Source organism: Ruegeria sp. H7 (assembly GCF_056532945.1).
The window spans coordinates 904,903-1,020,245 of sequence record NZ_JBQFNZ010000001.1 but is presented as its reverse complement, the minus strand read 5'-3'; the positions used below and the strand labels follow the sequence as shown (position 1 = coordinate 1,020,245).

Below are 115,343 nucleotides of genomic sequence, written 5' to 3'. Positions count from 1 at the left end.
CGCGCTGGACTGTATCCCGATGGTTGTGATCGCAGGCGACATTCCGACGCATTACTACGGCAAGCATCCGCATCAAGAGGTGAACCTGCACGCAGACGCCGCCCAGTGGGAGATCTATCGCCCCTTTGTCAAACGTGCCTGGCGGGTGGATCGCGCGGGCCTGATGGCCGAAATCTTGGAAAAGGCGTTCCATCTGGCCGAAAGTGGCCAGCCCGGGCCGGTGCTGGTCAATGTGCCGATGGACATCTTCTCCGAGGTGATCCCCTCGGACAGTTTCGACCGTATCCGCGACAACACGCGCGCGCTCAAGAAACCGTCGATTGACGATGAAACAGCGCGAGAGACTGTCGAAGCACTGGCGAAGGCCGAAAACCCGGTCGCTTATGTCGGCGGCGGTATCCTGTTGGCACAGGCTAGCGAGGAGTTGCGCGAGTTTGTTGAACATATGGGCCTGCCCGTCGCGCATTCCCTGATGGGCAAGGGCGCATTGCGGGACGACCATCCGCTGGTGCTGGGTATGACCGGGTTTTGGGGCACCGAGTTGGTGAACCAGTCCTGCCTGAATGCGGATTACATCTTTGCCGTAGGAACAAGGTTCAAAGAGGCTGATTGTTCCAGCTGGTATCCCGGCTATACGTTCAACATTCCCGGCTCAAAGGTCATTCATATCGACATCGAACCGCAGGAGATCGGTCGGAACTATCCCACCGAGATCGGCGTGGTCGCAGATGCCAAAGCCGCACTGCGCGTTCTGACCCGCGTTGCCCGCGAGATGTATCCCGACGGCTTCAACCGCCCCGCGCTGGAACAGAAGATCGCTGAATTCCGAACGGAGTTCAAAGCGCGCAACGTGGACATGGCGACCTCAGCAGCCTTTCCGATGATGCCCGAGCGCATTCTGGCGGATACGCGCAAGGCCCTGCCCGAGGACGCCATCATCACCACGGACGTTGGCTGGAACAAAAACGGAGTTGGCCAGCAATTCGATATCCTGACCCCCGGTTCGATCCTGACACCGGGCGGATTCGCAACGATGGGTTTCGGCCCTCCGGGCGCGATCGGCGCGAAACTGGCAGCACCCGATCGCGTGGTGATCAGCCTGGTTGGCGATGGTGGTTTCGGCCAAAACCCCTCGATGCTGGCGACGGCGGTCGAACTTGATCTGGGCATCATCTGGCTGGTGATGAACAACAACGCCTTCGGCACCATCGCAGGTCTGCAAAAGGCGCATTACGGTCTGACCTATGGCACAACCTTCCCCGGATCAGCTGCCGCACCCGCCAACGGACCGGGCTATGCCGAGATTGCGAGGGCCTATGGTGCGGAAGGGCATAGGCTGAGCGCCGCTGATGAGTTGTTGCCCGCGTTGGAAGCAGCAATCGCCAGCGGCAAGCCAACCGTGCTCGACGTGCCAATGATCAACAACCCGACGCCAACGACCGGGCACTGGAACATCTTGGACATATACTCGCCTGACAAAGACGTGTCGCACGTCGCGACTTGACGAAACTGGGCGCGCTCAGACGCGCCCAGTCTCTTGTGCCAATGCTCATCCATGTTTGGCGAAATTTTAATCGCTTTTGCGATTGCAAGTGCATCTTCAAGTTTGACGCCAAAGTAGCGAAGGTATTGTGAACGTCGGCTTCCTGCAATCTGGCCCGTCTACGGATCACCCAACCGGCTTATAAACAACCGCGTCGATCTCGACTTTGGCGTCGACCATGATTTGCGAGCGGACAGTGGATCGGGCGGGGCCGCCATTGGGGAAATAGCTCGCGTAGACCTTGTTGAAGGTCCAGAAGTCACGTGGATCGTCCAGCCAGACGCCGACCTTGGCGATGTCCTCCAGCGTACAATCGGCAAGTGCCAGAGCGGCGATCAGGTTTTCCATGGTTCTTCGGGTTTGCGCCTCGATGCCGCCGGGTTCGATTTCGCCGTTTTCCTGCATCGCGACCTGGCCCGAGATGAACACGAAGTCCCCGGCCCGGACTGCGGGCGCAAAGGGTAGTGGCTGGCCGCCTGCTCCGGTTCTGTCATCGCCCAGGCGTTGGATTGTTTTCTCAGACATTCAGGTTATTCCTTCTGTTAACTCATCTGGGTAGGGGATGGGGGCGACGGCGCCAAAGCCCGTGGTCGACAGTGCGGCGCCGCGGTTGGCAAGCTCGGCGGATGTCAGCGCGTTCTGGGTGCGCAGGTAGGTGGACAGGAAAATGCCGTTGAAACAGTCACCGGCTCCGGTGGCGTCTACGGCATCGACCTTGAACCCGGGCAAGCTGTGGATGCCGTCACCTTGCGACAGCGCGACGCCGTCCGACCCCAGCGTGAGGGCCACGATTTCAGCCCCTAGATCATGGTAGAAACCGATGATGTCTGCGGGGCTGTGAAGACCCGTCAATTGCCGTGCGTCGTCCAGTCCGGGTAACGCGATCCGGCAGTTTCGCATTGCGTCATGCGTGACCGCGCGCGCCTGTTCCAGCGGCCACAGGGCTGTGCGCAGATTGGGATCGATGGCAACCGGGACGCCAGCGGCGCGCGCGGTGCGGATGGCGTGCTGCGTTGCCGCGCGCAGCTCGTTGCTCACCCCGAGACTGATGCCGGAGGTATAGAACATCCCGGCATTTGCGATGGCTTCCTCGGGCACGTCGCGCGGGGTCATCCGGCTCGCGGCAGAACCCTTTCGGCGATAGACGAACCAGTGTCCGCCTTCGTCGTGGAAGACAAAGTACATACCGGTCTCACCATCAGGGACCTGCGCCACATGGGTATGATCCACCCCTTCGCGTGACCATAAATCCTTTAGTTGCTCGCCAAAGTGATCAGCCCCAACGCTTGAGATCAGTGCGCTTTTAGTACCCTGCCGGGCCGCCGCCACCGCCACGTTCGAGACATCGCCACCAAAGCCGCTTTGGAACGTGCCGTCCGGTTGGGCGTTCAGTTCAAACAGGGGCTCGCCCAGACAGATCAGGTCACTCATCGCGCCGTCCCCAACGCATCACTGCACTTTCCCCCGTGCGACGACCGGCAAAGGACCAAGGTGGCTGTTGCCGCGAACGGATTCGACCTGATCCACCATATTGGTCACCACGCAGGCGTGGTTTGGGATGATCCAAAGGCGGTCGCCAACCTTGAGGTTGATCTTGTCGGCTTTCAAAACGCCGTGCTCTTCGGACAGGCCCTGAACCAGAATGTCTGGTCGGCCCAAAACATATCCGTGCCCCTCCAACCCCAGCAGATCGGATGTCAGCACTTTGGACCCGGCATCGATCACGGCGCGGTCAGGCGCAGGAACCGAGATCACAGTGGTCAGAACGCTCAGGGCGCACTCATCCCAAGTACAAATACCCCGCGCCTGCAACGAGCGGTCGTTGTAGACATAGGTGCCGATCCGGTATTCGGTCGCAACCGGTACGTCCTGCGCCCGCCACATTCCCGGAGAGCCGCCGTTCGAGATCACGCTGACCGTCAGCCCGGCCTGTTCGATCCGGGTTTTTGCGGTGCTGAGCCAGTCCTGAACCGCGCCTTCCTGCCCAACCGGCGGATAGGTCATGAGACCTCGGAACGTCAGGCCGGGCTTGTTCTCGATGTAACGGGCCAGTTCACACGCCTGCGCGGGCGAGGTCACGCCGCAGCGTGCGGCACCCGTGTCGCATTCCACCAGCACGCCCAATGGCTTGGAGGTATCCGCGAAAAACCGCGACAGCCCGTCTACCGTTTCCGTGTTGTCGGCCACAACGGTTAGGCGCGTCTTCTCAGCCAGCGCGCGCAGGCGGGACAGTTTCGTGTCACCGAGGATGTTGTAGGTGATCAGCACGTCGTCAATGCCACCCTCACTAATCATCGCTTCGGCCTCGGTGACCTTCTGGCAGGTGATGCCAATGGCCCCGGCCTGCATTTGCCGATTGGCCAGCAAGGGAAGCTTATGCGTTTTGATATGGGGCCGCACGGCCAGCCCGTATTTCGCGCAATGGGCCTGAAAGCGGTCGATATTGGCCTCGGCGATGTCCAGATCGATCAGAACCGCCGGAGTGTCGATTTCGGGAAAGATCATTCTGCGGCCTCCTTGTGGGGGTCTTCGACAATCGGCCAGATCGCGCGTGTCAGATTTTTGTAGGGCGTCTTGGTCGGATCGTTCGGATAGGGGCCTTCGACGGCGGCATAGATGATTTCACTTGCGACGTCGGAAAACGCGCCGTGGAAATGGTTTGTCGATTTCACCACCAGCACCTTCTTTTGCGAGATGTCGATACCCAGATTGGTGAACAGATCGGGCGAAAATGCCTGACTGCGGTTCGAATTCAGAACCACCTGAATCCCGCCCAGTTGAATGACTGAACAATCGCCCATCGGAACAACGGATGCGCCAAAGCTTTGCACTGCGTTACGCTGGTTGCGCAGGACCTTGACCGTGGCGTCGATTGGGTTGCCCGCTAGAGCGGAGGTTTTGCCGCCAAAGCGCAGGTCAAATTCCGCGCCTTCCCCGGCAGCGTGACACAGGCGTACGGCCATCGGGTCCCAGATCGTGCCAAATGCAATCGAGGTCATATTGCGCGCGATGGCCTGTTCGAGGATCAGGGTTGAATCGCCTGCCACGCCGCCGCCGGGGTTGTCCCAGACATCGGCCACAACAACGGGCCCGCGTGGGGCCTGTGCCGCTTTGGACAAGGCCTCGGCAGGGGTTAGGTAGTCTGGCTTGGTCTGGCCCCGAAAGGAAAACAGCTCTGCCCCCAGATTGCGGGCGATGCGATCTGCCTTGGACGGGTCATTGTCGGTCAGCACGATGATCTTGGCCCCCAAATCCGGCGAGTCCCCGGCCATGAAGCCATGAATGACCGAGGCCGACAGAACCTCGCCTTCGGTCTCCATCTGCTTGATCCGGTCCACAAAACTGCGCATGGGTTCCTGACTGGTCGGCAGGACATCCAGCATCCGGACGTCGTAAACCGAAATGACGGGCCGGATTTCGCCTTTGATTGCGCGCAGGGTCAGGTCGACGCAAGATTCGCCCGCGTCGACAAAATCTGTGTGGGGAAATTCCTTGAACACGGTGATGACGTCCGCATTGTCGACCCGTTTCCGGCTGAGATGGCTGTGCGGGTCGAAACTGGCGCCGATGACCGTGTCCGGCCCGACAATGTCCCGAATGGCCTCGATCAGCACACCTTCGCAATCCAGGCACCCTTCGGCGATCATCGCGCCATGCAGCCCCAGAACGACCCCGTCCAAGGGCAGCGCGGCTTTGACCTGATCCAGCACTTCCTGCTTTAGCCGCTGCCATGTTTCCTTGTTCAGCAAACCGCCGGGCTCGGCCCAGGTGGCGGTGCCTTCGATCAGCTCCAGCCCACCGGATTGCGCCCGTTTCCGCAATGCCGGGAACACGGCACTGCACAGGGTTGGCGTCTCGGGGTGTTGGCCGGGTGGTGCGTAAAAGCTCTGCTCAAAATCCGAGAAATCCGTGCGCAGGGGAGAAAACGTATTTGTTTCGGTCGCAACGGACGCACAAAAGACGCGCATGTTCATTCCAATTCGCTGGTGAGGTCGGAGGCCGTATCGCGGCCCCCGACATAAGGTGCTGCCGGTTGTCTCCGGCAGTCTGGGAGGATCAGTCGAGATACGAGGCGCTGTTGGCGCCATCGACCGCAGCCTTGAAGCTGGTCAGCAGTTCATTGGCCTTGTCGTCGAGATTTTCCTGAACATGCGCCTCGAACGCGGGCTGCGTTGCTGCGGCCATCGCGGCGCGCTGTTCGTCATTCAGCGCGGTCACCTGAATCTGGTCCATCAGCCCCGCAAGCCCGCGGTCCGACGCTTCGATGATGCGCGACAGGCCACGGCTGGCGGTGACGCAGTTTTCGGCGGCGGTGCGGATCGTGGCCTGTTCAGCCTCGGACAGGCTTTCAAAGAACGCGCGGTTGATCATGAAAGTATAGGGCGAGAACAGGTGGTTGGTCAGTGTCAGGTATTGCTGCACCTCGGCGAAGTTGGCGAAAGAGATGATCGGAACCGGGTTCATTTGTCCGTCGATCACGCCGGTCTGAAGCCCGGAATAGACCTCGCCCCAGGACAGCGGATAAGCCTCGGCCCCCAGCGCCTGCACGATCTTCTGGTGTGACGGCAGGGTCATGGTGCGGATACGGATGCCGTCGAAATCCTTCAGGTCCGCGATCGGCCGTTGCGAGTTGGTGACGGCAAAGAAACCTCCGGTATCCGGGAAACCCAGCACGACAACATCGCCCAGTTCGGCCTCGATATCGGCGGCCAGAGCTTCGCCGAATTCGCCATCGAACACCTCATAGGTCGCGGCATTGCCGTTGAAGGCAAACGGCAGGTTCAGCACATCGATGCGCGGGTAGTAACTGGCCAACGCACCGGTCGAGGTCAGCGTCGCCTGAATGATCCCGTCGCGCACCTGCTGCACATGCTCGGCTGCCGATCCCAGCTGGTTCGACCCAAACACCTCAACCGACACGCTGCCATTGGTGCCCGAGGTCACGAGGTTCGAAAACACCGCCGTACAGGCATGTGCGGGGTTTTCAAACGGGTCGGTCTTGTTGTCATGGCCGAACTTGATGACACCACCTTCGGCCAGCGCCGTGCTGGCCATCATGGTCGCTGTCATCGCGACGGTTGTGAGCAGTTTCTTCATGTTACTTCTCCTGTTGGTTTGGTTTTGATGAGTTCGTCACTGGGCAAAGCCCAACATCCGGGGCAGCCACAGGGCCGCGTCTTCCCAGAAGGCAAAGACAAAGAGGATGCCAATTTCCGCGATCAGAAACGGGAAGAGTTTCAGCGATATCCGTTCCAGCCGTTCACCCGTGACCGAGGACAACACGAACAGGCAGGCCCCCACAGGTGGCGTCATCAGCGAGATATTCAGGGCCAGCACGAAAATGATCCCGGCATGGATCGGCTCGAGCCCGACCTGCTGCGTCAGCGGCACCAGAACCGGGGCGAGGATGATCAGGATCGCGGTGATATCCATCACCATGCCGACGATCAGCAACAGCCCGATGATGATAGCAATGACGGCATACCGGTTGTCGGACAGGCCCAGAACGGTTTCGGCGATCAGTTGCGGGATGCGCTCAAAGCTCATCCACCAGCCCAGAATGCCCGCAAAGGCGATGATGACGAAGATCACACCGGTGATACGCGCCGTGCGCACCAGCATACGGTAGAAGCCTTTGAACTTCAGCGTCCGGTAAACAAAGATGCCGATGAACAGCGCGTAGGCGACGGCGATCGAGGCCGCTTCGGTTGGAGTAACAATACCGCCCAATATACCGCCCAGAATGATCACCGGCATCGCCAGAGCGGTCAGCGAAGATACGAACGTCTCCCAGACCTCGCGCGGGGTGGCACCGCGCAGGGCTTTGGGCAGGTTCTCGCGCTTGCCGCCAATGGCGATAACGGCCATGCACACAAGGCAGATGACCAGACCCGGCAAGACCCCGGCAGCGAACAGACCGGCAATCGACACACCCATAAGCGAGCCATAGACCACCATCAGCCCCGAGGGCGGAACGGTCGGGCCGATGATCGACCCCGCTGCCGTGACGGCGCAGGCATAGTCGCGCGTGTAGCCCTCTTTCACCATGGCAGGCACCAGCGTCCGGCCAAAGGCCGCCGCATCCGCCGTGGCCGAGCCTGTCAGACCCGCGAAGAACACCGATGCCAGCATGTTCGTATGGGCCAGCCCGCCGCGAAACCGACCCACTAGAACCTGCGCCAGCTTCACAAGGCGGCTGGTGATCCCGATGTCGTTCATGATCTCGCCCGCCAGAATGAAAAAGGGCATGGCGAGAAAGGGAAAGATGTTGAGCCCGTTGAAGACCTTGCTGGGCCCGATGGCCAGAAACTGGGTGCCGCCCATGTCGATCAGGCCCACGACCCCGGCCAGGCCAATGGCGAACCCGATGGGCATTCCAAACAGGATTAGGGCGACAAATGTGACGGCGACGATCACGACATATCCTCCACCTCATGGGGAAAAGGTGGTTCGTCGATCTGAGTGCCCAGATCCCGAAACAGGACCAGCACCAGTTGCACCGCCGACAGGGCCGCCGCCACGGGAATGGCCGCATAGAACGGGGCAAGGCTTGCGCCGAAGATCATGGCCTGTCTCGGCGCTCCGCTTTGGGCAAAGCTGATGCCAAACCAGGCGACATACAGGAACAGGGCCAGTGCCAGAACGTCCATACCGATCAGCAAAAGGCGTCGAACCGGGCGCGGCAGCACCATGACAAACGCCGTAAGTCCGATGTGATCGCGCCGCGCAATCCCCGAGGACACCGCCAGCAGCGCCGCCCAGATCATCAGGTATCGCGCCAACACCTCGGGCCACGGCAATTGCCAGTGAAAGTAATAGCGGTCAATGACACCCAGCCAGACATCCAGAACCAGGGCCAGCATCAGCGCGGCAACGATCCCCTCGATGACAGAGTTTATCCGCGCGCTTGCGTCGGCAAACCAGTTGGACATTCGCATCCCTCCCAAGATCGCGAATCTGTAACTGAGTTTCATCTTGCGTGTGATTCGACGCCAAATCAACGAAAAAATGTTACTGAGTTACGAAATATCGCTGTATCCGCCCCGATCTCCCGGCATTTCTTGTTTGCTCACAAGAAATTGTGTAACTAAGTTTCATGAAAATGCAGAAAGGCCAAACCGTGCCGAACGACGACCAACCCTCCGGCCAGAACGAATTTCCGCCGCACAAAGGGCGCTCGGGCGCTGTGGATTTGATCTCGGCCCTGCACAGCGGTCAGATCAAGCTGGCCGTTCAGGAACAGAAGGTCGCGGACTATGTCAAAGAGCACCTGAACGACATCAGCGCCATGGCGATTGGCGATCTGGCCGAGCAATGCGCGGTCAGCAAGCCAACGGTCGTCCGGTTCTGCCGCAGCCTTGGCTGCGAGGGGTTCAGGGATTTCAAGCTGCGTCTGGCGCAGAACATCGCCGTCAGCGCGCAATACCTGTTTGGCAACCCCGGTAACGCAGGATCGGACGCGGATACCGCCATCGATCAGGTGCTTGGCGCCATGTTCACAACCATGGAGACCATGCGTCGTCAGGTCGATACAAACGCATTGGAAGCGGCCCGAGATGCCTGTCTGGACAAGCGCCAGATCCTGTTTTCCGGAATTGGCGGCGGTTCGTCCTTCGTCGCGCAGGAAGCGTCCAACCGGTTTTTCCGGCTGGGTATCCCGTCCTTTTTCACCAATGACAGCTATGTTCTGCAAATGCGCGCCGCGTCTCTGCGGGCCGAGGATGTGCTTTTTCTGGTCTCAGCCAGCGGCGAAGCGGACGCAATCGTAGCCGCGGCCGAAGTCGCCAACGGTTATGGGGCAACAACGATCTGCATCACCCGGCCAAATACGCGACTGGCCAATGCCTCAAAAATCGTCCTGCTGACCGACCTGCCGGAAGACAGCGACATCTACAAACCAACCGCGTCCCGATACGCTCATCTGGCCATCGTCGATGCCTTGGCAATGACCGTGGCGCAGGAGATGACGGACGAGACCAAAGAGAACCTGCGGCGGATCCGGGCATCCCTCACCGCCTATCATGGACGAACAGGCCCGCAGCCGCTGGGCGACTGACCCAGCGTTGAAAAATGCTACGCTCTTCTGTTTGCGGTTAAGGCGCTGACTTCCCCCCCACGGGCGACCCTACTAAACGGCGCCTTGTCCTAAGCTGAGCCTGCGCGCCGCACCACCATTGTTGAATAGCGTTGCCTCGCCCCACTCCCACGTTCACCACGCGGTAGCCTACCGAGAACAGGCGGCTTCGCCGTCTGAACAGAAAGCCAGCCTAGGCGCTGGATGAAAGACGTGAGGCGAAAATGGCGAGGTGTTGCCTTTTTTGCGACTAAAAGGTCTTTCATCTGATCAGGGCGGTTCGATAACCGCCACAGCTTCAACGTCAGTCATTGTGCCGCTTCTGAAAACCAGTTCACCAGGACCGGTGCAGCAGGTCGAATGTCTCAGCTATCATCGGGCTATCCTTGTGCCGTTCTAACGCCACGAAACACAGGCAAGCAGGAACCGACACAGAATTGCAGACGGCAAGTCCGAAGGATTGTTTTTGATGGAGCGCGATGGCGTCGCGGCAGAGGCTCAGGCCAATGCCGGATCTTACCATTTCAAGCATCGAAGCTTCTTGATCCACCAAGGCGACCACGTTCGGGCGGCTGTCCTGACTTTCGAAGACCTTGGCCAGAAGGCGATGGTGGACAGAGGCTTCGGGGGTGCCAATCCAAGGCAGGGCTGCAAGCGAAGACCAGTCGGAGCTTTCCACCTGCTTCTGCCAACCAGCAGGCCCGATCACGCGATAGGTGAAATCGGCCAGCTTTATGGCGTGCACCGGATCGCCTCCGTCCAACTCGATGCTGGAAAGGTCATCGGGTCCACACAGGTAGAACCCCGCATCGACCCGACCCCGCCTGAGCCATGTCAGGATGTCTCCGCTGACCCCATGTACCAGTTCGGTTTCGATGCCCGGATGCTCGGCGCGCAGATGTGCCAACAGACGGCCCAACCGAATGAACTCCGGGTCGACGATCGTGCCGATTGTCAGTTTTCCACTCAGGCGACCGACGCGCTGGCGGGCGCTGCGGTGGAAGTCACTGACTGCATCGAGAACTCTTTGCGCCTTCGCTAGGACCGCCGCTCCGTCATGGGTAATCTGCAACCCGGTCGGCGTTCGGTTGAACAGCGTAAGCCCCGTCTCTTCACCAAGACGCTTGATCTGATGGCTGATGGCCGGTTGGGTCAGGTTCAACACCTCGGCTGCGCGTGAAACGCTGCCTTCACGAGCCACCGTCACAAAGGCCAGAATGGTGTTAATGTTCGAAAACCGGTCCATATAAAATTTACTAATATGGCATTGTGCGAATTGTCATTAGCTTTTTCTGTAAGCGCGCTTCAGAAATCATCAAAACCGGCTTGCCTTAGGTCACCACGAACCAAGACGGTTCATCGCTCCGCCTGCGGCACAGTTGGCAATGAAACGACAGAACAGGTGGAAGACGAACATGTCTGACGGCGCTAACAGGTTCGACTATATCGTGATTGGTGGCGGATCAGCCGGATGCCTGATGGCCAACAGGCTGAGTGCTGACCCGAAGAACCGGGTATTGCTGCTTGAGGCGGGCAAGCCCGATACCTATCCGTGGATACACATCCCGGTTGGCTATCTCTACTGCATTGGCAACCCGCGCGCAGACTGGATGTACAAGACCCAGCCAGCCAAAGGTTTGAACGGACGCAGCCTGCTTTACCCGCGCGGGAAGACGCTCGGCGGGTGCTCCTCGATCAACGGGATGATCTATATGCGGGGCCAAGCCCGCGACTATGACAACTGGGCCAAGCTTACCGGTGAAGAGGCCTGGAGTTGGGAAAACTCGCTGGCCGACTTTAAGGCTCATGAGAACCACTACAAGCTGGACGATGGCGCCGACCCGCACACCGGCGACAACAGCCGGTTTTCCGACCTGCATGGACATGGCGGTGAATGGCGGGTCGAAAAACAGCGTCTGCGCTGGGATGTTCTGGACAGTTTTGCCGATGCTGCGGTCGAAAACGGCATTCCAAAGACCGATGATTTCAACGCAGGCGACAATGCCGGGGTGGGCTATTTCGACGTCAACCAGCGCGCGGGGTGGCGATGGAATACCTCCAAGGCGTTTCTGCGCCCCGCCAAGTCGCGTCAGAACCTGACAATATGGACCGAGGCGCAGGTCGAGAAGCTGACCTTTGAAAAAGGCGAAGACGGTCGATTGCATTGCACCGGAGCGGTCGTTCACCACAAAGGACAACCCATTGCGGTCGCGACCTCAAAAGAGGTGGTCCTGTCGGCTGGTGCCGTGAACTCACCGCAAATCCTGCAACTGTCGGGGATTGGTCCGGCGGCCCTTTTAAAAGAGCATGGGATAGATGTGGTGATGGATGCGCCCTATGTGGGCGAAAATCTGCAGGATCACCTGCAAATCCGTGCGGTTTACAAGGTCAAGGGCACCAAGACGCTGAACACCTTGGCCAATTCCCTTGTAGGTAAGGCCAAGATCGGTCTGGAATATGTGCTGAAACGCTCGGGCCCGATGAGCATGTCGCCCAGCCAGTTGGGTGCTTTCACCCGTTCGGATCCGACGCGCCCGCACGCCAATCTCGAATACCATGTCCAGCCGCTGAGCCTTGAGGCGTTTGGTGAAGACCTGCATGATTTCCCCGCTATCACCGTCAGTGTTTGCAACCTGAACCCGACCAGCCGTGGGCATGTCCGCATCGCGTCTTCGGATTTCCGTCAGCCGCCCCAGATCACGCCCAATTATCTGGACACAGACGAAGATCGGAAAGTGGCCGCCCAAAGCCTGCGGCAGGTGCGCGAAATCATGGCTCAGCCCGCTATGGAAGCTTACGAGCCAGAAGAATTCAAACCGGGCATCCAATATCAAACCGATGAGGAACTGGCCCGGTTGGCAGGCGACATTGCCAGCACGATCTTTCACCCAGTTGGTACGATCAAGATGGGCCGCGAGGACGATGAAACCGCCGTTCTCGATCCGCATCTGCGCATGAAGGGCGTGGCCGGCCTGCGCGTGGTCGATGCCTCTGTCATGCCAGAGATCACAAGTGGCAACACCAACTCACCCACGATCATGATCGCAGAAAAGGCCGCAGGCTGGATGCTGGCGGGCCAATAAGACACGTCGACATGCGGGTATAAGAGTTTCCGGGAGGACCCATGCGCAATTCGTTTTCCAATCTTCCGCTAACCGGCGTGAAGGTCGTCGATTTCGGTCAGTACATCGCGGGCCCTGCTGTTGCGATGTTGCTGGGCGATCTGGGCGCAACCGTGGTTCATATCGACCCACCTGACGGCCCGATGTGGGACAGCCCGGCTAATGCTGCTCTGAACCGAAACAAGGTGATCGTAAATCTGGACCTCAAGACACCAGAGGGGTTGGACAGGGCCAAGACGCTCTGCGCCGAGGCCGATATCATCGTCGAGAACTTCCGCCCCGGGAAACTGGCCGCGCTTGGAATAGACTTTGCGGCAATGCGTGACGAAAGGCCCGAGCTGATCACGATCTCAATCCCCGGTTTTGCCTCGAACGACGAAGAACGGCGCGAGTTGCGTGCCTATGAAAGCATCGTCGCGGCAAGTTCCGGCGTGTTTACCGACATGGGGCTGAATCGGGTTTTGATGGGGCTGAACCCGTCATTTTCTCCTCTGCCGCTTGCCTCGGCTTACGCGTCGCAGATCGCGGCTTCTGCCACGGTGTTGGCTCTGCAGTCCCGTCAGGTGACTGGCCTTGGCGATCAGATCGAAGTTCCCTTGGCAGCCGCCGTGATGGAGGGGCTCTGCTACAACTCGATCAAGGTTGAAAACATGCCCGAGCGCTATCTGACCCAGCGCGAGGTCGAGATTGAACGCCGGCGCATCGAAGGCCTGCCGATGAATGTTACATATGAAGATCTGCAGGAGTTGCTGGACCCGTTCTTCCGAAGCTACATGTGCAAGGACGGGCGCATGTTCTATGTGGTCTGCCCCAGCCATAAGAACCACGCCCGCCGCTGTCTGGAAGTGCTCGGCATTTATGACGAGTTGGTCGCGGACGGGCTGACGTCAGAAGAAGACACCTACAAACCATGGTCGGAATGGGAACACGACACCTCGCTGGGTGTCTATCCGATGCCGAAGTTCTGGGCCGACAAGATCGCCGCGCGGATGAAAGAGGTCTTCATGACCCGCACATCGCACGAGTGGAAGAAAATGTTCGGCCGTGGGCTGATCCCCGGCGCGCCGCAGCGCTGGCTGCAGGAATGGATTCACGACGAATATGCCGAGACCTCGGGGCTGATGATCGACGTTCACGACCCGATCTACGGGGACATGACGCAACCTGGCCCGGTGGTTTGGATGGAAGAAAGCGGTGAAGAGGCATTGCAGCCCGAGCCCCGCCGATGGGTCGACTTCGACGAAGCGCTGAAACTATTGCAGAAACACCGCACCGAGATCCCAGCCCCTTCTGACACAGCCGCCAAGGAAGGCTGGCTGTCCGGCGTGCGTGTTCTGGACCTGTGCAATGTGATCGCGGGCCCGCATTCGGCCAGCTATCTGGCACGCTTCGGGGCCGAGGTGATCAAGCTCGACCCATCGGTGCCGATGTATGACAGTTGGAACACCGTCATCTATGGCATGTCGCAGATGCGCGGCAAACGCTCTGTTCTGGCCGATATCACCTCACATCACGGACGCCGGGTATTCGAAGACCTTGTGAAGTCTGTCGATGTCATCGTTTGGAACGCACCCGACAATCAGATCAGGAAAATGGGTCTTGATGCTGACAGCCTGCGCAAGCTCAACCCGGATGCGCTGTTCTGCAAGCTCGATTGTTTCAGCGGTGTCCGCCGGGGCACGCGGACCGATTACATCGGCTATGACGATCTGGTTCAGGCGACAACCGGCATCATGCTGCGCTTTGGTGGTGCCATGGACCGACCAGAGGAGCACGCCCATGTGGGCACGATCGACGTTATGTGCGGATTTGGTGGCGCGCTTGGCGTAGCGGCAGCCCTTTATCAAAAATACCGCTTCGGTCGGATTGGGCGCGGGCGCACCTCGCTCAGTTCCAATAGCGGCCTTTTGCAGATCCCCTTTGCTTTTGATTACAAGGGCCGTGGGCTATTTGACGAGCCATCAGGCCCCGAGGCAAATGGCTATGATGCATTGACCCGGTTCTATAGCACCGCATCAGGTCGCTACGTCCTGCTCAGCGCCTACGAAGCCGACCTACCGAGGTTCCGCAAAGTCGAAGGCTTGGAGGATTTGCCTGATCTGCCAGAAGAAGACCGCGCCGCCTATCTGGCGACGGCTTTCCAATCCCTGCCTGCGTCGGATTGGGTGGAAAAGCTGCGCGCCGCCGATATCGGCGTGGCAATCTGCGAAAACCTTGACGCCTTGCGGGCGAGGAATTCACGCGTGGCGGATGGCACACCGGGCACTGAAAACGGCAGCTACTCTTTCTCGATTTATCCCGATCACCCCAGCGGGCATGAAGTCACACAGCTTGATCCCTACGCGGTGCGCCCAACCCGTGCAAAGGTTTTTGCCGTCGAGCCATCCGAGAAGTTCGGTACTTCAACCCGCACGATCCTCGGTGAAATTGGCTATTCGAGCGAGGCCATCGAAGTGATGATCAAATCCCGCGATGTCGCCGAGTCTTGGAGTGAGGAATACCTGCCGAGCTAGGTGAATACCCGGGTCGATTGTCGCTGGGAGTAGAGGCAAGTCCATTTTGCAATTGGTGGCCTATTTCGGACCCTAGGCTTGCACTCCAAATGCCGCGTTTGCAGTCCGTATTGCCGCCGTTCGCTGTATCTTTCCTTTCCTATCGGCGGAAATTGGTCCGGAGTGCAGCCTTTACCGCCATCAGGGTGACACCGACCTGTCGGGATTCCTGCCGCAGGCTTGAAGCCGTGCGATGTGCCTTCAGATAGGTTGCATCGATCATGATAGCCTTGTGATCGGAAAGCTCGGCGGTCAGCCCTTCCATGATCCGGGCAAACACACCCTGTTTTCAGCGGCGCTCTGACCAATGGCGTTTGCCACTTACTTTCAACGCTCACAGCGGTCGTGAAGTGTATGTGGCGGGCGGAGCGTCCGACCATCTCCTGCCGTTGCGACTGAAGAAGATAACCCCCGCACCATGTGCCTTTCATCCATGCATGGCTTGCCATGACCCTTGGGAAGTATAGACTCAATCTAGCCATCTGCTCGTCGGTCAACCAAAGCAAGTTGCTCATCTCGCCTCCTGAAGTTCAGAGTTTTGATAATCTCGGCGCGTCGAGGGCAACCAAATCAATGGGTCCAGATCCCAGCGAACTGGCAAAACGCCGCGACGAAAACACTGTGGAAACAGGCTTGACCAATCATTTTCGACATCGACAAAGATCCACGGCTGGACAGTCAAGTTTTAGTTGACTGACTAAAGCTCGATATTCGCTCGAAGCTCAGGCCATGTCGCGCATAGTATTCACGCAGGCGTTCGTAGGCTTTCCTGCCTGGGCGCAAACCCAAAAAATCCAACGCATTTTTCTGGAAGAAACGGTGCTTTTGCGCTTCGTCAAATCCGGCGGCATCAAGTAATGCGTTCATTCTGTCCGGATACCGCGCGTAGCGTGGCGTTCGGCTTAGAGCAGCGAAGTCACTGCCATACATTAAGCGGTTACAGTCTTCGTCATAGTCATCGACGAAATCGCGTAAACCTCTGGCATATTTACTTAAGTTGTTCTTCCAAAGCAGGATGTCCCCTAAATCAGAGATATCGGCATAAACAGCTCGATCAGGAAGATTCATTGTCTTCCCAAACTCATGTGTCCATTTTGGAAGCTCCCCTTTTTTATTCGGCTTAAGTCCAACATTGTGCGCAAGACAAATTCGAAGTTTCGAAAACTCATGCTTTTTGAGTACTGGCCGCCAGTATTTTGGATTAGCCCGTTTGCCCAGCCCATCGGCCGGAGCCTGACTGTTCCATGCATGGGTCAAGATTGGTACGTCATTTTCGTCATTGACGCACCACCTGTAGAGCTCCTCGAGCGATTTATCTAACTCTTTGTGAAACTGTCGAAATTCTTTGATCGCGCGGCACGGGTATAGATCAAATTTACCGTTTTCCAATGGCTTGAACCCCATTGCCGGATAAATCTTCACGCCGACAAAACCGAGACAATCAATAGCCCATTGCACCATGCCCAACGCAGAAAGCTGCTGCACGCTTTCCCGAGTGTGATTATCCCCTTTCGAATGTTCTGAGCGTCCTTTTTGTCTATCCCGTGCCTGACGCCAAGGATCAAAAGGGACCATACAGTGAAACGGCGTGTCAAATCGCTTTTGCTGCAACTTATCCATAAGAATAAGCTGATCGAACAGTTTTGAACGCTGGTCGTCGCGCACATCGCCCCTGTAGGTGTTTCTGCGCACAGTTAGATTGCACTCCTGTCCAGGCTCCCCAGCCAGCCAGGCCTTCATGTCGATAAGCGCCGGAGTGAACAATCCTACACGTGCTTCGCCACCATAGATCCGGTTCATTTCTTTTATCAGAAACGACCGGTTTTGGCGCATGTGTCGCACAAACACTAAAGGTGCAAAGAGAACGGAACGGCTTCGCATCGCGCGGCGCGCAGCTGTCCTGGAGTTATACTCGGAACCGTCAGGCGTCAGTTTGAGATCCTTGACGATCATATCGCGCAAGGGTTGGGCGTCGACGCCATATGACTGCGATGCCACGGTTGGTTGGTTGAGAAAGAAATCCAATGTTTTTGCCAAATCATCTTCAAACTCCTCGTCCGACTTAGCCCTTGCTGTTGCCTCTAACCCTTCATCGCTGAGCAATTCTAGCTCTTCTCTGGCAGTGGTGGCCTTTCCAAAAATGAGGTTTACGTAGAAAGCCACCAATGGGTCATAAATCTTTTTCTTCACCCCTACGGGGTGCCCGAATTCTTCATCGTGACCTAGCAGCACATAGTAGACGAAACCCCAAGCCGGCATGTCGGACGCGTTCCAAACATGGCAGTGGGGGTCGATTGCTCGAATCGGCAGTTGCCTAGTGGAAGCGCGTGGCGGCCAGACCGTACAACCGCTGAGCAAAAGTTGCGCTGCGACGCCCTTCATGAACAGCCTGCGACCGGTCCCTGGTGAGAGTTTCTTGGTTTGGTCGGCCATCTTTTACTCCGGTCTTGTCCCGCCGGGAGATTTTGGCCCCTCGGCACCGTTGTCCTGCTGGTTGCAGCAAGAAGGAATGCTGCTTTGTTGGCCCTTGCTCCAAATTCGAGGGATGATCAGCTCGACAGGCCCTCGATAATCGCGCGCGCCATTTCGGCTTCCTTGCTGTCAGCGGCTGGGTCCAACCCCTCTACCGCTTGCAAAAGCGCCTGGGCGGCTTCACGAGGCCGCCCGGTTGCGCCCAAGAATTCCGCGAACGACAGGGCGCCGCGTAACTCATGTGACTTGAACCCTTGTTCGCGGGCTTGCTCTATGCATGAACAATACAAGGCCTCAATGGCAGCCGGATCAGCAGCCCGCCCTGCGGCGAGCAGATCGGCTTTGGCTCGAATGACCTCTGGTTGGGCCCAAAGTTCTCCTCCGGTTTCGACTGCCTCTTCGGCACTCTGCAAGGCCGTTAGCGCCTCATCCTGCCTTCCCAGCATCGCATACGCTTTCGCAAGGAAAACCAGCTTGAACGGCTCAGCGAAGTTGTCCCCGGTCTCGGCATGTATCGCCAAACCTCTTTCCAAGCGGTTGACTGCTTCTGCAGCATACCCTTGCATGATCCCGACAATGCCTAGGCATTCGTCAGCGAGCACCTCCCAGAATGGCATGTTGCGCTCTTTTGCAAAGTCAAAGATCGTTTCCGAGATCGTTTCAGCTTCGTCGAACTGCGCGGTGTTCAGCTTTACAAAATGCGCGAATGACAACGCGTAGCCCAGCGTGTGCGCATGGTTCAATTCCTTCGCTTCAACCAACGCACGCTCAATCAGCCTGCTGGCTTCACCACCGCGGCACTCGGCGCAACAGACCAGCGCTAGGCTGCACAGTGCCATCACACGTACATCGGTGCCATAGAAGTAGACGAGATCACGATGCCGTTCAGTTTGGTATTGATGCAAGGCCGCTTCCAGGTGCTCGCGCGCTTCGGCGGGGCGGCCCGACAAGAAGAGTGAGAACCCGCTTAGGCGCAGCCCTACGAGAATTGCGTCGTCGTGCGACTCGCGCCGGGCCCGTGACAGAAACTCTTGGGCCAGCGACAGTGCGGAATAGACATCTCCGGCAGTTTGTCGTGAAACCCAACGCGCGTATAGCAGCGGAAATAAACGTTGTGTGTCATTAAGTTTGTGGCACAGTTCAAGCGCGCGATCACTTGCGGTTTCAACCTCGCTCGCAACAAAACCCTTGGTTGCGAACAATGGTCCTAGCAACGCGGTTTGCGCCGCCAACTCCAACTGATCCCGTTCTTGCCCTTCAGGCAGTTTTTCTGCTTCTTCCAGCGCATGACGAAGGTTTGCGATTGCCTCCAGATTGGATGATCCATTCAACGAAAGCTGCGCCGCCTGCAGCCAGTAGGTCGCCGCGATCTTGGCAAGCCCCGCCCGGGACGCGTGTTGTGCAAGTACAAGCGGCGAACAGGAACTGCGGTCGGAAGGCATCTTTCTGAGAAAGTCCAGCGCAACCTTGTGCAATTCCCGTCGCCGCGGTTTCGGAAGGGACAGATAGGCCACATCTCGCACCAACGCATGTTTGAAGCGATAATCAGAGGACGGGTCTCGAATAACCCTGAAGATCAGTCCCGCCGCAAGCAAGGATTCCAGTGCCTGGTCGATTTCAAGTTCATCCCATCCGAGTATTGCACTCAGACCCGCCCTGTCGAAACTGCGGCCAAAAACGGCGGCAACTTGCGCAAGCTCCTTTTCCGGACCCAGCTTGTCCAATCGGGCCATCAAAGAATCCCGCAGTGTCGCGGGAACACGGAATCCGCTGGTACCTGAATCGTAATGACTTTCCTTGTCGGCGGCATCGAGAAATACGCGAGTGACCTCTTCAATAAACAATGGATTTCCATCGGCCCGAGCGACAATCGCGTCAACCGCGTCGGTTACCAAAGTTTCTTCATCAGCCACTTGCAGGCATAATCTTCTGCTATCATCGCGAGAAAGCGGGTCCAACGCGACTTCAACTGCGAGGGTTCCGGCTAGCATAGCGATCGGTTCACGCGAACTTATTGCTATCATAATTTGCCGTGATGAAATCTCCGCGATCAAACGGCCGAACAGTTCCATCGTTGAAGGATCGACCCAGTGCGCGTCTTCGAGAATGACAAGCAACGGCTTCTGTTCCGCAAGTGACAGAATAAACTGGATCAGATCAGAAACCAGCTTTTGGCGAAGCTCCCAGGAATCTCTCGTTTCGCTCGTTTGCTTGGGTTCTTTGGTTAAGAACTGCGATAGGGAATTCGCGAGATCTGAGCCATCGAATTCTGCCTCACTTAGTAATTCGTGTAGTTGAGCAGGGGTGTTGTGGGTCGCGTCCGGCATGTTCAATGCCGATAGCCGCGCTATACCATCGAAGATGGGAAAGAACCCCTCATTCTTATGTTCTGCTGAGCCATAAAGAGATAGAATATTGGCATTACCCTGAGCTGAAAGCTTTTTGCGCAGCACCCTGATCAGGCGGGATTTTCCTATCCCACCTTCCCCTATCAGGACAATACAGCGACCCTGACCTTCGGTCGTACTCTTCCACGTCTCCTCGAGAATTCTTAGCTCGCTTGTACGATTCACAAGAGGGCTGACAACTTTATGAAGCCGGATGGAGAGCTTGTTGGGCACATCGCGGCTGGAAACGACGCGGAACAGCTCTATCGGAACAGAAACACCCTTAAGCTCGACCGACCCCATCGTTTCAAGGTCAAAATAACCAGAGACCAGTGGTTGGGTATTTGCGCTGATAACAATCGAATTGGGTTCTGCCATTCCTTGGACGCGATAGGCTACGTTGGGAACGTCGCCAACGATCTCTGCAGCCTCCGGCCCTTCGTCAGCCCCCGTATCGTTCGCAAACATTATTCCGGTGTGAATACCGATACGTATCTGCAGCTGTTTGTCGAGCGCGAGAGAGAACCGTTCGTTGAGTTTTGATATGCGTTGCACAATCTCCAGCCCGGTCGAAATTGCAAATCGAGGGGCATCCTCGTGAGCGGTTGGGTAACCGAAGTAAACAAGAACACCGTCCCCGGAAAAGCCGCCGATTTTCCCGTTCGCCGCCCGGGCCGCATTCATACATTCCTCGCGAAACCCTTCTAGAATGCTGTGCAAGTCCTCGGGGTCGATATGTTGTGACAACTGGGTGGAATCAACGAGATCACAAAACAAAGCTGTAATCTGACGTCTTTCGCCGCCTGACGATTGCGAGTTTTGACCCTTCAGCATGAATGCGCCTCCATCAAGTGCATCTCGTCGGTTTCCAATACATCTTTGGGCGCAGCATCCATCAGCCAACTTGCCAGTTGTCCGTCGTTGCCGGTTATCATAATTGGCTCGAAATACTTTCTTCGATCCGCCTCGGTAATGCCGTCCGGTATATTGGCATATTGAGGATCCAGACGATCTTGGCCGGCAATGAAACTGCGCTCTGCCACATCTGAATATCGAGAGGCAAAAGACATCATGCGCAGGTTGGAACGTACAGCAATAAACCAAAAATATGGATTAAGACTGCGAGTCCGGAAAAGCCGGTACAGTGTTGATGAAACAACATTTGCCCAGCCAAACAGACGTCCGGGGCTCTCAAGCAGTTCTCGAGCGAAAACCGTAATTTCATCATGGGAGCTAATCGTGTTGTTTACCACGATAGTCTCGCAATCCAGATCTCGCAGACGGACATTGGGCATAAGGCGCCTCTCGCGGGCGCACTTCCAAAAAAATCCGGTTCCGAGTAAGGGCGTCACAAAACTGCAATAACAGGGTAGCGGAAAATCGCGCCTATCGCCAATGTGGCGCAATTGTCGGCGCATTGTCTCGACAGATGTTGTCTCAGGGTCAAAGAGATACCCGTATCCGACACACAAACCCTGCTTTTCGGCATAAATAACGTCGTCGATGACATTCGATCTGCGTGACAGGTTTTGCTTTTTTCTGTGGCTCTTCAGAAAATTCTCATCAAGCGACTCAATTCCAACAAAGACGTATTTGCATTTTGATTGAACAAGAAGATTGATCAAATCCCGGTCCCGCAAAGCATCTTGCGTGAGCATTGCGCCCCACGCTTTGACTTTTGGGTTGCGGGCAAGAAGGTTGACTACTGCCTTCATGTGGGCGCGGTTGTCGATAAAGTTGTTGTCGATGAACCAGATAATTGGGTATTTGGCGCGAGCGCTGCCCGACGGGCTTTTTTTGATTGCGTCGTCGATCGTTGCGGCCACCCGCTCCAATTTGTATTTAGCGTGCAGGGCATTTTCTGCCGGAAGAACACAGAAATCACAACGAAAGCTGCATCCACGTGACGCCTCGATTAAATGAAGCGGCAGGTCGATTCCATTCTCTGAAAGCAAACCGTGATCAATCTCATAATCTCGAATCTGATGCGACGACGAATAATAGATCTCATTCGTTTCGCCGATTTCGTAGTCGGTTAGAAAATCCCGGAACGCTTCCACCCCGCCTGCACAGACGGTGTCAAAAAATTGACTGGCGAATCTTGGAAACAGCGTGCACAAACTACCCCCGGCGACCACCTTTGCACCGGCGCTTCGAAAGGAATATGCAAGTTGCCGCATGCGGTCAAAATCCGTTTGGAGTCCGGTCAGAACGCAGATATCCACACCAGTAGTCTCGGCGCAATTGTATGGGCTATGCCAATCTTCCAAATGAATTTTCAGATTATATTTTTTCCGATCAATCAATGATCCCAAGTGAAGCGCGCTCATTGATTGTAAGAAATCGCGCGATCCTCTTTCAGATCGATCCTGAAGAAGGCGCGCACAAATTATGATGATATTGGTTTCAGGATACCCACTCTCAGAGCTAGGCTCTTTGGAATTCAATTTCATTGAAATACCTCGACCCGTTAATGGATAAAGTTTAAGCTAATAGACACTCTTGAGTCACTAATTCATTGATTTCCGGGTAACGTGTTGTTTGGAAATTAAAAAAATAGCGACAACGTTGGGGTATCGGCTTGTCCGGCTTGGGGCGAATAGCCGTAGGTGACCGGCACGATACTGCACGATCAAAGCTCGAAAGTGATCTGTATTTTCGAAGCCTTGAAGACCTGAGTGTAACACAGAATCTCGCGCGCCCAGCTGTAGTCGAGCGCAAAGGATCGCCCTCGATTGACAGGGTCGGACACTGCTGGATTCTGTTGCATTTTGCAGCATCCAGTAGTTTGGGTGCTGAGCCTAGTCGTTGGGATTGACCTGAACAGACTTGAAATATGTCCGCCGCAAAGCCTGCTGGCTCTGACCTGCTTCCAGATCTTCAACGCACCCGCTAACCGCTCTAAGAAGTACCAAATCGATAAAACCGTTCCGCGGTTTCGCGAAATACCGCTGACTTGGCCTGATCTGGGATCAGATCGCGGAAGGCTTTCATCAGTGTTGTATAGTTACTGTAAAGGCTGTCGACCGGAAAGTTCGACCCGAACATCACTCGGTTCATTCCGAACTGCGCGAGGCAAGTATCAATGATCGGACGAATGCTCTGGGCTGACCAACTGTGATCAAACATGCCCAGACCGGACAACTTGCATGTTATGTGGGGCAGCTCTGACAATGCCCGCAGATATTCAGCCCACCGGTTCAAGCCATCTACGCTCCGGTCATGAGGGGAGCCCGCGTGGCAGAGCGCTATCTGCGTGTCCGGGGCTTGCGCAAGGATGTGGGCGGTTTTTGCATAAAGTTCGGGGATGAGTTGCAAATCAAAACTCAGCCCGCGGCGCCCTGCCTCCTGCAATCCTGCGAGAAAGCGGGGATCGTCCAACAGGGCATTGGTTCCAGTCCGGGCATCCTCGCCCGGTGCACGCCCGACGATCTGGCGCACTCCGCGCACTGTGTTTAGATGTTGGAACGCGTCGAGTTGGTCGTGCAGATCCGGTGCGGTGAGATCACAGAAAACGACCTGCGCCATTGGCCAATCTAGATTGGCATCGGCAACAGATTGAACCCAGCGGGCCTCGGCCAGACCGTCTTCAGCGCCGACCTGAATGTGAACCGAGGCGCAAACGCCGTTGGCTTTTGCGTCGAACCGGAATTCACCCAGTAAGTAGTTTCTTTGAATTGGCGTCGGATCCCCGAAAAAGCGCTTTACCCCGCGGGCCATCAGCCACGGGTAATGAACCGCCTCTAGATCCCAAAGATGGTGATGGGCGTCGATCCAGCCGGTCATGTGCGTGGCACCTCTTGCATGCGTTTAAGAATATCGATGCCTTGCTGTTTCCAGAAATGCAGCAGATCGATGAAGATCCAGTTTTCGGCCAGCTTGTCCCCGGCGCGGCGGTAGATGTCGATGACACGGAACTCACTCGTCTTGTCTGTGGCGGGCATGCCCATGAAACCGCCGGTGGGCCGTGCGGTGAAATTGGGCCATCCGAAGAACCCCCCGTAATGCCCCTCGGCCATGCGGCAGATATGTTTGGTCTTTGACCGGTCCGTGAACCCGGCCCGGAATGGCCCGGCATGCTGTTTGGCATATCGCTGGATCGTGTAGGTTGCGCCGATGCCGGTCGGCCCCCACCACAGCATGTCTTCTTGCCATGTGCGCCGCAGTTCATCCTCAAGGCTCAGACCGCTGTTCCATTGGCCGAGATCTGCGATCATCGCGTTGATTGCGGCAAGGGTCTTTTGCCCTTCTTCAGGAGGCTGCGGTTCGAAAATCAACCCGTCATGAGTCATGGGGCCGGGCTGAACAAGCTGCGCTGCCGTTTGCGGTGGAAAGGGCTGCAAACCAGCTTGCAGCATCAGATGCGGTATGTCGAAATACATGGCTGTCTCGGTGATCTGCCCGTTTTCGACCCTGTTGAATTCGCAATACCGCAGAAACGCCAGTTTGCCGGTCGGTGGGATGCCCAGCCAGGGCGCGTCGAACAACCCCATCAAATGCCCCATCGAGACAACCCAGACCGATGAGAATTCATCAATCTCGTTGGCCCCGGCCATAAAGATATCCTGCCGTCTTTGCAGGTTTTTCAGGGCGGCCTTCAAAGGGGTCCAGAAGGTGCGTGCGACCTCTGCTGCGTTGTGAACTTCGTCGAAGGGATGAAAGCCTCGCCATATGTGATTCGAGCCGTAGAACTCGGTCAAAACGCTGCTTTCAGTCCCCGGTTCGGCAGTGTCCAGCTTGGCGTAGAAGTTTCTTATGACTTGTTTTTCCGCCGAAAAATCTGGCATGTGAAGGCGCTCCCTGCATACGATTGCAAAAAAATCTTGCCAAAATGCCGCAGTTAAGTCTACCGTTATTGCAAGCGTATGCAAAAAAATCTGACGGGAGGGGCTGATGGCCGAGATTCAATTGCGGAATGTTGGCAAGCGATGGGGTTCGTTTGTCGGCGTCGACAATTTCGATCTGACCATAGCTGACAAGGAATTCCTTGTATTGCTGGGCCCCTCGGGCTGCGGCAAGACGACGACCATGCGGATGATCGCGGGTTTGGAAGATGCCAGCGAAGGCGACATTCTGGTCGACGGGGTGCGCGTCAACGATATGGAGCCCAAGGACCGCGACGTGGCGATGGTGTTCCAGTCCTATGCGCTCTACCCGAATATGAACGTCTACGAAAACATCCGCTTTCCGCTGAAAGTGCGCGGCATTGACCCGTCGACCCATGACGACAAGGTGCGCCGCGCGTCGGCTATGGTCGAACTGGATGACTTTCTGCATCGTAAACCGGCGGAACTGTCCGGTGGTCAGCGTCAGCGCGTCGCCCTGGCGCGCGCAATTGTGCGCGAGCCGAATGTCTTCCTGATGGACGAACCACTGTCGAACCTCGACGCTAAGCTGCGAGTTTCCACGCGCGCTCAGATCAAGAACCTGAGCCACGAGCTTGCGGTGACAACCATCTACGTAACGCATGACCAGATCGAGGCGATGACGCTTGCTGATCGTGTGGTCGTTATGAAGAAGGGCGTCGTGCAGCAAGTAGGCAGCCCGACCGAGATTTACGACACGCCTGCCAACACATTTGTCGCCAGCTTCATCGGCAACCCGGCGATGAACCTGATGGAAGGCGAGGTTCGCGACGGAGTTTTTGTCACGAAGAACGTGGAGATTCCCGGTGTGCAAGCGCCCGAGGGCCCGCTGACACTGGGGTTCCGCGCAGAAGATGCCACGCTTGCGGAAAACGGGCAGGGGCAAATCAACGCTCCGATCTATACCCAAGAGTTGCTGGGCGACGCGACGATGATCTCGGTTCGCGTTGGTGGCGCGCTGGTTTCCGTGAAGGCCGACAAGAATTTCCGGGCTGAAATTGACGACATGGTGTCGATCTCGGTGCCGGTCGAGATTTGCCATCTGTTTGACGGCCAAACCGGCGAACGGATCTGAAAGTAGCCCCGTAAATCACCGGGGATCAGCCTCGGGACCAGAACTTTGTGCGTGACAGGGGCGCGCACGACACTTCAGAGAAACAGGGAGATGAGATGTTTCTGAAAAAGCTAGCTACCGTAACCACTTTCGTCGGATTGATGGGTTCGGCTGCATATGCGGCGAACTGCGGTCCCGAAGGTCAATCCATCCGAATTCTGGCCAGTGATTTTCCGGCCATCCATGCCGTTGCAGGCACAGCCGAGGAAAACTGTGCAGGTGGGGCGTCCGAGTTTTCGACCAACCACACAACCGAAGCGCGCCAGATCATGAACGCGGCCCTGACGCCGAACCCGTCTGAATACACCTCGGTCATTCTGGCCAACGCGACGCTGACCCAGCTGATGAATGACGGTCTGGTGCGTCCGCTGAACGATTTGGTTGAAAAGTATGGCGAAAATATCTCGCCCAACCTTCTGATCACCATCGATGGCAACGTCATGGCTGTGGCCTTCATGGCCAACTCGCAGCACCTGTTCTCGCGCACGGACATTCTGGAGCAGGCAGGCTTTGACGGTATTCCGGCAACTTACGAAGAAGTCCTTGAAGCCGCCGAGATGATCCGCGCCGCCGGTATCATGGAACATCCGATCGTGATGAACCTAAGCGCCGGTGACGGTGGCTGGAACCTCGCCGAGGTGTTCAACATGATCTACCTTGGGCATGGCGGAGAGTTCTTTGAGCCGGGCACGGCCGAGCCAGCGATCAACAATGAAAAGGGTCTGGCCACGCTTGAAGTTATGAAGGCTCTGGCTGGATACGCGCACCCGGATCACCTGACTCACGCCTCGAACGAGACGCAAGGCCTGTGGGAAGCCGGTCAGGCCGCACTTGGCGTCATGTGGGGCTCGCGCGGCTCGCCAATTCTGGATGATGAAGGGTCCTCGGAAGAGGTAACCTCGAACACTGTTCTGTCTGCGGCACCGACAGTTGGCGGGGGATCGACCCCGGCTTCGACATTGTGGTGGGATGGTTTCTCGATTGCCTCCAACGTGTCGGATGAAGAAGCAGAGGCCACCTTTGCGGCACTCGCCAGCTCGCTGACACCCGAGATGGTCGCGGCAAACAATGACGATGCCGTTTGGTTGCTGGAGGGATATGAACCAGGGGCGGCCGCTGCTGGCGTTGCTGCTACGGCGCAAGGCGGTGCAAAACCCTACCCGATGATCCCCCAGATCGGCATTCTGCACGCCGCTCTTGGCAAGGAGCTGTCTGACTTCATGAAGGGTAGCGAGTCTGCGGAGCAAGCGCTTTCCGATGTCGAGGCAACCTACAGAACGTCGGCCAAAGAGGCTGGCTTCCTCCAGTAAATCTCCCCGACTTGAGGGGGCTGTCACGGCCCCCTCTCTTTCTCGAATTTAGATCGGGACGCATGTTATGAAACACCGCACCTTCTTCTGGTTTGTTCTGCCGACACTGTCAGCGATGATCTTGTTCATCGCGCTGCCGATCGTGTCGGTGTTTATCCAGTCGCTTTTTGTCGAACACGAGCAGGTTCTGGTCGTCTCGGAAAGTTGCGGTCCGTTTGGATGTAACCCGACAACAACAGTCGATACGGAAGCGACCGAGAAGCTGCGGGAAGAACAACCGCTGGGCCGTTTCAACGGTCTGGGCACGTATTTCGACCGGTCACATCTGGCACTCGCCGACATTGGGGAGGCCTGGTCAACTTCAGAAAGCCTGGGTGAGTTCTGGTCGAAGGTTTACAACCTGCCATTTTACAACGCTCTGACCTTCACGCTGGCCTATACCTTCATTGTAACGCCTCTGGTCTTGGTTCTGGGTTTGGCGATTGCGGTTGGGGTCAACAACCTGCCACGCGCATTGAAGGGCCTTGCGATCTTCATTTCCCTTTTGCCATTCCTCGTAACCCCACTGGTAGGTTCCTTGATCCTGTTCTGGATGGTCGACGGTGACGGGGTGATCGGAGCAACAATTCAACGGCTTTTCAATGATCCAACCCTCAGCCTGAAGGCATCCACGCCGCTGATGTGGATCATGTTGATGGTGTATGGTGTCTGGCACACCCTGCCGTTCAGCTTCATCACCTTCTATGCCGGGCTTCAGACGGTGCCGGAAGATACGATGGAAGCGGCGCAGATCGACGGTGCCAGCAAATGGCAGAGCATGATCCATGTGGTTGTGCCGCATCTGATGCCGCTGGTTTCGTTTGTGACCCTGATGATGATCATGGACAATCTGCGTGTCTTTGAACCCATCGTCAGCTTCAAGGCCGAGGCCCATGCGCGCTCGCTCAGCTGGATTATCTTCAACGACCTGCGCGAAAGCGGCAATCCGCTTTACGCCTCGGCTGGCGCGACCTCGCTGATCACCATCATCATCGTGGTCATTCTGATGATGCCGGTGCTGGTGCGCACATGGCGCGACTTCACCCGTAAATCTCACTGAGGACACGACATGGCGACCAAAGCACAATCCCGCATGACCCCGCTAAAGCTGTTCTCATACACCTTTGTCGCGTTCTGGCTGATCATCGCAGCGTTCCCTTTCTTCTGGACCTTCTGGGGCAGTTTCAAGGTTCAGGCTGACTTCCTGTCGAAAGCCGACTGGATGAACGCGCTGCGCGGCACAAACACTATCGAGCAAACCGGAAGCGCCTTTACCGGTGCAGGTTATTACGGCGCGTGGATCGAGGAAGATTTCTGGTTCAACTTCAAGAACACCGGCATCGTTGTCTTCTTCACCGTGGTCATCTCGCTGACCTTCGGAACATTGGGCGGCTACGCATTGGCCCGGTCCGGTTTCCGCTATGCGTTCTGGATCCTGATGGCGGCGCTGGTATTCCGCGCCATGCCGCATATCACGCTGGTTTCAGGCTATCTGCTGTGGTTCTTCGAATGGAACGTCTGGGGCATTCTGCCAACGACCATCATTGTGCTTGTGGCAATCAATCAGCCCTTTACCCTGTGGATGCTGCATTCATTCTTCAAGAACATCCCGAAAGACATGGACGAAAGTGCCATGGTCGATGGCTGCACCCGGTTTCAGGCTTTCCGGCATGTGATCGTTCCGGTCATGTGGCCCGGCGTGATCACCACCGGTCTGTTCAGTTTCCTGCTGGCCTACAACGACTTTACCGTGGCCGTGATGCTCTTGAGTGAAGAGAATGAGACCATCATTCCCGCCATCAACAGCTTCATGGGCACCACTCAGGTTGAAGGCAAGGTCATGTATGCCGTCGCGGCCGTTGTCTCGGCGACTGCCCCGCTGTTCGTCCTGATCCTGTTCTTCCAGCGCCAGATCGTCAGCGGACTGACCGCCGGTGCGGTGAAAGGCTGATGAGCGCGTCTGCACGACATAAGGCCATTGGGCGCCATCCGGCGCTCAACCGGATGCCGAGGGATTTTCTGTCAGAGCATTAACACTCTCTGAAAAAACGGAAATTCCTTACGCACCAACAAAAGGACGAGACACATGAAGGGCTCCCGCCCCGAACAGGCCGTGCTGACCAAAGACACGGATATGAGCAAAACCGAAGAAACGCGCGCTGTTATCGAAGGGATGGTCGATGGGCTGAACGATCATCGCATCGACGACATTGGCGAGTTCTTCTCGCAGGGCTTCCGCTGGATGGGCAATCAGGGATGTGGCACCAAAACCGGCCTGCAACAGTTTCAGGACAACTGGCAACGCCCGTTTCAGGCGGCGTTTTCGGACAAGACCTGCATTGATGAGGCCCGCCTTTACATGGGCGAATGGGCCGCCGCATTCGGTCGCCAGGAAGCCACCCATTCAGGCGAATTTCTGGGGATCGCCCCAACCGGCAAGCGGGTCGAAATCCGCTACATGGACTTCTGGAAAGTTGTCGACGGCAAGATCGTCGACAATTGGGTGAATGTCGATTTCGCTCATGTCGCCGCACAGCTGGGCGTGGACGTCTTCAACGGCGAAGGCTGGGAAGCATTTGACCGGGGCGAGAAAACGCCGCCCCGGCCTGCAAACTGAGGATCAGGATAATGGCAATCGAATATCTGAAACGCGGCAAACCCGAGGCCGACAGGGCCGAAGATGATGCCAAGACCCGCGCTGTCGTCGAGGCGACCCTGAAAGACATCGAAGCGCGTGGGGATACGGCTGTGCGCGAACTGTCGGAGAAATTCGACAACTACTCACCCCAAAGCTATCGCCTGAGCCAGCAACAGATCGATGATCTGATCGCATCGCTGTCTGAACGGGAACTGGCGGATATCAAGTTCGCGCAAGCGCAGGTGATGAATTTCGCCCAGGCGCAGCGCGATTCAATGCTGGACATCGAGGTGGAGACTTTGCCCGGAGTGATCCTGGGGCATAAGAACATCCCGGTTCAGTCTGTGGGTTGCTACGTTCCTGGCGGCAAGTTCCCGATGGTGGCGTCGGCACATATGTCTGTCGCGACGGCCAAGGTTGCCGGTGTCCCGCGCATCATCGCCTGCACCCCGCCGTTTCAGGGCAAGCCCAATGCCGCTGTCATCGCGGCGATGCATCTGGGCGGCGCGCATGAGATCTACGTGATGGGCGGCATTCAGGCCGTGGGTGCCATGGCCATCGGAACGGAAACGATCGAGCCCGTGCACATGCTGGTCGGTCCCGGCAACGCTTTTGTCGCGGAAGCCAAGCGGCAACTCTTTGGCCGTGTCGGCATCGACCTTTTCGCGGGCCCGACCGAGACCATGGTGATCGCAGATGAAACTGCCGCAGATGCCGAGCTTTGTGCCACCGATCTGCTGGGTCAGGCCGAGCATGGGTATAACAGCCCCTGTGTTCTGCTCACCAACTCGCGCAAACTGGCCGAGGACACCTTGGCCGAGATCGACCGTATTCTGGGCATTTTGCCAACTTCGGACACGGCCCGCGTCAGTTGGGATGAATATGGTGAGGTGATTGTCTGCGACACGTATGAAGAGATGTTGACAGTGGCCGATGACATCGCGTCCGAGCATGTGCAGGTCATAACCGACCGCGACGATTGGTTCCTTGAGAACATGACCTGCTATGGCGCGCTGTTCCTAGGGCCGCGTACGAATGTGGCCAATGGTGACAAGGTGATCGGCACCAACCACACGCTGCCCACCAAGAAAGCCGGGCGTTATACTGGTGGTCTTTGGGTCGGTAAATTCCTGAAAACGCACAGTTATCAAAAGGTTCTGACGGATGAAGCCGCAACGATGATCGGCGAGTTCGGGTCGCGCCTGTGTATGCTCGAAGGTTTCGTTGGCCATGCTGAGCAGTGCAATATCCGGGTGCGTCGCTATGGCGGCATCAATGTTCCCTATGGCGAAGGTGCGCCTTATCGAGAGGCGGCGGAATGAGCGATATCCATTCGGCGAACAAGGCACTGATCGCGCCGCTTCGGGCCGCGATGTATGACTTTGACGACGTCCGTGTTCAGGCGGCGCTGAAGGGCGTGATCGCCGCCGACGCCGTCATCCATATGCCGCATCCCTTCGGTGATCTGACCGGTCCGCAGGAACTCTATGACACCTGCTATGCGCCCCTGCTGAAAGCCATGCCCGACCTTGAACGACGGGATTGGATCGTGATGGGCGGCACAACCGAACATGGCGATGACTGGATCGGGTGCGGCGGTCATTACTACGGCACCTTGGTCGCCCCGTGGCTGGACATTCCGCCAATCGGGCACCTGACCCATATGCGGTATCACGAATTCTATCGCGTCGTGGATGGGCAAGTGGTCGAGATTCAGACGCTCTGGGATATCCCCGAAGTGATGATGCAGGCCAAAGCCTGGCCCATGGCGCCGTCCTTGGGTCTGGAGTTCTGTATTCCAGGCCCTGCCACCTTAGACGGAATTGTGCCGGGCCCGTGGGATGAGGCCAAATCTCAGGCGTCCTGCGCCCATATCGTTGAAATGCTGGAACACCTCAAGAAACACCCAAGCCAGGGTGGCCCTGAGGTGATGGAGATGGAGAAATTCTGGCATCCGCGCATGAACTGGTATGGCCCCGCAGGGATCGGCACCGGGCGCGGCATTGCAGGGTTCCGCAATTGGCATCAGATCCCGTTCCTGAACGGGATGCCGGATCGCGGCAAATACGTGGACGACATCACCTATCATTTCTTCGGGGATGCTGAATACGCCGCCGTGACCGGCTGGCCGAACATGATCCAGACGGTGACCCATGACGGTTGGATGGGCATTGCGCCATCTGGCAAGCGGATCACCATGCGCAGCCTTGATTTCTGGCGCTTGGAGAATGGTCTGATCCGTGAAAACTGGGTTTTGGTCGACCTGCTGGACGCCTACCGGCAACTGGGCGTAGATGTCTTTGCCCGGCTGCGTGAATTCAACAAGGTACGCGTACAGGGCGAGATTCCATTCCCGGTCGGCGAGGTTTGATATGCCCCAATTCCCCAGCACCCCCAGTTTCAGTTTAAGCGGCAAGCGCGCTTTGGTTGCGGGGGCATCCTCTGGCATCGGCATGGCCTGTGCCGTGGCGCTGGCGGAACACGGGGCAGAGGTGACATTAGCAGCGCGCCGGACCGGCGCGTTGCAAGACATAGCCGCTGAAATGCAGGCGCGTGGCTGGCAGGCCAATGTGCTGGAGTTAGATGTGTCGGATATCGAGGCGACGGCGCAGGCAGTGGCACAAAGCGGCCCGTTTGATGTTCTTTTGAACTCAGCCGGGTTGGCGCGTCACAGCAAGGCTGTGGACACGCGCCCCGAGGATTTTGATGCCGTCATGGATGTGAATGTCCGGGGTGCGTATTTTCTGACTCAGGCCGTGGCAAGGGGGTTGTTGGAGGCCGGGCGGTCAGGATCGCTGATCAATATCTCCAGCCAGATGGGCCATGTCGGCGGGCGCGAGCGTGCGGTCTATTGCGCCTCGAAGTTCGCTGTCGAAGGGTTTACCAAAGCCATGGCTCTGGAATTCGGCCCGGAGAAAATTCGCGTCAACACAATCTGCCCGACCTTCATTCTGACCGATCTGACGCGCCCGACCTTTGAAGACCCTGATAAACGCGCCTGGATTCTGGACAAGATCAAGCTGGGCCGGCCGGGTGAGATCGAAGACATCATGGGCACCGTTGTCTATCTGGCCTCTGACGCCTCGGCGCTGGTCACGGGCACCTCCATGCTGGTGGATGGAGGTTGGACGGCGGACTGATGGCAATACAAAAGGTCACATCGATGGACGTTGCGCGGTTGGCCGGTGTAAGCCAATCGGCGGTCAGTCGTGTTTTCACCCCCGGCGCATCGGCTTCCAAAAAGACCATTCAAAAGGTTCGCAAAGCGGCAGAGGAGTTGGGCTATCGTCCAAATGTTCTGGCCCGGGCAGTGGTGTCGGGCAGAAGCCGGATCATTGGCCTTGTGGTCGCCTATCTGAACAATCAGTTCTACCCCGAGGCGCTGGAAAAACTGACCAACGCGCTGCAGGAGCGTGGTTATCACGTCTTGATTTTCATGGCCTCGAACTCGGCGCAGAATATCGACAAGGTTGTCGAAGAAATTCTTGATTTTCAGGTGGATGGGATCATTGCGGCGTCGGTTGCATTGTCATCGGACCTTTCCGATCGGTGCCGTGCCGCCGGTGTGCCGATGGTGCTGTTTAACCGGGCGCAGGATGACCCGGCCATGTCATCGGTCACCTCGGACAACACGGCGGGCGGTCGCAAAGTGGCCGAGTTCCTGCTGGCCGCCGGTCATAAGAAGATCGGATACATCGCCGGGTGGGAGGGCGCGTCGACGCAGCGGGATCGCGAAGCTGGTTTTACGGCCGCGCTGAACGAAGCAGGCGTTGCGCTGCATGCCCGCGAGGTCGGCAATTTCGGAACCGAAAAGGCGCAGGAAGCGGCCCGCAGGATGTTCGCCTCGGATCCGCCCGAGGCCGTCTTTGTTGCAAACGACCATATGGCCATCGCCGTTATGGACACGCTCAGGTTCGAAATTGGCCTGAAGATCCCACAGGATGTGTCGGTTGTGGGCTATGACGACGTTACCGTAGCAGCCTGGCCCAGCTACGACCTGACCACCGTCCGACAACCGGCAAACCGCATGGTGTCTGAAACCGTGGACATCTTGCTAAGCAAAATCAATGACCCGCGCATGGGTCCCCGACGTTTAGAGATTGATGGGCCGCTGATCGTTCGCGGATCGGCCCGCGTACCTGAAGGATGGAAAACATGAAGGGGTTTGATCCCAAATTCAAAGACTTTCCCGATTACATCATCGGGATCACCAAAGAGATTTGGGAAGATCGCGGAATTGCCACGCTGCATGATTACTATGCGCCGGACATTGTCGTGCGTTCGCCCGGATCGGTGGTTTTCGGCAATCAGGGGGTAATAGCGGCCACGATGGCGACGCTGGCCGAGTTTCCGGATCGGACGCTGTTGGGCGAAGACGTGATCTGGTCCGGTACGCCGGAAGAGGGGATGCTGTCCTCACACCGTCTTTTGTCGACTGCAACCCATCTTGGGGACGGGGTGTACGGCAAGGCCACCGGGAAAAAGCTGGTCTACCGTATTCTGGCCGACTGCCACGCCATCAATAACCAGATCAATGATGAGTGGCTGATCCGGGACCAGGGTGCAATCGTGCAGCAGATGGGCTGGGAGTCGAAAGACTATGCCCGTGATCTGATCGCACGCGAAGGCGGATCAGAGGCTTGCGTGCGGCCTTACACCCCATCGAATGATCAGCCTGGCCCGTATGAAGGCAGCGGCAATGACAATGAATGGGGTCAGAAATACGCCGATATCCTGACCCGGATCATGAGCGCGGATATGAGCGCTATTGAGGCCGAATATGACCGGGCCGTGCAGTCGGAATACCCCGGCGGCACCACCGGGCATAGTTGGGGACCGGTTGATCGTTTCTGGATGGGCCTGCGCGCCTCGTTCCCGAATGCCGAGTTCCAAATCCAGCACCATATCGGTCGGGACGACCCGATGATGCCGCCGCGTGCCGCGCTTCGTTGGACGTTGCACGGCAAACACGATGGGTGGGGTGTCTTCGGTGTACCAACCGGAGCCGAGGTTTTTGTGCTTGGCATCAGCCATGCCGAATTCGGTCCGTGGGGCCTGCGCCGCGAATACACGCTGTTCGATGAAACATCTGTCTGGAAACAGATCCTGTTGAAGACCGGTGATCTTTAAGATGGCCTGTCTTATGTCAAATCTGGATGCCGGGCAGGCGATGCGGCGGTTCCACGCCCATCGGGCCAGCCTGCGCGCCCGGCGGCTGAACAACCGTCCTCCGGGCTTTGGGGTTGAGATCGTTGTACCCCAAACACAAGGAAAATTGACATGAGCACCATTCAACAACGCATCGTCCGCTACGGCGAACTGAAACCCTGCAAAACCGCGTTTATCGACGCCCACACACCGGGCAGCGATCAGAAAGAGAACTTTACCATCATCGGCGGTGGGGTGTCCGAATCTCCGGATCAGCATGTGCACATCACCGACAAGATCGGGTTCAATATCGGCGCTGCCGGGCAACCTCCGAAATGCCGAAACTCTTTGCACAGCCACACCACGGCCGAGGTGTTCTTTGTCGCCAAAGGCCGCTGGCGGTTCTTCTGGGGCCGCTATGGCACGGCTGGTGAGTTCATTGCCGAAGAAGGTGACATCTTCAACATCCCCACCGGTATCTTTCGTGGCTTTGAAAATGTCGGTCAGGACTACGGCATGATCATGTCGATCCTCGGCGGCGATGATGCGGGCGGCGGCGTCACATGGGCACCGCAGGTGATCGAAGACGCGCAGGCGCATGGTCTGATGCTGGGCGACAACGGCGTTCTTTATGATTCCAAGAAAGGGCAGGAGCTGCCGCACAATGTGCGCCCGATGCCTTTGCTGACCGAAGACCAACTGAAGACGTATCCCGAGGTTCCGGTTGAGGATGTGGTTGGCAAATACGTGGCCCGGTACTGGGATCTGATGGCATTGTCGTCCAATAAGCCAGCCGTGGTTATTGGCGAGGATGGCTTGATCAAGGACAGACCGGGTTTTGAGGTCGATTTCCTTGGGCGGGGCTCTTGCGTAGCAGACGCGACCGAAACTGAGAAACCCGTGGTGTTAATGCCAGCCAGCGGCCATTGGCGTGTCACTGTCGACGGCTACGAAACCACTTTGTCCGTTGGAGACACCGCTTTGGTTCTGCCCGGTGAATCCTATCGCGTTGTTCCATCGATGACCGGGCAGGCGGGCCTGTACCGGATCACCGCAACCGATGACCCGGCAGGAGCGACCTGGACAGGATGAAAGCAGATCCCAATGACACACACGACGTTTACGAGCGGCAGGCGAGCGAATACGACAAGCGCCGCTCGAAGGCTTTGTTCGAGGCGCGCTGGCTGGCGCGCTTTACGGCCAGCCTGAAGCCCGGCGATCATGTGTTGGATTTGGGCTGCGGCACCGGCGACCCTATAGCGCGCTGGTTCATGGCCGAAGGTTTCGCCGTCACCGGCGTCGATTTTTCCGTGGCGATGCTGGCCTTGGCGCGGGACCGCTGGCCCGATGGCGATTGGCGCAAAGCCGACATGCGGGATTTCGAGCTGGACCAGCAGTTTGACGGCATCATCGCGTGGAACAGTTTTTTTCATCTGACAGCAGATGAGCAGAAGGGTTGCATCGCGCGTATGGCGCGCCATTTGCGGCCCGGTGGAATGCTGATGCTGACCGTCGGTCCAAGTGCGGGTGAGGTCAGCGGCACGGTAGGAGCCGAGCGCGTATATCACGCCTCGCTGTCCCCGGCAGGCTATGCCGTGTGTCTGGAAGAAAACAGGCTGCACCTGACCGGATTTCTGGCCGAAGACCCCGAAACCCAAAGCCACACAGTCCTGATGGCACGAAAACTGTAAGGAGAGGCCCCAATGACCGTAAAAACCACCCATGTCGGGTCTCTGCCCCGCACGCAGGAGGTCGTGGATTTCATCTTCGCCCGTGAAAACAATGAACCCTACGACGCGGGGGCCTTTGACGCCTGTATGGCGGATGCCGTGTCCGAGACGGTGCGCAAACAGGTTGAAGCCGGGGTCGATATTGTCAGCGATGGGGAGACCTCGAAAATCTCCTACGCAACTTATGTCAAAGACCGCTACACCGGCTTTTCGGGTGACAGCCCGCGCAATGCGCCTGCGGATCTGAAGATGTTTCCGGGTTTCTTGCAACGCTTGGCAGATGATGGTGGCACGCCCCAATATGCGCGGCCCATGTGCACGGATGAGGTGCGCTCAAAAGGGCAGGGTGAGCTGGAGAAGGACATCGCCAACCTCAAAGCCGCCATGACGCAGCACGGGGCCGAACGGGGTTTTATGAATGCGGCCTCGCCCGGTGTCATTTCGCTGTTCCTGCAGAATGATTTCTATCCCACGCACGAGGCGTATCTGGCCGCGTTGGCCGATGCCATGAAGGAAGAATACGAAACCATCGTGGCGGCAGGTCTGGACCTTCAGCTGGATTGCCCGGATCTGGCACTGTCCCGGCATATGCTGTTCACCGATCTGTCTGATGACGAGTTCGTCATGATCGCCAACATGCATGTCGAGGCCCTGAACCACGCGCTGCAGAACGTGCGTGCCGAGAAAGTTCGCGTGCATATCTGTTGGGGTAATTACGAAGGCCCGCATTGCTGCGATATTGCGATGGACAAGGTGTTCAGCACCCTGATGGCGACCAAATCGCGCTATGTCCTGTTCGAAACGTCAAACCCCCGCCACGCGCATGAGTGGACGGTGTTTCGGGATCGCAAGGTCGAGATTCCAGATGACAAGATTCTGGTGCCGGGCGTGGTCGATACCACCACCAATTTCGTTGAACATCCCGAACTTGTGGCGCAACGGATCGAACGGTTCACCGGGATCGTGGGCGTGGATCGTGTCATCGCCGGCAGCGATTGCGGCTTTGGCACATTTGCGGGCTTTGGCGCGGTTGATCCTCAGATCGCTTATGCCAAGCTGGCGGCGTTGTCAGACGGGGCCAAGTTGACCGCATCATGACTCCGTTGATCCTGTTGCCCGGCATGATGTGCGATGCGCGCCTTTTCGGCCCGCAGATTCAGGCGCTGTCGGGTCGAATGCCGGTAATGACCTTTCCACTTGGCCAGCATGACAGCGTCCAAGTTCTGGCGGCAGACATTCTGAGAAACGCGCCGCCTGTTTTTGCGCTTTTGGGCCTTTCGATGGGTGGGATTGTCGCGATGGAGGTGGTGCGTCAGGCCCCTGAACGCGTGTCGCACCTTGCGCTGCTCGATACCAACCCGCTTGCTGAAACCCCCGAGGTAAAGGCCCGCCGCGCACCCCAGATGACTGCTGTGCGCGAAGGGCGCTTGTGGCACGTCATGCGGGACGAAATGAAGCCCAACTATCTGGCAGACGGACCAAGGCAGGGGGCCGTTCTTGACCTGTGCATGGTGATGGCGACCGATCTGGGGCCGGACGTATTTCTGCGTCAATCGCGGGCCCTGATGGATCGCCCTGATCAATGCGATACCCTGTCTGCCTATGCAGGCAAAACTCTGGTCCTGTGCGGTCAGGATGACGGGCTTTGCCCCGTCGAACGCCATGAACTGATGCACCGCCTTCTGGCCAACAGCACGCTCGAAATCATTTCCGGCGCAGGCCATCTGCCCACCCTCGAAAAACCCGATGAAACCACAGCCGCGATCTCGCGCTGGTTGGAGGACCTATGAAACCGTCCCTTTTGTCTTTGCTTCGCAAGGTTGATACCCCCACGGTCTGCAATGCCATCGAAGTGGCACAGGGCCAGCGCGGCTTCGACCGTTTCACGCGCGGCACCATGCACTGCTCGGCCCCCGAAGAACCGCCCATAGTGGGGTATGCACGGACTGCCAAAATCGCCGCCGTCAATCCGCCCGCCGAACCGCCCGAGATCATCAGGGCGCGGCGCATGGCCTATTACAGATACATGGCCGAAGCACCGTCACCGTCCGTCGCGGTGATCGAAGATCTGGATTACCCCGATTGCATCGGAGCCTATTGGGGCGAGATCAACACGACGGTCCACAAAGGTTTCGGCCTGTCGGGTGCGCTTACTAACGGGGTGATGCGTGACCTCGGCGATCTTCCGGAAGGCTTCCCGGTGGTTGCCGGGTCGGTCGGCCCAAGCCACGGCTTTGTCCATGTGCGCGAGCTCGACACTCCGGTCTCGGTCTTTGGCCTGACGGTCAATCCCGGCGATCTGATCCATGCTGACCGTCACGGCGCGCTGGTGGTGCCCGAAGACGTCGCGGGCCAACTAGAGGCCGCGATCCAAAAGCTGCTGACGACCGAGCGCATTGTCCTGGACGCGGCCAGCCAGCCTGGATTTGATTTTGAAGCTTTCGAAACCGCGTGGTCTGAATTCGAATCCGCCCGAACCTGACAGCTGATTGCTGATAGGAACCGTCAGTTGCTGACCTCGGCCATGAGTTGCAGGCAATCGCCAAGGCCGCGTGACCCCGAAACAACTGCGCTATGAAGCCCTGCATTTCGAAGACCGTGGGGCAAAGTGGAATTCCTTATCGTTCTTCCTTAACCTGCACTAAGGGAGGCCCATGGTGAAACGTCGACTCACGGTCATACTTGCAATCGATGTAGTGGGCTATTCCCGCCTCATGGGAAAAACGAGACGGGAACACTAAACGCGCTCAAAGCGCATCGCTCGGAATTAATTGATCCAAAGGCCGTTCAGTATGGCGGGCGAACGATCAAGCTGATGGGCGACGGCGCGTTGATGGAATTTGCCAGCGTTGTCGATGCGGTCCGATTTGCCGTCGAAATACAGTGCGCCATGTCCGATAGGAATTCGGACGTTCCCGTTGGCGACCGAATAGAATTTCGTATCGGCATCAACGTCGGTGACGTGATTGATGAGAGCGGGGACATTTTCGGCGACGGTGTAAACCTGGCGGCAAGGATCGAGAGCCTCGCCCAAGCCGGCGGAGTCTGCGTTCACCGCAACGTCTTCAGTCAGGTCCGCGGAAAACTTGATCTGGATTTCGAGGATCTGGGCCGGATCACGGTCAAGAATATCGAACAGCCTGTTCCGGTGTTCCGCCTGAACCTGAACGAGAAAGCGGCAAAGCTTGTATCTTCGGTTAAACCCGCAAAACCTGACCGAAAACCCTTTGCCATGCGGACGGCTGCAACTGCCTTTTTGGCTTTGGCTCTTGTTGTCGGATTCGTCGCTTGGCGTTTCGTTACACCGGATTTTCAGCCGATAGGAACGGCAGAAATGGAACATCCACTGCCGGACAAGCCTTCGATTGCCGTGCTGCCGTTCAGCGACGTAAGTCAGGGTGCCGACAAGGGCTACCTTAGCGACGCAATCAGTGAAGAGATCATTGCCAAGCTTTCCCGGTTCCCCGAGTTTTTCGTCATCGCCCGAAACTCGAGCTTCTTTTACCGAGACAAATCGGCAGATATTCGTGAAATCGCTAAAGAACTTGGCGTGCGGTACGTACTGGAAGGCAGCCAGCAAAAGTTCGGCGACAAGCTTCGCGTGAATGCAACCCTTATTGACGCGGCGGCCGGGAATGCAATTTGGACTGAAACCTATGATCGCGATTTGACGGATATCTTTGCGTTGCAGGATGAAATTACCCGAACAATTGTTGCGACACTGGAACAGAACCTTGATCTTGCCGAATTCGACCGATTGCTGCGCCAGTCCACTCAAAGCCACGGAGCGTACGAACTTGTTTATCTAAGCCGTGCCGAACGTTTCAAATTCACGCCGGCGGGTAATCAAGAAGCCAAGCGGTTGGCTGAAGAGGCTATCAAACTGGACCCCGACTATTCCGTTGCATATTTCAGCCTTGCCTGGGTGCATATCAATTGTGATCGGTGGGGACGGTGTGCTGACCGGCCACGAGACCAAGCTCTGGACCTCGCCTTTGCGGCGGCTCGCAAAGCTGTTGAACTTGATCCCGACAGTTCTCTGGCGCACTGGGTTCTTGCGCACGCGTTTATGCAGGCCAACGATCTTGAGCAATCCGAAAGAGAGTACGACCGCGCCATTGCGCTAAATCCGAACTCGGCGGGTGTGCTGGCGGGCTCGGTCGAAACGCTGGTATATCTTGGCCGCGCGACCGAGGCCGTCGAAAGGCTTCAAACCGCGATCCGGCTGAATCCGCACCATCCGGACTGGTATCTGTGGAGCCTCGCCTGGGCGCAGTATTTCACCGGTGAGTATGAAGCCGGGTTAGACGCGATTGATCGGATGACAAACATTCCTAATCTGGCGCGCCGTACACAGGCGGCGCTGTATGTCCGGTTGGGGCGGTTGGAGGAGGCCAAAGCCTCAATAGACAAGCTGTTGGAAAATCAACCTGGCTATACGATTGAGGATCAACGACACAGTCTTAAGGGCAAGTTCCGGGATCAGGGCATTCCGGATCGCTTTATCGACGATTTGCGGACTGCCGGATTGCCGGACCGACCCGCCGATTGATCGCCTTCGGGCTGTATTTGACCTGAATGATTGCCGTGTTGCGCGTTCATTTACTGCGGCACTCTCTGGAAGAGCAACGCCGGGGATCAGTCAAAACCCGCTGGTTCGTTCAATGAGCCAATACATCGACACCGAGCCGATACAATAGGCGGCAATCACTGTGGCCCTCTGGCCAACCGGGCGCGCGATCAGCCGCCAGAAAGCAACCATAAAAGCCAGAGCGCCGACGAAACTCAGCTGACCGGCTTCAACACCCAGGTTGAACGCGAACAACGCCGCGGGAATATCGTTCGCGGGCAGCCCAATGTCGGCCAAAGCCCCTGCAAAGCCTAGCCCATGCAAAAGCCCGAACCCGAAGCAGACAATCCAGGGCTTTTGGTTCGAAAGCCGGAATCCACCTTCGCTGCCTTTTACGATCTCCATAGCCAGAAAGACGATAGACAGCGCAATAACGGCTTCAACCGGAGGGCCGGGAATGCTCAGCACACCAAAAGTCGCCAGCGCCAGAGTTATGGAATGCGCAAGGGTGAAAGCTGTCACGGCGCCGACCAACCGCCAAGGATCGCGAACCAGAATGAACAGCGCCAAAACAAACAGCAGGTGATCCCAGCCTTCCAGAATATGTTCAAATCCCAACTGGAAATATGCCACGAACACCGACCACGTCGTTTGATCGGAAGGAATTCCCTGAACGGGCGCGTCAGGGGTTAGTCGAAGCGTCACAGGTTCGGATACCGTCGGGTGCAAACGTACCAATACGTCATTCAACTGCCTTTTCAGACCCTCAATGGCGATGAATTCACCTGCCATGCCCTTGGGGCATTCCGTGACCCAGGATGAAACCCAGGCCCGGCTGTCGAAAACGGGATCTGGACCACGGGCCGGAACACAGGTTTCCGGCAATACGGGCTCAATCGCCATCGGTTGACCATTCACATCGGGTTTTCGCCAATGAACAGCCCAGGTGTCCGGCGCGATCTGCCGCATTTCCAAGTATCCCGGGTCAAGGGCATGGGCTGTGGCGTTGCCACCCAGCCAGGACAGCGACATCGCAAACAATAGGCAGATCAGGGGTCTCATTTCGCCAAGCCTGAAAGATCGGGGATTACAATCTCGTAGCTGGCGGCAAGCGTCTCGTATTGCGCCCGAGCCATGTCTTCGCTTGTGGCGCGACGCCAGTCCTGAAGTACCGCATCGCGAATGTCAGCCAGCGGCGGTGTCTGGCTCGGTTCAACGGCAATTACCTGCACAAGATGCGTCCCGTATCCGGATTGGACAGGCCCCGTCCAGCGGCCTGTTTCGGCCAGTATTAGCCCCGTAGAAAACCCTGTCCCAAAGACCGAGTCGATGACCTTTGTCGCGGTCAACGGCATCGAAGCGGGCAGCAGCGTTGAGGTCCCGAAAGCCGAGATGTCGTCGGTCTCAGGCAGCGCGGCCAAAGCTGATTCAATTTCTGCCTCGCTTGGCCTTTCCCCCAAAAAGACGTGGGTGAAGGCAACCTTGTCAGGCGTTGCATAGCGGTCCAGGTTTTGATCGACAAATGCCTGTAAATCTTCATCTTTCGGAACAACCGACATGGCGATTGCTTCGGTCAGAAAATCCATCTTTTGGCTTAGCCGAGACCTGATCACGGTATCTCCGCGATCCAGACCCAGTTTCCTTGCCTCCCTGACCAGAACCTCTTCGCGGATGGATGCATCGACCAAAGACTGAAGCTCTGTATCGTTTGGCGGGCGTTTCCATCGGGCTTTGAACCGAGAGGACAAAGTCGCGACATCTTCTTCGTCGATTGCAATCGTCTCGGAGGTTTCCGCCGTCTGGTACTCTGGCGCAACAATATGGAACCAACCGAAAATGGCCGCTCCAACCAGGAAGAAGTGGAACAGAGGTTCTTTCAGTATTCGCATGAAGGCTCCTCGTAAAACGTGATCTGGTTCTACGTCTCGATGCTGGCATCAGAGGGTTGGATTTTGCAAGGTGATGGGCGGCTGCCAATTCAGGGGCTGGCCGTGCCCACCGAGGGCGCGTTCACGACCTCGGTTCGCAGATCTGTATACGCAGCGGATCACTCGGCCGGCGTATACCAAATCGGGGACGAATACGCGCGTTCCTGATGCGTGAGCACTGCATCCTCGGGCAGCTCGGAGCCGAACCTTAGCTTGTCGTAAAGCACCCAACGCGGGGTCGGGATTTCGATAGCCCGAACGTAGTAGAAGGCCCGCGCGTTCGGGTCGAAATCAGGGTCGGACCAAACAGTGACCAGTTCGGCGGTTCCGATTGTGTTGGTCCAGCTGGCGGTATCCACATCCACCGTGTTCCCCACCGCGGGGATCTTGCCGCTATCATCTGCAACACGGTTGTCTGACCACGCAACATCATAGACCTTTTCCTGCAAGGCACCTTCGGCATCAAGCCAGCCTTTAATGACTTGCACACGATCCAGATTTGCCCCGACCGGGTCTCGCAAAGCGGCGATCAGGAAGGATGGCGCGCCGTCCCCTTCGCGGGGGCGCAGGTCCGACCCCATCGGAACACCTTTGGTATAGCCAATATCTGCCAGAAAGCGGGTTTCGACATCAGCATCACTGAAATCCCACCCACCAAAGAACCGCAGGCCGATCCGGGGGCCCGTGGTCGCGTAGGTTTCACGCCGCTTGAATGCGTCAAAAATCGCAGCACGTGTATTTTCGGTCGCCCAAACAGCCGTATAGCCGGACGCTACAAGCAGATCACCGGGAATCTCACCCAGATCATTGGCGATAAACGGGTGCTTGATACGCGAGGCCGAGGGCTCAACGCTGACGGATTTGCCAAAGAAGTTGTCTTCTTCCGCCGTGGCCAGAGAGGTATGGCTGTCCGTCGCACCGCCCATGCCGAACTTATAGGGGTTAACGCCGAATTTCTCCTCCAGCATCAAACCGCGTTTCAATGCTTCCCGGGCATATTCCCCGGCCAACATGTCATCGGTTTTCAATTCGGTTATGTCGAGGTTGCCGACGTCCCAGTTCTCGTAATCCGCAAATTCGTCATCCGGGCTCAGGAAGGGGTGGGCTTCGCCGTCACCTTTGATCTGCGTAACTTCATAGTGAGGTTCCCATTTGGCGCGGGCTGAGACGTATTCCTCGTCAACCTTGCCGCCGTGATACGTATCCTCGGTCGGGAACATCCATCCGTTCGACAGGTTGCCGTTATGCGCAAAGGCAACTGCGCGGCCCCCGGTTTTTTCCTGATACTCTTCAAGCCAGGCATAGAGCGATTTAGGGTCCGTATCGCCGTAAGGGGGCTGCGTGACCGGGGGAACCATCTGCAAGGCCCGGATCGGGCCGTCACGCAGCATGACGTTCCGGTGCAGATTGAAACCCTTGGGAACCGAGGTCCATTCGAACCCGATGAAGGCGGTAAAGTTGCCGGGATCATTGTGCCGCTCGGCCGCCAGAACGATATGTTCCCAAGTGAACGCAAAAGCGTCTGCGCCGGGGCTGTAGGATTCCAGAAGAATTTCCGGCAAAGTCATTTGCGAGAATTTGGTGATAATATCGAAGGCCGTTTTCCCGGCCTCTTCCCCGCCAGCTTTATAGCCTTCGTACCACTGCAGCCCTTTTGGATCAGCAATAACGCCCGGTTTTCCGGCTTGAAGATCCGGCGCAAATCCCATCAGGTCCGTGTGATCCGTAAGAACCATCCAATCCAGAGGTCGTGCCAATCTGACAGCTTGACCGGTCGATGAAATGACCTGCTCGCCCTTTGCGAAACGCCAGGCTTCATCTGGTAGCAGAGTGTTCCCAAAGGCCCCGGCGTCCAGCGAAAGCCCGGTGTGAAGATGGGTGTCCCCCCAAAGCGGACGTTCAGGGAACGAGCGTTCGGCATATGGGGAATATGGCTGATCCTGAAATAAACTTTCTGCCGCCTGTTCGCTGGGCACGGCGTCAGAAAGAACACTTGCCGGTGCCAACATCAAAGCGACAAAACAAACGGATAACCGAAGCATTGGGACCTCCCACATCGAAAATTCCTGCGAAGAAGAAGAGTTTTCGCAATCTGTTTATATTCGATTTTGTTTATATCATGCTGTTTTGGTTTCTGTGAGGTTTTTCTTTCCGGCGTACTTGAAGCTGGTCAGAACGCTGGCCTGAGCAATGCAGGCGTGTTCCCTCGTGCGCCAAGTGCTGACTACTTGGTCGGCTCAAGCGCCAAGGCCCGAGCGTTGACGTGCAGCGCCGGCGAGGCATGAACAGACCCAAATCAATCTGCCGGTAAATCGGCTCCCAAAACCATATTGAGAACAAACTGCGTTGCGAGGTCCGTTTCTTCCAAAGCGGCTAAAGCTTCAAACTGTTGATGCAGCGCAGTTTCACCCCAATTTCGCGTTGCGACAGCGATTTGAACCAAAAGCTCGGGGTCATTTTCCAGAGTAGCGGAAAAAATCTGAACGATTTTTGGCTTGAACTCCGAGTGTAAGGTGCCCGCTTCGGCCAAAGCCCGGATCAACGCCTTTTTGTGTTCTTTTGTCTTGCCAGGATCTTGAAGGGCCGCGCCAATGGCGCTGATTGCAGTCGATTGGTCCGCTTCTATTCCAGCAAGAGCCCACTCGAAAGAATTCAGCCCTCCCGATTCCAGCGAACGAACATATCGCGCGCGTACAAACGAGCGCGCCTGGGGATCGGATTGCAACCCGAGCAAACGAATGGCGGCGGATCTGTATGCGAAGCGGTTTATGTCGCTGAATTCCTGTAGAATTAAGCCTGCAGGAACTCTGTCGCTCAACGGGCGCACGAGCGCGTAGGGTGCGCGACCGATTTCAACCAGGGCCATGTTGTGCAGCACATGATCAGAGTGCCCTAAATACCGGGCAAAGAACAAAACCCTGTCGGGATTATCAGTTTCTCCGTAGGCCCAAAGCCGACCGAAGGTGCGAAGGTGTTCCAGAAAGTCGTGTCTTTCGGGATTCAAAATAAACAAACGCCTCCAATGCCGCGAAAAACTGCGACCGGTACTATCCTTGTAGGTCGGTCCATAGGTCAGCAAAACGGTTCGCGTTGGATCCGAGCGGAACGACCGTCGTGTAACGCTGTCGATCAAAAACGGAATGTCCGGTGCGGATTTAAGCTTTTCGTTATCCCCTTTGAGAACTTTTTGCGCCTCGAACCTGAAAGGATTGTCTGATGCTGGGCCCGCCAGCACGATGACTTCCGCGGATAGAATGTGATCGGCCAAGGATGCGTCCGGCAGCTCAATACACACCGCGCAGGCGTATGATGCACGCGGTATGGCCAGCCCAAGGACGCATATCACGACTGCAAGAATTCTTCGCATTGCTGGCCCCACGGAACTGATCACCTAGGTTGGCGGCGTCACCAATAGCGCTAAGGTAGCAAATATATTCAGTGATCGGAATATCGTTAATTCGCCGGTACAATGTTTCGGGATTTGGGTTTGCTCTGCTAAGCGGGCGTAGGACAGCCATTGTACCGGATAGTTACACGTCACGACCCAACGAAATTGAACCCATTCGGTCCGCTTATCCGTAAGACTTCTAACATCATATTTTACAGACAACTCGGTCCAGAACGTTCAGATCCGAAACGACCCCAGCAAAAGCCGGCCCTCCACCCGGTGTCACGGAGTGCTCAGTACCCCGAAACGTCGCGCGAATATTCGTGATAGATGCCCGGATCAAAGATGGAATTGACCGCCAGTTCGCGCTTGGGAAGAAGGTCCTCGGAAAACACCCGCGCGGCGGCAAAAACATCAGGCGTGACAAAGCGCAGACCGTCCGGAAGCTGGCCCAGCGTCGAGTTCGGGTCATTGGCGGCAAGGTTGTATCCCCAGACGCCAAAGGATGGGATCGACATCTGGTACGTCACGACCTGCGGGAAAATCTCGGACAAGGTTCTGGAAATCGTCCAGTAGGTATGAGGCGAAAAGAACGGCGAGCTGCTTTGGGTGACCAGTACGCCGTTCTCGGTCAGGATGCTCTGGACCATGGCGTAGAACTCGACCGAGTAAAGCTTGGACAGCGCCTCGTTATGGGGATCGGGGAAATCGATTATGATCCGGTCATAGGTCTGGTCGGTGGATTTGACATAGTTGAACGCGTCGGTGTTGTGCACGTGCAGGGCCGACGCCTCCATGCTGTTTTCGTTCAGACGCGCGATGGGGGCCAGATTGCGCCCCAGATCGGTCATCGCCGGGTCGAGGTCCACCAGATCGATGCGCGACACGGTTGGGTATTTCAGGATCTCACGCACGGCGAGCCCGTCGCCTCCGCCCAGAACCAGCACGGATTTGGGGGCGGTCTCACCCCAGGACAGGGCGGGATGGACCAGGGCTTCGTGATAGCGATACTCATCCGTTTCGGCGAATTGCAGATGGCCGTCGATATAAAGGCGGACATCGTTTTTCTGCCAGGTGTTGGTGACCACCAGCGACTGATATTGCGACTGCTTGCGCCAGACGATGCGGTCAAAATACAGGTGATCCTGCGCGAACGCTGTGATCCGTCCGGCCAGCAGGGTCAGCGCGAACAGCAGGACAATGGTCCCGATGGCGCAGCCCAGCATCCGTTTGGGCGTGTCCAGTTGATCGCGCAGGCACAGCACGCTTAACAACGCGACCATGGCATTGGTCAGGCCAATGGCAAACGAGGACGAGATCAGCCCAAGCGACGGCAGCAGCAGGATCGGAAACAGAACCGACCCGCACAGCGCGCCGACATAGTCCAGCGACAGCACGTCGGCGATGGATTCCCGCGTCGTGCTGCTTTCGGACAGGACACGCATCAGCAGCGGAATCTCCAGCCCGACCAGAAACCCGATGGATGAGATAAAGGTGAACATGCCGACCGTGTAAAACCACGGCGCATATGGAAAGAGCATGAACAGCGACACGCCGCAAAGGCCGCCGATCAGGGCCAGGATCAGTTCGACCCAGATAAAGGTCTGGATCAGGTTGCCGTGGAAAAAGCGCGAGACATACGACCCGACCCCCATGGCAAACATGAAAAAGCCGATGGTCAGCGAAAACTGATAGACCGAGTTGCCCAGCAGGTAGCTGGACACCGTCCCAATGATCAGTTCGTAGACGATGCCGCACAGGGCAACAACAAGGATCGCGCCAAGCAGAACCATCGCCTGCCGGCGCGGCAGGTCGGTGTAACGCGGTGTCAGTGTGTCGGTCATAGTGAAATCCGGAAAACTGGAAAGCCCGGCGCGATCAGCGCGCCGGGCCAAAGTTGGGGTTCGGGTAGGCGCGGCGCTTATTTACCGGCGCGCAAACCACCGGCGCGGGCGCTGCGCGGGGCCGAATAGCTGGTGCGCGGTGTCACGCTGCGATTGTTGAAGCTGGACGCGCTGATCCCGGCCGAACGCTGACGGCTGATCAGGTTGCCAATCAGCGCACCCGCCAGAAAGCCAGCGCCCGAGAAACGCAGGCCCGCGGACTCACCGGCGGTGTCGGTGGCGATCAGACGGTTGTTGGCCTCGTCGATCTCGATGGTGAAAACCTCACCCTCGTCCGAGTCGCGAATACCGTTGCTGTTCGGATCCGCATAGCCCGAGAATTTGGCGTCGGACAGAATCTCCAGACCCAGCGGTTTGTCATAAAAGCGCGGTTCCGAGTTCATGACCTGCGTCAGATATATTGTGAATTCATCCACTTGCTCGTCCGAGGCTTCGGCGATGCTGTTGGCTGTCAGGTATTCCTGATACTGATTGATCGCAAATTCGGTCCGGTCCAGAACCTGCCCAAGATCGGCGGTTTGTTCGGATTTGGGGGCCAGGAACATCGTGTAGCCGACGAAGCCGAGAAAGCCCAAAATGGCAATCAGTTTTAGTTTTCCAAACATGAAATCTCCTATCGAGTTTAGTCAGTGTTTTCAGGTTTCACCCAGGGGGCAGGACCACCACACCTGGTGCAGGTCCTTGCCGTAGAACTCATTCAGTTCGCCGCATTTCGTCATCCCATGCGCCTGCAATTCATCCGCGTGGGCATCGGACAGGTCAGAGGGGACAGCCAGAACCGCCATGCGGTATTTCTGCGTGCGCGCAAGCGAAAGCTGCTGATCCAGCCCGGCCAGCCCGGTCCCGGCTTCACGCCAGCGCAGACCCGCGACATCATCGGTTTCGGCAGCTTTATGCAGGTCAATGACAGACAGGCCCGTGGTCGAGGCCAGAGGCGCGGGCGGCAGGTCGGGCGCATCGGGATTGTCCAGCCCATAGATGATTTTCGCCTCTTTGGGGCTGTGATATCCGGGCACAGTCAGCTCGACCGAAGCGCCGAATTCTTCATACAGCTTGTGCGCGGCGGCATAGATCTTTTTGCCGAACTCTTCATAATCGCTGGTTTCAATAAAAATCTTGCGGATGTGCAGCTGCGCCAGCTTGCCGAGCAAGTCGTTCAGCATCTGCCCGCCCAGACCTTTGCCGGTATGGGCCTGATCCAGATAGGTCCAGGACAGCCAGGCAACATCGGGGACGTCTTCGTCGACGCTGTAGCCGATCAGCCCCAGCACGTCGCCCCGGTCCAGCAGCACAAACATGTTGTCGGTGCCTTCGTTGACAAACGTGCTTTCAGCTTCAAGCGCATCATCCTCGTCGGTCTGGGCGATGATCTGAACGGCGGGCGAAACATGCCGCCATTCCATAGGTTTGAGCGTCGGACCTTTCGAGCCGAACAGGGCGTTAAACATGGCAAGACCTCCTCCGATCAACGCGGATGCAATATGGGTGAAAACCGCGATCTGAGACCGCAGATACAGAAACTCGGCCGTCAGCAGCCCGCAGATCAGCGCCAGCGCCCAGACACGCTGCGCTGCCGGGCGCGATGCAACCACGCCATAGGCGACGAGGGCGTAGGAAACGCTCGACAACCCAACAAATCCCGGCCCGGCCAGTGCGAACTCTGCCACCGTTCCGGCAAGCGTGCTCAGAACCGCCAGACCTGCGGTTGCGATGCTGCCTAACCGGGGTTCGGTCAGGGAACCGCCCACAAGGATCATCAGGCAATTGAGCGTCAGATGGTTCAGATCCCCATGCCGGATCACGAACACCAGATGGTCGGGCAAGCTCAGGACCGGCCCCGAATAGCGCACCGGACCGAACAGCAAGTAGACGCAGATCGCGCACAGGATAAGAGAGATCGTGACCGGGCATCTGCGCAGTTCTTTCATTCGCCCTTCAGCAACCCGCCACCGCCAGCCGCGGTACGGTTTGGCCGATCAGACCGCGCTGGATAGACTGCACTTCGACGCGTTGCGGGCGGAAAAAGGACTTCAGCACGTCCAGGCTGCGCTGTGGCTCGGCCTCGCCGCACATGAAGATGTCGATGGCGGCATAGCCATGCTCGGGCCAGGTGTGGACCGAGATATGGGACTCGGCCAGCAACGCCACGCCGGTAAAGCCGGCACGCTGTCCGAAATCATGGGTCTCGACGCTAAGAACTTGGGCCTTGGCAGCCAGTGCCGCGCGCGTCAAAGCGTCTTGAGCAGGGGTAGGATCATAAAGCGCAGTTGAATCAAAGAAATCCGCTATAAGATGTATGCCTAATGGCGAAGAAGCAGGGTTCATTTATAGCAATAGCCTCAAATCACGTAAATATGAGGGCAGCATTAGTTCATTGATCTAATTGGTCAATCTGATCGCGACGTTAAGCTTTTTGGACGGAGGCGCTGTGGCGGAAATGCACAACCAATGGGAGATTTAGGTCTGCCCCAACTCACACTTAACTGAAACCGGAAGGCCGGGTTAAATTACAAAATGACAGCTCAATTTGTGAAGGCAGCCTAACCATACTGAAAACAGTCTGTTCTCGTCCGCGTCATGGCAATTGAAACTTCGACTTTCCGCTGGGCACGTGAGAGGTGTTCGCTCATAGCGGCCTTTTCAGGTTGGGAAAGGCGTATGTTTCAAGGCACCTTGACAAGAATTCTGCTACAATTAATTTTATCAACTAAAATAATAGCACGGGATAATGCCGAATGTACCTTGGGTTGGATTTGGGAACGTCCGGTCTCAGAGGGATTCTGGTGGATGACGCCGGTCTCGTCTTATGTGCCGCCGAAGTCAGCATTTCGACCGCAACGCCCAAACCCGGGTGGTCCGAGCAGACTCCGTCAGATTGGATTGATGCATGCAAAAAGGTAGTCACCGAACTCCGCGCGCGTGATGCACAGGCGTTTTCCAAATTGCGTGGAATTGGCCTGAGCGGACATATGCACGGCGCGACACTTCTGGATGCGGACGGTCGCGTGTTGCGGCCCTGTATCCTCTGGAACGACACGCGATCAGCCGAAGAGGCGGCAGTGCTGGATCAGGCACAGGACATGCGCGCGATCTCGGGTAACATTGTCTTCCCGGGCTTTACCGCGCCAAAGCTGGAGTGGGTGCGTTCGCACGAGCCCGATGTGTTTGCGAAGACAGCCAAGGTTTTGCTTCCGAAAGACTATTTGCGGTATTGGCTGACGGGCGAATACATTTCGGACGTGTCAGACAGTGCCGGAACATCCTGGCTGGATGTTGGAACCCGGCAGTGGTCGGAAACCGCGCTTGCTTTGGGTCATATGCGCGCCGATCAGATGCCTCGATTGGTTGAAGGCAGCGATCCGGGCGGCGCGTTGAAGGCTGCATTGCAACAGGAATGGGGGCTTTCCGGCGATGTGATCGTGGCCGGAGGGGCAGGGGATAACGCGGCTGCGGCGTGTGGCATTGGCAGTATTCGGGACGGCACGGGGTTTGTCTCGCTGGGAACGTCGGGCGTATTGCTTGTTGCAAGGGATAGTTACGCCCCTGCGCCGGAAACGGCGGTGCATTGCTTTTGTCACGCCGTACCTGACAAGTGGATACAAATGGGGGTCATCCTGTCTGCCACAAACAGCATGAACTGGTTGTCGCGGAACCTGGGCCAGCCGGTTGAAAAACTGGTTGCAGCCTTGCCTCGCAGGGTGTCGGGCCCGTCATCGGTTACGTTCCTGCCCTATTTGTCGGGCGAACGGACACCGCATAACGATAGCCACATCCGGGGCGCGTTCTTGGGCGTGGATGTCGCCTCGGAGCCCGTTGATCTGACGCAATCCGTCATGGAAGGCGTTGCCTTTGCGATGAGGGATTGCCTTGAGGCCCTGAAACGCACGGGGACAAGACCAAGCAGTCTGATGGCAGTGGGCGGAGGCGCGCGATCCCGTTTCTGGTTGGAGACATTGGCCACCGTCTTGCAAGTGCCGCTGGACCTGCCCAAAGGCAGCGAGTTCGGTGCCGCAATGGGGGCCGCGCGCCTTGCCATCTGCGCCGTAAATAGCGCGACGCCAGCCGAGGTTATGACGCCGCCTGAAATCGAGGATCGTATCGATCCGCGCAGCGACCTGATCGACATGTATGAACGCGAATACGGGCGATACCGGCAATTCTACAAGGCGTTGGCGCCGTTGGCTGCAAGATGACACCTGATGCGAGAATGCCCTCTCGGATCGAAACGGCAATGTTGTCGGATGGCGACATGCGGGTCACGGTTCTGAACTACGGGGCAATCACGCAAGGGTGGTGGTACAAGGACACGTCACTTGTGCTTGGGTTTGATGACCCGGCCGCGTATTTCTCGGATACAAGGTTCATGGGCGCAATTATTGGGCGCGTCGCGAACCGGATCGGCGGTGCCCAATTTGACTTGGCGGGTCGTAGGCATGACCTGAGCGCAAATGAAGGCACCAACACTCTGCATGGCGGCGCGCAGGGCCTGTCCCGACAGTTCTGGGCCCTTGCGCAGACCGCCCCGAACGAGGCCGTGCTGAGCCATCAGTCGCGTGATGGGGAAGGCGGGTTCCCCGGCGTTGTCAGGTTCGAGGTCCGCGTCACCCTGCGGTTCCCGCGATTGATCTATACAATCACGGCACATCCTGACCGTCCGACGCCCATCAGTGTCACACAACACAACTACTACTCTTTAGGTGGCTTCGAAGGCGTTGCCGCACATCGATTGGAACTTGCTTCAAGCCGATATCTCGACATCGATGAGCAGGGAATTCCTACTGGTCGACTGTGTTCGACCGTTGGCAGCGAACTGGATTTTTCGGCACCAAGTCCGATCAGACAGGCGTCAAAGGGGATCGACCATTATTTCTGCTTCGATCAGGATCGTGACCCGAACGCGCCGGTGGCTGTATTTACCGCGCCGTCCGCCCTGACGCTGACAGCCTATTCCGACCAGCCCGGTGCGCAGGTCTATTCAGGTGCCAATCTGGCAAAGCCGCCATATGCATCGCCCGGTCTGTGCATCGAACCTTCGGGATACCCAAACGCCCTGAACATCCCGTCCTTTCCTTCGATTATCCATACGCCCGAAAGCCCGTACCGCCAGGTGCTTACCCTTGAGATCTCAGAGGGTCGTGATGAAGGTTAGGTGGCTCTTTCCGGTTCTTTGCGTATTGATCTCAAGCGCAGGCAGCACAAGTGCCCAGAACCTTGGTGATCGGCCCGAATTCCTCGAGCCTGATTTAAACAGCGTCGAACTGGGGCAGCTGCTTTTCTACGACCCGATTTTGTCCGGCAACAAGAACATCAGCTGCGCAACCTGTCACCATCCCGATCTTGGTACATCAGACGGCCTGTCCCTTGGCACCGGGGAAGGGGGGCTTGGTCTGGGTCCCGAACGCAGGCTGGATCCCGAGAACACGCCTGAGCAACGTATTCCCAGAAACTCACCGGGGCTTTGGAACCTCGGCGCGACGGAGTTTACAACGTTTTTCCACGATGGGCGGCTTGAGGCGGACCCCACGCAACCGAACGGGATCAGAACGCCGCTGGGCACGCATATGCGGCCCGGCTTTCAATCCGCCTTGGCGGCGCAAGCCATGTTCCCGGTGCTTTCGCCGGATGAAATGGCGGGTCACTACTCGGAAAATGATGTCAGCAAGGCGGTTCGACTGGGTCTTTTGACCCAGCAAGACGGCGCGTGGGATTTGATAGCCGCCCGTGTTGCGGCCATTCCGGAATACCGGCAGAGGTTTGGCGACATCGCCCCGGATGCCGAGATTACGTTTACTGCCATTGCCAACGCGATTGCAGATTTCATCGCGTTCGAGTGGCGCGCGGATAACAGCCCCTTTGACCGTGCGATGAGAGGCGAAGGTGAATTGCCGGAAGACGCCGAAATCGGCATGGGCCTGTTCTATGGCAAGGCCGGGTGCAGTACCTGCCATTCAGGTTGGTTCCAGACAGATCACGGCTTCCATTCGATTGCAGTGCCGCAGATCGGGCCGGGAAAATCCGCGCGGTTTGAAAGACATGTGCGCGATGATGGGCGTTTTCGCGTCACAGGTAACCCGGAAGATGCATTTGCGTTTCGCACGCCATCGCTGCGCAACGTGACATTGACCGCGCCCTACGGACATAACGGTGCCTTCGCCCGGCTCGAGGATATGGTGCGCCACCATTTGGACCCGGTTGCATCTTTGCAGAACTACACGATTGAAATGGCCCTGTTGCCGGAATTCCCCGGTGCTGATGATCAGAGCCCGCTATTGGATCGGCAACACATAGGCGAGATCGCGGAAAGCAACAGCCTGTCGCCGCAATCTCTGACAGATCAGGAGATCGACGCTCTTCTCAGTTTTCTGGCAAGTCTTGAAGACCCGGCAAAGCGGTTGGGGGTGCCCTCTCAAGTTCCAAGTGGCCTGCCAGTGGATCAATGATCAACGGGAAATCCGGACGATTTGGTTGGCGCTGACCCTCTGCCATTCGCCCGTTTCTCCGTCCGGCCAAATGACTCGAACTTGCGCGTCGCTTTCATTGCCCAGACCAAAATGATGAAACACGGCGATGCCCCCTGCATGACCGCCACCAATCGTTATTTCGCGGGTTTGAACCCCTGCCGGAGTTTTTATTTCGACAAATCCACCAACTGCAAAGCGGTTGGATATATCCTGAGAAACGCCAAGCAACAGCCAGTGGCCAGCGCGCGAAATGTTCTGGCTGACTTCCAGTTCCGAGCCTCGATTGACGACCACCAGATCAAGCCGCCCGTCATTGTTCAGATCGGCAACTGCCGCACCGCGGGACTTTGCCATTGAAGCAACGCCCGCCTCAGCCGAGGTCTCAGCGAATTGCCCATGGGGTGTCTGCACAAGCAGGTTGTTGGGATCGTTCAAAGCGGCATCCGGCATTTGTTCTACATTGCCCTTGGCGACGAAGATGTCGTCGCGGCCGTCGTTGTTGACATCGCCAAACTGCGCGTGCCACCCGGTCGACGGCCTGCCATCATCGCCGACATGAGGTCTGTGGGCCGTCGTTCCCTTGTCATAAGTGGCATCGCGCCACGTTGGGCCTTGGGCGGTTGGGTCAAACACCTGCAGCTTCTGATCGCCCATGGAGGTCAGGTAAACCTCGGGAAAGCCGTCCCCCGTCAGATCGCGCGAGGCGATCCCCATGCCCCAGATCGAATAGGGCATCCAACCGTCCTCGGGCGTGTACAGGCGGGGCACCGGTTCCATGGCCCAAAGCTGCTCTTGCCCGTTGCGCACATAATAGTGGCGGTCATTGCTGACACGAAGATCCGCACGCCCCGTTCGTGCCCAATCCGAGAACAGTATGGACAGGGAACAATAGCCGGGTTCAAGATGTTGCGGTTGCCCGTAGCTGTGCCCTTCGGGTCGATAGAGCAGGGTCGGCCCGCAGGCCTCGAACGGACCGTCCGGATCGGATCGATCAACATAGGTTCCAAAGGCCAAAGTGGGCAAGTCTTGCCCGTCTTCCCAAGTGGCTGAGAAGCCGGTGGTCCAGTGGTCGGCGGACAAAAAACCAAGGTTGTCAAAGGGCTTGAACTGGCAATCTGGCAGGCCTTGCAAAAGCAGGTCTGCGCCAACGCGCAGAATTGCCAGATCCATCAAGCCGTCGCTGTCAACGTCCAAGGGATAAGCACCGGAAACCCCGGTCAGCGACAACTGATCGGGTGTTTCGGCCCGAAAGGAAATCGTGTCGCCTGAGGTATTCTTGAACATTTGGGATCGATTTGATCCACCTGCAACAAACAACTCGGGCAGCGTGTCACCGTTGCAATCGAAAACCGCGACGCCGCCGCCGACAAAATGCTCCCATCCGCCCTCGTAGACATGGGCCGGGACGTCGATGCGCTGGAATTCAGGGGAAGGCACCTCGGCGTAAGCCCCACTGGCCAGAACCAAAAAGACCAGCGGTTCAGGACGCATGGGCCGTAAGCTCCTGCACTTTGAGGATTGAGATTTGTTCGATCCCATAGGCGGCTGCGCCCTTGGCCCACATCAGATCGCCCCAATCGTGGACTTTGAGTTCCGGCAGGGGGGCATCGACACTGACAACGCCGTTTCGGATGCGGTTCATCACCTGGTCTGAGCAGAGATGTTCAAAGCTCATTTGGGTGCCGGACACGATGATACATTCAGGGTCATACAGGTTGATCAGATTTGACACCCCAAGGCCGAACATCTGACCAGCGCGGGCAAGCACCGACGCAGCCCTTTCATCCCCGGAACTGGCGCGATCATAGATGTCGGACACGCTCTCCATCTCACTGTCGTGGCCTGTCACGGTCATTTCGCGTATCAGGGCATAATCCCCGACATAAGCCTCAAGACATCCACGTTGGCCGCATTGGCACAGCGCCCCGTCGAGGTGAACCTTGGTGTGACCGAATTCCGCACCGCAGCCGCGTTCTCCGCGGTAGAGTTTTCCGTCCAGAACAATTCCCAGACCGACACCATGCTCGATCGTCACAACCAGAAAGTTTTTCAGCCCCTTGCCCAGCCCAAACAGCTGTTCGGCTTTGGCGACAAGATTGGCGTCGTTGTCCACAAAGACCGGGCAGGGGATTTCCTTCGACAGCAATAGATTGAAATCAATGTTCCGGTCGGTGATCGAAGACGACCAGTGCACAAAGTTCCGTTTTGCATCGACAAGACCTGCCACGCCAATGGAAACACCGGCCAGATTGTCGAGCGTGCCTCCAATCTGCCTGCAGGTTTCCCGAAGGGCTTTGCACACTGCCTCTACGAATTCCGCCGGTGTCATTCGGGCGTGTTCCAGCGGCTGTTTGTGCGATGTTACTTCGTTGCCTTCAAAGTCGACCAGAATAACTGAAATCACTTGCCGCGCGACTTTCAGACCCGCCACAAGGTGGGATTGCCCGTCCAGTTGCAGCAAAACCCTGGGCCTGCCTCTTTTGCCGGAACCGGGCTGCGCCTCGCCTTCGGTTTCCTTGATCAACCCGGCGGAAATAAGATCGGCTGTTGCTGCGGTGACGGTGGCCGGGCTGGTTTGCAAAGCGGATGCTATATCGATCCGCGAGACGGATCCTTGCGCTCGAATATGCTCCAACACCCGCAGACGGGTTGTGTTTCTTTGCTCCAATGAAACCAGAGAGGCTTTGCTTTTCAGCATCTTATCCTCGCGAATCTTGCCGTTGGCCCAATCTATTTGAAATTGCCGCTTTCTTGTAGAGTAAATATTTTACCCACTGAAATAAATATGGTATTCAAAATTGTGAGAGCCGCGAATCGAGATTCGATGGCTCGGCAAATGGGAGGAAATCATGAAAAGAATTCTCAGCTTCTCGGCTGCGGCCACCTTGTTGGCTTCTGCTGCCTTCGCAGAGCCGGTGGTCGGCGTAAGCTGGTCCAACTTTCAGGAAGAGCGATGGAAGACGGACGAAGCAGCCATCAAATCAGCGCTGGAAGCGGGTGGTGCTGAATACATCTCATCTGATGCGCAGTCGTCATCCGCCAAGCAGCTTTCGGATATTGAAAGCCTGATCGCACAGGGCGTGGACGCGTTGATCATTCTGGCGCAAGACGCGCAGGCCATCGGGCCGGCGGTTCAGGCTGCGGCTGACGAAGGTATCCCGGTGATTGCCTATGACCGTCTGATCGAGGATGACCGGGCCTTTTACCTGACCTTCGACAATGTCGAGGTCGGCCGCATGCAGGCCCGCGCCGTCTTTGATGCCATGCCCAAGGGCAATTACGTGATGATCAAGGGGTCCCCCACCGATCCAAACGCCGATTTCCTGCGGGGCGGTCAGCAAGAGATCATAGGTGCGGCGGTGGACAGCGGTGACATCGTCATCGTTGGTGAGGCCTATACCGACGGCTGGTTACCTGCGAATGCGCAGCGCAACATGGAACAGATCCTGACGGCCAATGAAAACAACGTGGACGCGGTTGTTGCGTCGAATGACGGCACAGCAGGCGGTGTTGTTGCCGCGCTGACGGCGCAGGGCATGGAGGGTATTCCGGTATCCGGGCAGGACGGCGATCATGCAGCGCTGAACCGGGTTGCACTTGGAACACAGACTGTCTCGGTCTGGAAGGATGCCCGTGAACTGGGCAAAGCCGCCGGTGAAATTGCAGTTGCGCTGAGCAGTGGCACAAGCCCTGCAGACGTGGATGGTGTGGTCAGCTGGACATCGCCGGGCGGCACCGAGATGAACTCGGTCTTCCTTGCTCCGGTCCCGATTACCAAGGATAACCTGTCCGTTGTCGTGGATGCGGGCTGGATTTCGCAGGAAGCGCTGTGTCAGGGCGTCGAAAACGGACCTGCCCCCTGTAACTAAACCACTCAGCCCCTGGCCCTGTTTGGGCCGGGGGTACTTGCTGAAAATGAAAGATCGGAAATGACCGAAACTTCGTCTCAGCCGATACCTGAAAAGGCAAAACCCAGCCTGTTCCAGCAACTGGAACTGGATATGCGGCTTTTGGGCATGATCGGCGCGTTTGTCATCCTGTGCATCGGGTTCAACATCGTCACCGACGGACGGTTCCTGACCCCGCGCAACCTGTTCAACCTGTCCATCCAGACGGTTTCAGTGGCGATCATGGCCTGCGGGATGGTGTTCATCATCGTCACGCGGCATATCGACCTGTCAGTCGGGGCGTTGCTGGCGACAACCTCGGCGGTTATGGCAATGACACAGACCGAACTGCTGCCGCACATGCTGGGGATGGGTTTGAACAATCCGGCAACATGGGCGATTACCATAGTGATCGGTCTGTTCGCGGGCACGCTGATCGGTGCATTTCACGGCTGGTTGGTCGGCTATCTCACGATCCCGGCCTTTATTGTCACCCTTGGTGGTTTTCTGGTCTGGCGAAACGTGGCCTGGTACCTGACCAGCGGTCAGACCATTGGCCCGCTGGACAGCACCTTCCTTATGTTCGGCGGCACAAATGGAACCCTGGGCACAACGGTAAGCTGGCTGTTCGGGCTGTTCGCCACCGCAATCGCCATCTGGGCCTTGTGGAGCGGACGGCGCGCAAAATCCGCGCACGGGTTTCCTGTCAAACCCGTCTGGGCTGAAAGCACACTGGCCGGGATCATCGCTGTCGCGATCCTTGGCTATGTATACATTGTCAACAGCTACGCCATTCCCACGCGCCGCCTGGAACGCATGTTCGAAGCACGCGGAGAGACGATGCCCGAAGGGTTGGTTGTTGGCTACGGTATCCCGATCTCGGTCCTCATCCTGATCATCGTTGCGGTCATCCTAACAGTTGTGGCCCGGAAAACCCGGTTCGGCCGCTATATCTTTGCCACTGGAGGCAACCCGGACGCGGCAGAGCTTTCAGGTATCAACACACGCCTGCTGACCGTGAAGATTTTCGCGCTGATGGGTTTCCTGTGCGCCGTATCCGCCGTGGTCGCCTCGGCGCGGCTGGCGAACCATTCGAACGACATCGGCACGCTGGATGAACTGAGAGTTATCGCGGCGGCGGTGATCGGCGGGACCGCCTTGTCCGGTGGCATCGGTACCATATACGGCGCGATCCTTGGCGCATTGATCATGCAGGCGCTTCAGTCCGGCATGGCCATGGTTGGCGTTGACGCGCCGTTCCAGAACATCGTGGTCGGCAGCGTTCTTGTGCTGGCCGTCTATATCGACATCGTCTACCGCAAGCGACTGGGGGCAAAGTGATGCAAGCTCAGGACACGCAGAAAACGCCCTCAACATCCGCTCGCGGAACCGGTGCGCCGCCCTTGGTCGAAATGCGCGACATTTCGATTTCCTTCGGGGGGATCAAGGCGGTCGATCATGTATCGGTCGATCTTTACCCCGGCGAAGTCGTTGGCTTGCTTGGCCATAACGGGGCCGGGAAATCGACGCTGATCAAGGTGCTTTCGGGTGCCTATCAAATGGATCATGGCGAGATCCTGATTGATGGCAATCCGGTTGAGATCAACAACCCACGTGATGCGCGGGCGAATAATATCGAGACCATCTACCAGACCCTCGCGCTGGCCGATAATCTGGATGCAACGTCGAACCTGTTTCTGGGGCGCGAGATGACGACGCCCTTCGGGCTGGTCAACGACGCCGCCATGGAGGCTGAATGCCGAAAGATCATGGCGCAGCTTAACCCGAATTTTCAGAAGTTCAGCGATCCGGTGTCCGCGCTGTCGGGCGGTCAAAGGCAGTCTGTGGCGATTGCACGGGCCGTCTATTTCAATGCCCGCATCCTGATCATGGATGAACCCACAGCGGCGCTTGGCCCGCATGAAACGCAGATGGTCGCGGACCTGATCCACCAGTTGAAGGCGCAGGGCATCGGGATATTCCTGATTGATCACGACGTGCACGCGGTTATGGATCTGTGCGACCGCGCCTCGGTGATGAAAAACGGGAAACTGGTGGGAACTGTCGATATCGCAGACGTCACCGATGACGATCTTTTGTCGATGATCATTCTGGGCAAACAGCCCGGTCAGAAGGCGGACTAGGGGGCAGGAATGAAAAGCGGATTTTTCGACGGGATCGAACAGATCAAGTTCGAGGGTACGGACAGCAAAAACCCCTTGGCCTTCCGCCACTACGACCCGGATGAGATTGTCATGGGCAAACGCATGGAAGATCATCTGCGATTTGCGGTCGCCTGGTGGCATTCTTTCGCGTGGGAGGGCGGAGACCCCTTTGGTGGTCCCACGTTCGAACGCCCTTGGCATCCGCAGGACGATATGGGCCGGGCCCGTATGAAGGCGGATATCGCATTCGAATTGTTCGAGCTTTTGGGCCAGCCCTTCTTTTGCTGGCACGACGCCGATATCCGGCCCGAACAGGGCAATTTTGCCGACAATCTGAGAACGCTGGAAGACATCACCGACTATATCGGTGAAAAGATGCAGGCGTCCGGCACCCGACTGCTGTGGGGGACGGCCAATATGTTCAGCCACCGACGCTGGATGGCCGGGGCCAGCACCAATCCCGATCCCGACGTGTTCGCGTTTGCGGCTGCAACAGTGAAATCGTGCATGGACGCAACCCACAAGCTGGGCGGCGAAAACTATGTCCTCTGGGGTGGCCGCGAAGGCTATGAGACCCTGCTGAATACCGACCTGAAGACTGAACTGGACCATATGGGCCGGTTTCTGAACATGGTCGTGGAATACAAACACAAGATCGGCTTCAAGGGTGCCATTCTTGTCGAACCCAAACCGCAGGAGCCGTCCAAGCACCAGTACGACTATGACGCTGCAACCTGCATCGGGTTTCTGCGGAAATACGGGTTGGAGGACGAGGTGAAGCTGAACCTCGAACAGGGACACGCAATCCTTGCCGGTCATAGCTTTGAACACGAGATCGCAGTTGCAGCGGCCGAGGGTATGCTGGGGTCCATCGACATGAACCGAAACGACTATCAGTCGGGTTGGGACACGGATCAATTCCCCAATAACGCGCCCGAGGTGGCCTTGGCCTACTACTACATTCTGAAAGCGGGCGGCTTTACAACCGGCGGCACGAATTTCGACGCCAAAATCCGCCGTCAGTCGATTGATGCAGAAGACCTTGTCGCCGCGCATGTCGGTGGCATGGATATTTGCGCCCGAGGTCTCAGGGCCGCTGCAGTAATGATCGAAGACGGGGGCTTGGAGGCTGCGCTTTCTGACAGGTATTCCAATTGGAGTTCACCCGCAGCGCAAGCTATGTTGAACAGCAGCCTCGATGACATTGCCGCCCGAGTCTTGCGGGATGGGATCAACCCAGAACCACATTCAGGGCGTCAGGAGATGCTGGAGAATTATGTGAACAGGTTTGTGTGACGACCACAATTGCACGCGCTACGAGCCGCAAACATCAGCCCGCAAGCCAGTCCACGACTTTCTGCACCTCCCGCCTCACGGGGCGGCTGCCGCGCACCTCGACGAAATAGGCATGTGTGGGGGGGATGCTTTCATCGAAAAGGCGAACGACCCGTGCCTCGGCAAGGTCCTGATCAATCAGCGGCAGCCAGCCGATCACGATCCCTTGCCCCTCGGCAGCACCGCGCAGCAGGGCGTTTGCGTCCTGGAAAATCGAACCGCGCAGCCGGTTTGGGACGGGCACGTTCATGGCTGCGAACCAATCCAGCCATCCCCAGTGGTTCCTTTGGTGCAGCAGGGGTAAATTCAGCAGGTCTTTCGGGTTCTCAATGGGTCCGTGGGTGTCAAGAAATGACTTGGACGCAATGGCGACGGGGCTGAGCTCAAGTAACTTGATCGCGTCACCCGATGTCTCGGCCATGCGGTCCCAGCGGATCACGATGTCGAGGTTTTCCCGCACGCTTGTTCCGGGTTCGAAAGTGGGCAGAACCTCAAGCTCGATATCCGCGTGAGAGGCCCAGAAATCGCTGATCTTTGGCATCAGCCAGCGCGCGGTGAAAATCGGGCCGGCCGCCAGCCGGACCACTTTGCGGGACCGGCGGTGGAGCGTGCGCACCGCTTCGTCCAATATCCCGAAGGCCTGTGCGGCGGCGTTTGCAAGCCGTTCGCCGTCTTCGGTCAGTGTGACATCCCGACCGCTGCGCGTGAACAGCTTGGTGCCAAGCTGATCTTCCAGTCCGCGAATATGGTGGCTGATCGCCGTCGGGGTGACTGACAAGGCTTCGGACGCGGCGCGAAAACTGCCCAGCCGGGCGGCGGCCTCAAAGGCGCGCAGGGCGGGAAGGGACGGTTTCATGTCAGGCCTATAGAGTAGTTTTACTCATCTATTGCTGAGTAAGCTGCCTTTGTAAACGTGTTCCGGATATGAAAGCCTGATCTCGACGAAAAGCAAACTTCATGAGTCGATGGTCAAACCCAGCCGCCGCCGAGGTCGCAAAGACCGGCTGAAGGACACCCTGCAAAGCGAAGGCTCTCTGCCTGTCTGGCCGGGGGTCATGGGCGGTCGTCTCAAACCGCTTTCCCCGGATGAGGTGGCGTTGGTCGAAAGCTCTGCCTTTGCATTGCTGGAAACGCTTGGTCTAAGTCAGGCCACCCCGTCGATGATCGACAAGGTTGTTGCGGCGGGCGGTGTGCGGACGGGTGACGGGCGGTTGCTGTTTCCGCCCGATCTGGTGTGTTGGGCGATTGATGGGGCGCAACGCGGGTTCTCGCTGTGTGGCCAGCACCCCGACCGCGACCTTAAAAACGAAGGATCGCGGGTGCATATGTCAACCGGCGGGGCTGCTCCGGGGGTGTTCGACCTTAACACGCACGAGTATCGCGATTCCACGTTGCAGGACCTCTATGATGCGGCCCGGATCGTGGATCAGATGGACAATATCCATCATTTCAGCCGGTCGGTTGTGGCGCGGGATATCGAGGACCCCGCTGTGATGGACCTTAATACCGCTTATGCCTGTCTGGCGGGCACGTCCAAGCATGTGTCGATCTCGATCACTGAACCGCAGAACGTCGCCCAGATCGCCCAGCTTTGCTACAGCATCGCAGGCAGTGAGGCCGCATTTCGCGCCCGCCCGTTTCTTACCGTCATGGTCTGCCACGTGGTCCCGCCGATGCGCTTCGCCGAAGAGGCCTGCCAGGTGTTGGACCTTGCGATCAGGGCAGGTTTTCCCGTTCAACTGATCAGCGCCGGTCAGGCCGGGGCGACCAGCCCGGCGACGATTGCTGGGTCGCTGGTGCAGGCGGTCGCGGAAACTCTGGCCGGGCTGGTTTTCGCGCGGTTGGTCGATCCCGAGGTCAAGGCGATCTTTGCGCCCAAACCGCTTGTGGCTGATCTGCGCACCGGATCCATGAGTGGCGGCGGCGGCGAGCAGGCGATCCTGATGGCGGGGGCGGCGCAGATGGGGCGGCACTGGGATTTGCCTACCAGCTCGATCGCCGGGATCACCGATGCCAAGCGGCTGGACGCCCAATACGGTGCCGAGAAATCTCTGGCCGTGACCATGGCCGCCCATGCGGGGTCGAACATCGTCACGCAGGCGGCGGGCATGATGTCGAGCCTTCTGGGTGTCAGCCACGCCGCATATGTCAGCGACAACGATCTGCTGGGCAACATCCTGCGCACCATTCGCGGGATCGAGGCCACGCCGGAAAACATCGCTGCAGATGTCATTGCGGATGTGTGCCGGGGCGAGGGTCATTATCTGGGCGAAATGCACACGTTCAGCCGGATGAAGTCGGACTATTTCTACCCCGAAATCGGCGACCGTCGGGCCCCGCGTGACTGGGAGGAACACGGCGGACAAAGGATCGGCGACGTCGCCCGCGAACGGGCGCGCGAGATCCTGAACAGCCACTTCCCGGCGCATATCCCCGATCACATCGACCGCAGCTTGCGAGGCAGTTTTGACATCCGTCTGACACGGACCCAAATCGGACGACCTGAATGAAGAATTCTGACCTCAGCCAGCGCGCCCGTGCGGCCCTTCCGGGCGGTGTCAGCCACGAATTGCGCTATCGCGACCCGCATCCCGTCTACATCGAGCGTGCGCAGGGGGCCGAGAAGTGGGACAGTGAAGGCCGCCGCTATATCGATTTCAAGATGGGCAGCGCCAGCCAACTGCTGGGCCATGGTCATCCTGCGATCATCGAGGCGATCAGACAGCAGGCCGGACAGTCGATCTTCAGTGCCGATTGTCACGAGGCTGAAATCCTCTGGGCCGATTGGGTCAATCAGTTATACCCCTGCGCCGAGCGTACGAGGTTCACCGCGTCTGGCAGCGAGGCGACAATGCTCGCCTTGCGTCTGGGCCGCGCGTATTCCGGCAAGGATCACGTGCTGCGTGTGGATGGGCATTACCACGGCTGGCACGACCACGCGCTCAAAGGTGCGAAACCGGGAACAAATCAAGCCGCGTCGCTGGGCGTACCAGAGGCGGTGAATGAGTTGATCCATGTCTGCGCGGCAAACCCCGGCGCGATGGCAGACGCGCTGCAGGATGATCGTATCGGAACGGTCATCATCGAGGCGTCCGGGGCGAACTATGGATCGGTTCCATTGTCGACCGCGACATTGCGGGCACTGCACGACGTGGCGCGGGCGGCGGGTGTGGTGCTGATCTTTGATGAGATCATCACCGGGTTCCGCTGGTCCCCCGGCGGGCGACAGGCCCGAGACGCCATCGTGCCCGACCTGACAACGCTGGCCAAGATCGTCACCGGCGGTCTGCCGGGCGGTGCGGTCTGCGGCCGGGTCGAGATCATGGAGTTGATGAACAACGCGACCATGCGCGACGGCATCGCACCGGCGGTCAGTCATAAGGGCACGTTCAATGCCTCACCGCTGGTGGCCGCCGCAGCCTGCGCCGCAATGCCGTTGCTGGCCAGTGGCGAGGCTCAGGCCAAGGCCGATGCGATGGCGGCGCGGATGCGGGACGGCATGAATGCCGCTCTGGCCGATCTGGGCGTTGCCGGTGTGGCCTATGGCGACAGCTCGGTCTTTCATGTGTTCTTTGGTCGACACTCTCTGGACGGTCTTGGCCCGGCTCAGATACGTGGCTTGCCCAAAACCACGGTCAAAGCCTATCGCGACGGATTGCTGGCACGCGGGGTGGATATGATGTCCTACACGTCCGGTGTCACCTCGGCGGCGCATGAGCCGGACATGATTTATGAGGCGCTGGAGGCGTTTCGCGCCACGCTGTCCGACATGATCCGCGACGGGGTACTGCCATGACGCTGCCATCCCATGCCCGCACGGTCATCATCGGCGGCGGCGTCATCGGCTGTTCCATCGCCTATCATCTGGCGCGCGAAGGGCGCACGGATATCGTGGTGCTCGAACGCTCGAAACTGACCAGCGGCACGTCGTGGCACGCCGCCGGTCTGGTGCGTCGCCTGCGGCCCTCTGCAACTCTGACCAAGCTGATCAACTATTCGATCGACCTCTATGGCGCGTTGGAGCGCGAGACGGGCCAAGCCACCGGCTGGACCCAGACCGGGTCGCTGACGTTGGCCACCAACCCGGACCGGCTGACCAATATCAAACGGCAGGTCTCGCTGGGCCGTGCCTTTGGCCTTGAGGCCGAGGTGATCGATGCCGCCCGCGCGAAAGAACTATGGCCGCTGATCGAAACCGATGACGTGATCGGCGCGGTCTGGTCCCCGGCGGATGGGCGGGTGAACCCCTCGGACGTGGCACTGGCGCTGTCAAAAGGGGCGCGGGCACGAGGGGTGCGGATTTTCGAGGATACCGCCGTCACCGGCTTGCGGAAAAAGGCCGGGCGTATCTCGGGTGTAGCGGTGGGGGATCATTTGATCGAGGCCGACGAGGTGGTGATCGCCTGTGGCCTCTGGTCCCGCGAGGTGGCGGCGATGGCCGGTGCCCATATGCCGCTTTATGCCTGCGAGCATTTCTACATCCTGACCAAACCCCTGCCCGAGGTGCAGGCGCTTGGCAAAGGGGCACATCTGCCGACGCTGAACGATCAGGACGCGTTCCTGTATGCCCGCGACGATGTCGAGGGGCTTTTGGTGGGCTGCTTTGAACCCAACGCCAAGGGTCTGCCTCTGAACCGTTTGCCCGAGGGTTTCAGCTTTGACCTGCTGGATGAGGATTGGGATCATTTCATGCCGATGATGGAGAACGCCCTGCGTCGGATTCCCGCGCTGGAGCGGGCCGAAGTGCGGATGCTGCTGAACGGACCCGAGAGCTTTACCCTCGACAGTCAGTTCATGCTGGGCGAAAGCCCCGAGGTGCCGGGCCTGTTCCTGATGGGGGGCATGAACTCAACCGGCATTGCGCTGGCTGGCGGCGCGGGCAAGGCGATGGCCGAATGGATCATCGCAGGCGAGCCGACCATGGAGTTGAACGAGGCCGATATTCGCCGGTTCAGCCCCGAGATGAACGTGCTGGGCGCGTTGGAGGCCCGCATCCCCGAAGTGCTGGGCCGCCATTACGACAACCCCTATCCGGGTCGGGCCATGGACAGCGCCGGCGGTCAGCGACGCTCACCCATTCACGCCGGTCTGGTGGCTGCGGGGGCACAGTTTGAATCGCGCGGCGGCTGGGAACGCGCCGTGCATTTCGGCGGCAAGGCCGCGCATCTGCCTTTGACATTCGGTGTGCCCGCGTGGCGCGATCAGGTCGGGGCCGAGGTCGAGGCCTGCCGCAACGGTGCCGCCATTCTGGATCAATCCGCCTTTGGCAAGATCATGGTACAGGGGCCGGACGCTTACGCCTTTCTGAACCGTCTCTGCGCGGCGCAGATGGATATGCCCGACGGGCGCATCGCCTACAGCCAAATCCTGAACGCACGCGGCGGGGTGGAAAGCGATCTGACCGTTCAGCGCCACGGCCCCGAGACCTATCTGCTGATCACCGGCACGGGCGAGGTCGTGCGCGTCCTCAAGCGTATGCGCGAGACACGGGGCGATTTCCGGGTGGAATTCATCGATGTGACCAGCGGGTATGCCATTTTGGGACTGGCCGGGGCACGGGCGCGCTCCGTGTTGCAAGCAACCTCGAACATGCTGGTCCCTGATCTGAAGCGCTTTCACTTCGCGCCGGTCGAAATCGGCCTTGCACGCGGTTGGGCGGGGCGGCTGAGCTTTACCGGCGAAGAGGGGTACGAGCTTTATATCCAGGCCGACATGGCCATGGCCGCGTATGAGGCGCTGGTAGCTGCCGGGGCCAGCCATGCGGGTCTTTACGCCAGCGGCAGCCTTCGCATCGAAAGCGGGTTCCGCGCTTTCGGGCACGAGCTGACCCCCGGCACCACCCCGCACGAGGCCGGTCTGGACGCATTCTGCGCCATGGGCACCGGGTTTGTGGGCGAAGAGGCGTTGCGGGATCACACGCCCGCACGCCGGATCGTTTCGCTGTTATTCGATGACCCGGATGCGATCCCGATCCATGACGAGCCTGTCTATTTCGAAGGGAAGGTCGCGGGCCAGATCACCTCTGCCGCGTGGAGTTACCGGTTCGGCCGATCTGTTGCGCTGGCAATGATCTCGGGCGCGCCGAGATTTTTCGACGAAAAATCTTCCTCCGCAGATGGCACATGGGCGGTAGAGGTGGAAATCGCCTGCACCCGCTTTACCGCCCGCGCCGCCCCGAAACCCGCCAAAGAGGCATTCCAATGAGTGATACGACCCGCACCACTCAGGTCGCGATCATCGGCGGCGGGATCATGGGCGTCGCCGCCCAGTTTCAACTGGCCGAAAACGGCTGGACCGACACGATCCTGTTCGAAAAGGCAGAACTGACTTCCGGTTCCACATGGCATGCGGCGGGCCAGATCGCCCATGCGGTCGGCAGTCGGATCGCGGGCTGGATCAACAAGACCTCGATCGAGACCTACAAGCGCGTCGAGGCAGAGACCGGCCAGAGCATCGGCTGGCATCAGGTCGGCGGCTTCCGGATCGCCACCACCGATGATGAGGTCGACTGGATGAAGTCGATTATGGGGGTCGGCAGGCTGCTGGACCTGCCGATGGAACTGGTCGGGCCCGAGGAAGTGGCCAAAGGCAACCCCTTCTACCGGACCTCTGACATCAAGGCCGCCGTGCAGACCTTTGAAGACGGCCATATCGACCCATCCGGTGTCACCATGGCGCTGGCCGCCGCCTCCCGCGCGCGTGGGGCCAGGATCGAGCGGCATACCCGCGTCACCGGCGCATCGCGCAAGGGTGATATGTGGCGTCTGGCGACGGAAAAGGGTGATGTTCTCGCCCAGCATGTGGTGATCGCCGCAGGCTCGTACGCCAATCAGGTGGGGGAATGGTTCGGGCTGAAAATCCCGTCGGTGTCTTGCCTGCATCATTATCTGGTCACGGATACGGTGCCCGAATTTCAGGACCGTTCCGAACTGCCCGTCATGCGCGACAATGCCTTTGGCGGTTATATCCGGCAGGAGCAGAAATCGGGCCTGATCGGGATTTACGAAGGCCATGTCTGCCCTACGGTCTGGGAAATGCCGCAAGGCGCGCCATGGGCAGCGGAGAATGAGCTGTTCGAGGTCGATTACGACTCGATTGGCGATTTTCTGATGGTGGCGCTCGATAAGATGCCCGTGCTGGCCGAACTGGGGATCAGGCGCGTGGTGCGCGGGGCGATCACCCATACGCCGGATGGCGGGATGCTGGTGGGGCCGTCGGGTGCGCCAAATGTCTGGCTGTCCTGCGGGTCTTCCATCGGGCTCGCATGGGGCGGTGGGGCTGGCAAGGTGCTGGCCGACTGGATGGTGCATGGCGAAACCCAGATCAACACCCGTGGGATGGACCCGCGCCGCTATGGCGACTTCAGCACCGACAATTTCATCGTCGAGCGCACCAAGGACGAGTTCATGCGCCGCCATGACACGCCCTGCCCCGGCAAGCAGTTCGACAGCCTGCGCCCGCTGAACCGCCATCCGCTTTATGACCGGCTGGCCGCCAAGGGCGCGGTGTTTGGTGAGGTCGCTGGCTGGGAGCGCCCGCGCTATTTCGGTGCGGTGGGTGAGGTCGAGCAGATCGGCTGGGGCCACCAGACCTGGCATCAAAACGCCATGGCCGAGGCCAAAGCCACACGCGCCGCCGCTGGCGTGATCGACCTCTGCGCCTTTGCCCAGTTCGAGATCACCGGCAAGGATGCGGGCGCCTTGCTCGACCGGCTGTCGGCCAACAAAATCCCCGCCACAGACGGGCGGATGAGCCTGAACCACCTGTTGACTCCGAAGGGCAGGTTCGAGACCGAAATCACCATCTGGCGCATCGCCAATGGTCGCTATTTCACCGGTTCCGCCATCGCGCGGGCGAACCCGGATTTTGACTGGATCAAATCCCATATCCGACCCGGTGAAGACGTGCAGATGGTCAATCGCAGCGCCGATTGGGGGATGCTGTCCCTGTCCGGCCCGGCGTCACGCCGGATCATGTCGGAACTGACCGAGGCTGACCTCGGCAACGCTGCCTTTCCCTGGCTGTCGGGGCAAGAGATCACCGTTGCAGGCATCCCCTGCTATGCGCTGCGGGTGTCTTTTGTGGGTGAGCTCGGGTGGGAGTTGCACGTGCCGCTGGACCGGATCGGTGCGCTCTATGATGCGCTGTTTGAGGCTGGTGCCACGCACGGGCTGGTCGATCTGGGTTCTTACGCGTTCAACGGGATGCGGATGGAGAAAGCCTATCGCGCAAGTGGCGAGCTGACCACGGATGTTGGTCCGTTCGACGTTGGCCTTGACCGCTTTGTCCGCGCCGAAGGTCGCGATTTCATCGGCAAGGATGCCCTTTTGGCCCGCGACCCGGATTGGCAGCTCTTCTATGCGGAACTCCGTGCCGACGGCATCGACATTCACGGCGGCGAGCCCGTGTTGCTGAATGGCATGCCCGTTGGTCTGACCACCTCGGGCGGGTATGGCTATACGGTGGGCAAGTCGCTGGGCTGGCTGTTCGTGCGCAAAGGCACCCCGCGCGATGGCCTCAGCGTGCAAATCCTGAACCGTGCCATCCCCGTGACCGTTCATGACGACGCCCTGTTTGACCCACAAAACCTGAGACCCCGATCCGAGGACTAGACCATGACCAAAATCACCGGCGGCGAGGCCGTCTATCGCGTGCTCAAGGCCAATGGGATCGACACCGTGTTCGGCCTGCTGGGCGGCTCGATGCTCGAACTGTATGACGCGATGTATCAGGGGGGCGAGGTCGCGTATGTCGGTGCGCGCGATGAACGGGCGGCGGGGCATATGGCCGATGCCTGGGCGCGGATGACCGGCAAGCCCGGTGTTGTTCTAGGCGCGCAGGCCGGGCCGGGTGTGGTCAATATCGTCACCGCCGTGGCCGAGGCGCATCTGGCCTATTCCCCGCTGGTGGTCATCGCAGGCGCGATCACGCGGGCCGATCAAGCCAAAGACACGTTTCAGGAGGTTGATCAGGTGGCGCTGTTTGCCCCGATCTGCAAACGCTCGGTCATGGTCACGGACCGGTCGCGTCTGGTCCCGATGCTGGAAGATGCAATACGGCTGGCAAATTCGGGCCGTCGTGGGCCGGTCGTGCTGCATGTGCCGCGCGACCTGTTTGCGGCTGAGGTGCTTGCGGTTGACCCGGTGTCAGTTAACATCGCCCGGCCCGGTCCTGCGGCCTCCGAAGATGTTGCCGCCATCGCCGCGCTTCTGGGTGAAGCCAAACGCCCGGTGATTTTTGCCGGCGGTGGCTTCAAATGGAGCGCCGGGCGAGACGCGCTGACCGCTTTGGCCGAGACACTTGAGGTGCCGGTGGTTGCATCAACCGGCCATGCCGACGTGATGCGCCACGGACACCCGTGGTTTGCGGGGCAGGCCGGGCCGCGTGGCAACCGGGTGGCCAGCCGGTTGACGAAAGAGGCGGATGTGATGGTCGTGCTTGGGGCACGGCTGGGGTTCAACTCGACCTTTCATTCAAACGATTATGTGGGGGCCGAGACGCGGATCGCCCATGTGGATATCGACGGATCTGCGGTGGGGCGCTATTTCCCGGCTGAAATTGCGGCCCAGGGGGATGCGCGCCTGACTGCCGAGGTGCTGACCGATGCGGCCGCTAAACCTGATTGCGATCCATGGCGTGATGCGTTTCGTGCCGACATGGAGACCCTTCGGGCCGAGCGCGCCGAGGAAGCAGCAATCGAGACCCTGCCCATGCATCCCCGCCGTGCCTTGGGCGAGCTGCGCGACGCGCTGCCCGAAAACGCCATCGTCACGCTGGACACCGGTAACACCTGCCTTCAAGCCGCGGACCGTCTGGCGCATTATGAGCCTTTGTCGCTGATCACCCCTTTGGATTTCGGATTGGTTGGCTTTGGCCTGCCCGCCGCCATCGGGGCCAAGGCCGCAGCCCCCGACCGGCCCGTTGTTGCCGTCATGGGCGACGGTGCGGTGGGGTATACGATGATCGAAATCCAGACCGCCATCTCACACCATCTGCCCATCGTGATCGTGGTTCTGGATAATGAGGCATGGGGGGCCGAGAAAGCCTATCAGCAGGAGTTCTATGGCGGACGTCTGTTGGGGGCCGAAATCCAGTCGCCCCGCTTTGACAAATTCGCGGAACTTTGCGGCGGCAAAGGCATCTGGGTCGATGGCCCCGGTGGCATGGGGCCTGCGTTACAACAGGCAATAGCCTCGGGGGAAACAACTGTTATTCAGGCCAAAATCGACCCCGGCGCGTTGATGACCCTTCGCAAGGATTTGTTCAAAGCACCGCAGCGCCGGGAATAGAGGTGATCTTGCTGATCCGGGTTGGGATGGATCACCCCTCCGCCGGTGTCACCGCCCGCTGATACAGGTGCCATGTGGTGTGCCCAAGGATCGGCAGGGTGAAGATCAGGCCCAGAAACGCCGGAGCCATCGACAGCAACATCGTGACCGAGATGATCGCCGCCCAGCCCAGCATGACCACCGGGCTTTCGTTGACGACCCGAATGGACGTGAGCATCGCCGACACGAAATTGATTTCCCGGTCCAGCAGCATGGGCATGGCAACGACAGTCACCGCAAACAGCACAGCTGACAGCAACGCGCCTATGCAGGTGCCGACAGCAAGGAAGGTCCAGCCCTGCGGCGTGAAGAAAACGGTGTTCAAAAACCCGTCGAAATCCGAGAAAGACGCATTCTGCAGTATGATCGCAAGCCAAAGCCGAACCTGGTAAATCCAGACCCAGAAGATGAACAGGGTGACAAAGGCCATCCAGCCCATCTCGCGTTTGCGCTGATTGGCCATGACAGTCAGGATGTCTGACCAGCCGAAACTCTGGCCCTTTTGCAAGCGACGGGACATTTCATACAGGCCCGCGGCAGCAAACGGCGCAACAAGCGGAAAGCCGACAATGGCGGGGATGATCATCCAGATTTTTCCCAGCCAGATCAGGCACCAAACCAGCAGGATGCCGAAGACTGCATAGAACAGGCCGAAAAAACCGCTCATGAAAGGGCGCGCCAGAAAGTCGGAAAACCCGGCTTTCAGAGATGCGGTGATGTCATCTGCTGTCACCTTGTTGATCTTGGGCGCGGCTGGCTGCTGCGGCGCCAGATTGTCCGGTGGTGTGGATCCTGCGGTTTTGGATGTCATGGCACATCCCTCCTCCGCAGATCAGTTTGCATCAGGTGGTGCATCAGGGCAAGCGAGGTGAATGGCGCGGATTGGCACTGTCGCTTGGTTCAACTGCGCTCGGTCAGCAGATCACTTGCCTTCTCGCCAATCATGATCGCGGGCGCATTGGTGTTCCCGCTGACGATTTCCGGCATGATCGAGCAATCGGCAACGCGCAGGTTATCGATCCCCTTCACCTTCAGTTCCGGATCCACAACCGCGTTTTCCGAGGTGCCCATCGCGCAGGTTCCAGTGGGGTGATAGATCGAAACCGAGTTCGACCGTGCCCAATCCAACGTGCCTTCATAGTCGTCGCAAGACAGGTCCGATGTTGGCCGGAATTCCTCGGAGATTTTCGAGGCCAGCGGGTTGTGGGTGGCGATCTTGCGCGCGATGTTCACGCCGGCGACGATGGTTCGGCAATCGGTTTCCGTTGAAAGGTAGTTGGGGATGATCTTCACGTATTTGGACGGGTCGGGACCATCCAATTGCAGCTCTCCCCGGCTTTCGGGGCGAAGCTGGCAGACCGACATGGTGAAGGCGGAAAACGGATGTACGCCTTCGCCGGGGCTGTCGGCGGACCATGGCTGAACATGGAATTGAATATCCGGCGTCTGTACATTCGGGCGGGTTTTCAGGAAGCCGGTCGCCAGGCTGGCCGCCATTGTCATTGGACCTGCGCGGAACAGCGCATATTTCAGCGCGATGCGCGCCTGATTGAACAGGCTGCGCACCTCATCATTCAACGTGGGTTCGTTGCATTTGAACACCAGACGGGCCTGCAGGTGATCCTGTAGCCCTTTGCCGACAGCAGGTAAGGCGTGGGTCGGTTCAATGCCATTGGCTTTCAGGTGATCAGGGTCTCCGATCCCGGACAACATCAGGATTTGTGGCGAGTTGATCGCGCCGCCGGACAGAATGATCTCGCGACGTACCTTCAACGTCTTGGTTTCGCCGGACCGGTCCTGATAGACCACTCCGGTCGCCTGTTTCCCGTCCAGTTCGATCTTTGTCACCAGGGCATGGGTGATGATGTTCAGGTTGTCGCGATTGCGGATAGGTTTGAGGTAGGCCACAGCCGCGCTGCACCGTCGGCCATTGCGTGTTGTCAGTTGGAAATAGCCGACCCCTTCTTGTTCGGCCCCATTGTAATCGGCGTTGAACGGATAGCCCGCAGCCTGCGCCGCCGCGACCCAGGCGTCGCAGATCGGGCGTTGGATGCGCATGTTCGACACGGACAAGGGCCCGCCGACACCGTGGAATTCATCCTCGCCCCGTTCCTGATCCTCGCAACGTTTGAACAGGGGCAGCACGTCGTCCCAGCCCCAGCCGATATTCCCCATCTGGCGCCAGCGGTCATAATCCTCTTTCTGTCCGCGCACATACAATAGCCCGTTTAGCGAGGATGATCCGCCCAGCACTTTCCCGCGCGGCCAATCAATGCTTCTACCGTTCAGCCCGGGGTCGGGTTCGGTTCGATAGCACCAATCGACCGACGGGTTGTGCATGGTTTTGAAATAGCCGACCGGGATGTGAATCCACGGGTTGGTATCCGGCCCACCGGCTTCCAAAAGGGCGACCTTGGTATTGGGATCGGCGCTGAGCCGATTGGCGATGACACAGCCCGAAGACCCTGCTCCGACAATCGCATAATCCACTTCCATGATCGCCTCCTTCAAACGTCGTTGAAAAAAACTCTATGCAAGATGCAGGAATTATACTAGCATTTTTTGATACAAAACGTCTCAATAATTGCGATCAGGGAGGTAAGCAATGGAGATCGGTAAGAAACTAAGCGGGATTTCACGGCGGGATTTCTTCCGCGTGGCCGGACGCTATGGCATGAGCTCGACGCTGCTTGCGGCAGGCGGGTTCGGCGGCGCGATGAGTCTGGCGAATTTGGCGCAGGCCGCTGAATCGAATTACGAAAAACGCTTCTCGAAAGAGCCGAAGCATACGCTGAAATTTGGTGCGTCGGGCTTCAATACCCGCAACCTTCTGATCGAGCGCGCCGGGGCCATCGAATTCGCCCGTGACCTTGAAGAACGCACAGATGGTGAGATTCGCATCGAGTTCATCGGCGACAACCAGATCTGCGGTCAGCTAAGCTGTGTCGAGAAAACCCAGCAGGGCATTGTCGATATCTATGCGGCTTCGACCCAGAACTCGGCCGGTGGCGCGCCTTATCTGAACGTGCTGGACTATGCCTATATGTTCCCCAGCCGCGCGGCGCAGTATCACTTCTTCTATAGCCCCGCCAGTCAGCGCATCCTGCGCGACCCGCTGGAAAAACGGCACGGGCTGAAGTTCCTGTTCACCCATTGCGAGTTGCGCGGTCTGCAAATGGGATCAACCTTTGCCGACAAGCCAACTGTCACCAAGTTGGAGGAACTGTTCGGCACCAAGAACCGCGTGACGGGCACTCAGCTGGGCCGGATCGCCATGCAGCTTTTGAATCTGAACCCGGTTCCGGTGGCGTGGGAAGAAACGCTGGACGCGCTGAAAACCGGTCTGATCGATGGGGCCGAAACATGGGCCTCGGCTGTGGCTTATGCCAACATGGCACCAGTGGTATCGCAGTCGGTGAACCTGAAGTTCTTCTGCGGGACCGAGCATACCTCGATGTCGGCCAAGGTCTTCGATAGCCTTGGCGGTGAGTTGCAGGATGCCGTGATGGAGTCCTCATACTTCACTCAGGCACTGATTCAGGGCGCAAACGAGGCGGCGCTGTTGAACACCGTTGGCTTCTCGGACCCGCAACTGCCGGGCACGATCTTTGCCGAAAACGGCGTGCGCGCGGCCTTCCTGCCGGATGATCAGATCAAACTGGCCGAAGAGATGTGCGCCCCCAACTTCAACCCCGAGCCGTGGGCGCAGTGGCGTGAGCGTCTGAACAAATGGGCGGGTGGTATCGACACCTATCAGGAGATCTATGACATCGCGCGCGAGATCCCGGCAGATATGCTGCCCGAGAATGTCGAGCCGCGCCGCTGGTGGATGGGCCAGGCCTGATAAGCTGATGCGAACCGGCCCCACGCGGGCCGGTTCCAAAAAACACACCGACTGGGAGGACGGGGTACATGTCGTTTTGGGCAGATATCGGCGCGATTTTCAGCGCTTTTCTCAGCCAAGATTCGTTCGAGATTCAATCCGCACTGGAATCCGACGCGGCTTGGGTTTTGGGTGCGGTCGCCTCGGCCATCGGCGGGTTCGTGATCATGCTGATCTATCGGGCAGTTCCCTTTGTCGAACGTCATTTCGAACGGTCTGTGATGGTCTATTCCTACCTCGCGATTGCCCTGATCATCTTTTGGGGTGTGATCGACAGGTTCGTGTTCAACGATCAAGAGCCGTGGTCGACCACGATCCCTCCGCTGCTGTTTATGGTGATGGCCTGGTTCGGAGCCTCCTACAACGTCCGCCTGCGCACGCATCTGAGCTTTAGCGAGTTTCGCACGGCCATGCCGCGCGGAGGGCAACTGGCCTGTCTGATCCTGGATGCAGTCCTGTGGTTCATCTTTGCGGTGATCGTCATCGTGACCACAACGCGGTTGGTGGCCCTGTCAGCCTCGAATTTCCAGATCGTGTTGGGCACCGACAACATCATGCAGTGGTGGTTCCTTCTGGCCGCGCCGCTGTCGTTCTTTCTGATGGTCGGGCGGGTGTTTCAGAACCTCGCCGACGATCTGCGCAACTGGAAAACAGGCGAGCCGCTGATCAAGCAGGCCGTGATCGGAGCAGACTGATGACAGATGGAACCATGGTCACACTGATCTCGCTTGGGGTCACCTTCCTGTTCATGCTGGGTGTGCCGGTGCTGCTGGTCATCGGCTATTGGGTCATCGGCTGTTCATTTGTCCTTGGCCTGACGCTGGACAATATGGGGGCCGAACTGCTGAACGTCTTCAACAAGGGGTTCGCCCTTCTGGCAATGCCTCTGTTTATCCTGACCGGAGACCTGATCAACAAGTCAGGCATTGCGCGCAGGCTCAGCGATTTTGCCTATGCCTGTCTGGGCTGGATACGCGGCGGGCTGGCGATGGCCTCGCTGGGGGCTTGCGGGCTGTTCGCGGCGATCTCGGGGTCGAACTCGGCGACGACAGCAACCATCGGCTCGATGCTGCACCCCGAGATGGTCAAGGGCGGCTATGACGAACGGTTCAGCGCGGCAACCGCTGCGGCGGGCGGGACGGTGGGGATCATCATCCCTCCGTCGATTATCTTCATCGTCTACGGGTTCCTGATGAACCTGCCGATCTCTGAGCTGTTCGTGGCCGGTATCCTGCCCGGCGCGCTGATGGTCTTTGGCATGCAGTTTGCCTGCTGGATCATCTGCCGCATGAATGGCTGGGGCCACCTGATCCCGCTGCAACTGAACCGCGTGCTGAAAACCGCGTTTGGTGCATGGCTCGGCTTCTTCGCCATCGGGCTTGTGTTGTGGGGCATCTATACGGGCAAATTCTCTCCGACCGAGGCGGCGGGCGTGACCGTGGGCTTTTGTGTCATTGCCGGGCTGGTCAGCTATCCAATCAACCGGATCATGGGCGCGCGGAATGACATTCCACCCACCGAGAAGACTTTTGCCGAAATGTTCGTGGTCGAAGGCTTCACGATCCCGGAAATCCCGTCAATTGTGATCCGCTCGGCCCAGATCACAGGTATCCTTGCGCCGTTGATCGCAATTTCAGTGGTGATGCAGCAAATCCTGTCTCTGCTGGGGGCACAGGAAACCATCGGGAACTTCGTGACCTCGATGGGTGGCTACCATGCAGTTCTGTTTACCTCGATGGTGATTGTCTTCTTCTCGGGCATGGTGCTGGAAAGCCTGCCGGTGACCATCATCCTTGCGCCAATCCTTGCGCCGATTGCGGCATCGGTGGGTATCGATCCGATCCACTTCTCGGTGATCTTTCTAGTCGGCGCGTCCATCGGGTTCATTACGCCTCCGTATGGGTTGAACCTGTATGTGGCGTCGGGCGTGACCGGCGTGCCCTATTTCCGGCTTCTGCGCTATACGGTTCCCTATCTGGTGGCACTGCTGTCGGTCTGGATTCTGGTTTCGCTGGTGCCCGATCTGGCCTTGATCCTGCTGCCAAATAACTAGACTGTTGCGGGATGACCGAAGCGGACACAAAAGACAAAGACACCCAGATTCCCACGAACCTGCGCCTGCTGCTGATCCTGGAAGAGGTGGCACGGCGCGGCGTCGCCGTCAAACCCTTGGACCTGATCGACGCATTGGGTCTGGCAAAGCCCACGATACATCGCCTGCTGCAAACAGCCGAGGCCGAAGGATTTCTTCAGCGTGATCTGGATGGTCGGTCTTATGGTCCCGGTCCGCGCTTGCGGCAGCTGTCGCTGAATACAGTGTCGTCCGAACATCTTCGCACGGCCCGTTTGGCCATTATTCGCGGCGTCGCGGATGAAATCGGCGAAACCTGCAATCTGGCGATCCCGGATCGCGAGGGTATGATCTATCTGGACCGGGTCGAGACGAAATGGCCGCTGAGAATTCAGTTGCCGATCGGAACACAAGTCCCGTTTCACTGCACCGCCAGTGGCAAGATGTATTTGTCGACCCTGCGCCCGAGCACTTTGGATGGGTTTCTTTCCGCAGGTAACCTCAGCCCGAATACCGACCGCACGATAACGAAGCCCCAGGCCTTGCGGGCCGAAATAACCCGCGTCGCACAGAACGGGTATTCGACAGATGATGAGGAGTTCATGCCCGGTATGACGGCCATTGCGGTCCCGGTCATAGACAAGAACAACAGGCTGGCCGCCACTCTGTCCGTTCATGCGCCGACGCAGCGCCATGATCTGAACAGTTTGAAACAATTTCTTGCCTTGCTACAGGACGGTGCGCGCAAACTGTCGGGTTTGCTGACTTCTTAGCCCGGCGATTGACTGACAACATATCACCTTACGCGGCTGCCTTGCGCGATGCCTTGGCCGGGACGTAGTTGAGCACCGGGGCCAGCCAGCGTTCGGCCTCTTCCACGGTCATCCGTTTTCTCTGGGCGTAGTCCTCGACCTGATCGCGTTCCACTTTGCCAACACCAAAATAATAGCTGTCCGGGTGCCCGACATAGAGCCCGGAGACAGATGAACCGGGCCACATCGCCATGCTTTCGGTCAGCGCCACTCCGGTCGCGGCCTCGGCGTCTAGCAGGCTGAACAGCGTGCGTTTTTCGGTGTGATCGGGCTGGGCCGGATAGCCCGGCGCGGGGCGGATACCGGCATAAGGTTCGCTGATCAGGGCCTGTGGGTCGAAGTCTTCACCCTTTGCGTAACCCCAAAATTCACGCCGGACCCTTTCATGCAGCATCTCGGCCATGGCTTCGGCGATCCGATCGGCCAGAGCCTTGACGAGGATCGCGCCGTAATTGTCGTTAGCCTTGTCCAGCCGCTCGGCAATGTCAGAGTCCTCCGGTCCCGCCGTGACGACAAACCCGCCGACATGGTCCGCACTATGGCCTTCCGGGGCGACAAAATCCGACAACGCGACATTCGGTCGATCACCGCGTTTCACGGTCTGCTGGCGCAGCGTGTGCAGGTTGGCCAGAGTTTCAGCGCGGTCCGGGCCGGTATACAGCCGGATGTCTTCGCCGACCGCGTTGGCGGGCCAGAATCCAACAACCGCGCGGGGTGTGAACCAGCGCTCTGCGATAATCTGATCCAGCATTGCCTGCGCATCGGCAAAAAGCGCCCGCGCCGCCGCGCCCTGTTTTTCATCCTCAAGAATTCCGGGATAGACACCGCGCATTTCCCAGGTCTGGAAGAACGGCGTCCAGTCGATATAGCGGGCGATTTCGGCCAGATCCCAGTCGGGCAGCACGCGCGCGCCGGTGAAGGACGGTGCAACGGGCTCGTAAGCATCCCAATCCAGTTTCAGCGCATTGGCCCGCGCCTTGGCCAAAGGCAGGCGGTTCTTGGCGCGTTCGCCGCGCTCGTGCTTGTCGGCCACATCGGCATATTCGGCCTGAATCCCGGCGACATAGTCGGGTTTCTGCGTCGGGCTCAGCAACGCGCCGACAACCCCGACCGCGCGGCTGGCATCGGTGACATAGACCGCCTGCCCGTGCGTGTAACGCGGCGCGATCTTGACCGCTGTGTGCACCCGCGACGTGGTTGCGCCGCCGATCAGCAGCGGAATATCGAACGCTTCGCGCTCCATCTCCGATGCCAGATGCACCATCTCGTCCAGCGACGGCGTGATCAGCCCGGACAGGCCGATAATGTCCACGTTTTCCTCACGTGCGACTTGCAGGATCTTCTGCGGCGGGACCATGACGCCCAAATCCAAAATCTCGTAGTTGTTGCAAGCCAGAACCACGCCGACGATATTCTTGCCGATATCGTGCACGTCCCCCTTCACGGTCGCCATCAGCACCTTGCCCGCAGATTGCCGGCCCTCACCGCCATTCCGGCGCTTTTCTTCCTCCATGTAGGGCAGCAACACGGCCACGGCCTGCTTCATCACACGAGCTGATTTCACCACCTGCGGCAGGAACATCTTGCCCGCGCCAAACAGATCACCGACCACGTTCATCCCGGCCATCAGAGGCCCCTCGATGACATGCAAGGGGCGTTCCGCATCGGCGCGCGCGGCCTCGGTGTCTTCTTCGATGAACTCGGTGATACCGTTGACCAGCGCATGCTCCAGCCGTTTCTCGACCGGCCAGTCGCGCCAGGCCAGGTCGCGGGTTTTCTCCTCGCGCTTGTCACCACGGAAACGTTCGGCGATGTCCAGCAGGTTCTCGGTCGCGCTGCCGCCGGATTTCGGTTGGCGGTTCAGGACCACATCCTCGCACGCTTCGCGCAGGTCTGGGTCGATCTGGTCATAAACGGCCAACTGGCCCGCGTTGACGATGCCCATATCCATCCCGGCCTGAATGGCATGATACAGGAACACCGCATGCATCGCCTCGCGCACCGGCTCGTTGCCGCGAAAGCTGAAAGACAGGTTCGACACGCCGCCCGACACATGTGCATGGGGCAGGTTCTGCCTTATCCAGCGGGTCGCCTCGATGAAATCCACGCCGTAATTGTCGTGGTCTTCGATCCCGGTGGCGACGGCAAAGATGTTGGGGTCAAAGATGATGTCTTCGGGTGGGAACCCCATATCCTCGACCAGAATGCGATAAGCGCGGGCGCAAATCTCGGTCTTGCGTTCGAACGTATCGGCCTGACCGGCCTCGTCAAAGGCCATGACCACCACGGCGGCACCATAGGCCAGACACAGACCCGCGTGATGGCGAAACGCCTCTTCTCCCTCTTTCAGGCTGATCGAGTTCACCACCGGCTTGCCCTGCACGCACTGCAGCCCGGCCTCGATCACCTCCCATTTCGAGCTGTCGATCATGATTGGCACGCGGGCGATATCGGGCTCGGACGCGACAAGGTTCAGGTATTCGACCATCGCCTGTTTGCTGTCGATCAGCCCTTCATCCATGTTGATGTCGATGATCTGAGCGCCGTTTTCCACTTGATCCCGCGCAACGTCCAGCGCGGCGGCATAGTCGCGGTTCACGATCAATTTGCGAAACCGGGCCGAGCCGGTGACGTTGGTCCGCTCACCCACATTCACAAAGGGGATGTCTGGCGTCAGGACAAAAGGCTCCAGCCCCGAGAGGCGCAGATGACGGGTCATGCGGGTACCTTTCTGGGGGCAAAGGGCGCAACCGCTTCGGCGATCGCGCGGATATGGTCGGGCGTGGTGCCGCAGCAACCGCCGACCACGTTGACGATGCCATCGCGGGCAAACTCTTCGACCTGAGCGGCGGTCTGGTTTGGTGTTTCGTCATACTGGCCGAACTCATTCGGCAGGCCCGCGTTGGGGTAGGCGCAGGTCAGGGCGGTCGCCACGCCCGAAATCTCGGCCATATGCGGGCGCATGGATGCAGCGCCAAGGGCGCAGTTCAGCCCGACGGTGAAAGGGCGCGCATGGGCGACCGAGTGCCAGAAGGCGGTGGGTGTCTGGCCAGAAAGCGTCCGGCCCGAGGCATCGGTGATCGTGCCCGAGATCATCAGCGGCAGGCAGCGTCCGGCCTTGGCGAAGCTCTCGAAGGCCGCGAAAATCGCCGCCTTGGCGTTCAGCGTGTCAAAGATCGTCTCGATCAGGATCAGGTCAGAGCCTCCTTCGATCAGCCCGTCGATCTGCTGGCCATAGGCTATGCGCAGATCATCGAAACTGACGGCGCGGTATCCGGGATCGTTCACATCCGGGCTGATCGAGGCCGTCCGGTTCGTCGGGCCCACAGCCCCGGCCACAAACCGGGGTTTGCCGTCCTCAGCCGTGGCCCGGTCCGCCGCGCGCCGCGCCACCTGCGCGCCTGCGACGTTCAGATCATGCACCGCAGCCTCCAGCCCGTAATCGGCCTGCGCGATGGTGGTTGAGGAAAAAGTGTTGGTTTCAAGGATATCCGCCCCGGCCATTGCGAATTCGTACTGTATATCCTCAACCGCCTGCGGCTGGGTCAGAACAAGCAGATCGTTGTTGCCCTGTTGCGGATGGTCCGGGTGATAGTGATGCCGACAGCCGGGGCCATGGATGTGACCGTTGGCGATAAAATCCTCTTCGGTCATGTTCAGCGTCTGGATCATTGTGCCCATCGCCCCGTCAAGGATCAGGATGCGCTGGGCAGCCAGCGCGCGCAGGGTCGCGAGCGCGGGTGTGTCGGGCAGGGTGAAGTCGAGCATTCGCGGTATCCAATCGGCTGTGTGGGCCGCAGGTATAGCGCGTTGGCATTATGAGGTGAAATGATTGTTATTCGATTAGATTATGAGATTTCGTCATAACGCGGTGTGCTCGGTGCGCAGATTCAACGAAATCATCAATAAACACTCAAAGCATTGCCCGGCCAAAATCGTCCAAAATGCGGGCGATGGCACAAGCTGAATTGCCAGCATTAGGTCACAAGGCGGCGCGGCGCGCGCGATGGCCCCCTCGGCGCTGTTTTGCGGGCAGGGCCAGGAACAATGGTTCCAGGGGCATCTGCATGGATCGGGCCAGCAAGTCGCAGAACACAGCGATGGCGGGTGAAGTCTCGGCAAACGGTTTGGCCTTGGCCAAAGCAATCCGTGCCTGCGCATGGTAGTTTGCCGAACCGGGCAGGCCGCCCAGCCATTGCATATAGCCCATCTGCCCCAGTTCTTGCGCGCGCTGCGGTGGCACGTGGCCGGTATCCAGTTGGGAAATGGTCAGGTCAAGCATAACGACGCCCTCCGCGCTTTTGGGCGGCCTGTGGGGGCATCAACAGTGATGTCTGGCCAGTGCGGTCCATCTCTTGTCGCTCCGTCCACGGGCACCCCGCCCGAGTTAAGGTGACTGCGGCACATATGCGCCGGAGATGGCAGGTCTCCTGACTTGCGGTTCATCGCTGTCCCCGTCCTTCCCGGACAACCCATGCGGGGTCATCCAGTGGTCTGTCGGGGTCGCTCGCCGCTTACAGTTGCGGGGGCAGTTGCGGCCTTGGGCGTTTGCCCGCACCGCATTCCCTTTTCAGCCGACTCAGAGCGTCGGACACCATCGGCTGCACAGTCTCATAAGGCCAAAGCCCTGTCTACCGGTGCCAGCAAAGCACGCAGCGTCGGATTGCAACCCGGCAGGAATTGAACCCAAATCAAACTGCGAAACCCCTCTAATCCCGAGAGCGGGACCAGCGCACCAGAAGACTGGCCGCGATGGGCGCGCCGATGATCACCAGAACGATCCGTGTCAGGTGGTGGGTAATGACAAACCCGAGATCCGCGCCCGAGACGATGGCCAAGACCGTCATTTCAGCCTGCCCGCCGGGGGCATAGGCGAGGAAGGCCTCGATCGGTTGTCCAAAACCCAACGTGGTCACAAGGGCCGTGAAGGCTGCTGCAAGTACGGCCAGCACAACAACATAGGCGCAGCCCGCCGCCACAACTTTGCGCAGCTCGACCCATGTGACGCCGATAAATTTTACGCCGATGGTGCAGCCGATAAAGAATTGCGCGACAAGGATCGCCTCGCGCGGTGGGCGGGTGTGGATGAAATCGCCCAGTGACAAGGCCGCAGTCAGGATCATCGGGCCCAGAATGGACGCTCCGAACAGGCCGATCCGCTCACTGCCTTTCCAGCCGACAATGGCGGCGACGACCATCAGTGCCAGTTCGTGCAAGGGCAGGTCGCGGGCGGGTTCGCCAATGGGGTTGGTCAGGTCAGCGTCGTAGAACAGGGTCAGGAACAACGGGGCGAGCGTCACGATGATCAGCACGCGCGTGCCATGGATCAGGGACAGGGCGCGCGGATTGGCACCGGCCTCGGTGCCGAAGATGATCATGTCCTGCAACCCGCCGGGCATCGCGGCGTAAAAGGCCGTTTTGTCGTCAAAGCCCCAGACCTTGCGAAAGAACGGCACCCCGACCAAAGCGATCAATAGGATGAAGGGCGGGATCAGAGCAATTGACGCTGCCATTTTCGGCAGTTGGCCAAACAGATCAGGCGTGATCGAAGCCCCCACCGCCACGCCCAGGATAGTGCGCGCCGCGACCGAGATCTGCCCGAACCCCTCCATCGGCGCATGCGCCAGTGCCGCAATCAGGCAAGCGGTCATGGGGCCGAATAGAAAGGGCAGGGGCAGGCCCAGCATCCAGAATACGACCGTTCCCAGCCCGGCAAGGCCGAAGGTAATGGCCCGCCTTACGGGGCGGCTTGGGGATGAGGCTTGGACGGACAAATTTCAGGCCCGATGTCATGGGATCAATTGTATTCCATGGTATGCAATTGGGCGCGGTTTGCAAGACCACGCGCACCGACCATTCGGCATGCCCGAGTGAAGAGCGGCCCGTGATGCAGCTTGGCGCGATCAGCGTGTGTTGGATGAGATCCAGGAACGAGGTCTCGAAATCAATGCGAGTGTCACTGAATTCGCTTCAACCCCACCAATCCAACAGGGCTTATGTGGGTGCCGACCCGCCAAACGCCGCCTGATAAGCCTTGTTGCTTTTCGCCCATTCGATCAGTTCCTCACCCGCTTCCAGCGCGGCCTTCTCGTTTGGCGCATTCGAAATCGCGTCGAGCCGCTTGTGAAGGTCCGAACTGGGGTCTGCCGTCATCGCCCCAACCTCCATCACAAGGCTGACATTCGGGGGCGGGGTGTAGACATAGCCGTTCTGCGACTGAGCTTCGATCCGTTTGAGCAGGGCGGGCACGATGGATGCGGTGTCATGCACATAGTCCCAATTGGTCGAAAGCCCCTGAATCATCGGGTTATCGACCCCACCAAACAGCGTCACCGGTGTCGTCTTGTAGATCACAAGGGGCATTCCAGCGGCGTAGGCTGTTGTCACCTCGACAATACTGCCGCCATCGGGCACCCGGCCATCCATGTTGAACACAAGGCTCGAACAGCGCCCGAGCAATTGGTAGATATCCTGCGCGTAGCCGACCTTGAGGATGATATACAGCATCTCCTGGCCCTTTTGTGACCAGACCTGAGGGTCCTGCAACATATCCATCATCTTGGCGATCTCGACGCCGTCGCGCGGGGCGAGATAGGTGCCGAACCCTCCGGCCTCGAGCACGGCGGCGATGTTATATTGCTCCCATAGATCACCGACGCTGAACATCGGGCCCGAGCAGAAAACGATATGGTCTGTCATGAAATGGTCCTCTGGTTAAAATTCAGTGTCGTCAGGCCGGGTCTGAAGCGGCTGCGCCGGGCTCTAGCCGACCGGTCCAATCGGTAACCAACTGCGCGCCTTCGGCTTCGCGCGCGGTGCCGGTTAGCATATCAGACAGCACCCGCGCACAGCGCAGGGCCAGCGAAACCGATCCGGCAGCCCCGGCTTCGTCAATTGCGGTGCGCAGCAGCGCCTCGGCCTCGTCTTGTCGGTCCAGAACAGCCAGCACCTGTGCTTTCAGCCGCATCAGGTCCGGGTTCCAGACCGGCTGGTTCAACATCCCCGACATTTGCAGCCCGGTGTCAACAATCGCCAGCGCTGTATCCGGATCGTCATTGGCCAGCCGCGTGTCAGCCATGATCGCAAACCCCATGCCCGAGCCTGTCTGGCTGCCGGTTTTCGCCAACAGGGCCAGACCGGCATCAACTTCCTGACACCGCTTGTCCGGCGGGTCGATGGGTTGTCCGGCCCGGAACAACTGGCTTAGCCCGCCCCAAAGCGGGATGCCAAGCTGGGTGCATGTCTCATAGGTCTCGGTGGCCAGAGCATAGGCGCGGTCACTGTCCCGGCGGCAATGCAGGGTGATGATCAGAAAGGCCCGTGCGGCGGCCAGGCTGAGCGCCGAGTTCAACCCCTCGGCCAGCGCCAACCCCGCCTCGGCACGTTCCAGCGCCGTATCGGGCGCGCCGCACCACCAATGGGCCACCGCGCTGACCCCATAGGCCAGAACGCCCTGATCGGTGCCAATGCCATAGGTAACTTCGGCGTAATCCTCGGGGCGGTAGAGACGGATCGCCTCTTCCGCATGTTCAACGGCAATCTCACCTTCGCCCAGTTGAAACCGCAGAAAGGCGAGCGTGGTATGGGCGCGCAACATGCCGATCCGGTTCGCGCCCGCGCCGGGCATATCCAGAATGCGGTCGGCATATTCTATGCCCCTAGCGCAGTCGCCCTTGTCCAGAAAATGCGCAGCCAGCCCGTTCAGCGCCGATGAGGTCTCATCCGCGTCACCAAGACGTTCGGCCAGTTCCAACGCGCGATCCAGCACCGGTTTGATTTCGGGTGAGGCAAAGCCCCGCACGCCCATGATCGCGTTTTCCAGCGGGATCTGGATGGACAGCTCGATCTCGTCCCGCTGGCGGTTTTCCTCGGTCTGCTCCAGCGAGGCCAAAGCACGGCGATACAGCACCGTTGCATCCTCGACCGCAGCTTGCTTGACCGCGCGCAGCCCGGCGTCGCGGTACCAGATGGCGGCATCGGTAAAATGCCGGGCAGCATGAAGGTGATGGGCGATCTTGTCGGGCTGTTCCGCCGTCCCGTCCTGAAGGCACGCAGCGGCGCGGGCATGCAGATCGGTCCGCTCGGCCCGCAGAAGCGTGGCATAGACCGCGTCCTGCGTCAGCGCGTGGCGGAACATGTAGCCGTCATTGGTGCCCGAACGCGGGCGTAGAATATCGGCCTCCAGCAAATCCCCGACCGTTCCGGATATCTCGACCTCATCGCGCTGGGCGACCTGGGACAGGATCGACATATCCAGATCCTCGCCCAGAACGGCGGCGACCTGAGCGGTCTTTTTCGACTCGGGCGACAGGGCGTCCAGCCGCTCCATGATCAGGCTGTTCAGGGTTGGCGGAACCGCGCGGCTTTGGCGGTGTCCGGTCTGGTTTTCCCCGGCAAAGCGGGCCAGTTCTTCGATATACAGGGGGTTGCCTGCGCCGCGTGTCAGGATATCTTCCAGTACCGCATCCGACAGGTCCGCGGGGGCTGCGGCCCGTTGCGCCAACTGCGTCGCCTGGTCGTGATCCAACGCTGCAAGCGCGATCACTTCGGACCGTTTTGCGGGCAGCCCCGGACTGCCATCATCGCGCTGCGCCACAAGGCAGAAAACCGGCAGCGGCTGAGGCCAGTCGAGCAGCATCTCCAGAAGTTCCAGGCTGGTGGCGTCACACCAGTGAAGGTCTTCGCAGACCAGCACGACAGGACGATCAACCGCAAGTCGTGCAAGCCAGTGACCGAGGGTCAGAAGGGTCCGGTGGCGCAGAGTTTCCGGGCTGGAATTTTCCAATGTGGTGGTTTCGGAGGTATGGATGGCAAGCAACCGGGCAATCAGCGGCACGGTCTCGTCCGGTGCATTGTCTTGTTGCGTCACACCCTGTCTGAGACGGTTGAGCGCCTCTTCGTCCTCCATGCCCGGAGTGATACCAAGACTTTGCTGGATCAGCCCGATGAAGGGTGCGAGCGGTGCGCCTGACGACAACGCGTCACACTGTACCCCAAGCCAGATATGGGGTGTTTCGGCCAATTGGGCCCGGAAGGCACGCAGCAGGCTGGTTTTGCCAATCCCCGGATCGCCTTTCACCGTTGCGGCGACCGGCCCGTGTTCGGTTGCCTTTTGCCAAAGATCGCGCAATTGGCCCAGCACCGCCTCGCGCCCCAGCAGCAGGGTCGAGCCTGTGACGTTTCCCGACCTGGCATTGGCAGCGGCAGGGCGCAATACGCGGTGCAGAGGCAATGGGCGGGCAACGCCTTTCAGGTCAACCGGTCCCAGAGGTTGCGATACGAATTTCTGTTTGAACAGCGACATCACCGGATCGCTGACCAATACTGTTCCGGGACGGGCCTGCGCCTCGATCCGGGCGGCAATGTTCACTGTTTCACCAAACAAAACATCGCGCCCGCCCTGTTCGCTTTCACCCACCACCACCTCGCCGGTATGCACCCCGATGCGGGCCTGCAGGCGTGGTGCGTCCGGGTCCGTACCGGGCAGGGGTTGTTTCATCGCGTTCAACAGGTCCAACGCGGCCCGCACAGCGCGCTCAGCGTCGTTTTCCCGCGCCTGCGGATAGCCGAAATACAGCAGCAGGCCATCGCCCAGATATTTGGCGACCCGCCCGCCATAGTCGGTGAAAATGCGCCGTCCGGTTTCCTGATAGGCAAGGATCAGCGCGGCGTAATCCTCGGTGTCGATCCGGCCGCTCAGATCGGTCGATCCGGCCAGATCGACGAAGACCACAACAAGCTGCCGGCGTTCGCCGACGACATTGTGCCGGTTCGAGAGGTCTTCGTCGGAATGAACCATCTCTGCCCCCTGAAACGCCCCAAAATAAGGTTTAACGCGTTAACTCTTTCAGCTTGACCGCATGAGTTCCCCTGCGTCAAGTAAGAGTTGGCGCCTCTGACCCGGGTCATATCCCCGGCGATCGCCTCGAAAAACGGGCCGCAGGAGAAAGCACAATCATGAGCGATATCCGGTACATCAGCCTGTCCGACATGCATTTCGGGGCCGATAACAGCATCCTGACGCGGCTGACTTGGGCCGATGGTAAAGTGGACCCGAACCATCCAAGCGATCTGCTGGTGCAACTGGTGGGCTGCCTGCGTCATCTGATCAACGCGAACGGGGATGCGCCCCTTCCGACCCTGATCCTGAATGGCGATATTCTGGATCTGGCCTTCAGCACCAAGACCGTTTCGGCCATGGCGTTTCAGCAGTTTCTGGAACTGGCCATGCCCGAGGATCCCGATAGCCGGTTGTTCTCGACCAAGATGATCTATCTGCCGGGCAACCATGATCACCATCTGTGGCAAACCTGCCGGGAGCGCCGGTTTGCCGATCATCTGGCAGGGTCCGACTGGCAGGACAGCGCGCCAACCGTGCCGCATACCACGCCGCTGATGGACCCCGATCCGCTGCCTGATTGCCTGTTGCAATCGATTGGCCGACGCTTGCCGTGGCTGTCCGATCTTACGGTCGAAACGGTCTATCCCAACCTGGCCTTTGCCTCGGGCCAAAAGCTGGTGATCTATACCCACGGTCACTTCATCGAAGATGTCTATCTGCTGGCCAGCACCTTTGCCGATACTCTGTTCCCCGACACCAAGCCCCCTGTCACGATGGAGGAATGGGAGGCGCAGAACTTTGCCTGGATCGATTTTGTCTGGTCCCTGATCGGTCGTTCAGGCCGGATCGGGCCGGATGAAGAGATCATCTATAACCTCGGCAACAGCCCCAAGGAACTGGGGGCGCTGGCAGGCGCGGCGGTCCGGCGTTTTCTGGAGGCCAAGGCCGGGTCACTGGGCAAATCGCTGGGCGAGGGGGCCGGAGAACTGGTGGGCGATCTGGTCGGAAAAGCGTTCGAGCGAGGCTCGGCGCAGCATCTGCTCAGCGATGGTGGTGCAGGTCTGCGTCGGTTTTTGCAGGTTCCGGTTCAGGGTCAGATCAGGGCCGCCTATGGCGACAAGCCGGTGCCCGCCGACATTTCCGTGGTTTTCGGCCACACGCACAAGCCATTTGAGAAAGTGATGGAGATCGAAGATTTCACTGCCCCCCGTTTCACCGCCGTCAACAGCGGCGGCTGGGTGGTCGACAGCCCCGACCCGCAACCCCTGATCGGAGGGGCGGCGGTTCTTATGGATGCCGACCTGAACCTTGCCTCGCTGCGCTTTTATAACGAAGCGGATGCCCCAGGTGATTACCGCGTGGCGTTGCATAAGGCGGGGCCGGAAGGTGCCGATAACCCCTTGTTCGACCGTTTGTCCTCGCTGGTTGACGGCACTCAATGGCCTTGGGCACAGTTTTCGCAAACAGCCGCAGTTGCGGTCAAAACCCACAACACGCGGCTTAAGGCGTTTCTTGCCGCTTATGAGCCAAGCCAGCCTGAAGATGCGACCAAAGACTGAACTCGACCCATCGAAGCCGATCCGCCAATGACACGTTCAGAATCCAGCGAACCGGCCATCACGCCACGAACCCGCGCCAAGGCGCGGCATATTCTGGACAACTATTACATTGGCCCGTCCCGTGACGCCGATGTGCTGGAGATCTGGGGTTACACCGACCGCATGACCTACGCCCCGGGTGAACGCGTGGCGCTGCGCGTTTCGACAACCGCGCAGAAATGGGATCTGGAGATTGGCCGGGATGGGGTCTCCTACCAGCCCGTGCTTCGGGAAAGCGGGTTGAAGGGGGTGCATCAGGATACGCCCTTCGACTGTTCGGTTTCCGGGTGCGGTTGGGAGGTGTCTTACGAATTCACCATTCCTGCCGACTGGCCCGCAGGCGGGTATCTGGTGACGTTCAGGGCCGAGCGAGACGGGGATCGCGTCGAAGAACACCATCTGTTTCTGCTGCGCCGCGCAAAGGACAAACCGGCTGCGCCCTATCTGTTGGTTTGCGCCACGGGCACATGGCTGGCGTATAATTGCTGGGGCGGGTCCAACCATTATGAGGGTATCACCGGCCCGGACCAGAATGCCTTTTCACCTGTTGTTTCAACCCAACGCCCCTGGACGCGGGGGTTTTGCAAACTGCCAGCCGGGGCCCCTCGGGCGGTGCCTGACAGGGCTCATACTGCTGGTGAGATGGTACGTTACCCCTATATGGAATGGGCCTACGCCTATGGGTATTCGAAGAAATATGCCTCGGCCGGGTGGGCCAGCTATGAACGGCATTTTGCAAGGTGGGCCGAAGAGCAGGGTTATGAATTCGACTTTGCCACCCAACATGATCTGGAGGCTGATCCCGACCTGTTGGAACGCCACAGATGCGCGGTTTTTGTCGGGCATGACGAGTATTGGTCGGCGAATATGCGCAAGGCCGTGAATCGCTTTGTCACCAACGGCGGTCGGGTCGCCCGGTTTGCAGGGAATTTTCTGTGGCAGACCCGGATCGAAGACGAAGGGCAGACCCAGATCTGCTACAAATACACGGCAGAGCTCGATCCGCTGGCCGGAACGGATCAGCAGCATCTGGTGACAGCAGCGTGGGAGGTTGATCCGGTAAACTGGCCGGGTGCCCAGACATTCGGGGTGAACGGGCTTAAGGGTATCTACGCGGGCTTGGGCAGGTGCGCGGGGCAGAACAGCGGTTTCACGGTCTACCGCCCCGATCACTGGGCGCTTGCCAGAACGCAATTGGGCTATGGCGACCAACTGGGAAGCAGCTCGCGCATTTACGGGTATGAGGTCGACGGGCTGGATTACAGAATGGAGGATGGCCTGCCGTTTCCGACGGGGACCGATGGAGCCGACCCCAAAATCACTATTCTGGCCATAGGTCTGGCAACAAACCTAGAGCCGGATCACGGAATTTGGGGTGAGACGATGTATATCGGCAGCGCCGACGCTGCTTTCAAAGCACAGACACTGTTCGGCGAACTGACCCAGGAAACGCTTGACCGCAGCACGCGCGGAAACGGAGTTATTGTGCATTGGGAGCGTGGGCAAGGCGAAGTCTTTACCGCCGCCACCTGCGAGTGGGTCATGGGCCTGACACGCCGCGATTGGCAGGTCGAGCAGATCACCCGCAATGTTCTGGACCGGTTTGGGCGGGCTTGACGCGTTCTGCCAGTGCCCCGAAAGTTCCCTTCCTTTTGGGGTTTAGGCAATTTCTTGCTGGATTTTGAGAACACGCGCAGATCGTTGCGATGATTTGGTCAGAGCATCCGATCACTCAACGGGTGCAATGTGGCTTTAGCGCCATGCGGCGAACATGTCCCGAGTGTTCAGGACGATAAGGGATTTAGGAATGCGCTTGCCCGTGGTATTCTCAAGATGAGACAGTGAGTTACGAACGGGCCGATTTGATCAGGCACAACTTGGAAGATGCCCATTATTTTAGCGACTGTTGCGGGTATGTCCCGCAGGCGCGCGAAAAGAATAAGTCGTTTTTGGCTTTTCAGAAGGTGCTGCTAGATTTTGTGCATCGGGCGCTGTAAGGCGGCGAAAAAAGGAACGATTGAGGTGTTACGTATGTCGAAGATGCGAAATGCGGTAGCAGGTATTGTGCTAGCACAGCTTGCGCTGTTCATTCCAGAAACCGCGCAGGCGCAAGATGGGCTGACAGGGGCTGACGGGGCCTTTCATGGCCTCTATGCCGGGTTGGAAATTGGCGCTGCCACGGCAAGCGGTGACACGGATTACCCTGTCTTGTCCGGTGGAACCTTAGATGCCTCTTTCGATCCGGATAACGGACGCAGTTTCGGTGTCTTGGTTGGCTACAACCTGCAACGCGGCAATATCTTGTACGGCGCCGAAGCCCGGTATTCGAACCTGTCTTACGTGCTTGAACGCGGAGCACCCGCACCGGAAAACCGTGAAGTCATGGATTTCGCAGACGTGCGCGGGCGCGTGGGCTATATCCGCGGTGATTTTTTGCTTTACGGTGCCGTGGGCTGGTCCTGGTCGCGCCTGCGTGTTCATCCAAGCGCAGCTTTTGAGTCTCGGGAAAGTCAAACGACGCTGGATGGTTTCAATATCGGCGTGGGCGTCGAATACAACGTCACGGATCGCTGGTTCGTTGCCGCTGATTACACCTATCGCGACGTCTCGGGCCAGTTTGATGAAGCTTCCAACGACAGTGACTTTGATCTGAGCACCATAACCGCGCGTGTCGCATATCGGTTCTGATTGCGACCGCGCCGAAGTGGCGGTACACGCTTTTGACCGCTGAACCAACCGATCACCAAAGCCGTACCACGCCGACACGTGGCACTGTTAAGGACGCCGGATGCCTGTATACACAAATCTTCGCACTGTTTTTGTGCATATCCCGAAAACCGGCGGGTCGACTGTGACCACTTTGCTGAAGCGCGACCATCTGTTGAGTCGTCGTGTGAACGAACGCCATCCACAGGATGAAGACCGCGCGACCATTTCCGGGCTGCTGAAACTGGTGGGGGATGAGGCCGATGACTACTACAAGTTCGCGTTCGTCAGAAACCCGTGGGATCGCTTTGTCTCGGCCTATCACTATGTGTGCCAGCGGCGCCCGGATTTGACAGAAGTCAGCGATTGCGGGTCGTTTGACGAGTTCATGGCGACATTTGCGCGTGACCCGGACCGCTTCCTCAAGATCCGGTATTTCATACCGCAGAGCTACTTTCTGACGACACGCTCGGGCGAAATGCCGATTGATTTCATCGGCCGGTTCGAACGCTTTGATGACGATCTCAAAGTGGTGATGAAACAGCTTGGCCTTCGAAGGTCGACGGTACGCCACAGGAAAAAGACGGCCCGTTCGGACTACCGTGACTATTTCGATGACGACAGCCGGGATGTGGTTGCGCAGGCCTATGCGCGTGACATCGAGCTGTTTGGCTATTCCTTTGAAGACGGAAGCACCCGAAAGAAATCAAAGTTCCTTGGCCTGTTCTAAGCGGGTTTAGACCGAAACAAAAAAAGCCCGCACATCGGTGCGGGCTTTCTCTGTTTGCTTGACTTAGAGCTTACTGCGGAATTTCGCCTTCCAGCCCCTCGACATAGAAATTCATGCCAGCCAGCGTGCCGTCATCAGCGGTTTCGCCCTCGGCCAGCCAGTCACTGCCGTCCTGCTTCTTCAGCGGGCCGGTGAAGGGGTGGTATTCACCCGCAGCCATGGCGGCTTTCAGCGCCAGCGCCTCTTCTTTGACATCAGCCGGAACGGCGTCAGTGATTTCACCGATTGCGACCATGCCTTCGCGGATACCATCCCAGGTGTTGGCGCTTTCCCATGTGCCATCCATGACGGCCTGGGTCCGTGCAATGTAATATGGTGCCCAATCATCGATGATCGACGACACGCGCGGGAATGGCGCGTATTCGCTCATGTCCGAGGCCTGACCAAAGGTGACCACGTTGCCTGCCTCTTGCGCTGCCGCTTGTGGCGCGGTCGAGTCGGTGTGTTGCAGGATCACGTCCGCGCCCTGTTCGATCAGAACGGTGGCGGCGTCAGCTTCTTTCGCCGGGTCGAACCAAGTGTAGGCCCAGACGATCTTGAACTCGACATCCGGGTTCACCTTCTTGGCGTGGATATAGGCCGAGTTGATGCCACGGATCACTTCGGGGATCGGGTACGAGCCGATATAACCGATGATGTTCGATTCCGTCATGTTTCCGGCGATATGGCCCTGAACCGCGCGACCTTCGTAAAACCGGGCCGAGTACACGGAAACGTTGTCGGCAGTCTTATACCCGGTGGCGTGTTCGAATTTTACATCCGGAAACTTCTTGGCCACGTTGATGGTCGGGTCCATATAACCGAACGAGGTGGTAAAGATCAGATCCGCGCCTTCCAGCGCCATCTGGGTCATCACACGCTCGGCGTCGGGGCCTTCGGGAACGGATTCAACAAAGACAGTCTCGACCTTGTCGCCAAAATGCTCCTCGACCGCCAGACGGCCCTTGTTGTGCTCATAGGTCCAGCCGCCATCGCCCACGGGGCCGACATAGACGAACCCAACCTTCGTTTTGTCCTGAGCCACAGCACCGGTCGCCAGACCCAGCGCTATCGCAGCCGTCGTCAGAAGTGATTTAAATTTCATTTAGTTACTCCCCAAGTTGGTTCAGTTGGCCCCTAGTGTGAGGCATGGAAGATCCGGCCCAGTGAGGCAGGTGCGCTGCTCTTGTCGGCCGAAAGGATCACAAGCACAAGGATCGTGATGATATAGGGCGACATTGCCAGATACTCGACAGGGATGGCAACGCCCGCTGCCTGCAAATTAAGCTGCAAGACTGTGATTCCGCCGAACAAATAGGCACCCAGCAACGCCCGCCAGGGTTTCCAGCTGGCAAACACCACCAGCGCCAAGGCGATCCATCCCACGCCAGCCGTCATGCCCTCGGTCCATTGCGGCACGCGGATCAGGCTGATGTAAGCGCCGCCGAGGCCCGCACAGGCCCCGCCGAACAGGATCGCCAGGATGCGGATCTTGATGACCTTGTAGCCAAGCGCGTGCGCGGCATCGTGGTTTTCGCCCACTGCACGCAGGATCAGGCCGACGCGCGTGTATTTCAGCGTGGCCCAAACAGCGGCGGTCAACGCAATGCCGACATACAGGATCGGATCATGCTGGAACAGGATCGGCCCAATCACCGGGATATCACTGATCAACGGAATATGGATGTCGCCCATGCTGGGGGGTTTGACCCCGACATAGCTTTGACCCATCAGCGCACTGAACCCCAGTCCAAACAGCGTCAACGCCAAACCACTCGCCACCTGATTGGCCAGTGCCACCTGCGTCAGCAGCACAAACAGCAGCGACAAAACCGCGCCGCCAATCGCCGCCGCAATAAAGCCCAGCCAGGGCGAGCCGGTCTCGACCGAGATCGCAAAGCCGCTGATGGCACCCACGATCATCATGCCCTCGACGCCAAGGTTCAGAACACCTGCCTTTTCGACGACCAGCTCTCCGATCGCGGCCAGCAGCAGGGGGGTTGCGGCCACCATCAGCGAGGCGACCAGAAGGACGGGGTTGATTTCACCAAGGTCCATTACGCTACCTCGCTACGGGCCGCACGGATGCGGTAGTTGGTCAAAAGATCGAAAGCCAGCAGGAAGAACAGCAGCATCCCCTGGAATACCTGAATGGCGGCGGCGGGCAGGCCCAGTTGGGATTGCGCAATCTCGCCGCCGATATAGGTCAGCGCCATCAGGCCACCGGCCAGCAGGATACCCACCGGATGCAACCGGCCCAGAAAGGCCACGATGATCGCGGTAAAGCCATAGCCCACGTTAAAGTCGATGCTGACCACGCCCGAGGGACCGGACACTTCGAACATCCCGGCAAGCCCTGCCAGCGCGCCGGACAGGCCCAGACAGAACAGGATCAGCCGCGCCGGGTTCACGCCTGCGAATTTCGCGGCCCTTGGGGCCTCGCCGGTCAGGCGGATGTGGAAGCCCAGCATGTGCCGGTTCAACAGCACATAGGCAAAGATCACCGCGATCAGCGCGGTCACGACGCCCCAATGCATCCCCGAACCTGCGATCAGCTCAGCATTATGCGCGCTGTCATAAGATTGCAGGTTGCGCGAGCCAGGAAAGCCGAACCCTTCGGGGTTTTTCAACAGCCCCAGCGAGACCGAGGCCAGCATCTGCTCGGCCACATAGACCAGCATCAGCGACACAAGGATTTCGTTGGTGCCGAACCGCACTTTCAAAAAGGCCGGGATCATCGCCCAGAGCCAACCGCCAAAGGCCCCGGCAACCACCATGATCGGAAAGATATAGAACGCCTCTAGCGGATAAAACGCCAGACCAGCGCCCGCGCCGAAAATGGCGCCCATGATATACTGCCCCTCGGCCCCGATATTCCAGATGCCCGCGCGAAAGCCAAGCGACAGACCAATGGCGATCAGAACCAACGGCGCGCCTTTCACCAGCAATTGCGGGCGATAGTAAAAGGCGAACTCACCGAACAGAGGATCCCAGAAAATGGTGCCAATGGCCTCGACCGGGTTCTTGCCCAAAATGGCGAATAGAATGCCACCAAACACCATGGTCGCCAGCACCGCCACCAAGGGGGTCGCATAAGACCACGCCTTCGACGGCTGCGGCCGCTTCTCCAACACAATCACCTGCTCATCCCCCCAAGTTCTTCATCTTTTTGTAAATACTCCCGCCGGAGGCGGCTCAACAGATCACACATGCGCCACCTCCATGCCATGCGCGCCGCCCATCATCAGGCCGATCTCGTCCACGGTCAGACCCGTCGTCGGGCGTGGCGCGCTCAGTCGTCCTTCGTTCAAGGCGGCAAAGCTGTCCGAGATTTCCATCAACTCATCCAGATCCTGCGAGATACAGACAACCGCTGTCCCCTTGGCCGCCAAATCCAGAATCGCCTGACGGATCGAGGCCGCAGCCGCCGCGTCCACACCCCAGGTCGGCTGGTTCACCACCAGAACGTCCGGGTCCTGCAGCACTTCGCGTCCGATCACGAATTTCTGCAGATTGCCGCCTGACAGCGACCGCGCCGCATTTTCCGGCCCCGGCGTGCGCACGTCGAACGCCTTGATGATCTTCTCGGCGAAACCCTTGGTCTCTGCCCATTTCAGAAAACCGTTGCTCTCCAGCCCTTCGCGGACAGATCCGGTCAGCAGGGCATTCTCAGTCAGGCTCATGTCCGGTGCCGCCGCATGGCCCAGCCGTTCCTCGGGTGCTGTCAGCACGCCCAGCTTCCGGCGCGCGCTCGGTCCAAGTTTGCCAACCGGCTGTCCGTTGAACTTGATTGCATCAGCGGCTGTCGTGATTTCACCCGACAGAACCCCCAGCAATTCATCTTGTCCGTTCCCGGCAACGCCACCAATGCCCAGAACCTCACCCTTGCGGACGGTCATATGTACGTTCTTCAACGCCGTCCCGAATTCCGATGGCGACGGCACCGACAAGCCGCTGACATCCAGCGCAACCTCGCCGAACGCGCGACCGGACCGTTCCGGCGTCTGCAGGGTCGAGCCCACCATCATTTCGGCCATATCCCGCGCCGAGGTCTCGGACGGCACGCATTCACCCACATTTTTGCCCAGACGCAGGATCGTGGCGTGGTCACACAGCGTGCGGATTTCCTCCAGCTTGTGAGAGATATACAGGATCGAGGTGCCCTCGGACCGCAGCTTGTTCAGCGTCTCGAACAGGATTTCGACCTCCTGCGGGGTCAGCACGCTGGTCGGTTCGTCCATGATCAACAGCTTGGGATCTTGCAGCAGACACCGAATGATCTCGACCCGCTGGCGTTCACCCGCAGACAGATCACCGACTGTGCGGTACGGGTCCAGCGGCAGGCCATAGGTCTCGGACACTTGCCGAATACGCGAGGCCAGATCGCCCATCGGGGGCGGGTTCTCCATCCCCAAAGCGATGTTCTCGGCCACATTCAGCGCGTCAAACAGCGAGAAATGCTGGAACACCATCGCAATGCCGTCTGCCCGCGCCGCGCGGGGCTCAGGTGGGGCAAAGGGTTGGCCGCGCAGCAGCATTGTGCCGCTGTCAGGCTTCACCAGCCCGTAGATCATCTTGACCAGCGTGGATTTCCCCGCGCCGTTTTCGCCCAGCAGGGCGTGAACCTCGCCTTCGCCAATGTCAAAAGACACCTGATCATTGGCCACGACGCCGGGATAGGCTTTGGTCAGCCCTTGCAAGCTTAGAAGTGGAGTGGTCACGCGCTCAGGTCCTTCTTCAATTCGTTCCGCCGGGCCGGGCGCAGCAGCTGTGCCGCGACGCCAACGGCGATCATCTGCGGGTGTTTGCCCAGGCCGGGGTCCCCGATTGGACAGGTGATCCGGCTGATCCGCTCGGGCGAATGCCCAAGGGCCGCCAACCGCGACCGGAATCGCGCCCATTTCGTAGCCGAGCCAATCAGCCCAGCAAAGCGGAAATCGTGCAAAAGCAGCCGGTTGCACAGTTCCAAGTCCAGAGTGTGTGAATATGTCAGCACAAGGTGTTCGGCATCACGGGGCGCATGGCGCACCAGTTCCGCCGGTTTTGCCGCCGGGACGACGGTAACGCCGCGCGGCACGGTTTCGGGGAAGCGCTCTGGCCCGGTATCAACCCATGTGATCGCCAGATCGGGCAGGGGTGACAGGACATCAACCAACGCCCGGCCCACATGGCCAGCGCCCCATATCCAGAGATTGCGAGCCGGTTGGTGAACCGGTTCGATCATCCATCCGTCAATCAGTTGCGGGTCTGGCTCGATGCCCTGACCCCGCGCCCGCGCCAGCAGCCGTTTGACGGACAGGGGCATTTCGCCACCCGAAACCGGGCGAGCGATGAACTTGTCATCCAGAGTGTTGACCGCATCAAGGTCATAAACCTCGCTCAGCAGCGATACCGCCCCGCCGCAGCACTGGCCCATATCCGGGCCAAGCGCGTGTTGGCTCAGCCGTACCCGATCGGTCTGATGGCGCGCGGCTTGCGCCGCCTGATACTCCAACGTACCGCCGCCGATGGTGCCCGATTGCCCGCCCTCCCAGACCAGCATCGCGGCACCGACCTCGCGCGGGGACGACCCTTTAATCCCGGCTATGACCAACCGGACCACTTTTCCGTGGGTTTTGACCGCCTCCCTCAAAGCCTCCAGATCAAATCCCATCAGATGCCTCCCTTCATCCTTTGGACACCTCGCCAGACTTCCTCGGCCGTGGCGGGGGCATCCAATGCCGGGTATCCATCCCCGCAGGCCGTCACTGCATTCGACAGCGCCAGCCAGGCCGAGATGCCCAGCATGAAGGGCGGCTCTCCCACCGCTTTCGAGCGATAGATCGTATCCTCGCGGTTTTCACCGTCCCACAACGCGACGTTGAAGATGTCGGGCCGGTCGGAACAGGCGGGGATTTTATAGGTCGAGGGCGCATGGGTGCGCAGATTGCCCTTGTGGTCCCAGACCAGTTCCTCGGTCGTTAGCCAGCCCGCGCCTTGCACATAGCCACCTTCGACCTGTCCGATATCCAGCGCGGGGTTCAGCGAGGCCCCTGCGTCATGCAGAATATCCGTGCGCAGAATGCGGTTTTCGCCGGTCAGAGTATCTACGGCAACTTCGGTCACCGAGGCCCCATAGGCGAAGTAGAAGAACGGGCGACCCCGGCCCTTGATCCGATCCCATTCGATCTTGGGCGTCTTGTAGAAACCGGTCGCCGACAGGCTGACCCGGCCCTGATAGACCAGCGCAGCAGCCTCGGCGAAGGTATAGCGTTCCTCACCGACCGACACATGCCCGTCCGAGAAGGTCACGGTCGACGGATCGGCCTGATGCCGTTCGGCCAGATAGTCAGCCATCCGGTCGCGGATCGTGTCGCAGGCGGCCTTGACCGCCATGCCGTTCAGGTCACTGCCCGAGGATGCCGCCGTGGCCGAGGTATTGGGCACCTTGGCGGTATCGGTGGCGGTGATCTTCACCATCTCAAGCGGGATATCAAAGCGCGAGGCTGCGACCTGCGCCACCTTCTGGAACAGGCCCTGACCCATTTCCGTGCCGCCATGGTTCAGGTGGACCGAGCCGTCCTGATAGACATGCACCAGCGCCCCCGCCTGATTCAGGTGGGTCAGCGTGAAGGAGATACCGAACTTGACCGGAGAGAAGGCGATGCCCTTCTTGATAACAGCGTTTTCGGCGTTCCATTTCTCGATAGCGGCCTTGCGCGCGGTATAGTCGCTGGATTTCAGCAACGCCTCGGTCATGCCGTGCAGTTCGAAATCGCTGACCTCCATGCCGTAGGGGGTGGTGTTGCCGCCTGCGGGCAGGGGGCGCACTGGGGCGTTGCCGGTCTCAACCGCGCCGCGGCTGGTCAGGTCTTCGTGCGGGTCGGGGTGACCGAGCGGTTTTTCCGTGAGAACAGGGTCAGCAACAACATGCGCAGGCTCGTAGTAGTTCCGCCGCCGCAGTTCGACCGGGTCCAGTCCCAGTTCATGCGCGGCGTGATCCATCACGCGCTCGATCCCGACCATGCCCTGAGGACCTCCGAACCCGCGATAGGCGGTGGCGGATTGGGTGTTGGTTTTCAGCCGGTGGCTTTCGATGCGCGCGTTGGGCAGCAGATAGGCATTGTCCGAATGCAGCATGGCGCGGTCGGCGACAGGCAGGGACAGGTCCTGCGCCCAGCCACAGATCGCATATTGCAGGAACGAGACGCCCTGAATGTGACCATTGTCATCGAACCCGGCCTTGTAAGAAATCCGGAACGCGTGGCGCTTGCCGGTGATGGTCATGTCATCGTCGCGGTCATAGCGCATCTTGCAGGCTTTGCCGGTTGCCCGCGCCGCCACGGCGCAGGCAACGGCCAGAGCGTTGCCCTGACTTTCCTTGCCGCCGAAGCCTCCGCCCATCCGCCGGGTCTCAACGCGCACCGCGTGCATGGGAACGCCCAGGGCGTCCGCCACCTTGTGCTGAATCTCGGTCGGGTGCTGGGTCGAGCTGTGGACCAGCATGTCGCCGCCCTCGTTTGGTAGGGCCAGCGCGGCCTGCCCTTCGAGGTAGAAATGCTCCTGCCCGCCGATCTCGAACGTGCCTTCGATCACATGGGCCGCACCCGCGATGGCCGCGTCGGCGTCGCCTTTGGCGTAGATGCGCGGGCCGTCTTCGAACCGGCTGTCGGCGGCCAGAGCCTCTTCGACCGTCAGGATCGGGGCGTCTTCGGCATAGTCGATCTGCCCCAGACGCGCGGCTTTGCGGGCGGCCAGATGGCTGGTCGCAACCACAAGGAAAACCGGTTGGCCGATATAGTGAACGGTGCCGTCCGACAGTAGCGGCTCATCGTGGATCGAGGGCGAGACGTCGTTGGCAAAGGGCAGGTCGTCTGCGGTCAGGGCCGCGACGACTCCGTCGGCAGCTTTCACCGCAGACAGGTCCATCGCGGTGATCCTGCCCTTGGCAATCGGGCTGAGACCAAAGGCCAGATGCAGCGATCCTTTGGGGGTCGGGATGTCATCCACATAGCGCGCGGTGCCCGAGACATGCAGCGGGGCCGCGTCATGCGGCAGGGGTTTGGTCACGCTCATGCCGATACCTCCAGCACGTTTGTCACCTCGCCCTGATCTTCGAGGAAGTACCTTTCCAGCATCGCTTTGGCGGTTTCCAGTCGATAGGTGGCCGAGGCGCGCATGTCCGTGAGTGGTGTGAAATCGCCGGCAAAGGCGGGCAGCGCGGCCTGAATGGTGTCGCGCGTCCAAGGGTTGCCGATCAACGCGGCCTCGACATGGGTTGCCCGTTTCGGGATGGCCGCCATGCCCCCAAACGCGATGCGCGCCCGGGTGACGGTGCCGTCCGAGACGGTGATGTTGAAACAGCCGCAGACGGCCGAGATATCCTGATCGAATCGTTTGCTGAGCTTATACGCCTTCAGCCGGTCGGGTTGACGCGGAAAGCTGACGGCCTCGACGAACTCACCGGGGGTGCGGTCCTGTTTGCCATAGTCGATGAAGAACTGCTCCAGCGGCAGGGACCGGCGGGTGTCGCCCTTGCGCAGGTGCAGCGTGGCGTTCAGCGCGATCAGGGCAGGCGGGTTGTCCCCGATGGGCGAACCGTTGGCGATGTTGCCGCCCACGGTGGCCGCGTGGCGCACCTGCACGCTGGCGTAACGGCGGATCATTTCGGCGTAGGAAGGGTGCGGATCGGTCAGCGCCTCGCCCATGCGATTCATGTCGACCATGGCCCCAAAGCGGATTTCGTCATCGGTGATGGTGATCTGTTTCAGGTCGTCGCAGCGGCTGAGGAAAATCACCGGGTCCAGATCGCGCAACTGCTTGGTGACCCAGAGGCCGACATCGGTGGCCCCTGCAATCAGGGTGGCGTTTGGATGGTCGGCGTAAAGAGCCGCCAACTCGTCGGCGTCGTTGGGCAGGTAGGGGGGCTCTGCCCCCCGGCCTTCGGCCTCCCCCCGAGGTATTTGTGAACAAGAGAAGGATTGGTCGTCAGTGATCCATTCCGGGGTCGGTTGGGGTTCGGCGGCCTTGGCGGCGCGGATGATCGGGGCGTAGCCGGTGCAGCGGCAGAGGTTTCCGGCCAGTTGCGTGTCGTGGTCCTTAGCACCAGTGGCGTGGCTTGCGACCATCGACATCACGAAGCCCGGGGTGCAGAAGCCGCATTGCGAGCCATGCAGGTCGACCATGGCCTGTTGCACCGGGTGGGCTTCGCCGTTCGGACCGCTGGCCCCTTCGACGGTGCGGACCGCTTTGCCGTGTAACTGTGGCAGGAACAGAATGCAGGAATTGAGCGCCTTGTGGCCATCCGCATCCGTCACCATGACGGTGCAGGCGCCGCAGTCGCCTTCGTTGCAACCTTCCTTGGTGCCGGTCAGGCCGCGATCCTCGCGCAGCCAGTCCAGCAGGGTGGCTGTCGGATCGACATCCGCCAGTTCCACTGTCTCTCCGTTCAGAAGAAACGTGATCGTCATACGAGAAACCCGTCGCGTTACCCGGTTGCGCCCTTGGGTGCCCTCCTTCGATGCGACGTAGAAAGAGTGGCGGGCGGAGTGCTTGCCGTGTGATGTTAGAAACAGGGCAGGTTCTCTGGCAAGAAAAACTGCCTATGTGATGTACCATTACCCCCAAACGGCGCGAAGGTGCGGGTTTTCAGTAATATTCAGGCGATTGAAATTAAAGCGTTTTCTGCAGCGGCCTAGCCGCGGCCCCCGAAGCACCTTCTGAAAAAGCCGAATAATCAGCGCCGATTTTTTAGGCATCCCAAAGCGTCGGTTCCCGCTTTTGCAGCGCCTCTGGCTGGGATAGCGTAGGGGTCATGAGCAGTTCCCCACGATTCATTCACCTCCGCGTTCACACCGAATATTCCCTGCTGGAAGGCGCTGTGCGGCTGAAAAAGCTGCCCGCGCTTTGTGAGAAGGCCGAGATGCCCGCCGTTGCGGTGACCGACACCAATTCGATGTTCTCGGCACTGGAATTTTCCGTCACTGCCAGCGGGGCCGGGGTGCAGCCGATCATGGGGTGTCAGGTCGATCTGACCTATGTGCAGGCGCAGCCCGGTGAAAAGCCCAAAGCGCCCGCGCCGCTGGTGCTGCTGGCGCAGTCCGAGGTGGGGTATGAGAACCTGATGAAACTGAGTTCCTGCCTTTATGTGGACAAGGGCGGGCAGTTGCCGCAGGTCACGCTGGACGAGTTGGCGGAATGGTCGGACGGTCTGATCTGCCTGTCCGGCGGGCCGGACGGACCGGTGGGAATGCTGTTGCAGCAGGGGCAGCGCCCGGCGGCTGAGGCTCTGGTAGACCGGCTGGCGGGGATGTTCCCGGATCGGCTGTATATCGAGTTGCAGCGTCATCCCGGTGAAGGTGGCCAGCCCGAGGCCGAGCGTCTGACCGAGCGGGGCCATGTCGAGATGGCCTATGCCAAGAACCTGCCGCTGGTGGCCACCAATGACGTCTATTTCCCGACCTCGGATATGTATGAGGCGCATGATGCGCTGATCTGTATCTCGGAAGGGGCCTATGTCGACCAGCAGGAGGGCCGCCGTCGCCTGACCGCGCAGCATTATTTCAAGTCACAGCAGGAGATGGTGACGCTGTTCGCTGATCTGCCCGAGGCGATAGAAAACACGGTTGAGATCGCGCGGCGTTGCGCTTTCATGGCATATCGCCGCGATCCCATCCTGCCGAAATTTGCCGATGACGAAGTTGCGGAACTGCGCCGCATCGCCAACGAAGGCTTGCAGAAACGTCTGGCGGTGATCCCCCATGCGGTGAGCGCGGAGGAATATCAGGAGCGGCTGGATTTCGAGCTTGGCATCATCGAAGGCATGGGCTTTCCCGGTTACTTCCTGATCGTTGCGGATTTTATCCAATGGGCCAAGGATCACGACATTCCGGTGGGGCCGGGGCGGGGCTCGGGCGCGGGGTCGCTTGTGGCCTATGCGCTGACGATCACCGACCTTGACCCGCTGCGCTATTCGCTGCTGTTTGAACGGTTTTTGAACCCCGAGCGGGTGTCGATGCCCGACTTCGACATCGACTTTTGCATGGACCGCCGCGAAGAGGTGATCCGTTACGTGCAGCAGAAATACGGGCGCGACAAGGTGGGGCAGATCATCACCTTTGGTGCTTTGCTGTCCAAGGCCGCCGTGCGCGATATCGGGCGAGTGCTGCAGATGCCCTATGGGCAGGTGGATCGTCTGTCCAAGATGATTCCGGTTGAGGGGGTGAAACCCGTTTCCATCGAAAAGGCACTGAAAGACGAACCGCGCCTGCGGGAAGAGGCACGCAACGAAGAGGTTGTGGACCGCCTCCTGAACTATGGCCAGCAGGTCGAAGGGTTGCTGCGAAATGCCTCGACCCACGCCGCCGGGGTGGTGATCGGTGACCGGCCACTGGATGCGCTGGTGCCGCTCTATCAGGACCCGCGATCCGACATGCCCGCGACCCAGTTCAACATGAAATGGGTGGAACAGGCCGGGTTGGTAAAGTTCGACTTTCTGGGTCTGAAAACGCTGACCGTGATCCAGAACGCGATGGACCTGATCTTCAAATCCGGGCGGCCCTTGCACGTGGCGGCGGACGGTACTCAACTCTATGAACCCGCCGACGGGGCCGAGAACCAGATCAACGCCATCCCTCTGGATGATGAGGCGACATACAAGCTTTATTCAGCGGCCAAGACGGTGGCGGTGTTCCAGGTGGAATCCACCGGGATGATGGATGCGCTCAAGCGTATGAAACCCACCTGTATCGAGGATATCGTGGCCCTCGTGGCGCTGTATCGTCCCGGCCCTATGGAGAACATCCCGACCTATTGCGAGGTCAAGAACGGGCTGCGCAAGATCGAATCCGTTCACCCTCTGATCGACCATATCCTTGAGGAAACGCAGGGCATCATCGTCTATCAGGAACAGGTGATGCAGATCGCGCAGGTGATGGCCGGGTACAGCCTTGGCGGTGCCGACCTGCTGCGCCGCGCGATGGGTAAAAAGATCAAAGAGGCGATGGATGCCGAGCGGCCCAAGTTCGAAAAGGGCGCGGGCGAGAATGGGGTGGATGCCAAGAAAGCGTCCGAGGTTTTCGACCTGCTCGAGAAATTCGCCAACTACGGTTTCAACAAATCCCACGCTGCGGCCTATGCGGTGGTCAGCTATCAGACCGGCTGGCTGAAGGCGAACCATCCGGTCGAGTTCATGGCTGGCGTCATGAACTGCGATATCCATCTGACCGACAAGCTGGCTGTTTATTTCGAAGAGGTCCGCAAGGGGCTGGAACTGCCCTATGTGCCGCCTTGCGTGAACCGCTCACTTGCGACGTTCGATGTGGTCGAAGGGCATCTGGTCTATGCGCTGGGCGCGTTGAAAAACGTGGGCGTCGAGGCGATGAATCTGGTGGTCGAGGGGCGTCGCGCCGCAGGCGCGCAGGACGAAAATGCCGACAAACCGTTTGTCAACCTGTTCGACTTTGCCCGCCGTGTTGACCTGAAAAAGGTCGGCAAGCGCCCGCTGGAAATGATGGCGCGGGCCGGGGCCTTTGATCAGCTCGACAAGAACCGCCGCCGGGTGTTCGAAAGCCTTGATCCGCTGGTGCAGTATTCGGCGGCGATCCATGAACAGAAGAACTCGAACCAGGTGTCGCTGTTTGGTGAGGCAGGGGACGACCTGCCCGAACCCCGCCTGTCGCCCACGCCCGATTGGCTGCCTGCGGAACGGCTAAGCGAAGAGTTCAAGGCCATTGGCTTTTACCTGTCTGGCCACCCGCTGGACGACTACATGCCCGCGCTGAAGCGCAAGCAGGTGCTGACGCTGGATGAGGTGACAGAAAAGGCGCGCTTTGGTCCGTTGATCGCCAAAATGGCCGGTGTCGTGGCCGGGCGGCAGGAACGGAAATCCGCGCGCGGCAACCGGTTTGCCTTTGCTCAGCTCTCGGACCCGACGGGGGCTTATGAGGTCACGCTGTTCTCGGACACGTTGGAGAAATGCCGCGAGTTTCTGGAAACCGGAGCGCAGGTGGTGCTGACGGCTGAGGCAACCATGGAGGCCGATCAACTGAAACTGCTGGGCCGCTCGGTTGGTCCAGCGGATTCGGTTGTTGCCGAGGCCGGGTCAACCGGTCTGCGTATTTTTGTGGAGCAACCGCAGGTCCTGTCCACCGTCGCCACGGTGCTGGCGGACGCGGCGAGCGTCGCCAAGGGGGCATCCAGGGGGCCGATACAGGTGTGCTTGATGGATCCGACCCTGCCCGGCGACGTTGAGATGGACCTGGGGCAGGAGTTTCCGATCAACCCGCAGATCAAGGGTGCGATCAAATCGCTGGATGGCGTTCTGTCGGTCGAAGAGGTCTGACCCTCGGATTTGTTGCCACAGCCTTTTTGCCTAGCTAAGCTGAACCCATACTCTCATTGACCTGTGAAACAGGAGGGCATTGGTTTGGCACTTTCAGGAATTGGGTCCAAGGCGCTGATGTTGGCCGGGGCGATCTCGCTTTCGGTGGCGACTGCGGGTTTTGCGGATGACAAAAAGAAGAAAAAGACAATCGAAGGCGCATTGATCGGTGCGGGTGTCGGCGCTTTGATCGGCGACGGCAAGGGCGCGGCAATCGGCGGTGTGGCCGGGGCGATTATCGGACATAACTGGAAATGAACGCGATGCGTATGACCCTGTCCAAAATCGCTGCTGCCGGGCTTTGCCTGTCACTGCCGGGTGGCGCGTTCGCTGACGACGCAGCAGAGCAGATGGTGCAGGATGCATTGCCCGTGATGCATTATACCTGCGCCTCGATCGCCGAAGAGGCGGATGGCGACGAAGCCTTTGTTGTGGCGGTTGTCGGAAAGATGACGGCCCTGTCGCTTTATAATCGTCAGATCAATATCGAAGATCACGCGACCACCGACGCGGAAAAAGCCCAACTGCGCGAAGCCTTCATCGCGGCGCTGTCCGAGGGCTGCGCGGCGGACAAGAATGCCCTTCTGGGTGGTGTGGTCGATAACGCGGTGAAATCCACGCTGGGGTTGTGATCCCTCAGTAATGCGGCGGGCGTTCGTCGCCATAGACGATGCCGCCTGATCCTTCCTGCGCCCGTTCGGCCTCGCGTTGATACAGCATCGCGACTCGGCGGGTCAGGCGGTCGATTTCGTCCTGTTGCGCGGTGACGATCGTGTTCAGTTCTTCCACCGTGCGGGTCAGATGGGCGATCTGTTCTTCCAAATGCTGCATTGCGGGCTCCTTCCGCGACGGTCATAGCGGGCCTTTGGGGCCAAGGCCAGCCAAAGCGCGCCTTGCCCCGATGCGGGCCATGGGATAGACCGCGCGCGGAACACTAAACGCCCAAGGACGCCCCACATGGCCAAGCCCAAGAAACAGCCCCGCCCCAAGGCCATCACGCCGAAAGGGTTCCGCGACTATTTCGGCCAGGAAGTCACGCAGCGCACCGAGATGCTGCGGGCTATTGCGGATGTCTACCATCGGTACGGGTTCGATGCTTTGGAAAGCAGTGCGGTCGAGACCGTCGAGGCGCTGGGCAAGTTTCTGCCCGATGTGGACCGCCCGAACGAAGGCGTCTTTGCGTGGCAGGAAGTGGACGAAAGCGATAAAGGCGACTGGATGGCGCTGCGCTATGACCTGACCGCGCCTTTGGCCCGTGTCTATGCGCAGCACCGCAACGATCTGCCGACGCCCTATCGCCGCTATGCGATGGGTCCGGTCTGGCGGAATGAGAAGCCGGGGCCGGGACGCTATCGTCAGTTTTATCAATGTGATGCGGATACGGTGGGGACGGCCTCGATGGCCGCGGATGCCGAAATTTGCGCGATGCTGTCAGATACGCTGGAGACCGTCGGTATCCCGCGCGGCGACTATCTGGTGCGGGTGAATAACCGCAAGGTTCTGAATGGCGTGCTCGAGGCGATGGGTTTGGGCGAGGACGCCAGCGCCCGCGACGACGTCCTGCGCACCATCGACAAGTTCGATAAGGTGGGTGAGGCCGGGGTGCGTGAATTGCTGACCAAGGGTCGCTTGGATGCCTCGGGCGCGTTCATCGACGGTGTGGGTCTCAGCGACGATCAGGCCGAGCTGGTGATTGCCTTCCTGACGTCAAAGGCCGCTGATACCGCCGGAACTTTGGCCAACCTGCGCGCCGCCGTGGGTGACAGCAAGATCGGTGCAGACGGCATTGCCGAATTGGAACAGATTGGCGCGCTGCTGGATGCAGGCGGATACGGCGCGGACCGGATCGAGATTGACCCCTCGGTCGTGCGTGGCCTCGGCTACTACACCGGGCCGGTCTATGAGGCCGAGCTAACCTTTGAGATTTTCGATGAGAAAGGCCGCAAGCGGCAGTTCGGCTCGGTCTCGGGCGGTGGGCGTTACGACGATCTGGTCAAGCGCTTCACCGGGCAGGAGGTTCCCGCAACCGGCGTGTCCATCGGCGTTGATCGCCTGCTGGCCGCCCTGCGCGAAAAGGGCCGCATCGCCGCGCAGGCCACCGGCCCGGTGGTCGTCACCGTGATGGACCGTGACCGCATGGCCGACTATCAGGCGATGGTGGCCGAACTGCGCAATGCGGGCATCCGGGCCGAGGTTTATCTGGGCAACCCCAAGAACTTTGGCAATCAGCTGAAATATGCGGACAAGCGAAACTCTCCGATTGCGGTGATCGAAGGGGGCGATGAAAAGGCAAACGGGATCGTGCAGATCAAGGACCTGATCCTTGGTGCCAAGATTGCCGAAAGCGCCACGCTGGAGGAATGGAAAGAACGCCCCAGCCAGTTCGAAGTGCCGCGCGGCGATCTGGTCGCCAAGGTCCGCGAAATTCTGGACAGTCAGGACTGAGCCATGCCCAACCGTTCCCAGATACAGGCCCGCGCCGCGATGATGCGGGTGCGGTTCGAGGCCGCCGGGGCGCAAGTGGTGGACACGCCCCTGCTGCAACCGGCGGACACGCTGCTGGACCTCTATGGCGAAGACATCCGCGCCCGTGCCTATGTGACCTCGGACGCGCTGCGCGGCGAACAGATGCTGCGCCCGGATTTCACGCTGCCCGTGGTGCAGATGCACATGAACGATGGGGCCGAGCCCGCGCGCTATACCTATTCCGGCGACGTATTCCGGCGGCAGGAACATGACCCTGACCGGTCCAACGAGTACATTCAGGTGGGGTATGAGGTCTTTGACCGCAATGATCCCTCCGGCGCGGATGCCGAGGTGTTCTCGCTGTTCGCGTTGCAATTGCGCGGGTTGCCCCTGCGTGCGGCAACCGGGGATATCGGTATTCTGACGGCCGCCGTGCAGGGCCTGCGTACGACCGACAGACGCAAGAATGCGCTGATGCGGCATCTGTGGCGCCCGCGCCGGTTCCGCACTCTGCTTGACCGGTTCGCCGGGCGTAAGTCTGGCCCCGAAGGGCGCGATACGCTGTTGGATGCTGCCGACCCTCTGGCCATCGACGTGCCCATGATCGGCAAACGCCGCGCATCCGAGATCGAGGCGCGGATCGCTGCGCTGCGCGAGGATCGTGACACGCCACCGATTTCCGACAATGAGCTGGTCGGGTTGGAAACGCTGCTGAACGTGCGTGAAACCATGCCCTTTGCGTTGGAGCAGCTGCGTGACGTGGCAGTTGACCTGCCGCAGATCACCCCGGCGCTGGACCGGCTCGAGGCGCGGGTGGCCTCGCTTCAGGCGCGTGGCGTCGATGTCGAACGGCTGGATTTCGAGGCCGCCTATGGCCGCACGTCGATGGAATATTATGACGGGTTTGTCTTTGGCTTCTACGCCGAGGGCCGCCCCGACCTGCCACCGATTGCCACCGGCGGGCGCTACGACGCGCTGACGCGGCAATTGGGCAATGGCGCGGAAATCCCCGCCGTGGGCGGCGTGCTGCGCCCGGACCTGATGCTTGAGGTTGAGGAGGACGCGCAATGAGCCTGAAACTGGGCGTGCCCTCGAAGGGCCGGTTGATGGACAAGACCTTTTCGTGGTTCGAAAAGCGCGGCATCACCCTGTCGCGCAGCGGCTCGGACCGGGAATATGCCGGCAAGGTCGAAGGCATCGACGGCGTTTCCCTGATCCTGCTATCCGCCGGTGAAATCCCGCGTGAACTGGCGGCGGGGCGGATCCATTTGGGCGTCACCGGCATCGATCTGGTGCAGGAAAAACTGCCACGTTGGGAACAGCAGGTCGAAGAAGTCTCGCGGCTTGGGTTCGGCAAGGCCGACCTGATCATCGCCACGCCCGCCTGCTGGGTCGATGTGGACACGCTGGACGATCTGGATGCGGCAGCGGCGGCCTTCCGCAAGGCCCACGGCCACCGGCTGCGGATTGCCACCAAGTACCACCGTCTGGTGCGCGAGTTCCTGACTGATGCCGGCGTGGCCGATTATACGCTTGTCGACAGTCAGGGCGCGACCGAGGGCACGGTGATGAATGAAACCGCCGAGGCGATTGCGGACATTACTTCCAGCGGCGAAACCCTGCGGGCCAATCACCTGAAAATCCTGACGGACGGGCTTGTGTTGCAGTCACAGGCGACCCTGTGGCGCAGCCGGGTGGCGAAATATGGCGTGGCTGAGAAAGCGGTTCTGACCGAATTGCTGGACCGGCTGGGCTGATTACAGCACCCCGATTTCCGCCAGCGCGCGGTTCAGATCGTCGGGCAGGGCGTCGTCCTGTTCGCGGGTTTTCGGCAGGTCGGCAGGGGTGTCCTCGGGCTTAAGGTAACGCCAGCCTTGAAACGGGCGTTTCAGGGCGGTCTGGGTGCGATGCACCTCGGGGTCCAGCACGATGGCGCAGCGGCGGATGCCGTCGTCGCCGCGGACCTCGTCCAGACGCAGGATTCGCTGACGGCACTGGATGACGCCCTTGATCACCCAATAGATTGACCCGCCATTCAGAATCTCGGCCTCGCGCTTGGGCCACATGCGGGTGACATGGCGCGGGCAGCCGTCCTCATACAGAGGCTTGCGACTGTCCTGCCACGCTTGCAGTGTCTCGACGCTTTCCGAGCCGACCGAGAGTTTTATGAGGTTTACGTAGTTATCCACAGCTTTCCCACAGAGTCGTCCCGAGGCCCATCTTTATATTGTAGCTCGCTGGCCGGTGTCATCAAGGTGTTGTGGCAGGTGTGTGTATTAGGGTAGTCTGGATACCTCTTTCAGAACAGGGAATCACCAATGAGCCGCTTCGCCGCCCCCATCGCCGAGCAGATCTGGGACATGAAATACCGTTTCAAACAGGCGGATGGCACGCCCATCGACCAGACGGTCGAGGACAGCTGGCGGCGCATCGCCCGCGACCTGGCGCGGGTTGAGGCTGACTCGGCGCATTGGGAGGATAAGTTCTTTGCGGCGCTGGAGGATTTCAAATACCTGCCCGCCGGGCGCATTACCGCAGGCGCAGGCACAGCGCGTCAGGTGACATTGTTCAACTGTTTCGTCATGGGCACCGTACCGGACAGCATGGGCGGTATTTTCGACATGCTGAAAGAGGCGGCGCTGACGATGCAACAGGGCGGGGGCATCGGCTACGATTTCTCAACCATCCGCCCGCGTGGCGCGGATGTGCATGGGGTGGCGGCGGATGCCTCTGGCCCGCTGTCATTCATGGATGTGTGGGACGCGATGTGCCGGACGATCATGTCCGCAGGCTCGCGTCGCGGGGCGATGATGGCGACCATGCGCTGCGATCACCCGGATATCGAACAGTTCATCACAGCCAAATCCGACCCGGCCCGCCTGCGCATGTTCAACATGTCCGTGCTGGTGACCGATGCCTTCATGGAGGCCGTCAAGGCCGACGGCCCGTGGGAGCTGGTGTTCGGCGACAAAGTCTATCACACCGTTCAGGCCCGCGATCTGTGGAACAAGATCATGCAGGCGACCTATGACTATGCCGAGCCGGGTGTGATTTTCATCGACCGGATCAACAAGGCCAACAACCTCAGCTATGTTGAAACCATCGCAGCGACGAACCCATGCGGAGAGCAACCTCTGCCGCCTTATGGCGCCTGCCTGCTGGGTTCGATCAACCTGGCACGTCTGGTGGCCGAGCCGTTCGAAGATGCCGCGCATCTGGACGAGGCCGCGATGCAGGAGCTGGTCGCCACTGCCGTTCGGATGATGGACAACGTGGTGGATGCCTCGAAATTCCCGCTGCCCGAACAGGCGGCCGAGGCACAGGCCAAGCGCCGGATCGGGCTGGGTGTGACCGGTCTGGCCGATGCGCTGCTAATGCTGGGCCTGCGCTATGGGTCCGACGAGGCGGCGCGTCAGACCGAGCGCTGGTTGCACGCGATTGCCCGCGCCGCATATCTGGCGTCGGTGGACTTGGCAAAGGAGAAAGGGGCGTTCCCGCTGTTCGATGCCGAGAAATATCTGGCCAGCGGCACGATGCAGCAGATGGACGACGACGTGCGCGATGCGATCCGCGAACATGGTATCCGCAACGCTTTGCTGACCTCGATTGCGCCGACGGGGACCATATCGCTTTATGCCGGGAACGTATCTTCGGGGATCGAGCCGGTCTTTGCCTATGCCTATACGCGCAAAGTGTTGCAGAAGGACGGCTCGCGCACCGAAGAAGAGGTCGTGGATTACGCCGTGCAGATGTGGCGCGACAAGTTCGGCGACGCGGATCTGCCGGACTACTTCGTCAACGCGCAGACTTTGAGCCCGTCTGATCACGTCAAGATGCAGGCGGCAGCGCAGAAATGGATCGACAGTTCGATTTCGAAGACGATCAACTGCCCCGAAGACATCAGCTTTGACGCGTTCAAGGATGTCTATATGCAGGCCTGGGATCAGGGCTGTAAGGGTTGCACCACCTATCGCCCCAACGACGTGACGGGCTCGGTCCTGACGGTATCGGAAAGCGACGACAAGGCTCCGGGCGAAAGCGCTGATGCGCCGCATGAGGTCGATGGTGGCGAGGTCGTGTATATGTCCGAACCGCTGGATCGCCCGCAAGCTCTTGAGGGGTCGACCTACAAGCTGAAATGGCCCGACAGCGAACACGCCATCTACCTGACGATCAACGATATCGTCATCGGAGGCCGCCGCCGCCCGTTCGAGGTGTTCATCAACTCGAAGAACATGGAGCATTACGCCTGGACGCTGGCCTTGACCCGAATGATCTCGGCCGTGTTCCGGCGTGGCGGAGACGTGTCCTTTGTGGTCGAGGAACTGAAGGCGGTGTTCGACCCGCGCGGCGGTGCCTGGGTCAAGGGCAAGTATATCCCCTCGATCCTGGCGGCGATCGGCGGTGTGATCGAACAGCACATGATCAGCATCGGCTTTCTGGAAGGCGAGGGGATGGGCCTGAAATCCGACCCGCAGGCGCAGGTGGTGAACATGGACGCCCCGCGGGGCAAAGCGTGCCCATCCTGTGGGCAGTTCGATATGGTCATGATCGAAGGCTGCATGACCTGTCGCAGCTGCGGCCACTCTAAGTGCGGGTAACTTATCTGTTATTTGACGTCTGACACCCGGTTGTAACAGTGAAGGGTAGCGGACTGATCGGTGCCCATTTGAATCAGTTTTGCAACAATCTTCGGATTGCTTGAATTCGGTCTCTTTTTCGCCGAATTCAGGGTTGATATGGACGTGTGAGTAAGTGGTGGGATGTTGAAAGGTTTGAGCGGGCAGATGAGACCAGGGCAAAGCGGTCGTATAGCCATATCGTGGAAACAGACAGAGCTTGACGAGCTTGAGGCGGCGCCTCTGGCTTTTTTGGTC

92 protein-coding genes and 1 riboswitch (2 of these 93 only partly in view) are annotated in these 115,343 nt (G+C 59.0%); of the genes, 49 read left to right on the top strand and 43 right to left on the bottom strand.

The window, feature by feature from the left end; all coding sequences use genetic code 11:
* Nucleotides 1-1,504: the 3' portion of a thiamine pyrophosphate-binding protein gene (locus ACR0AC_RS04770; RefSeq protein WP_480872172.1), read on the top strand. It extends 281 nt beyond the left edge of the window; only the last 1,504 of its 1,785 coding nucleotides appear in the window; its start codon lies beyond the left edge, outside the window; its stop codon occupies nucleotides 1,502-1,504.
* Between the two features lie 165 nt (nucleotides 1,505-1,669).
* Here the strand turns inward: ACR0AC_RS04770 and ACR0AC_RS04765 are convergent, their stop codons facing one another.
* From ACR0AC_RS04765 to ACR0AC_RS04735, 7 genes are all read right to left on the bottom strand, one after another.
* Nucleotides 1,670-2,068, bottom strand: coding sequence for a RidA family protein (locus tag ACR0AC_RS04765; protein WP_170452974.1), 399 nt, complete (start codon nucleotides 2,066-2,068; stop codon nucleotides 1,670-1,672).
* Complete coding sequence (locus ACR0AC_RS04760; RefSeq protein WP_480780113.1) at nucleotides 2,069-2,974, bottom strand: sugar kinase; 906 nt, start codon at nucleotides 2,972-2,974, stop codon at nucleotides 2,069-2,071.
* 18 nt (nucleotides 2,975-2,992) lie between these two features.
* The gene (locus tag ACR0AC_RS04755; RefSeq protein ID WP_480780114.1) at nucleotides 2,993-4,048 is read right to left on the bottom strand and encodes a D-TA family PLP-dependent enzyme; all 1,056 of its coding nucleotides are present in this window, start codon (nucleotides 4,046-4,048) and stop codon (nucleotides 2,993-2,995) included.
* Nucleotides 4,045-5,511 (bottom strand): M81 family metallopeptidase, encoded by a 1,467-nt coding sequence (locus ACR0AC_RS04750; RefSeq protein WP_480872169.1) that lies wholly within the window; start codon nucleotides 5,509-5,511, stop codon nucleotides 4,045-4,047. The genes ACR0AC_RS04755 and ACR0AC_RS04750 overlap by 4 nt, the downstream gene beginning before the upstream one ends.
* Nucleotides 5,512-5,599: 88 nt before the next feature.
* On the bottom strand, nucleotides 5,600-6,640 hold the full coding sequence (locus tag ACR0AC_RS04745; protein ID WP_170452967.1) for a TRAP transporter substrate-binding protein: 1,041 nt from the start codon (nucleotides 6,638-6,640) through the stop codon (nucleotides 5,600-5,602).
* A gap of 36 nt (nucleotides 6,641-6,676) precedes the next feature.
* Nucleotides 6,677-7,960 carry a TRAP transporter large permease gene (locus ACR0AC_RS04740; protein WP_480872166.1) on the bottom strand — a complete coding sequence of 428 codons (1,284 nt, stop codon included), beginning with the start codon at nucleotides 7,958-7,960 and terminating at the stop codon, nucleotides 6,677-6,679.
* Nucleotides 7,957-8,475 (bottom strand): TRAP transporter small permease, encoded by a 519-nt coding sequence (locus ACR0AC_RS04735; RefSeq protein ID WP_480872165.1) that lies wholly within the window; start codon nucleotides 8,473-8,475, stop codon nucleotides 7,957-7,959. Before ACR0AC_RS04735 ends, ACR0AC_RS04740 begins: the two co-directional genes overlap by 4 nt.
* Nucleotides 8,476-8,645: 170 nt before the next feature.
* Here ACR0AC_RS04735 and ACR0AC_RS04730 point away from each other — a divergent pair, with 170 nt between their 5' ends.
* Nucleotides 8,646-9,599: a MurR/RpiR family transcriptional regulator gene (locus tag ACR0AC_RS04730; RefSeq protein ID WP_480872163.1), complete on the top strand. Its 954-nt coding sequence runs from the start codon at nucleotides 8,646-8,648 to the stop codon at nucleotides 9,597-9,599.
* 352 nt (nucleotides 9,600-9,951) lie between these two features.
* Here the strand turns inward: ACR0AC_RS04730 and ACR0AC_RS04725 are convergent, their stop codons facing one another.
* Nucleotides 9,952-10,863, bottom strand: coding sequence for a LysR family transcriptional regulator (locus ACR0AC_RS04725; protein WP_480872161.1), 912 nt, complete (start codon nucleotides 10,861-10,863; stop codon nucleotides 9,952-9,954).
* A gap of 169 nt (nucleotides 10,864-11,032) precedes the next feature.
* Between ACR0AC_RS04725 and ACR0AC_RS04720 the strand changes: the two genes are divergently transcribed.
* Both ACR0AC_RS04720 and ACR0AC_RS04715 read left to right on the top strand, forming a co-directional pair.
* The gene (locus ACR0AC_RS04720) at nucleotides 11,033-12,700 is read left to right on the top strand and encodes a GMC family oxidoreductase N-terminal domain-containing protein (RefSeq protein WP_170622721.1); all 1,668 of its coding nucleotides are present in this window, start codon (nucleotides 11,033-11,035) and stop codon (nucleotides 12,698-12,700) included.
* Between the two features lie 41 nt (nucleotides 12,701-12,741).
* Nucleotides 12,742-15,252 carry a CoA transferase gene (locus tag ACR0AC_RS04715; RefSeq protein WP_480872159.1) on the top strand — a complete coding sequence of 837 codons (2,511 nt, stop codon included), beginning with the start codon at nucleotides 12,742-12,744 and terminating at the stop codon, nucleotides 15,250-15,252.
* Nucleotides 15,253-15,391: 139 nt separating this feature from the next.
* On the opposite strand, the gene ACR0AC_RS04710 is transcribed toward ACR0AC_RS04715, so the two are convergent.
* The 7 genes from ACR0AC_RS04710 to ACR0AC_RS04680 all read right to left on the bottom strand — a co-directional run bounded on the left by ACR0AC_RS04710 (nucleotide 15,392) and on the right by ACR0AC_RS04680 (nucleotide 24,937).
* Nucleotides 15,392-15,571, bottom strand: coding sequence for a hypothetical protein (locus ACR0AC_RS04710; protein ID WP_170622725.1), 180 nt, complete (start codon nucleotides 15,569-15,571; stop codon nucleotides 15,392-15,394).
* Between the two features lie 398 nt (nucleotides 15,572-15,969).
* Entirely contained in the window at nucleotides 15,970-17,724 is a 1,755-nt protein-coding gene (locus tag ACR0AC_RS04705) for an amidohydrolase family protein (protein ID WP_480872158.1), read from the bottom strand.
* A 116-nt stretch (nucleotides 17,725-17,840) separates the two neighbouring features.
* Nucleotides 17,841-20,984, bottom strand: a complete 3,144-nt coding sequence (locus tag ACR0AC_RS04700; RefSeq protein ID WP_480872156.1) for an ATP-binding protein — start codon at nucleotides 20,982-20,984, stop codon at nucleotides 17,841-17,843.
* Entirely contained in the window at nucleotides 20,978-22,603 is a 1,626-nt protein-coding gene (locus tag ACR0AC_RS04695; RefSeq protein ID WP_480872154.1) for a B12-binding domain-containing radical SAM protein, read from the bottom strand. The genes ACR0AC_RS04700 and ACR0AC_RS04695 overlap by 7 nt, the downstream gene beginning before the upstream one ends.
* A 179-nt stretch (nucleotides 22,604-22,782) precedes the next feature.
* The gene (locus tag ACR0AC_RS04690; protein ID WP_170452947.1) at nucleotides 22,783-22,920 is read right to left on the bottom strand and encodes a hypothetical protein; all 138 of its coding nucleotides are present in this window, start codon (nucleotides 22,918-22,920) and stop codon (nucleotides 22,783-22,785) included.
* A 131-nt stretch (nucleotides 22,921-23,051) separates the two neighbouring features.
* Nucleotides 23,052-23,936 carry an amidohydrolase family protein gene (locus ACR0AC_RS04685; RefSeq protein WP_480872152.1) on the bottom strand — a complete coding sequence of 295 codons (885 nt, stop codon included), beginning with the start codon at nucleotides 23,934-23,936 and terminating at the stop codon, nucleotides 23,052-23,054.
* On the bottom strand, nucleotides 23,933-24,937 hold the full coding sequence (locus ACR0AC_RS04680) for a nuclear transport factor 2 family protein (protein WP_480872151.1): 1,005 nt from the start codon (nucleotides 24,935-24,937) through the stop codon (nucleotides 23,933-23,935). Before ACR0AC_RS04680 ends, ACR0AC_RS04685 begins: the two co-directional genes overlap by 4 nt.
* 106 nt (nucleotides 24,938-25,043) lie before the next feature.
* On the opposite strand from ACR0AC_RS04680, the gene ACR0AC_RS04675 reads away from it, so the two are divergent.
* The 17 genes from ACR0AC_RS04675 to ACR0AC_RS04595 all read left to right on the top strand — a co-directional run bounded on the left by ACR0AC_RS04675 (nucleotide 25,044) and on the right by ACR0AC_RS04595 (nucleotide 41,546).
* A complete protein-coding gene (locus tag ACR0AC_RS04675; RefSeq protein WP_170521510.1) occupies nucleotides 25,044-26,090 on the top strand; it encodes an ABC transporter ATP-binding protein in 1,047 nt (348 codons plus the stop codon).
* Nucleotides 26,091-26,185: 95 nt separating this feature from the next.
* Nucleotides 26,186-27,439 (top strand): ABC transporter substrate-binding protein, encoded by a 1,254-nt coding sequence (locus ACR0AC_RS04670; RefSeq protein WP_480872149.1) that lies wholly within the window; start codon nucleotides 26,186-26,188, stop codon nucleotides 27,437-27,439.
* 67 nt (nucleotides 27,440-27,506) lie between these two features.
* Nucleotides 27,507-28,538 (top strand): carbohydrate ABC transporter permease, encoded by a 1,032-nt coding sequence (locus ACR0AC_RS04665; RefSeq protein WP_170452933.1) that lies wholly within the window; start codon nucleotides 27,507-27,509, stop codon nucleotides 28,536-28,538.
* A 9-nt stretch (nucleotides 28,539-28,547) separates the two neighbouring features.
* Complete coding sequence (locus ACR0AC_RS04660; protein WP_170452930.1) at nucleotides 28,548-29,429, top strand: carbohydrate ABC transporter permease; 882 nt, start codon at nucleotides 28,548-28,550, stop codon at nucleotides 29,427-29,429.
* Between the two features lie 135 nt (nucleotides 29,430-29,564).
* A complete protein-coding gene (locus tag ACR0AC_RS04655) occupies nucleotides 29,565-30,095 on the top strand; it encodes an ester cyclase (protein WP_170521521.1) in 531 nt (176 codons plus the stop codon).
* An 11-nt stretch (nucleotides 30,096-30,106) separates the two neighbouring features.
* On the top strand, nucleotides 30,107-31,438 hold the full coding sequence (gene hisD / locus ACR0AC_RS04650; RefSeq protein ID WP_170521523.1) for a histidinol dehydrogenase: 1,332 nt from the start codon (nucleotides 30,107-30,109) through the stop codon (nucleotides 31,436-31,438).
* A complete protein-coding gene (locus ACR0AC_RS04645; protein WP_480872146.1) occupies nucleotides 31,435-32,487 on the top strand; it encodes an ester cyclase in 1,053 nt (350 codons plus the stop codon). The genes hisD and ACR0AC_RS04645 overlap by 4 nt, the downstream gene beginning before the upstream one ends.
* A gap of 1 nt (nucleotide 32,488) precedes the next feature.
* Nucleotides 32,489-33,256, top strand: coding sequence for an SDR family NAD(P)-dependent oxidoreductase (locus ACR0AC_RS04640; RefSeq protein ID WP_480872144.1), 768 nt, complete (start codon nucleotides 32,489-32,491; stop codon nucleotides 33,254-33,256).
* Nucleotides 33,256-34,275, top strand: a complete 1,020-nt coding sequence (locus ACR0AC_RS04635) for a LacI family DNA-binding transcriptional regulator (RefSeq protein ID WP_480872142.1) — start codon at nucleotides 33,256-33,258, stop codon at nucleotides 34,273-34,275. The genes ACR0AC_RS04640 and ACR0AC_RS04635 overlap by 1 nt, the downstream gene beginning before the upstream one ends.
* Nucleotides 34,272-35,246 carry a nuclear transport factor 2 family protein gene (locus ACR0AC_RS04630; protein ID WP_480872140.1) on the top strand — a complete coding sequence of 325 codons (975 nt, stop codon included), beginning with the start codon at nucleotides 34,272-34,274 and terminating at the stop codon, nucleotides 35,244-35,246. The genes ACR0AC_RS04635 and ACR0AC_RS04630 overlap by 4 nt, the downstream gene beginning before the upstream one ends.
* Before the next feature lie 13 nt (nucleotides 35,247-35,259).
* Entirely contained in the window at nucleotides 35,260-35,400 is a 141-nt protein-coding gene (locus tag ACR0AC_RS04625; protein ID WP_170449316.1) for a hypothetical protein, read from the top strand.
* A complete protein-coding gene (locus ACR0AC_RS04620) occupies nucleotides 35,397-36,356 on the top strand; it encodes a cupin domain-containing protein (RefSeq protein ID WP_170452910.1) in 960 nt (319 codons plus the stop codon). The genes ACR0AC_RS04625 and ACR0AC_RS04620 overlap by 4 nt, the downstream gene beginning before the upstream one ends.
* Complete coding sequence (locus ACR0AC_RS04615; RefSeq protein WP_480872137.1) at nucleotides 36,353-36,955, top strand: class I SAM-dependent methyltransferase; 603 nt, start codon at nucleotides 36,353-36,355, stop codon at nucleotides 36,953-36,955. Before ACR0AC_RS04620 ends, ACR0AC_RS04615 begins: the two co-directional genes overlap by 4 nt.
* A 12-nt stretch (nucleotides 36,956-36,967) precedes the next feature.
* Complete coding sequence (locus ACR0AC_RS04610) at nucleotides 36,968-38,092, top strand: cobalamin-independent methionine synthase II family protein (protein ID WP_480872135.1); 1,125 nt, start codon at nucleotides 36,968-36,970, stop codon at nucleotides 38,090-38,092.
* On the top strand, nucleotides 38,089-38,784 hold the full coding sequence (locus tag ACR0AC_RS04605; protein ID WP_480872133.1) for an alpha/beta fold hydrolase: 696 nt from the start codon (nucleotides 38,089-38,091) through the stop codon (nucleotides 38,782-38,784). The genes ACR0AC_RS04610 and ACR0AC_RS04605 overlap by 4 nt, the downstream gene beginning before the upstream one ends.
* Complete coding sequence (locus tag ACR0AC_RS04600) at nucleotides 38,781-39,476, top strand: RraA family protein (RefSeq protein WP_480872131.1); 696 nt, start codon at nucleotides 38,781-38,783, stop codon at nucleotides 39,474-39,476. Before ACR0AC_RS04605 ends, ACR0AC_RS04600 begins: the two co-directional genes overlap by 4 nt.
* 288 nt (nucleotides 39,477-39,764) lie before the next feature.
* A complete protein-coding gene (locus tag ACR0AC_RS04595; RefSeq protein WP_480872222.1) occupies nucleotides 39,765-41,546 on the top strand; it encodes an adenylate/guanylate cyclase domain-containing protein in 1,782 nt (593 codons plus the stop codon).
* 90 nt (nucleotides 41,547-41,636) lie between these two features.
* Here ACR0AC_RS04595 and ACR0AC_RS04590 read toward each other — a convergent pair whose 3' ends face one another.
* From ACR0AC_RS04590 to speD, 8 genes are all read right to left on the bottom strand, one after another.
* Nucleotides 41,637-42,626, bottom strand: a complete 990-nt coding sequence (locus ACR0AC_RS04590; protein ID WP_480872129.1) for a HupE/UreJ family protein — start codon at nucleotides 42,624-42,626, stop codon at nucleotides 41,637-41,639.
* Complete coding sequence (locus ACR0AC_RS04585) at nucleotides 42,623-43,453, bottom strand: peptidyl-prolyl cis-trans isomerase (RefSeq protein ID WP_480872127.1); 831 nt, start codon at nucleotides 43,451-43,453, stop codon at nucleotides 42,623-42,625. The genes ACR0AC_RS04590 and ACR0AC_RS04585 overlap by 4 nt, the downstream gene beginning before the upstream one ends.
* Nucleotides 43,454-43,611: 158 nt before the next feature.
* Nucleotides 43,612-45,534 (bottom strand): DUF3604 domain-containing protein, encoded by a 1,923-nt coding sequence (locus ACR0AC_RS04580; RefSeq protein WP_480872125.1) that lies wholly within the window; start codon nucleotides 45,532-45,534, stop codon nucleotides 43,612-43,614.
* 254 nt (nucleotides 45,535-45,788) lie between these two features.
* Nucleotides 45,789-46,760, bottom strand: a complete 972-nt coding sequence (locus tag ACR0AC_RS04575) for a hypothetical protein (RefSeq protein ID WP_480872123.1) — start codon at nucleotides 46,758-46,760, stop codon at nucleotides 45,789-45,791.
* 413 nt (nucleotides 46,761-47,173) lie between these two features.
* Nucleotides 47,174-48,724 carry a polyamine aminopropyltransferase gene (locus ACR0AC_RS04570; protein ID WP_480872121.1) on the bottom strand — a complete coding sequence of 517 codons (1,551 nt, stop codon included), beginning with the start codon at nucleotides 48,722-48,724 and terminating at the stop codon, nucleotides 47,174-47,176.
* A 77-nt stretch (nucleotides 48,725-48,801) separates the two neighbouring features.
* Nucleotides 48,802-49,389, bottom strand: a complete 588-nt coding sequence (locus tag ACR0AC_RS04565) for a hypothetical protein (RefSeq protein ID WP_170452882.1) — start codon at nucleotides 49,387-49,389, stop codon at nucleotides 48,802-48,804.
* A gap of 30 nt (nucleotides 49,390-49,419) precedes the next feature.
* Nucleotides 49,420-50,712, bottom strand: a complete 1,293-nt coding sequence (locus ACR0AC_RS04560; protein WP_480872119.1) for a GNAT family N-acetyltransferase — start codon at nucleotides 50,710-50,712, stop codon at nucleotides 49,420-49,422.
* 7 nt (nucleotides 50,713-50,719) lie between these two features.
* Nucleotides 50,720-51,109, bottom strand: coding sequence for an adenosylmethionine decarboxylase (gene speD / locus ACR0AC_RS04555; protein ID WP_480872117.1), 390 nt, complete (start codon nucleotides 51,107-51,109; stop codon nucleotides 50,720-50,722).
* 410 nt (nucleotides 51,110-51,519) lie between these two features.
* Here speD and xylB point away from each other — a divergent pair, with 410 nt between their 5' ends.
* The 3 genes from xylB to ACR0AC_RS04540 are packed head-to-tail and all read left to right on the top strand — an operon-like array spanning nucleotide 51,520 to nucleotide 55,224.
* Entirely contained in the window at nucleotides 51,520-52,977 is a 1,458-nt protein-coding gene (xylB, locus tag ACR0AC_RS04550; RefSeq protein ID WP_480872115.1) for a xylulokinase, read from the top strand.
* Nucleotides 52,978-52,991: 14 nt separating this feature from the next.
* Complete coding sequence (locus ACR0AC_RS04545; RefSeq protein WP_480872114.1) at nucleotides 52,992-53,933, top strand: aldose epimerase family protein; 942 nt, start codon at nucleotides 52,992-52,994, stop codon at nucleotides 53,931-53,933.
* Complete coding sequence (locus ACR0AC_RS04540; protein WP_480872112.1) at nucleotides 53,923-55,224, top strand: cytochrome-c peroxidase; 1,302 nt, start codon at nucleotides 53,923-53,925, stop codon at nucleotides 55,222-55,224. The genes ACR0AC_RS04545 and ACR0AC_RS04540 overlap by 11 nt, the downstream gene beginning before the upstream one ends.
* Here the strand turns inward: ACR0AC_RS04540 and ACR0AC_RS04535 are convergent, their stop codons facing one another.
* Nucleotides 55,225-56,736 carry a CRTAC1 family protein gene (locus ACR0AC_RS04535; protein WP_480872110.1) on the bottom strand — a complete coding sequence of 504 codons (1,512 nt, stop codon included), beginning with the start codon at nucleotides 56,734-56,736 and terminating at the stop codon, nucleotides 55,225-55,227. It lies immediately after the preceding gene.
* Complete coding sequence (locus ACR0AC_RS04530) at nucleotides 56,726-57,943, bottom strand: ROK family transcriptional regulator (protein WP_170452846.1); 1,218 nt, start codon at nucleotides 57,941-57,943, stop codon at nucleotides 56,726-56,728. The genes ACR0AC_RS04535 and ACR0AC_RS04530 overlap by 11 nt, the downstream gene beginning before the upstream one ends.
* A 151-nt stretch (nucleotides 57,944-58,094) precedes the next feature.
* Here ACR0AC_RS04530 and xylF point away from each other — a divergent pair, with 151 nt between their 5' ends.
* Genes xylF through xylA form a run of 4 tightly spaced genes read left to right on the top strand, consistent with a single transcriptional unit; the run spans nucleotide 58,095 to nucleotide 62,593 of the window.
* Nucleotides 58,095-59,114: a D-xylose ABC transporter substrate-binding protein gene (gene xylF, locus ACR0AC_RS04525; RefSeq protein ID WP_170521563.1), complete on the top strand. Its 1,020-nt coding sequence runs from the start codon at nucleotides 58,095-58,097 to the stop codon at nucleotides 59,112-59,114.
* 60 nt (nucleotides 59,115-59,174) lie between these two features.
* Entirely contained in the window at nucleotides 59,175-60,473 is a 1,299-nt protein-coding gene (locus ACR0AC_RS04520) for a sugar ABC transporter permease (RefSeq protein WP_480872108.1), read from the top strand.
* Nucleotides 60,473-61,276, top strand: coding sequence for an ATP-binding cassette domain-containing protein (locus ACR0AC_RS04515; protein ID WP_170452837.1), 804 nt, complete (start codon nucleotides 60,473-60,475; stop codon nucleotides 61,274-61,276). Before ACR0AC_RS04520 ends, ACR0AC_RS04515 begins: the two co-directional genes overlap by 1 nt.
* A 9-nt stretch (nucleotides 61,277-61,285) precedes the next feature.
* On the top strand, nucleotides 61,286-62,593 hold the full coding sequence (xylA, locus tag ACR0AC_RS04510) for a xylose isomerase (RefSeq protein ID WP_480872107.1): 1,308 nt from the start codon (nucleotides 61,286-61,288) through the stop codon (nucleotides 62,591-62,593).
* A gap of 34 nt (nucleotides 62,594-62,627) precedes the next feature.
* On the opposite strand, the gene ACR0AC_RS04505 is transcribed toward xylA, so the two are convergent.
* A complete protein-coding gene (locus ACR0AC_RS04505; protein WP_480626394.1) occupies nucleotides 62,628-63,488 on the bottom strand; it encodes a LysR family transcriptional regulator in 861 nt (286 codons plus the stop codon).
* A 109-nt stretch (nucleotides 63,489-63,597) separates the two neighbouring features.
* Between ACR0AC_RS04505 and ACR0AC_RS04500 the strand changes: the two genes are divergently transcribed.
* From ACR0AC_RS04500 to ACR0AC_RS04480, 5 genes are read left to right on the top strand one after another with little or no spacing between them, the layout of a single operon-like run.
* Complete coding sequence (locus tag ACR0AC_RS04500) at nucleotides 63,598-65,142, top strand: trimethylamine methyltransferase family protein (protein ID WP_480872105.1); 1,545 nt, start codon at nucleotides 63,598-63,600, stop codon at nucleotides 65,140-65,142.
* Nucleotides 65,139-66,428, top strand: coding sequence for an aspartate aminotransferase family protein (locus tag ACR0AC_RS04495; protein WP_480872103.1), 1,290 nt, complete (start codon nucleotides 65,139-65,141; stop codon nucleotides 66,426-66,428). Before ACR0AC_RS04500 ends, ACR0AC_RS04495 begins: the two co-directional genes overlap by 4 nt.
* Entirely contained in the window at nucleotides 66,425-68,836 is a 2,412-nt protein-coding gene (locus ACR0AC_RS04490) for a GcvT family protein (protein WP_480872101.1), read from the top strand. The genes ACR0AC_RS04495 and ACR0AC_RS04490 overlap by 4 nt, the downstream gene beginning before the upstream one ends.
* Complete coding sequence (locus ACR0AC_RS04485) at nucleotides 68,833-71,244, top strand: FAD-dependent oxidoreductase (RefSeq protein WP_480872099.1); 2,412 nt, start codon at nucleotides 68,833-68,835, stop codon at nucleotides 71,242-71,244. Before ACR0AC_RS04490 ends, ACR0AC_RS04485 begins: the two co-directional genes overlap by 4 nt.
* 3 nt (nucleotides 71,245-71,247) lie before the next feature.
* Entirely contained in the window at nucleotides 71,248-72,921 is a 1,674-nt protein-coding gene (locus ACR0AC_RS04480) for a thiamine pyrophosphate-binding protein (RefSeq protein WP_480872097.1), read from the top strand.
* Nucleotides 72,922-72,952: 31 nt separating this feature from the next.
* On the opposite strand, the gene ACR0AC_RS04475 is transcribed toward ACR0AC_RS04480, so the two are convergent.
* Nucleotides 72,953-73,771 carry a DUF2189 domain-containing protein gene (locus ACR0AC_RS04475; protein WP_170452813.1) on the bottom strand — a complete coding sequence of 273 codons (819 nt, stop codon included), beginning with the start codon at nucleotides 73,769-73,771 and terminating at the stop codon, nucleotides 72,953-72,955.
* 89 nt (nucleotides 73,772-73,860) lie between these two features.
* Nucleotides 73,861-75,456, bottom strand: a complete 1,596-nt coding sequence (locus ACR0AC_RS04470; RefSeq protein ID WP_480780144.1) for a GMC family oxidoreductase — start codon at nucleotides 75,454-75,456, stop codon at nucleotides 73,861-73,863.
* A gap of 109 nt (nucleotides 75,457-75,565) precedes the next feature.
* Here ACR0AC_RS04470 and ACR0AC_RS04465 point away from each other — a divergent pair, with 109 nt between their 5' ends.
* The 4 genes from ACR0AC_RS04465 (at nucleotide 75,566) to ACR0AC_RS04450 (ending at nucleotide 79,687) form a co-directional block, all read left to right on the top strand.
* Entirely contained in the window at nucleotides 75,566-76,804 is a 1,239-nt protein-coding gene (locus ACR0AC_RS04465) for a TRAP transporter substrate-binding protein (RefSeq protein WP_170521586.1), read from the top strand.
* Between the two features lie 68 nt (nucleotides 76,805-76,872).
* Complete coding sequence (locus ACR0AC_RS04460; protein ID WP_480582725.1) at nucleotides 76,873-77,538, top strand: TRAP transporter small permease; 666 nt, start codon at nucleotides 76,873-76,875, stop codon at nucleotides 77,536-77,538.
* The gene (locus tag ACR0AC_RS04455) at nucleotides 77,538-78,896 is read left to right on the top strand and encodes a TRAP transporter large permease (protein WP_170429642.1); all 1,359 of its coding nucleotides are present in this window, start codon (nucleotides 77,538-77,540) and stop codon (nucleotides 78,894-78,896) included. The genes ACR0AC_RS04460 and ACR0AC_RS04455 overlap by 1 nt, the downstream gene beginning before the upstream one ends.
* Before the next feature lie 11 nt (nucleotides 78,897-78,907).
* Nucleotides 78,908-79,687, top strand: coding sequence for an IclR family transcriptional regulator (locus ACR0AC_RS04450; protein ID WP_480872094.1), 780 nt, complete (start codon nucleotides 78,908-78,910; stop codon nucleotides 79,685-79,687).
* Between the two features lie 28 nt (nucleotides 79,688-79,715).
* Here ACR0AC_RS04450 and metH read toward each other — a convergent pair whose 3' ends face one another.
* The 6 genes from metH to ACR0AC_RS04420 form a co-directional block, all read right to left on the bottom strand.
* Nucleotides 79,716-82,445, bottom strand: coding sequence for a methionine synthase (gene metH / locus ACR0AC_RS04445; RefSeq protein ID WP_480872092.1), 2,730 nt, complete (start codon nucleotides 82,443-82,445; stop codon nucleotides 79,716-79,718).
* Nucleotides 82,442-83,494 (bottom strand): homocysteine S-methyltransferase family protein, encoded by a 1,053-nt coding sequence (locus ACR0AC_RS04440; protein WP_480872090.1) that lies wholly within the window; start codon nucleotides 83,492-83,494, stop codon nucleotides 82,442-82,444. The genes metH and ACR0AC_RS04440 overlap by 4 nt, the downstream gene beginning before the upstream one ends.
* 214 nt (nucleotides 83,495-83,708) lie before the next feature.
* Complete coding sequence (locus ACR0AC_RS04435; protein ID WP_170452778.1) at nucleotides 83,709-84,008, bottom strand: hypothetical protein; 300 nt, start codon at nucleotides 84,006-84,008, stop codon at nucleotides 83,709-83,711.
* Nucleotides 84,009-84,129: 121 nt separating this feature from the next.
* A riboswitch (cobalamin riboswitch) is annotated at nucleotides 84,130-84,340 on the bottom strand.
* A gap of 95 nt (nucleotides 84,341-84,435) precedes the next feature.
* Nucleotides 84,436-85,500 (bottom strand): AbrB family transcriptional regulator, encoded by a 1,065-nt coding sequence (locus tag ACR0AC_RS04430; RefSeq protein ID WP_480872088.1) that lies wholly within the window; start codon nucleotides 85,498-85,500, stop codon nucleotides 84,436-84,438.
* A gap of 220 nt (nucleotides 85,501-85,720) precedes the next feature.
* The gene (locus ACR0AC_RS04425) at nucleotides 85,721-86,425 is read right to left on the bottom strand and encodes a nucleoside 2-deoxyribosyltransferase (protein ID WP_170521597.1); all 705 of its coding nucleotides are present in this window, start codon (nucleotides 86,423-86,425) and stop codon (nucleotides 85,721-85,723) included.
* A gap of 31 nt (nucleotides 86,426-86,456) precedes the next feature.
* Nucleotides 86,457-89,525, bottom strand: a complete 3,069-nt coding sequence (locus ACR0AC_RS04420) for an ATP-binding protein (protein WP_480872085.1) — start codon at nucleotides 89,523-89,525, stop codon at nucleotides 86,457-86,459.
* A gap of 158 nt (nucleotides 89,526-89,683) precedes the next feature.
* On the opposite strand from ACR0AC_RS04420, the gene ACR0AC_RS04415 reads away from it, so the two are divergent.
* The 4 genes from ACR0AC_RS04415 to ACR0AC_RS04400 all read left to right on the top strand — a co-directional run bounded on the left by ACR0AC_RS04415 (nucleotide 89,684) and on the right by ACR0AC_RS04400 (nucleotide 94,601).
* Entirely contained in the window at nucleotides 89,684-91,126 is a 1,443-nt protein-coding gene (locus ACR0AC_RS04415; RefSeq protein WP_480780151.1) for a metallophosphoesterase family protein, read from the top strand.
* Between the two features lie 27 nt (nucleotides 91,127-91,153).
* Nucleotides 91,154-92,782, top strand: a complete 1,629-nt coding sequence (locus tag ACR0AC_RS04410; protein ID WP_480872083.1) for a N,N-dimethylformamidase beta subunit family domain-containing protein — start codon at nucleotides 91,154-91,156, stop codon at nucleotides 92,780-92,782.
* Nucleotides 92,783-93,196: 414 nt separating this feature from the next.
* Nucleotides 93,197-93,853: an outer membrane beta-barrel protein gene (locus tag ACR0AC_RS04405; protein ID WP_170452763.1), complete on the top strand. Its 657-nt coding sequence runs from the start codon at nucleotides 93,197-93,199 to the stop codon at nucleotides 93,851-93,853.
* Nucleotides 93,854-93,953: 100 nt separating this feature from the next.
* On the top strand, nucleotides 93,954-94,601 hold the full coding sequence (locus ACR0AC_RS04400; RefSeq protein WP_480872081.1) for a sulfotransferase family 2 domain-containing protein: 648 nt from the start codon (nucleotides 93,954-93,956) through the stop codon (nucleotides 94,599-94,601).
* A 70-nt stretch (nucleotides 94,602-94,671) separates the two neighbouring features.
* Here the strand turns inward: ACR0AC_RS04400 and ACR0AC_RS04395 are convergent, their stop codons facing one another.
* From ACR0AC_RS04395 to xdhA, 7 genes are all read right to left on the bottom strand, one after another.
* A complete protein-coding gene (locus ACR0AC_RS04395) occupies nucleotides 94,672-95,745 on the bottom strand; it encodes a BMP family ABC transporter substrate-binding protein (protein ID WP_170521608.1) in 1,074 nt (357 codons plus the stop codon).
* 32 nt (nucleotides 95,746-95,777) lie between these two features.
* Nucleotides 95,778-96,698 (bottom strand): ABC transporter permease, encoded by a 921-nt coding sequence (locus tag ACR0AC_RS04390; RefSeq protein WP_170452756.1) that lies wholly within the window; start codon nucleotides 96,696-96,698, stop codon nucleotides 95,778-95,780.
* A complete protein-coding gene (locus ACR0AC_RS04385; RefSeq protein WP_170452754.1) occupies nucleotides 96,698-97,780 on the bottom strand; it encodes an ABC transporter permease in 1,083 nt (360 codons plus the stop codon). Before ACR0AC_RS04385 ends, ACR0AC_RS04390 begins: the two co-directional genes overlap by 1 nt.
* A 63-nt stretch (nucleotides 97,781-97,843) precedes the next feature.
* Complete coding sequence (locus ACR0AC_RS04380) at nucleotides 97,844-99,361, bottom strand: ABC transporter ATP-binding protein (protein WP_170452752.1); 1,518 nt, start codon at nucleotides 99,359-99,361, stop codon at nucleotides 97,844-97,846.
* Entirely contained in the window at nucleotides 99,358-100,293 is a 936-nt protein-coding gene (gene xdhC, locus ACR0AC_RS04375; RefSeq protein ID WP_170452750.1) for a xanthine dehydrogenase accessory protein XdhC, read from the bottom strand. The genes ACR0AC_RS04380 and xdhC overlap by 4 nt, the downstream gene beginning before the upstream one ends.
* Entirely contained in the window at nucleotides 100,293-102,695 is a 2,403-nt protein-coding gene (xdhB, locus tag ACR0AC_RS04370) for a xanthine dehydrogenase molybdopterin binding subunit (protein ID WP_480872078.1), read from the bottom strand. The genes xdhC and xdhB overlap by 1 nt, the downstream gene beginning before the upstream one ends.
* The gene (gene xdhA / locus ACR0AC_RS04365) at nucleotides 102,692-104,089 is read right to left on the bottom strand and encodes a xanthine dehydrogenase small subunit (protein ID WP_480872076.1); all 1,398 of its coding nucleotides are present in this window, start codon (nucleotides 104,087-104,089) and stop codon (nucleotides 102,692-102,694) included. Before xdhA ends, xdhB begins: the two co-directional genes overlap by 4 nt.
* A gap of 344 nt (nucleotides 104,090-104,433) precedes the next feature.
* On the opposite strand from xdhA, the gene dnaE reads away from it, so the two are divergent.
* From dnaE to ACR0AC_RS04350, 3 genes are all read left to right on the top strand, one after another.
* Entirely contained in the window at nucleotides 104,434-107,961 is a 3,528-nt protein-coding gene (gene dnaE / locus ACR0AC_RS04360; RefSeq protein ID WP_480872074.1) for a DNA polymerase III subunit alpha, read from the top strand.
* Nucleotides 107,962-108,045: 84 nt separating this feature from the next.
* Nucleotides 108,046-108,258 carry a YMGG-like glycine zipper-containing protein gene (locus ACR0AC_RS04355; RefSeq protein ID WP_480582689.1) on the top strand — a complete coding sequence of 71 codons (213 nt, stop codon included), beginning with the start codon at nucleotides 108,046-108,048 and terminating at the stop codon, nucleotides 108,256-108,258.
* The gene (locus ACR0AC_RS04350) at nucleotides 108,255-108,632 is read left to right on the top strand and encodes a hypothetical protein (RefSeq protein ID WP_480872072.1); all 378 of its coding nucleotides are present in this window, start codon (nucleotides 108,255-108,257) and stop codon (nucleotides 108,630-108,632) included. Before ACR0AC_RS04355 ends, ACR0AC_RS04350 begins: the two co-directional genes overlap by 4 nt.
* Nucleotides 108,633-108,636: 4 nt before the next feature.
* Here the strand turns inward: ACR0AC_RS04350 and ACR0AC_RS04345 are convergent, their stop codons facing one another.
* Nucleotides 108,637-108,831, bottom strand: coding sequence for a SlyX family protein (locus ACR0AC_RS04345; protein WP_170452743.1), 195 nt, complete (start codon nucleotides 108,829-108,831; stop codon nucleotides 108,637-108,639).
* Between the two features lie 126 nt (nucleotides 108,832-108,957).
* On the opposite strand from ACR0AC_RS04345, the gene hisS reads away from it, so the two are divergent.
* Genes hisS through hisG form a run of 3 tightly spaced genes read left to right on the top strand, consistent with a single transcriptional unit; the run spans nucleotide 108,958 to nucleotide 112,223 of the window.
* The gene (gene hisS, locus ACR0AC_RS04340) at nucleotides 108,958-110,445 is read left to right on the top strand and encodes a histidine--tRNA ligase (protein ID WP_480872070.1); all 1,488 of its coding nucleotides are present in this window, start codon (nucleotides 108,958-108,960) and stop codon (nucleotides 110,443-110,445) included.
* A gap of 3 nt (nucleotides 110,446-110,448) precedes the next feature.
* On the top strand, nucleotides 110,449-111,537 hold the full coding sequence (locus ACR0AC_RS04335; protein WP_480872068.1) for an ATP phosphoribosyltransferase regulatory subunit: 1,089 nt from the start codon (nucleotides 110,449-110,451) through the stop codon (nucleotides 111,535-111,537).
* Nucleotides 111,534-112,223, top strand: a complete 690-nt coding sequence (hisG, locus tag ACR0AC_RS04330; RefSeq protein WP_170452736.1) for an ATP phosphoribosyltransferase — start codon at nucleotides 111,534-111,536, stop codon at nucleotides 112,221-112,223. Before ACR0AC_RS04335 ends, hisG begins: the two co-directional genes overlap by 4 nt.
* On the opposite strand, the gene ACR0AC_RS04325 is transcribed toward hisG, so the two are convergent.
* Nucleotides 112,224-112,655: a DUF1489 domain-containing protein gene (locus tag ACR0AC_RS04325; protein WP_170631930.1), complete on the bottom strand. Its 432-nt coding sequence runs from the start codon at nucleotides 112,653-112,655 to the stop codon at nucleotides 112,224-112,226.
* Nucleotides 112,656-112,784: 129 nt separating this feature from the next.
* Between ACR0AC_RS04325 and ACR0AC_RS04320 the strand changes: the two genes are divergently transcribed.
* Entirely contained in the window at nucleotides 112,785-115,067 is a 2,283-nt protein-coding gene (locus tag ACR0AC_RS04320) for an adenosylcobalamin-dependent ribonucleoside-diphosphate reductase (protein ID WP_480707733.1), read from the top strand.
* 186 nt (nucleotides 115,068-115,253) lie between these two features.
* Nucleotides 115,254-115,343: the 5' end (the start) of a PLP-dependent aminotransferase family protein gene (locus tag ACR0AC_RS04315; protein WP_170622825.1), read on the top strand. The gene runs 375 nt beyond the window's last position; the window shows 90 of its 465 coding nt (coding positions 1-90); it begins with the start codon at nucleotides 115,254-115,256; the stop codon falls past the right edge of the window.

Coding starts and splice junctions, on each gene's coding strand:
- ACR0AC_RS04765 (WP_170452974.1), bottom strand. CDS start 2,068: ATGTCTGAGAAAACAATCCAACGCCTGGGCGATGACAGAACCGGAGCA.
- ACR0AC_RS04760 (WP_480780113.1), bottom strand. CDS start 2,974: ATGAGTGACCTGATCTGTCTGGGCGAGCCCCTGTTTGAACTGAACGCC.
- ACR0AC_RS04755 (WP_480780114.1), bottom strand. CDS start 4,048: ATGATCTTTCCCGAAATCGACACTCCGGCGGTTCTGATCGATCTGGAC.
- ACR0AC_RS04750 (WP_480872169.1), bottom strand. CDS start 5,511: ATGCGCGTCTTTTGTGCGTCCGTTGCGACCGAAACAAATACGTTTTCT.
- ACR0AC_RS04745 (WP_170452967.1), bottom strand. CDS start 6,640: ATGAAGAAACTGCTCACAACCGTCGCGATGACAGCGACCATGATGGCC.
- ACR0AC_RS04735 (WP_480872165.1), bottom strand. CDS start 8,475: ATGTCCAACTGGTTTGCCGACGCAAGCGCGCGGATAAACTCTGTCATC.
- ACR0AC_RS04730 (WP_480872163.1), top strand. CDS start 8,646: ATGCAGAAAGGCCAAACCGTGCCGAACGACGACCAACCCTCCGGCCAG.
- ACR0AC_RS04725 (WP_480872161.1), bottom strand. CDS start 10,863: ATGGACCGGTTTTCGAACATTAACACCATTCTGGCCTTTGTGACGGTG.
- ACR0AC_RS04720 (WP_170622721.1), top strand. CDS start 11,033: ATGTCTGACGGCGCTAACAGGTTCGACTATATCGTGATTGGTGGCGGA.
- ACR0AC_RS04715 (WP_480872159.1), top strand. CDS start 12,742: ATGCGCAATTCGTTTTCCAATCTTCCGCTAACCGGCGTGAAGGTCGTC.
- ACR0AC_RS04705 (WP_480872158.1), bottom strand. CDS start 17,724: ATGGCCGACCAAACCAAGAAACTCTCACCAGGGACCGGTCGCAGGCTG.
- ACR0AC_RS04700 (WP_480872156.1), bottom strand. CDS start 20,984: ATGCTGAAGGGTCAAAACTCGCAATCGTCAGGCGGCGAAAGACGTCAG.
- ACR0AC_RS04695 (WP_480872154.1), bottom strand. CDS start 22,603: ATGAAATTGAATTCCAAAGAGCCTAGCTCTGAGAGTGGGTATCCTGAA.
- ACR0AC_RS04690 (WP_170452947.1), bottom strand. CDS start 22,920: ATGCAACAGAATCCAGCAGTGTCCGACCCTGTCAATCGAGGGCGATCC.
- ACR0AC_RS04685 (WP_480872152.1), bottom strand. CDS start 23,936: ATGACCGGCTGGATCGACGCCCATCACCATCTTTGGGATCTAGAGGCG.
- ACR0AC_RS04680 (WP_480872151.1), bottom strand. CDS start 24,937: ATGCCAGATTTTTCGGCGGAAAAACAAGTCATAAGAAACTTCTACGCC.
- ACR0AC_RS04675 (WP_170521510.1), top strand. CDS start 25,044: ATGGCCGAGATTCAATTGCGGAATGTTGGCAAGCGATGGGGTTCGTTT.
- ACR0AC_RS04670 (WP_480872149.1), top strand. CDS start 26,186: ATGTTTCTGAAAAAGCTAGCTACCGTAACCACTTTCGTCGGATTGATG.
- ACR0AC_RS04665 (WP_170452933.1), top strand. CDS start 27,507: ATGAAACACCGCACCTTCTTCTGGTTTGTTCTGCCGACACTGTCAGCG.
- ACR0AC_RS04660 (WP_170452930.1), top strand. CDS start 28,548: ATGGCGACCAAAGCACAATCCCGCATGACCCCGCTAAAGCTGTTCTCA.
- ACR0AC_RS04655 (WP_170521521.1), top strand. CDS start 29,565: ATGAAGGGCTCCCGCCCCGAACAGGCCGTGCTGACCAAAGACACGGAT.
- hisD (WP_170521523.1), top strand. CDS start 30,107: ATGGCAATCGAATATCTGAAACGCGGCAAACCCGAGGCCGACAGGGCC.
- ACR0AC_RS04645 (WP_480872146.1), top strand. CDS start 31,435: ATGAGCGATATCCATTCGGCGAACAAGGCACTGATCGCGCCGCTTCGG.
- ACR0AC_RS04640 (WP_480872144.1), top strand. CDS start 32,489: ATGCCCCAATTCCCCAGCACCCCCAGTTTCAGTTTAAGCGGCAAGCGC.
- ACR0AC_RS04635 (WP_480872142.1), top strand. CDS start 33,256: ATGGCAATACAAAAGGTCACATCGATGGACGTTGCGCGGTTGGCCGGT.
- ACR0AC_RS04630 (WP_480872140.1), top strand. CDS start 34,272: ATGAAGGGGTTTGATCCCAAATTCAAAGACTTTCCCGATTACATCATC.
- ACR0AC_RS04625 (WP_170449316.1), top strand. CDS start 35,260: ATGTCAAATCTGGATGCCGGGCAGGCGATGCGGCGGTTCCACGCCCAT.
- ACR0AC_RS04620 (WP_170452910.1), top strand. CDS start 35,397: ATGAGCACCATTCAACAACGCATCGTCCGCTACGGCGAACTGAAACCC.
- ACR0AC_RS04615 (WP_480872137.1), top strand. CDS start 36,353: ATGAAAGCAGATCCCAATGACACACACGACGTTTACGAGCGGCAGGCG.
- ACR0AC_RS04610 (WP_480872135.1), top strand. CDS start 36,968: ATGACCGTAAAAACCACCCATGTCGGGTCTCTGCCCCGCACGCAGGAG.
- ACR0AC_RS04605 (WP_480872133.1), top strand. CDS start 38,089: ATGACTCCGTTGATCCTGTTGCCCGGCATGATGTGCGATGCGCGCCTT.
- ACR0AC_RS04600 (WP_480872131.1), top strand. CDS start 38,781: ATGAAACCGTCCCTTTTGTCTTTGCTTCGCAAGGTTGATACCCCCACG.
- ACR0AC_RS04590 (WP_480872129.1), bottom strand. CDS start 42,626: ATGAGACCCCTGATCTGCCTATTGTTTGCGATGTCGCTGTCCTGGCTG.
- ACR0AC_RS04585 (WP_480872127.1), bottom strand. CDS start 43,453: ATGCGAATACTGAAAGAACCTCTGTTCCACTTCTTCCTGGTTGGAGCG.
- ACR0AC_RS04580 (WP_480872125.1), bottom strand. CDS start 45,534: ATGCTTCGGTTATCCGTTTGTTTTGTCGCTTTGATGTTGGCACCGGCA.
- ACR0AC_RS04570 (WP_480872121.1), bottom strand. CDS start 48,724: ATGACCGACACACTGACACCGCGTTACACCGACCTGCCGCGCCGGCAG.
- ACR0AC_RS04565 (WP_170452882.1), bottom strand. CDS start 49,389: ATGTTTGGAAAACTAAAACTGATTGCCATTTTGGGCTTTCTCGGCTTC.
- ACR0AC_RS04560 (WP_480872119.1), bottom strand. CDS start 50,712: ATGAAAGAACTGCGCAGATGCCCGGTCACGATCTCTCTTATCCTGTGC.
- speD (WP_480872117.1), bottom strand. CDS start 51,109: ATGAACCCTGCTTCTTCGCCATTAGGCATACATCTTATAGCGGATTTC.
- xylB (WP_480872115.1), top strand. CDS start 51,520: ATGTACCTTGGGTTGGATTTGGGAACGTCCGGTCTCAGAGGGATTCTG.
- ACR0AC_RS04545 (WP_480872114.1), top strand. CDS start 52,992: ATGCCCTCTCGGATCGAAACGGCAATGTTGTCGGATGGCGACATGCGG.
- ACR0AC_RS04540 (WP_480872112.1), top strand. CDS start 53,923: ATGAAGGTTAGGTGGCTCTTTCCGGTTCTTTGCGTATTGATCTCAAGC.
- ACR0AC_RS04535 (WP_480872110.1), bottom strand. CDS start 56,736: ATGCGTCCTGAACCGCTGGTCTTTTTGGTTCTGGCCAGTGGGGCTTAC.
- ACR0AC_RS04530 (WP_170452846.1), bottom strand. CDS start 57,943: ATGCTGAAAAGCAAAGCCTCTCTGGTTTCATTGGAGCAAAGAAACACA.
- xylF (WP_170521563.1), top strand. CDS start 58,095: ATGAAAAGAATTCTCAGCTTCTCGGCTGCGGCCACCTTGTTGGCTTCT.
- ACR0AC_RS04520 (WP_480872108.1), top strand. CDS start 59,175: ATGACCGAAACTTCGTCTCAGCCGATACCTGAAAAGGCAAAACCCAGC.
- ACR0AC_RS04515 (WP_170452837.1), top strand. CDS start 60,473: ATGCAAGCTCAGGACACGCAGAAAACGCCCTCAACATCCGCTCGCGGA.
- xylA (WP_480872107.1), top strand. CDS start 61,286: ATGAAAAGCGGATTTTTCGACGGGATCGAACAGATCAAGTTCGAGGGT.
- ACR0AC_RS04505 (WP_480626394.1), bottom strand. CDS start 63,488: ATGAAACCGTCCCTTCCCGCCCTGCGCGCCTTTGAGGCCGCCGCCCGG.
- ACR0AC_RS04500 (WP_480872105.1), top strand. CDS start 63,598: ATGGTCAAACCCAGCCGCCGCCGAGGTCGCAAAGACCGGCTGAAGGAC.
- ACR0AC_RS04495 (WP_480872103.1), top strand. CDS start 65,139: ATGAAGAATTCTGACCTCAGCCAGCGCGCCCGTGCGGCCCTTCCGGGC.
- ACR0AC_RS04490 (WP_480872101.1), top strand. CDS start 66,425: ATGACGCTGCCATCCCATGCCCGCACGGTCATCATCGGCGGCGGCGTC.
- ACR0AC_RS04485 (WP_480872099.1), top strand. CDS start 68,833: ATGAGTGATACGACCCGCACCACTCAGGTCGCGATCATCGGCGGCGGG.
- ACR0AC_RS04480 (WP_480872097.1), top strand. CDS start 71,248: ATGACCAAAATCACCGGCGGCGAGGCCGTCTATCGCGTGCTCAAGGCC.
- ACR0AC_RS04475 (WP_170452813.1), bottom strand. CDS start 73,771: ATGACATCCAAAACCGCAGGATCCACACCACCGGACAATCTGGCGCCG.
- ACR0AC_RS04470 (WP_480780144.1), bottom strand. CDS start 75,456: ATGGAAGTGGATTATGCGATTGTCGGAGCAGGGTCTTCGGGCTGTGTC.
- ACR0AC_RS04465 (WP_170521586.1), top strand. CDS start 75,566: ATGGAGATCGGTAAGAAACTAAGCGGGATTTCACGGCGGGATTTCTTC.
- ACR0AC_RS04460 (WP_480582725.1), top strand. CDS start 76,873: ATGTCGTTTTGGGCAGATATCGGCGCGATTTTCAGCGCTTTTCTCAGC.
- ACR0AC_RS04455 (WP_170429642.1), top strand. CDS start 77,538: ATGACAGATGGAACCATGGTCACACTGATCTCGCTTGGGGTCACCTTC.
- ACR0AC_RS04450 (WP_480872094.1), top strand. CDS start 78,908: ATGACCGAAGCGGACACAAAAGACAAAGACACCCAGATTCCCACGAAC.
- metH (WP_480872092.1), bottom strand. CDS start 82,445: ATGACCCGTCATCTGCGCCTCTCGGGGCTGGAGCCTTTTGTCCTGACG.
- ACR0AC_RS04440 (WP_480872090.1), bottom strand. CDS start 83,494: ATGCTCGACTTCACCCTGCCCGACACACCCGCGCTCGCGACCCTGCGC.
- ACR0AC_RS04435 (WP_170452778.1), bottom strand. CDS start 84,008: ATGCTTGACCTGACCATTTCCCAACTGGATACCGGCCACGTGCCACCG.
- ACR0AC_RS04425 (WP_170521597.1), bottom strand. CDS start 86,425: ATGACAGACCATATCGTTTTCTGCTCGGGCCCGATGTTCAGCGTCGGT.
- ACR0AC_RS04420 (WP_480872085.1), bottom strand. CDS start 89,525: ATGGTTCATTCCGACGAAGACCTCTCGAACCGGCACAATGTCGTCGGC.
- ACR0AC_RS04415 (WP_480780151.1), top strand. CDS start 89,684: ATGAGCGATATCCGGTACATCAGCCTGTCCGACATGCATTTCGGGGCC.
- ACR0AC_RS04410 (WP_480872083.1), top strand. CDS start 91,154: ATGACACGTTCAGAATCCAGCGAACCGGCCATCACGCCACGAACCCGC.
- ACR0AC_RS04405 (WP_170452763.1), top strand. CDS start 93,197: ATGTCGAAGATGCGAAATGCGGTAGCAGGTATTGTGCTAGCACAGCTT.
- ACR0AC_RS04400 (WP_480872081.1), top strand. CDS start 93,954: ATGCCTGTATACACAAATCTTCGCACTGTTTTTGTGCATATCCCGAAA.
- ACR0AC_RS04395 (WP_170521608.1), bottom strand. CDS start 95,745: ATGAAATTTAAATCACTTCTGACGACGGCTGCGATAGCGCTGGGTCTG.
- ACR0AC_RS04390 (WP_170452756.1), bottom strand. CDS start 96,698: ATGGACCTTGGTGAAATCAACCCCGTCCTTCTGGTCGCCTCGCTGATG.
- xdhC (WP_170452750.1), bottom strand. CDS start 100,293: ATGGGATTTGATCTGGAGGCTTTGAGGGAGGCGGTCAAAACCCACGGA.
- xdhB (WP_480872078.1), bottom strand. CDS start 102,695: ATGAGCGTGACCAAACCCCTGCCGCATGACGCGGCCCCGCTGCATGTC.
- xdhA (WP_480872076.1), bottom strand. CDS start 104,089: ATGACGATCACGTTTCTTCTGAACGGAGAGACAGTGGAACTGGCGGAT.
- dnaE (WP_480872074.1), top strand. CDS start 104,434: ATGAGCAGTTCCCCACGATTCATTCACCTCCGCGTTCACACCGAATAT.
- ACR0AC_RS04350 (WP_480872072.1), top strand. CDS start 108,255: ATGAACGCGATGCGTATGACCCTGTCCAAAATCGCTGCTGCCGGGCTT.
- ACR0AC_RS04345 (WP_170452743.1), bottom strand. CDS start 108,831: ATGCAGCATTTGGAAGAACAGATCGCCCATCTGACCCGCACGGTGGAA.
- hisS (WP_480872070.1), top strand. CDS start 108,958: ATGGCCAAGCCCAAGAAACAGCCCCGCCCCAAGGCCATCACGCCGAAA.
- ACR0AC_RS04335 (WP_480872068.1), top strand. CDS start 110,449: ATGCCCAACCGTTCCCAGATACAGGCCCGCGCCGCGATGATGCGGGTG.
- hisG (WP_170452736.1), top strand. CDS start 111,534: ATGAGCCTGAAACTGGGCGTGCCCTCGAAGGGCCGGTTGATGGACAAG.
- ACR0AC_RS04320 (WP_480707733.1), top strand. CDS start 112,785: ATGAGCCGCTTCGCCGCCCCCATCGCCGAGCAGATCTGGGACATGAAA.